Source organism: Mesorhizobium sp. WSM4906 (assembly GCF_029674625.1).
Lineage (GTDB): Bacteria > Pseudomonadota > Alphaproteobacteria > Rhizobiales > Rhizobiaceae > Mesorhizobium.
Genome location: NZ_CP121355.1, coordinates 3,242,620 through 3,357,962 on the forward strand (window position 1 = coordinate 3,242,620; position 115,343 = coordinate 3,357,962).

Annotated in this window: 95 protein-coding genes and 1 pseudogene (2 of these 96 only partly in view); 54 read left to right on the plus strand and 42 right to left on the minus strand. The window is 64.8% G+C overall.

The genetic code is table 11. From position 1 onward, the window contains the following. The 6 genes and pseudogenes from QAZ22_RS15500 to QAZ22_RS15525 form a co-directional block, all read left to right on the plus strand. Positions 1-126: the end of a hypothetical protein gene (locus QAZ22_RS15500; RefSeq protein ID WP_278207653.1), read on the plus strand. The gene continues 189 nt to the left of window position 1, outside the view; 126 of the gene's 315 nt are visible here — the last part of the coding sequence; its start codon lies beyond the left edge, outside the window; it ends in the stop codon at positions 124-126. Between the two features lie 88 nt (positions 127-214). Beyond that, positions 215-658, plus strand: a pseudogene (locus QAZ22_RS15505) (DUF4347 domain-containing protein); the annotation flags it as partial. A gap of 2,289 nt (positions 659-2,947) precedes the next feature. After that, complete coding sequence (locus QAZ22_RS15510; RefSeq protein ID WP_278208019.1) at positions 2,948-3,757, plus strand: hypothetical protein; 810 nt, start codon at positions 2,948-2,950, stop codon at positions 3,755-3,757. Between the two features lie 114 nt (positions 3,758-3,871). Further along, the gene (locus QAZ22_RS15515) at positions 3,872-6,247 is read left to right on the plus strand and encodes a peptidase domain-containing ABC transporter (RefSeq protein WP_278207654.1); all 2,376 of its coding nucleotides are present in this window, start codon (positions 3,872-3,874) and stop codon (positions 6,245-6,247) included. A 12-nt stretch (positions 6,248-6,259) separates the two neighbouring features. Further along, the gene (locus QAZ22_RS15520) at positions 6,260-7,666 is read left to right on the plus strand and encodes an HlyD family type I secretion periplasmic adaptor subunit (RefSeq protein WP_278207655.1); all 1,407 of its coding nucleotides are present in this window, start codon (positions 6,260-6,262) and stop codon (positions 7,664-7,666) included. A gap of 1 nt (position 7,667) precedes the next feature. Next, positions 7,668-9,401, plus strand: a complete 1,734-nt coding sequence (locus tag QAZ22_RS15525; protein ID WP_278207656.1) for an SEL1-like repeat protein — start codon at positions 7,668-7,670, stop codon at positions 9,399-9,401. Between the two features lie 61 nt (positions 9,402-9,462). Here the strand turns inward: QAZ22_RS15525 and QAZ22_RS15530 are convergent, their stop codons facing one another. Next, positions 9,463-10,608, minus strand: a complete 1,146-nt coding sequence (locus QAZ22_RS15530) for an NAD(P)/FAD-dependent oxidoreductase (protein WP_278207658.1) — start codon at positions 10,606-10,608, stop codon at positions 9,463-9,465. Positions 10,609-10,825: 217 nt separating this feature from the next. Between QAZ22_RS15530 and QAZ22_RS15535 the strand changes: the two genes are divergently transcribed. Continuing rightward, entirely contained in the window at positions 10,826-12,202 is a 1,377-nt protein-coding gene (locus QAZ22_RS15535; protein WP_278207660.1) for an aspartate aminotransferase family protein, read from the plus strand. 278 nt (positions 12,203-12,480) lie between these two features. Here the strand turns inward: QAZ22_RS15535 and QAZ22_RS15540 are convergent, their stop codons facing one another. The 8 genes from QAZ22_RS15540 to QAZ22_RS15575 all read right to left on the minus strand — a co-directional run bounded on the left by QAZ22_RS15540 (position 12,481) and on the right by QAZ22_RS15575 (position 22,457). Beyond that, the gene (locus QAZ22_RS15540) at positions 12,481-12,918 is read right to left on the minus strand and encodes a CBS domain-containing protein (protein WP_278207661.1); all 438 of its coding nucleotides are present in this window, start codon (positions 12,916-12,918) and stop codon (positions 12,481-12,483) included. Between the two features lie 257 nt (positions 12,919-13,175). Further along, positions 13,176-15,845 carry a nitrate reductase gene (locus tag QAZ22_RS15545; protein WP_278207662.1) on the minus strand — a complete coding sequence of 890 codons (2,670 nt, stop codon included), beginning with the start codon at positions 15,843-15,845 and terminating at the stop codon, positions 13,176-13,178. Positions 15,846-15,848: 3 nt separating this feature from the next. Beyond that, a complete protein-coding gene (gene nirD, locus QAZ22_RS15550) occupies positions 15,849-16,178 on the minus strand; it encodes a nitrite reductase small subunit NirD (protein ID WP_278207663.1) in 330 nt (109 codons plus the stop codon). A gap of 71 nt (positions 16,179-16,249) precedes the next feature. Further along, positions 16,250-18,700 carry a nitrite reductase large subunit NirB gene (gene nirB / locus QAZ22_RS15555; protein WP_278207664.1) on the minus strand — a complete coding sequence of 817 codons (2,451 nt, stop codon included), beginning with the start codon at positions 18,698-18,700 and terminating at the stop codon, positions 16,250-16,252. A gap of 17 nt (positions 18,701-18,717) precedes the next feature. Continuing rightward, positions 18,718-20,019 (minus strand): nitrate/nitrite transporter, encoded by a 1,302-nt coding sequence (locus QAZ22_RS15560; protein ID WP_278207666.1) that lies wholly within the window; start codon positions 20,017-20,019, stop codon positions 18,718-18,720. Between the two features lie 65 nt (positions 20,020-20,084). Next, positions 20,085-20,264, minus strand: coding sequence for a hypothetical protein (locus QAZ22_RS15565; RefSeq protein WP_278207667.1), 180 nt, complete (start codon positions 20,262-20,264; stop codon positions 20,085-20,087). A gap of 361 nt (positions 20,265-20,625) precedes the next feature. Continuing rightward, positions 20,626-21,858, minus strand: a complete 1,233-nt coding sequence (locus QAZ22_RS15570; RefSeq protein ID WP_278207669.1) for a CmpA/NrtA family ABC transporter substrate-binding protein — start codon at positions 21,856-21,858, stop codon at positions 20,626-20,628. Then, positions 21,855-22,457, minus strand: coding sequence for an ANTAR domain-containing response regulator (locus QAZ22_RS15575; RefSeq protein ID WP_278207671.1), 603 nt, complete (start codon positions 22,455-22,457; stop codon positions 21,855-21,857). The genes QAZ22_RS15570 and QAZ22_RS15575 overlap by 4 nt, the downstream gene beginning before the upstream one ends. Before the next feature lie 266 nt (positions 22,458-22,723). On the opposite strand from QAZ22_RS15575, the gene QAZ22_RS15580 reads away from it, so the two are divergent. The 5 genes from QAZ22_RS15580 (at position 22,724) to QAZ22_RS15600 (ending at position 27,918) form a co-directional block, all read left to right on the plus strand. After that, positions 22,724-23,608: an AraC family transcriptional regulator gene (locus QAZ22_RS15580; RefSeq protein ID WP_278207672.1), complete on the plus strand. Its 885-nt coding sequence runs from the start codon at positions 22,724-22,726 to the stop codon at positions 23,606-23,608. 225 nt (positions 23,609-23,833) lie between these two features. Continuing rightward, the gene (locus QAZ22_RS15585) at positions 23,834-24,901 is read left to right on the plus strand and encodes a sugar ABC transporter substrate-binding protein (protein WP_278072581.1); all 1,068 of its coding nucleotides are present in this window, start codon (positions 23,834-23,836) and stop codon (positions 24,899-24,901) included. Positions 24,902-25,088: 187 nt separating this feature from the next. After that, positions 25,089-25,901: an ATP-binding cassette domain-containing protein gene (locus QAZ22_RS15590; protein ID WP_278207674.1), complete on the plus strand. Its 813-nt coding sequence runs from the start codon at positions 25,089-25,091 to the stop codon at positions 25,899-25,901. Further along, the gene (locus QAZ22_RS15595) at positions 25,898-27,151 is read left to right on the plus strand and encodes a sugar ABC transporter permease (protein ID WP_278207676.1); all 1,254 of its coding nucleotides are present in this window, start codon (positions 25,898-25,900) and stop codon (positions 27,149-27,151) included. The genes QAZ22_RS15590 and QAZ22_RS15595 overlap by 4 nt, the downstream gene beginning before the upstream one ends. Positions 27,152-27,189: 38 nt before the next feature. Further along, entirely contained in the window at positions 27,190-27,918 is a 729-nt protein-coding gene (locus QAZ22_RS15600) for an SDR family oxidoreductase (RefSeq protein ID WP_278207677.1), read from the plus strand. 92 nt (positions 27,919-28,010) lie between these two features. On the opposite strand, the gene QAZ22_RS15605 is transcribed toward QAZ22_RS15600, so the two are convergent. The 3 genes from QAZ22_RS15605 to QAZ22_RS15615 form a co-directional block, all read right to left on the minus strand. Continuing rightward, entirely contained in the window at positions 28,011-29,408 is a 1,398-nt protein-coding gene (locus tag QAZ22_RS15605) for a hypothetical protein (protein WP_278207679.1), read from the minus strand. Beyond that, positions 29,405-32,281, minus strand: a complete 2,877-nt coding sequence (locus tag QAZ22_RS15610) for a peroxidase family protein (RefSeq protein WP_278207680.1) — start codon at positions 32,279-32,281, stop codon at positions 29,405-29,407. Before QAZ22_RS15610 ends, QAZ22_RS15605 begins: the two co-directional genes overlap by 4 nt. 104 nt (positions 32,282-32,385) lie before the next feature. Beyond that, complete coding sequence (locus tag QAZ22_RS15615) at positions 32,386-34,095, minus strand: thiamine pyrophosphate-binding protein (protein ID WP_278207681.1); 1,710 nt, start codon at positions 34,093-34,095, stop codon at positions 32,386-32,388. 84 nt (positions 34,096-34,179) lie between these two features. Here QAZ22_RS15615 and QAZ22_RS15620 point away from each other — a divergent pair, with 84 nt between their 5' ends. The 5 genes from QAZ22_RS15620 (at position 34,180) to otsB (ending at position 40,474) form a co-directional block, all read left to right on the plus strand. Continuing rightward, a complete protein-coding gene (locus QAZ22_RS15620) occupies positions 34,180-34,329 on the plus strand; it encodes a hypothetical protein (RefSeq protein WP_278207682.1) in 150 nt (49 codons plus the stop codon). Between the two features lie 163 nt (positions 34,330-34,492). After that, entirely contained in the window at positions 34,493-35,551 is a 1,059-nt protein-coding gene (locus QAZ22_RS15625; RefSeq protein ID WP_278207683.1) for a glycosyltransferase family 4 protein, read from the plus strand. 43 nt (positions 35,552-35,594) lie between these two features. Next, positions 35,595-37,757 carry an amylo-alpha-1,6-glucosidase gene (locus tag QAZ22_RS15630; RefSeq protein WP_278207684.1) on the plus strand — a complete coding sequence of 721 codons (2,163 nt, stop codon included), beginning with the start codon at positions 35,595-35,597 and terminating at the stop codon, positions 37,755-37,757. Positions 37,758-37,907: 150 nt separating this feature from the next. After that, a complete protein-coding gene (locus tag QAZ22_RS15635) occupies positions 37,908-39,695 on the plus strand; it encodes a trehalose-6-phosphate synthase (protein WP_278207685.1) in 1,788 nt (595 codons plus the stop codon). Continuing rightward, positions 39,692-40,474 carry a trehalose-phosphatase gene (gene otsB, locus QAZ22_RS15640; protein ID WP_278207686.1) on the plus strand — a complete coding sequence of 261 codons (783 nt, stop codon included), beginning with the start codon at positions 39,692-39,694 and terminating at the stop codon, positions 40,472-40,474. Before QAZ22_RS15635 ends, otsB begins: the two co-directional genes overlap by 4 nt. Before the next feature lie 136 nt (positions 40,475-40,610). On the opposite strand, the gene QAZ22_RS15645 is transcribed toward otsB, so the two are convergent. Together QAZ22_RS15645 and QAZ22_RS15650 are read right to left on the minus strand one after the other, a co-directional pair. Continuing rightward, positions 40,611-40,916: a hypothetical protein gene (locus QAZ22_RS15645; RefSeq protein WP_278207687.1), complete on the minus strand. Its 306-nt coding sequence runs from the start codon at positions 40,914-40,916 to the stop codon at positions 40,611-40,613. Positions 40,917-41,135: 219 nt separating this feature from the next. Further along, positions 41,136-42,167, minus strand: a complete 1,032-nt coding sequence (locus tag QAZ22_RS15650) for a hydroxyacid dehydrogenase (RefSeq protein ID WP_278207689.1) — start codon at positions 42,165-42,167, stop codon at positions 41,136-41,138. A gap of 144 nt (positions 42,168-42,311) precedes the next feature. Between QAZ22_RS15650 and QAZ22_RS15655 the strand changes: the two genes are divergently transcribed. From QAZ22_RS15655 to pobA, 11 genes are all read left to right on the plus strand, one after another. Beyond that, a complete protein-coding gene (locus QAZ22_RS15655; protein ID WP_278207690.1) occupies positions 42,312-43,385 on the plus strand; it encodes a LacI family DNA-binding transcriptional regulator in 1,074 nt (357 codons plus the stop codon). A 76-nt stretch (positions 43,386-43,461) separates the two neighbouring features. Next, the gene (locus QAZ22_RS15660) at positions 43,462-44,451 is read left to right on the plus strand and encodes a substrate-binding domain-containing protein (protein WP_278072598.1); all 990 of its coding nucleotides are present in this window, start codon (positions 43,462-43,464) and stop codon (positions 44,449-44,451) included. Positions 44,452-44,567: 116 nt separating this feature from the next. After that, positions 44,568-45,554, plus strand: a complete 987-nt coding sequence (locus tag QAZ22_RS15665) for an ABC transporter permease (RefSeq protein ID WP_278207691.1) — start codon at positions 44,568-44,570, stop codon at positions 45,552-45,554. Beyond that, the gene (locus QAZ22_RS15670; protein WP_278207693.1) at positions 45,551-46,327 is read left to right on the plus strand and encodes an ATP-binding cassette domain-containing protein; all 777 of its coding nucleotides are present in this window, start codon (positions 45,551-45,553) and stop codon (positions 46,325-46,327) included. Before QAZ22_RS15665 ends, QAZ22_RS15670 begins: the two co-directional genes overlap by 4 nt. A gap of 1 nt (position 46,328) precedes the next feature. Beyond that, complete coding sequence (locus QAZ22_RS15675; protein WP_278207694.1) at positions 46,329-47,183, plus strand: sugar phosphate isomerase/epimerase family protein; 855 nt, start codon at positions 46,329-46,331, stop codon at positions 47,181-47,183. Positions 47,184-47,283: 100 nt separating this feature from the next. Then, entirely contained in the window at positions 47,284-48,096 is an 813-nt protein-coding gene (gene pcaD / locus QAZ22_RS15680) for a 3-oxoadipate enol-lactonase (protein ID WP_278207696.1), read from the plus strand. Next, positions 48,089-48,493, plus strand: coding sequence for a 4-carboxymuconolactone decarboxylase (gene pcaC / locus QAZ22_RS15685; protein WP_278207698.1), 405 nt, complete (start codon positions 48,089-48,091; stop codon positions 48,491-48,493). The genes pcaD and pcaC overlap by 8 nt, the downstream gene beginning before the upstream one ends. Further along, complete coding sequence (pcaH, locus tag QAZ22_RS15690; RefSeq protein ID WP_278207699.1) at positions 48,486-49,238, plus strand: protocatechuate 3,4-dioxygenase subunit beta; 753 nt, start codon at positions 48,486-48,488, stop codon at positions 49,236-49,238. The genes pcaC and pcaH overlap by 8 nt, the downstream gene beginning before the upstream one ends. Beyond that, positions 49,238-49,852: a protocatechuate 3,4-dioxygenase subunit alpha gene (pcaG, locus tag QAZ22_RS15695; RefSeq protein ID WP_278207701.1), complete on the plus strand. Its 615-nt coding sequence runs from the start codon at positions 49,238-49,240 to the stop codon at positions 49,850-49,852. The genes pcaH and pcaG overlap by 1 nt, the downstream gene beginning before the upstream one ends. Before the next feature lie 11 nt (positions 49,853-49,863). Continuing rightward, entirely contained in the window at positions 49,864-50,913 is a 1,050-nt protein-coding gene (locus tag QAZ22_RS15700) for a 3-carboxy-cis,cis-muconate cycloisomerase (protein ID WP_278207858.1), read from the plus strand. Next, positions 50,913-52,085: a 4-hydroxybenzoate 3-monooxygenase gene (gene pobA, locus QAZ22_RS15705; protein WP_278207702.1), complete on the plus strand. Its 1,173-nt coding sequence runs from the start codon at positions 50,913-50,915 to the stop codon at positions 52,083-52,085. The genes QAZ22_RS15700 and pobA overlap by 1 nt, the downstream gene beginning before the upstream one ends. A 13-nt stretch (positions 52,086-52,098) precedes the next feature. Here the strand turns inward: pobA and pcaF are convergent, their stop codons facing one another. Genes pcaF through QAZ22_RS15720 form a run of 3 tightly spaced genes read right to left on the minus strand, consistent with a single transcriptional unit; the run spans position 52,099 to position 54,962 of the window. Continuing rightward, the gene (pcaF, locus tag QAZ22_RS15710; protein WP_278207703.1) at positions 52,099-53,304 is read right to left on the minus strand and encodes a 3-oxoadipyl-CoA thiolase; all 1,206 of its coding nucleotides are present in this window, start codon (positions 53,302-53,304) and stop codon (positions 52,099-52,101) included. Beyond that, the gene (locus tag QAZ22_RS15715; protein WP_278207705.1) at positions 53,305-54,108 is read right to left on the minus strand and encodes a CoA-transferase subunit beta; all 804 of its coding nucleotides are present in this window, start codon (positions 54,106-54,108) and stop codon (positions 53,305-53,307) included. Continuing rightward, positions 54,105-54,962 (minus strand): CoA-transferase, encoded by an 858-nt coding sequence (locus QAZ22_RS15720; protein ID WP_278207707.1) that lies wholly within the window; start codon positions 54,960-54,962, stop codon positions 54,105-54,107. Before QAZ22_RS15720 ends, QAZ22_RS15715 begins: the two co-directional genes overlap by 4 nt. 231 nt (positions 54,963-55,193) lie before the next feature. On the opposite strand from QAZ22_RS15720, the gene QAZ22_RS15725 reads away from it, so the two are divergent. The 12 genes from QAZ22_RS15725 (at position 55,194) to QAZ22_RS15780 (ending at position 66,230) form a co-directional block, all read left to right on the plus strand. Continuing rightward, positions 55,194-55,919, plus strand: a complete 726-nt coding sequence (locus QAZ22_RS15725; protein ID WP_278207708.1) for a GntR family transcriptional regulator — start codon at positions 55,194-55,196, stop codon at positions 55,917-55,919. A 2-nt stretch (positions 55,920-55,921) separates the two neighbouring features. Further along, positions 55,922-56,956 (plus strand): ADP-ribosylglycohydrolase family protein, encoded by a 1,035-nt coding sequence (locus QAZ22_RS15730; protein WP_278207709.1) that lies wholly within the window; start codon positions 55,922-55,924, stop codon positions 56,954-56,956. After that, positions 56,953-57,927: a PfkB family carbohydrate kinase gene (locus tag QAZ22_RS15735; protein ID WP_278207710.1), complete on the plus strand. Its 975-nt coding sequence runs from the start codon at positions 56,953-56,955 to the stop codon at positions 57,925-57,927. Before QAZ22_RS15730 ends, QAZ22_RS15735 begins: the two co-directional genes overlap by 4 nt. 39 nt (positions 57,928-57,966) lie before the next feature. Further along, positions 57,967-59,031, plus strand: a complete 1,065-nt coding sequence (locus QAZ22_RS15740; protein ID WP_278207711.1) for an ABC transporter substrate-binding protein — start codon at positions 57,967-57,969, stop codon at positions 59,029-59,031. A 23-nt stretch (positions 59,032-59,054) separates the two neighbouring features. Beyond that, positions 59,055-59,924 carry an ABC transporter permease gene (locus QAZ22_RS15745; protein WP_278207712.1) on the plus strand — a complete coding sequence of 290 codons (870 nt, stop codon included), beginning with the start codon at positions 59,055-59,057 and terminating at the stop codon, positions 59,922-59,924. Next, complete coding sequence (locus tag QAZ22_RS15750) at positions 59,924-60,712, plus strand: ABC transporter permease (RefSeq protein ID WP_278207713.1); 789 nt, start codon at positions 59,924-59,926, stop codon at positions 60,710-60,712. The genes QAZ22_RS15745 and QAZ22_RS15750 overlap by 1 nt, the downstream gene beginning before the upstream one ends. After that, positions 60,713-61,780 (plus strand): ABC transporter ATP-binding protein, encoded by a 1,068-nt coding sequence (locus tag QAZ22_RS15755; RefSeq protein WP_278207714.1) that lies wholly within the window; start codon positions 60,713-60,715, stop codon positions 61,778-61,780. A gap of 97 nt (positions 61,781-61,877) precedes the next feature. Beyond that, on the plus strand, positions 61,878-62,966 hold the full coding sequence (locus tag QAZ22_RS15760; protein ID WP_278207715.1) for a Gfo/Idh/MocA family oxidoreductase: 1,089 nt from the start codon (positions 61,878-61,880) through the stop codon (positions 62,964-62,966). Positions 62,967-63,016: 50 nt separating this feature from the next. Continuing rightward, positions 63,017-63,931 carry a sugar phosphate isomerase/epimerase gene (locus tag QAZ22_RS15765; RefSeq protein ID WP_278207716.1) on the plus strand — a complete coding sequence of 305 codons (915 nt, stop codon included), beginning with the start codon at positions 63,017-63,019 and terminating at the stop codon, positions 63,929-63,931. Positions 63,932-63,952: 21 nt separating this feature from the next. After that, positions 63,953-65,050: a fatty acid desaturase family protein gene (locus QAZ22_RS15770; RefSeq protein ID WP_278207717.1), complete on the plus strand. Its 1,098-nt coding sequence runs from the start codon at positions 63,953-63,955 to the stop codon at positions 65,048-65,050. Positions 65,051-65,078: 28 nt separating this feature from the next. Further along, entirely contained in the window at positions 65,079-65,393 is a 315-nt protein-coding gene (locus QAZ22_RS15775; protein WP_278207718.1) for a MocE family 2Fe-2S type ferredoxin, read from the plus strand. Between the two features lie 33 nt (positions 65,394-65,426). After that, a complete protein-coding gene (locus QAZ22_RS15780) occupies positions 65,427-66,230 on the plus strand; it encodes a 3-methyl-2-oxobutanoate hydroxymethyltransferase (RefSeq protein WP_278207719.1) in 804 nt (267 codons plus the stop codon). A gap of 20 nt (positions 66,231-66,250) precedes the next feature. Here QAZ22_RS15780 and hutH read toward each other — a convergent pair whose 3' ends face one another. Together hutH and QAZ22_RS15790 are read right to left on the minus strand one after the other, a co-directional pair. Beyond that, positions 66,251-67,732: a histidine ammonia-lyase gene (gene hutH, locus QAZ22_RS15785; protein WP_278207720.1), complete on the minus strand. Its 1,482-nt coding sequence runs from the start codon at positions 67,730-67,732 to the stop codon at positions 66,251-66,253. Continuing rightward, positions 67,729-68,730: an ornithine cyclodeaminase family protein gene (locus QAZ22_RS15790; protein WP_278207722.1), complete on the minus strand. Its 1,002-nt coding sequence runs from the start codon at positions 68,728-68,730 to the stop codon at positions 67,729-67,731. Before QAZ22_RS15790 ends, hutH begins: the two co-directional genes overlap by 4 nt. A 239-nt stretch (positions 68,731-68,969) precedes the next feature. Between QAZ22_RS15790 and QAZ22_RS15795 the strand changes: the two genes are divergently transcribed. Continuing rightward, positions 68,970-69,503 (plus strand): GNAT family N-acetyltransferase, encoded by a 534-nt coding sequence (locus tag QAZ22_RS15795; RefSeq protein ID WP_278207723.1) that lies wholly within the window; start codon positions 68,970-68,972, stop codon positions 69,501-69,503. 37 nt (positions 69,504-69,540) lie between these two features. Here the strand turns inward: QAZ22_RS15795 and QAZ22_RS15800 are convergent, their stop codons facing one another. The 11 genes from QAZ22_RS15800 to QAZ22_RS15850 form a co-directional block, all read right to left on the minus strand. Continuing rightward, on the minus strand, positions 69,541-70,428 hold the full coding sequence (locus tag QAZ22_RS15800) for an amidohydrolase (RefSeq protein WP_278207724.1): 888 nt from the start codon (positions 70,426-70,428) through the stop codon (positions 69,541-69,543). Further along, positions 70,428-71,699 (minus strand): VWA domain-containing protein, encoded by a 1,272-nt coding sequence (locus tag QAZ22_RS15805; protein WP_278207726.1) that lies wholly within the window; start codon positions 71,697-71,699, stop codon positions 70,428-70,430. Before QAZ22_RS15805 ends, QAZ22_RS15800 begins: the two co-directional genes overlap by 1 nt. Next, positions 71,696-72,577: a MoxR family ATPase gene (locus QAZ22_RS15810; RefSeq protein ID WP_278207727.1), complete on the minus strand. Its 882-nt coding sequence runs from the start codon at positions 72,575-72,577 to the stop codon at positions 71,696-71,698. The genes QAZ22_RS15805 and QAZ22_RS15810 overlap by 4 nt, the downstream gene beginning before the upstream one ends. Before the next feature lie 7 nt (positions 72,578-72,584). Continuing rightward, positions 72,585-73,589: a molybdopterin cofactor-binding domain-containing protein gene (locus QAZ22_RS15815; protein ID WP_278207728.1), complete on the minus strand. Its 1,005-nt coding sequence runs from the start codon at positions 73,587-73,589 to the stop codon at positions 72,585-72,587. Position 73,590: 1 nt separating this feature from the next. After that, positions 73,591-74,958 (minus strand): xanthine dehydrogenase family protein molybdopterin-binding subunit, encoded by a 1,368-nt coding sequence (locus tag QAZ22_RS15820; protein ID WP_278207729.1) that lies wholly within the window; start codon positions 74,956-74,958, stop codon positions 73,591-73,593. 11 nt (positions 74,959-74,969) lie between these two features. Next, positions 74,970-75,452 carry a (2Fe-2S)-binding protein gene (locus QAZ22_RS15825; RefSeq protein WP_278207730.1) on the minus strand — a complete coding sequence of 161 codons (483 nt, stop codon included), beginning with the start codon at positions 75,450-75,452 and terminating at the stop codon, positions 74,970-74,972. Between the two features lie 108 nt (positions 75,453-75,560). Beyond that, the gene (locus tag QAZ22_RS15830) at positions 75,561-76,355 is read right to left on the minus strand and encodes an FAD binding domain-containing protein (RefSeq protein ID WP_278207731.1); all 795 of its coding nucleotides are present in this window, start codon (positions 76,353-76,355) and stop codon (positions 75,561-75,563) included. A 15-nt stretch (positions 76,356-76,370) separates the two neighbouring features. Further along, entirely contained in the window at positions 76,371-76,814 is a 444-nt protein-coding gene (locus QAZ22_RS15835; RefSeq protein ID WP_278207733.1) for an SRPBCC family protein, read from the minus strand. A gap of 113 nt (positions 76,815-76,927) precedes the next feature. After that, complete coding sequence (locus tag QAZ22_RS15840; protein ID WP_278207734.1) at positions 76,928-77,755, minus strand: AraC family transcriptional regulator; 828 nt, start codon at positions 77,753-77,755, stop codon at positions 76,928-76,930. A gap of 308 nt (positions 77,756-78,063) precedes the next feature. Continuing rightward, positions 78,064-79,062 carry an ABC transporter permease gene (locus QAZ22_RS15845; RefSeq protein ID WP_278207735.1) on the minus strand — a complete coding sequence of 333 codons (999 nt, stop codon included), beginning with the start codon at positions 79,060-79,062 and terminating at the stop codon, positions 78,064-78,066. Positions 79,063-79,122: 60 nt separating this feature from the next. Then, positions 79,123-79,866, minus strand: a complete 744-nt coding sequence (locus QAZ22_RS15850; protein WP_278207736.1) for an ATP-binding cassette domain-containing protein — start codon at positions 79,864-79,866, stop codon at positions 79,123-79,125. Between the two features lie 455 nt (positions 79,867-80,321). Here QAZ22_RS15850 and QAZ22_RS15855 point away from each other — a divergent pair, with 455 nt between their 5' ends. Beyond that, the gene (locus QAZ22_RS15855; protein WP_278207737.1) at positions 80,322-81,311 is read left to right on the plus strand and encodes a sugar-binding protein; all 990 of its coding nucleotides are present in this window, start codon (positions 80,322-80,324) and stop codon (positions 81,309-81,311) included. 168 nt (positions 81,312-81,479) lie between these two features. Beyond that, entirely contained in the window at positions 81,480-82,247 is a 768-nt protein-coding gene (locus QAZ22_RS15860) for a FadR/GntR family transcriptional regulator (RefSeq protein WP_278072643.1), read from the plus strand. A gap of 18 nt (positions 82,248-82,265) precedes the next feature. On the opposite strand, the gene QAZ22_RS15865 is transcribed toward QAZ22_RS15860, so the two are convergent. Continuing rightward, on the minus strand, positions 82,266-83,204 hold the full coding sequence (locus QAZ22_RS15865; RefSeq protein ID WP_278207738.1) for an NAD(P)-dependent oxidoreductase: 939 nt from the start codon (positions 83,202-83,204) through the stop codon (positions 82,266-82,268). A 157-nt stretch (positions 83,205-83,361) separates the two neighbouring features. Between QAZ22_RS15865 and QAZ22_RS15870 the strand changes: the two genes are divergently transcribed. Then, positions 83,362-84,258, plus strand: a complete 897-nt coding sequence (locus QAZ22_RS15870) for an NAD(P)-dependent oxidoreductase (RefSeq protein ID WP_278207739.1) — start codon at positions 83,362-83,364, stop codon at positions 84,256-84,258. A gap of 101 nt (positions 84,259-84,359) precedes the next feature. Then, a complete protein-coding gene (locus tag QAZ22_RS15875; protein WP_278207740.1) occupies positions 84,360-85,136 on the plus strand; it encodes a FadR/GntR family transcriptional regulator in 777 nt (258 codons plus the stop codon). 25 nt (positions 85,137-85,161) lie between these two features. Here the strand turns inward: QAZ22_RS15875 and QAZ22_RS15880 are convergent, their stop codons facing one another. Further along, the gene (locus QAZ22_RS15880) at positions 85,162-85,449 is read right to left on the minus strand and encodes a DUF3175 domain-containing protein (RefSeq protein WP_278072647.1); all 288 of its coding nucleotides are present in this window, start codon (positions 85,447-85,449) and stop codon (positions 85,162-85,164) included. 230 nt (positions 85,450-85,679) lie between these two features. On the opposite strand from QAZ22_RS15880, the gene QAZ22_RS15885 reads away from it, so the two are divergent. The 7 genes from QAZ22_RS15885 (at position 85,680) to QAZ22_RS15915 (ending at position 93,558) form a co-directional block, all read left to right on the plus strand. After that, positions 85,680-86,852, plus strand: a complete 1,173-nt coding sequence (locus tag QAZ22_RS15885; RefSeq protein WP_278207859.1) for an MFS transporter — start codon at positions 85,680-85,682, stop codon at positions 86,850-86,852. Positions 86,853-87,004: 152 nt separating this feature from the next. Then, positions 87,005-88,033 (plus strand): LacI family DNA-binding transcriptional regulator, encoded by a 1,029-nt coding sequence (locus tag QAZ22_RS15890; protein ID WP_278207741.1) that lies wholly within the window; start codon positions 87,005-87,007, stop codon positions 88,031-88,033. 271 nt (positions 88,034-88,304) lie between these two features. After that, positions 88,305-89,429, plus strand: a complete 1,125-nt coding sequence (locus QAZ22_RS15895; RefSeq protein ID WP_278207742.1) for a sugar ABC transporter substrate-binding protein — start codon at positions 88,305-88,307, stop codon at positions 89,427-89,429. 75 nt (positions 89,430-89,504) lie between these two features. Then, positions 89,505-91,049 (plus strand): sugar ABC transporter ATP-binding protein, encoded by a 1,545-nt coding sequence (locus QAZ22_RS15900; RefSeq protein WP_278207743.1) that lies wholly within the window; start codon positions 89,505-89,507, stop codon positions 91,047-91,049. Then, on the plus strand, positions 91,046-92,026 hold the full coding sequence (locus QAZ22_RS15905) for an ABC transporter permease (protein ID WP_278207744.1): 981 nt from the start codon (positions 91,046-91,048) through the stop codon (positions 92,024-92,026). Before QAZ22_RS15900 ends, QAZ22_RS15905 begins: the two co-directional genes overlap by 4 nt. After that, a complete protein-coding gene (locus tag QAZ22_RS15910) occupies positions 92,023-93,009 on the plus strand; it encodes an ABC transporter permease (RefSeq protein ID WP_278207745.1) in 987 nt (328 codons plus the stop codon). The genes QAZ22_RS15905 and QAZ22_RS15910 overlap by 4 nt, the downstream gene beginning before the upstream one ends. A gap of 81 nt (positions 93,010-93,090) precedes the next feature. Next, on the plus strand, positions 93,091-93,558 hold the full coding sequence (locus QAZ22_RS15915; RefSeq protein ID WP_278207860.1) for a gluconokinase: 468 nt from the start codon (positions 93,091-93,093) through the stop codon (positions 93,556-93,558). A 22-nt stretch (positions 93,559-93,580) separates the two neighbouring features. Here QAZ22_RS15915 and QAZ22_RS15920 read toward each other — a convergent pair whose 3' ends face one another. From QAZ22_RS15920 to QAZ22_RS15965, 10 genes are all read right to left on the minus strand, one after another. Continuing rightward, positions 93,581-94,729, minus strand: a complete 1,149-nt coding sequence (locus tag QAZ22_RS15920; protein ID WP_278207747.1) for a hypothetical protein — start codon at positions 94,727-94,729, stop codon at positions 93,581-93,583. 96 nt (positions 94,730-94,825) lie between these two features. Beyond that, positions 94,826-95,275, minus strand: a complete 450-nt coding sequence (locus QAZ22_RS15925) for an Rrf2 family transcriptional regulator (RefSeq protein ID WP_040970141.1) — start codon at positions 95,273-95,275, stop codon at positions 94,826-94,828. Positions 95,276-95,521: 246 nt separating this feature from the next. Then, complete coding sequence (locus tag QAZ22_RS15930) at positions 95,522-96,508, minus strand: sulfate ABC transporter substrate-binding protein (protein ID WP_278207751.1); 987 nt, start codon at positions 96,506-96,508, stop codon at positions 95,522-95,524. A gap of 199 nt (positions 96,509-96,707) precedes the next feature. Then, a complete protein-coding gene (locus tag QAZ22_RS15935; protein WP_278207752.1) occupies positions 96,708-97,748 on the minus strand; it encodes a sulfate/molybdate ABC transporter ATP-binding protein in 1,041 nt (346 codons plus the stop codon). 70 nt (positions 97,749-97,818) lie between these two features. Beyond that, on the minus strand, positions 97,819-98,703 hold the full coding sequence (gene cysW / locus QAZ22_RS15940; protein WP_278207753.1) for a sulfate ABC transporter permease subunit CysW: 885 nt from the start codon (positions 98,701-98,703) through the stop codon (positions 97,819-97,821). Then, entirely contained in the window at positions 98,696-99,547 is an 852-nt protein-coding gene (cysT, locus tag QAZ22_RS15945) for a sulfate ABC transporter permease subunit CysT (protein WP_278072657.1), read from the minus strand. Before cysT ends, cysW begins: the two co-directional genes overlap by 8 nt. A gap of 94 nt (positions 99,548-99,641) precedes the next feature. Next, positions 99,642-100,670, minus strand: a complete 1,029-nt coding sequence (locus tag QAZ22_RS15950) for a sulfate ABC transporter substrate-binding protein (protein ID WP_278201717.1) — start codon at positions 100,668-100,670, stop codon at positions 99,642-99,644. Positions 100,671-100,869: 199 nt separating this feature from the next. Further along, complete coding sequence (locus QAZ22_RS15955) at positions 100,870-101,619, minus strand: M15 family metallopeptidase (RefSeq protein WP_278201718.1); 750 nt, start codon at positions 101,617-101,619, stop codon at positions 100,870-100,872. Between the two features lie 186 nt (positions 101,620-101,805). Then, positions 101,806-103,896, minus strand: a complete 2,091-nt coding sequence (pbpC, locus tag QAZ22_RS15960) for a penicillin-binding protein 1C (protein WP_278201719.1) — start codon at positions 103,894-103,896, stop codon at positions 101,806-101,808. 205 nt (positions 103,897-104,101) lie between these two features. Continuing rightward, positions 104,102-109,582 carry an alpha-2-macroglobulin family protein gene (locus QAZ22_RS15965; protein WP_278201720.1) on the minus strand — a complete coding sequence of 1,827 codons (5,481 nt, stop codon included), beginning with the start codon at positions 109,580-109,582 and terminating at the stop codon, positions 104,102-104,104. Positions 109,583-109,861: 279 nt separating this feature from the next. Here QAZ22_RS15965 and QAZ22_RS15970 point away from each other — a divergent pair, with 279 nt between their 5' ends. Together QAZ22_RS15970 and QAZ22_RS15975 are read left to right on the plus strand one after the other, a co-directional pair. Further along, the gene (locus QAZ22_RS15970; RefSeq protein WP_278201721.1) at positions 109,862-111,790 is read left to right on the plus strand and encodes an autotransporter assembly complex family protein; all 1,929 of its coding nucleotides are present in this window, start codon (positions 109,862-109,864) and stop codon (positions 111,788-111,790) included. A gap of 2 nt (positions 111,791-111,792) precedes the next feature. Further along, on the plus strand, positions 111,793-115,343 hold the 5' portion of the coding sequence (locus QAZ22_RS15975; protein WP_278201722.1) for a translocation/assembly module TamB domain-containing protein. 2,503 nt of this gene lie beyond the right edge of the window; 3,551 of the gene's 6,054 nt are visible here — the first part of the coding sequence; the start codon lies at positions 111,793-111,795; the stop codon falls past the right edge of the window.

Here is a 115,343-nt window from a genome sequence, read left to right on the forward strand (position 1 = left end):
AGCGCCGGTTCATTGGCGATCGGCACGTTTGACGATGGCGGGAACTTCCAGGTTGCCAGCTTCCTGCGGGTAGAGATCCCCACTGTTCAAAGACCCGACGGAGCCGTCGGGGCATCCGGAAGGTGATCCCGTCCGATCCATTGCCTGTCGCTCGCCCGCCAAAACAGCGGGCGGTTTCCCCCTGAATTGAATTTGACGCCAACAGGAGCCAGTCATGGCCCGTGCCTCTGAAATTCTCTTTGTGGATTCTTCAATTTCCGACATCCAGACCGTTCTCGGCAATTTGAGGCCCGAAGTGCGGGCTGTCGCGCTCGATGGCCGCCGACCGGCCGCGCAACAGATCGCCGCCGCCCTCGAAGGACAGGAGGAACTCGACGCCGTCCACATCATGGCGCATGGAGCGCCAGGGCGCGTGAAGCTGGCTGGAGGAGACTGGACGGCCGCCTCATTGAAGGAACAGGCCGATGATTTCGTTGCAATCGGCAGGGCGCTCGCAGTGCATGGCGAGCTTCGGCTGTGGAGCTGCGAAACGGCGTTGGGAAGCGCTGGCGAGATTTTCGTTGCGGCATTGGAAGAGGCGGTAGGCGCGGACGTCCGTGCCTCGACGTCGCTGGTTGGCGCGGCCGCCCTGGGCGGCTCTTGGGAACTGCCGAAATACGCGCCCTCTTCGCCTTTGCCGCCAATCACTTTAGCTGGCGTAGCGAATTACGCGGGGATACTTGACGCAGGTAACCTGACGCTTTCTGGTTTTACGGATTCAGGTAGTAGCAAAAGTATTAATACATACTATCTTATCGATACAAACAATACGCTAACAACGGCCGATGATACTGTCGTTGGTAGCTTTGTTCTTAATTCTTCAGCCAATAGCGTGGCTCCAAATTTTGCAGTAACAATAACAGTCCCGGATATCTCTCATACATATCTTATCTATGATTCAGGATTCCGCCAATACGGTACGCTTACGCCTGTCGCCGACGTCGACCCCGCCACTCCGGGCGACCAACCGGGTTATGATTTCACCACCACGACCATCAATAACGTCGGCGCTCCCGGCAACGATGGCAATCACTTTAATGATGGCCTTTTAACTCTCGCGAGCTCTGGTGCCGTGGGCGCAACAGGCCCGGCGGGTGCTACCGGCGCCACAGGCGCGACCGGGGCCACCGGTGCGACTGGCGCGACAGGCGATACCGGTGCGACTGGCGCGACAGGTGATACGGGTGCGACAGGTGCCACGGGTGATACCGGTGCGACTGGCGACACCGGCGCCACAGGTGCGACCGGCGACACCGGTGCAACAGGCGCGACCGGCGATACTGGCGCCACAGGTGCGACCGGTGCAACGGGCGCCACAGGTGCGACTGGCGATACTGGTGCGACCGGAGCCACGGGTGCAACCGGTGCGACCGGCGATACGGGCGCCACAGGTGCTACGGGTGATACCGGCGCTACAGGTGCGACTGGCGACACCGGCGCCACAGGTGCGACCGGCGACACCGGTGCAACAGGCGCGACCGGCGCCACAGGTGCGACTGGTGACACGGGTGCAACAGGCGCGACCGGCGATACTGGCGCCACAGGTGCGACCGGTGCAACGGGCGCCACAGGTGCGACTGGCGATACTGGTGCGACCGGAGCCACGGGTGCAACCGGAGCGACAGGTGCGACCGGCGCAACCGGAGCGACTGGTGCCACAGGTGCGACCGGCGCGACCGGAGCCACAGGTGCGACCGGTGCAACGGGAGCCACAGGTGCGACTGGCGATACCGGTGCGACCGGAGCCACGGGTGCAACCGGAGCGACAGGTGCGACTGGTGAGACTGGAGCCACGGGTGCCACAGGTGCGACCGGAGCGACTGGTGCCACAGGTGCGACCGGTGAGACCGGAGCCACAGGTGCGACTGGAGCGACCGGCGCGACTGGTGCCACCGGAGCGACTGGTGCCACAGGTGCGACCGGCGAAACCGGAGCCACAGGTGCAACCGGAGCGACCGGCGCGACTGGCGCGACCGGTGAGACCGGAGCGACGGGCGCGACCGGAGCAACTGGTGCCACGGGTGCGACCGGCGAAACCGGAGCCACGGGTGCGACCGGCGCGACTGGAGCTACTGGAGCGACCGGCGCGACTGGTGCCACCGGAGCAACTGGTGCCACAGGTGCAACCGGAGCGACCGGCGCGACTGGCGCGACCGGTGAGACTGGAGCGACGGGCGCGACCGGAGCGACTGGTGCCACGGGTGCGACCGGCGCGACTGGAGCTACTGGAGCGACCGGCGCGACTGGAGCCACAGGTGCAACCGGAGCCACAGGCGCGACTGGAGCTACGGGTGCGACCGGCGAAACCGGAGCCACGGGTGCGACTGGAGCTACTGGCGCGACCGGAGCCACAGGCGCGACTGGAGCCACAGGCGCGACTGGAGCTACTGGTGCCACGGGTGCGACCGGCGAAACCGGAGCCACAGGTGCGACTGGCGCGACTGGTGCCACCGGAGCAACTGGCGCTACGGGTGCTACCGGAGCCACGGGTGCAACCGGAGCAACGGGCGCGACTGGAGCCACTGGCGCGACTGGTGCCACGGGGGCGACCGGCGAAACCGGAGCCACGGGTGCGACCGGCGCGACCGGCGCGACTGGTGCCACCGGAGCAACTGGCGCTACGGGTGCTACCGGAGCCACGGGTGCAACCGGAGCAACGGGCGCGACTGGAGCCACTGGCGCGACTGGTGCCACGGGTGCGACCGGCGAAACCGGAGCCACAGGTGCGACCGGTGCCACAGGCGCAACGGGAGCGACCGGAGCCACAGGTGCAACCGGAGCGACCGGCGCGACTGGTGCCACGGGGGCGACCGGCGAAACCGGCGCCACGGGTGCTACTGGCGCGACCGGCGCGACTGGAGCCACTGGCGCGACCGGAGCCACGGGTGCAACCGGAGCGACTGGAGCCATGGGTGCGACCGGAGCGACTGGAGCGACTGGCGCGACTGGAGCTACTGGAGCGACCGGCGCGACCGGAGCCACGGGTGCAACCGGCGCTACTGGAGCCACCGGCGCTACAGGTGAAACTGGTGCCACAGGTGCGACCGGAGCGACTGGAGCCACGGGTGCAACCGGCGAAACCGGAGCCACGGGTGCAACGGGAGCGACCGGAACTACTGGCGCGACGGGCGCTACCGGAGCCACGGGTGCGACCGGTGAGACCGGAGCCACGGGTGCAACCGGCGCGACTGGTTCCACTGGAGCCACGGGCTCGACCGGTTCGACGGGAGCTACCGGCTCGACCGGAGCCACCGGCCCAACCGGAGCGACCGGCGCAGGCGGCGGAACGGGTGATCGCGAGCATGGCAACAATGGTGGCGGCAATGATCCTGACGGAAGCGACAGCAGCAACCCGGGCAAGGGTCATCCTAATGACGGCACCGACAATGACGGCTCGCCGGGCAATGGCGGCAAGGCCAGCATCACGGCCAACACGCTGGGGCTGACGGACACCAAGAAGTTCCTGCAGTCCGCCGGCAGCGACACCGGTGGCGGCAAGGGCTCGTTCAAGCAGCTCGTCAGCCAGGCTGTCGGTGCGGTGACGACCGATCTCTTGAACGTCCTCAACACGGTCAAGGGCTTCGGCCAGAGCCAGAACAAGCCGTCCGGCGCCACCTCCGACCTGACTTCGGACAAGGGCAAGCAGGGTGCCGGCTATGCCCAGACCGACGACACGCTGAAGAAGGCTCTGAAGGATATTCTCAAGCCGAATGAGTGAGTGTTGGTCGAAAACAGCGCGCGCGGGCCTTGCGGAAACGCAGGGCCCGCGTGCTCGTGATTCCGGCGCGGGCAATGGGCTCGTCCCGCGGTCAATTCCGGACTATGATGAGGCTTGCCAGAAACCCCGGCTGACGCGGCGCGCCGGGAGCATGCCCTCGCTTGTAGGTCGCAGGGGGAGTGCAGGGTGAGCGCATATTTGAGCCCGGTGGCCGAACCGATCCCGACCCGCGCCGACGCGGAAGCGGACGCGGTCGGCAAAGCTGGCAGCGAGAGCGGAGCGGGGCGGTTTCCCGGCGGTCCCGCCGGGTTCGAGCACGTCGCGCCGCGCCTCAAGGCGATGATCCGGGTCGCGCGTTATCACGGTTTCGAACTCGACCCGAACGAATTCAGGGCGGCGAGCGCGGGCAAGTTTGCAAACGCCGCCGACCTTTCCCAATGGGCGCAGAGCGGCGGCATGTGGTCGCGCGCGGTTCGCATCCGCTGGTCACATCTCCTGCGCTTCGAGCAGACTGGGCCCGTCGTCCTTTTGTTCAGCGACGGCGGAGCAGGCCTTCTTACCGGGGCCAGCGCCGAGCGCAATGTCGTTTACCTGAAGAGCGTCGATGCGCCGGACGATGCGGAAGGCGTAGCCATCGACGAACTGCGACTGCTGCAGGTGTGGTCGGGCGAGGCCGTTCTGCTGCGGCCGGCGCGGTCGTACATCGCAGCGGACGCGCCCTTCACGTTCGGCTGGCTGGTCGATCTCGTGCGGCTCGAAAGCCGGCCCTTGCGCGACATCGGCATCGCCTCCTTCACGCTCTCCGTCCTGACCATCCTGCCCCCGCTTATCGTCATGACGGTGGTCAACAAGGTGCTGCAGTTCTCCAGCATCTCGACCCTGGCGTTGCTGAGTGCGATCATAGCCGTCGTCTTCGTCTACGAGACGCTGCTCGGTCACGCGCGGCGACTGATCGTCAACGTCGTCGGCGCGCGGCTGGACACCAAGCTGAACCTGCACGTCTTCAGCCGGCTCCTGCGCCTGCCGCTGGACTATTTCGAGCGTCATCCGGCCGGCGAAACCCTATACCATCTCGCCCAGGTCTATCGCATCCGCGAGTTCCTGACGGGAAAGCTTCTCACCACGTTCCTGGATCTGATCACGCTCGCCGTGCTGATCCCGGTCATTTTCTACATCAACGCCACGCTCGCCTGGATGGTGCTCGCCTGCGCGGTCGTGATCGTCTCGATCATCTTCGCCTTCCTTGTGCCGCTGCGCCGAAGATACCAGCAAGTGGTCGATGCCGAGACCTGGAAATCGGCGGCGCTCGGCGAAACCGTCGTCGGCATCAAGACGGTGAAGGCGCTCGGCCTCGAACCGCAACGCAACGCGCTGTGGGACGAACGGGTGGCGGATGCCGGCAAGGCGCGTCTCGCCTTCGGTCAGCTCGCCAACTGGCCGCAAACCCTCGTCACGCCTATCGAACGCGTCATGGTCCTCGGCACCATGCTGATCGGCGCCTATCTCGCCATGAACGACCGCTCGGGCTACATGGTCGGCAGCCTGTTCGCCTTCATGATGATCGCACAGCGCGTCGCGCAGCCGCTGGTCGGCCTGGCCCGGCTGGTCGAAGATTACGAGGAGGTCGGGGCCGCGATCGGCGAGGCGGCATCGGTCCTCAACCGCCCGTTGGAAAGCAGCTCTCATTCGGCGGGCTTGCGGCCAAAGCTCGTCGGGGAAATCAGCTTCAGCGACCTGACCTTCAGCTATATCGGCACCAAGACGCCGGCGCTCGACCGGGTCAGCTTCGAGATTCCGGCAGGCACGATGTTCGGCATTGTCGGGCGCAGCGGATCCGGAAAGTCGACGATCGCGCGCCTGCTGCAGGGGATCAATCGCGACTACAGCGGCTTCCTCAAGCTTGACGGCGTCGACCTCAAGGAAATCAACCTGCGTCACCTTCGCCAGGGACTGGGCGTGGTGCTCCAGGACAATTTCCTTTTCCGCGGTTCGATCAGGGACAATATCATCGCCGGACGTCCCGGCCTGACGCTTTCCGACGCCATGCGCGCCGCTCAGCTTGCCGGCGCTGCCGAGTTCATCGAACGCATGCCGAACGGTTACGACACCTATATCGAGGAAGGCTCGCCCAACCTGTCGGGCGGCCAGAGGCAGCGGCTGGCGATCGCCCGCGCGCTCATCCACGATCCGACCGTCCTGATCCTGGACGAAGCGACGAGCGCGCTCGACCCCGAGAGCGAGGCGGTGGTCAGCGCCAATCTCATGCGCATCGCCAGCGGGCGCACGGTTATCATCGTTTCACACCGGCTAGCCTCGCTCACCGAATGCGACCACATCCTGGTCATGGACCAGGGCAAGGTGCTCGACGTCGCGCCGCATTCCGTCCTTCTGGAGCGGTGCGCAGTCTACCGCCAGCTTTGGTTCCAGCAGAACCGGCATCTTGATGGCCGACATGGTCGTCTGGCGGCTGTACCGCCTCGTCCCGTCTGAGCTCGGCCGGCCATGAGCAGCACCACCTATTCCACCCTTCCTGTCCGACGGCGTCGGACAGAGGTCAGCGATCCCACCGCGCCCGCGATTCTCGAATTCCAGTGGCCGTCGACGGCGGTCGCCAACGCGCCCATTCCGCGGGTGGCGCGCGGCATCGTCTGGATCATCACGAGCATGGTCGTCGCGTTAATCACACTTGCGGCCCTGATACCGGTCGACCAGGTCGTCACGACGAGGGGCCTGGTGGTCTCGCAGACGCCCAACATCATCGTTCAGCCACTGGAGACGGCGATCGTGCGCTCGATCGAGGTGCGCGAAGGACAGCGTGTGAAGGCCGGGCAGGTGCTCGCCCGTCTCGACGCCACCTTTGCCTCGGCCGACCTCACTGCGTTGGCTACCCAGGTCACGACGCTCGAAGCCGAGGTGGCGCGCTTGAAGGCGGAAGCCGACGGGAAGCCTTTCAACTATGACGGACTGGACCCGAGCTGGACATTGCAGGCATCGATCTTCGATCGCCGCAAGGCTGTCTACGATGCCAAGCTGGAAAGCTTCGACCGTCAGAAAGACGAGCTCAGTTCCGTCATCTCACGCTCGCAGTCCGATGCCGACGGCTACCGGCAGCGGCTGGCAGTGGCGGCGTCGATCGAAAAGATGCGCCAGCAACTCGAAGAGAGACAGGTCGGAAGCCGCCTCAACACGCTTATCGCCGAGGACAATTCGGCGGAAATGTCGCGCTCGCTCAGCAATGCCGAGCAGACGACCGAGGCGGCCAAGCGCCAGCAGGCGGCAGTTGCGGCAGAGCGTGACGGCTACATTCAGAGCTGGCGCGCCGACGTCTCGCAGAGCCTGTCGGAAGCCAATTCGCGGATGTCCGACGCCCGCGAGCTGCTCAACAAGGCGAAGCTTCGCAAGCAACTGGTGGAGCTGAGGAGCGAAGCCGACGCCACCGTCCAGTCGGTGGCCAAGGTCTCCGTCGGCTCGGTCCTGCAGTCCGGCGAGCGATTGATCACGCTGGTTCCGGCGGACGCGGTGCTCGAGATCGAGACGAACATTGTCGGCCGCAGCAGCGGCTTCGTCCATGTCGGCGATCCCGTGGCGATCAAGTTCGATACCTTCCCCTATTCGCAATATGGCCTGGCGCACGGAACGGTCCGCACGGTCAGCCCGGATTCCTTCTCGGCCAGGGAGCAGGCGCGCGACCCGAACAGCTCGCTGGCGATGCTGCCCGCCGATGCCGACTTGTTCTATCGCACGCAGATTTCCATCGACGACGTCGCCCTCCACGGCGTGCCCGCCGACTTCGCGGTAAGTCCCGGCATGCCGGTCACCGCGGACGTGAAGGTAGGTCGCCGCACCGTCCTCAAATATATTCTCGGCGCGATGCTGCCGATCGGTCAGGAAGCGATGCGGGAGCCGTGACATGGCGATCCTGGATCGGCTGACTGGACGCATCCACCCGGCGCTGGCGCTGCGCAGAGCGATGCAGCTTGCCGAAAATGGAAAGCCCGCCGAGGCCTTTCCGCTCATGGCGATCGCCGCACGTGCGGGCATTCCAGAGGCCGAGTACCGTGTCGCCCGTTGCTACCTTGAAGGCCTGGGCGTGCCGCCGAGCCAATCGGAGGGCGCGCGCTGGCTGCGGCGGGCCGCCGACCGTGGAAGCGCCGACGCGCAGGCGCTTTTCGCCGCGCTTTGCGTGGCCGGACTGGCAGGGCACGAAGACGGCGAAGGCGGCGCCAATTCGGAAAGCCTGTTCAAATCGGAATTCTCGCAAGATCCTGATTTCGAGGCAGCGTTGCGGTTCGCCCGAAAAGCGGCGGAGGCCGGCTCCGCAACCGGGCAGGCAATACTCGGCTACATCCTGACCAAAGGCCCGAAGGCCATGCGCGATCTCGATGCCGCGCATGGCTGGTACGAGAAATCCGCGGCTGCCGGCTGTCCGGAGGGATGCCTTGGCCTTGCCCTGTCGCTCGCCCGACGCAGGCAACCGGAGCAGAGGGTCAGGATCGCCGCGGAGCTGCGGCGCGCCGCGGATGCCGGCCTGCCGACGGCGATCTATTTTCTTGCGGTCCTCACCGAGCACGGAATGGGCGTGCCCGTCGACCTGGAGTCGGCTGAGGCACTCTACCGGCTTGCCGCGGAAAAGGGCTTTGCCTCGGCGCAGTTTCGGCTGGGACTCGCTCTGATCGAGGGCAGCCTGTCGCGTCAGGATCCGGTCGCCGGCGAGGCGTGGATGCGCCGCGCGGCACTGGCCGGAAATCTCGACGCGGCTCATCGCCTCGGCGAACACTATGTGAAAGGCCCCCGGCCGGACTATGCCGAAGCCGCGACATGGTATCGGCGGGCCGCGGAGAGTGGCCATCAGCTGGCTGCCCGCGCTTTGGCGTCGCTCTATCTGTCGGGGAATGGTGTTGCCCGGGACGTCGAGGAAGGAACGCGCTGGCTGCGCGCCGCCGCTAATGACGGCAATCGCCAATCGCAAGTCGATCTCGCGAACCTTGTCCTCGAAGGCGCAGGCGAAGCGGACGACGGTATCAACGTCGCAGCGTGGTTTGGGGCGACGGCTTCGTCGGGTGACCTGGTCGCGGCCTTCAATCTCGGGCTCTGTTTCGCCGAGGGGGTAGGAGTGCGCAAGGACCAGGAGCGGGCGGCGCAATGGACGAGGCGCGCGGCCGAAGGCGTGGCCGAGGCGCAGTATATGTATGGGCGCATGCTGCAGGAGGGCCGCGGCGTGACCGCCGACCAGAGCGAGGCTCGTATCTGGTTCGAGCGGGCCGCCAATGCCGGCATGGTGGACGCGCAGGTGGCTCTCGCCGAAATGCTTTACAACGGGCATGGCGGAGAACGCTCGTTTGCATCCTCGGCGCATCTCTTCAAACAGGCTGCCGCTGCGGGCCATGCCGGGGCGATGTTCGCGATCGGGGCGCTCTACGAGACCGGGCAGGGCCTGTCTCTCGATCGCAAGGCGGCGCAGAAATGGTTCGCAGCCGCCGCCGAACGAGGTCATGGACATGCGCAGCTCATGCTAGGCCGCTATCTCTCCAAGGGCATCGCCGGTGAACACGACTTGCCCGCTGCTCGGATCTGGCTCGAACGGGCGGCTGCTCAAGGCGTCGATGAAGCCGCCGAGGAGCTCGCCGATGCCGAGCCAGGTTAGAGGCGACTGATAAATCCGGAAGGGCGCGATCGGTCAGCGCCGGCTTCCGGCGCAATGCGGCTCACGATACGGCGGCGACTTCGGTCAGCTCTCTCGCCGGCACAATGATGCGCGTCACATGCTCGGCGATCGCCAGGCTCGAAGTCAGGCCGGGACTTTCAATGCCGAACAGATTGACCAGCCCCGCAATGCCATGGATCGAGGCATCCTGGATGACGAAGTCGCTGTTGGCTTCACCTGGGCCGGAGAGCTTCGGCCGGATGCCGCTATAGGCCGGCTGCAGGCTGCCGTCGGCCAGTTCCGGCCAGTATTTGCGAATCGCGGCGTAGAAGCGTTCGCCGCGTGCCGGATCGACCCGGTAGTCGAGCACCTCCGTCCATTCGACGTCCGGTCCGAACCTAGCCGTGCCGGCAAGGTCGAACGTCAGATGGACGCCAAGCCCACCAGGCTCGGGCACCGGATAGACGAGGTGCGAGAAGGGCGAGCGGCCGGCCACCGAAAAGTAGTTGCCCTTGGCGTAGCGAAGCGTGGGCAGGAACCGCCGGTCGAATCCTTCGAGCGCGCCGGCCAGCGCGACCGCGCCCAGGCCGGCCGCGTTGACGAGACGCGACGTGGCGATCTCGAAACCGTTGCCGGTCGCCGTGTCGGTCGTCTGGAGCACGATTTGGCCGGGCTCGATACGGCCCGAAACGATGCGTGTATTGAGCGAGAGCATCGCGCCGTTTTCCTCGGCGTCGCCGAGCAGCGTCAGCATCAGGGCGTGGCTGTCGATGATGCCCGTCGAGGGCGAAAGCAGCGCCTTCGTGCAATGCAGCGCCGGCTCCAGCGCTTGCGCCTCGGCGACGGAGAGAAAGCGCAGATCGGCGACGTCGCAAGCGGCCGCACCGGCGCGGATCGTGGCGAGCACGGGCTCCTGCGCTTCGTCGGTCGCGACGATCAGCTTTCCGCAACGCCGGTGCGGGATCGAGCGTTCCATCGCGTAGCGGTAGAGCATGTCGCGCCCGGCAACGCAGAGCCGGCCCTTCAGCGATCCTTGCGGATAGTGGATCCCGGCATGAATGACTTCCGAATTGCGCGAGCTCGTCTCGGTGCCGATGGCATCCGCCGCTTCGAGGATCAGCGTGTCGAGGCCCTGCGCCGCCAGGCCGCGCGCGATCGCAAGGCCGATGACGCCGGCCCCGGCCACTATGCAGTCGACCTGTTCCATGTCGCATCTCTTCGGTTGCGTACGCGTTGCTCCTGCAGGGACTATACCGTCTCCGTCTGCCTTGGAAATCTCATGGCGCTATCGATTGTGACACAGCGGCTCTTGCGGCCGCATCTCGCCATAAGGCATCAAGCTGCGGATGCGAGGCGGATTCCCGGAGTTTCTCGACAGGGGGAGGGGTCCTGTCTTTCGCTTCCGCCTGCCGACAGGAGCCATCATGGACGCCAGACCGAATTCCCCTGAAGCCCGCGACATCCGCTACCACATGCATGCCTACACCAATGCCCGCAAGCATCAGGAGACGGGTCCGCTGGTCATCGAAAAGGGCGACGGCGTCTATGTCGAGGACATCGCCGGCAACCGCTACATCGAGGCGATGGCCGGCCTTTGGAGCGTCGCCGTCGGCTTCTCGGAAAAGCGGCTGGTCGAGGCCGCCACGCGGCAGATGTCGAAGCTGCCCTTCTATCACGACTTCGGCTCGAAGGCGCATTCGCCACTGATCGACCTGGCGGAGAAGCTGGTGCAGATGGCGCCGGTGCCGATGAGCAAGGCCTATTTCACCAATTCCGGTTCCGAGGCCAACGACACGGCGATCAAGATGATCTGGTACCGGTCGAACGCGCTCGGCCAGCCGGCGCGCAAGAAGATCATCAGCCGCAAGCGCGGCTATCACGGCGTCACCATCGCGTCCGCAAGCCTGACCGGGCTGCCGAACAATCATCTTTCCTTCGACCTGCCGATCGCCAATATCCTGCACACGTCGACGCCGCATCATTGGCGCGATGCCGAGCCCGGCGAAAGCGAGGAGCAGTTCTCCAGCCGGCTGGCCGACGATCTCGAGAAACTGATCCTCGCCGAGGGACCGGAAACCATCGCCGCCTTCATCGGCGAGCCGATCATGGGCGCCGGCGGTGTCGTCGTGCCGCCTGCCGGCTATTGGGAAAAGATCCAGACGGTGCTGTCGAAATACGGCATCCTGCTAGTGGCCGACGAGGTGATCTGCGGCTTCGGCCGCACCGGCCAGATGTTCGGCTCGCAGACCTTCGGCATCAAGCCGGACATCATGGTGCTGTCGAAGCAGATCTCGTCTTCCTACCTGCCGATCTCGGCACTGCTGATCAACGATCGTGTGTTCGAGCCGATCGCCGACGAGAGCAACCGCATCGGCACGTTCGGCCACGGCTTCACCGGCGGCGGGCATCCGGTCGCGGCGGCGGTGGCGCTGGAAAATATCAAGTTGATCGAGGAGCGCGATCTCGTCGGCAACGCGCGCAAGGTCGGCGCGCATTTGAAGGCGCGGCTGCGCAAGCTCGTCTCGCATCCGCTGGTGGGAGAAGTGCGCGGCGTAGGCCTGATCGCCGCCGTCGAGCTGGTCGCCGACAAGGCGAGCAAGGCGGCGTGGGGCAAGCCGGCCGCGCTCGGCGCGCTGGTCAACGGCTTCATGCAGCAGAATGGCGTCATCTCGCGCAACATGGGCGACGCCATCGCCTTCTGTCCGCCGCTGATCATCACCGAGGCCCAGGTCGATGCCCTGGTCGACGCGTTCGAGCGATCGCTCGACGAGGCGCTGCCGCAGGTTCACCCGCAGGGCTGAACCAACCCCTCTTACGCAATGCTTCCCGATGGTCGAGATCGCGATCGAAGTCGGCTTCGAGAACGCCTCGCACTTCTCCAAGCCCTTTCGCGAGACGCTCCGCCCGCCGCCCAGCAAGGCGGGCCGGCAAGCCAAAACTGACTTGCCGGCAAGAAAGGTTGTGCAGGCTTGTCGTCCAAGCGCCTAGGCTCGCAGAATCAATCGCCGAGATATTTCACCGACGGTCTTGTCGGGTCAGGAACGGACGTCTTAGCCTCGACGGCGGGCACTTCCACGTGTCAATGCGTAGTTTGCGAGTGCTGACCGCCTGGTTGAGAGATACCTTCCAGCGCCTTTCCCGCATGAGCAGCTTCGTCGTTTCCGGCGAGATCGCCGAGCGAGACAATGCCCACCAGTCGTTTGTCCCTGTCGAGCACGGGAAGGCGCCGTACCTGGATATCGCTCATGTTCTGAAGCACGTCGCTGATTTCCTCGTCCTCGAAGCAATATTTGACATCGGTCGTCATGACATCTCGCACGGGAGAGTCAGGCCCCATTCCCATGGCAACCCCCCGAACGGCGATATCCCGGTCGGTCACCATGCCGACCAGCCGATCGTTGTCGGCAACCGGAATGAGTCCGGCGTCCAGGACGGCCATAGCCTGGGCCACATCACGCAGAGTTGCTTCTGCGGTCGCAATTCGTACGTCCTTGGTCATGCACTCCTGCACTTTCATGGCGGTTCTCCCAGAATTGGTGCGCTTGCTGAAGACTTGGTCAACGCCCAATGAACCTGCGACGTTCCGATAAATTTGGACCCCGGCCATGCGGCCGGTCGAAGCAACCGAGTTGGCGTCAGTACGCTATCGGGGGAACCCGGAGCAGCAAGCGTACCAAGCAGGGCTTAAGCCGGCTTGTCGTGTTTGTCGTCCGGATGCCTGGGCTCGCAGAGCCGTTTCTCGAGGAAGCGGTGATCTGAGCGGCCCCTGCGATTTCACTCGGCCGCCTGAACCTGGCGGGCATCGATGATCGCTCTTATCTCCGAGCGACAGGAACCGCAGTTGGTGCCGGCGCGCAGCGTCGAGCCGATCGCCTCCAGACTGTCGCATCCCGAAGCGACGGCCGCGGCGAGCTGGTTGATACCGACATGGAAGCACGAGCACACGACCCGTCCGATGGCGGGCGTGGGCGCGGGCGAGCGTCCGGACAAAAGCGCATGGCGATCGGCAGGCGATAGCGGCTGGCGGGTGGCCAAGAGCGACACCAGCCAGTCCCGCATCGGCAGTTGGTCGGGAGCGGCGACCAACAGGGCCTCGGCCATGGTGCCACCTTCGTCGATGGCAGCGGCGCGATAGGCGAGCCCTCTGCGATCGGTGTATTCGAGCAGATGATCGTGCCGTTGAACGGCGAGCAGCTTGCGCGCCAGGAGAATGCCTTGGTCCGGCGGCTCGGTTCCGGTCAGCTCGTAGACCCAGCCGCCCTCGACTGCGCGCCGGCTCCAATGGACGAAACCGGTTGGCCTGAGATCCCGCCGCGTGATGAGCACGCCGGCCCAGCCGGTGTTCTCGCGCACGATCCGGACCGGAACATGCTTGAGCTCCGGCTGGCCGGAATGCGGGTCGGTGACGGGCGAGGACAACAGGCCTGCGGCGGCCTTGGCCGCGAAATGACCGCTCCAGTGCATGGGCATGAAGGCCTGGCCGCGACGCTGCGCGTCGGACACGCGCACTTTTGCGCGGACGAAGCCGAAGCGCGTCGAAAGATGCGCGAGGTCGCCGTCCTTCAGATGATGCGCGGCGGCGTCCACCGGGTTGAGGTCGACCGCTGGTTCCGGCGCGTTCGCCATCAGGCGCGGCACGTTGCCGGTGCGCGTCATGGTGTGCCACTGGTCGCGCAGCCGGCCGGTGTTCAGGGCAAGCGGGTAGGCGGCGTCGACCGTGAAAGCCGTCGCCTCTTGCCGCACCGGGACGAAGCGCGCGCGGCCGTCGGGTGTGGCGAAGCGGCCGTCGGCAAATAGTCTTGTCGGCTGCTCGTTCCGGTCCAGCACGGGCCAGTGGCGCGGCGCGAAGGCGGCGTAGTCCGCTTCGCTGAGATCAGCCGCACCGCCGAGGTCGAACAGGCGCTCGCCGTCGTTCTCGAAAGCGGAGAGCGCGGCGTGCTCGCGGAAGATTTCGGCCGGCGTCCGATAGGCAAAAGCATCGCCAAAACCCATGCGGGTGGCGACCTCGCAGATGATGCGCCAGTCGGTTCTTGTCTCGCCGGGCGGCGGCAGGAACGGCCGCTGGCGCGAGAGACGCCGTTCCGAATTGGTGACCGTGCCGTCCTTCTCGCCCCAGGCGGCGGCCGGCAGCAGCACGTCGGCATAGCGCGTGGTGTCGGTGCGGGTCACATCCGAGACGGCGACGAAATCGCATTTGGACAGGGCAGCGCGCACACGCGAAGCGTCCGGCATCGAGACCGCCGGATTGGTGCCCATCACCCACAGCGCCTTGATGCGACCGTCGGCGACCGCCTGAAACATGTCCACGGCCTTCAGGCCGCCGCGCCGCGCAACCTTGGGCGCGTTCCAGAAGCGGGAGACCCGGTCGATGTTGGCCTCATCGGCGAAGTCCATATGCGCGGCGAGCTGGTTGGCCAGGCCTCCCACCTCGCGGCCGCCCATCGCGTTCGGCTGGCCGGTGACCGAGAACGGTCCCGTGCCCGGCTTGCCGATGCGGCCGGCGGCGAGATGGCAGTTGATGACGGCGTTGACCTTGTCGGTTCCATGCGCCGACTGGTTGACGCCCTGGCTGTAGACGGTGACGGTCCGCTCGGTGCCGGCAAAGAGTTCATAGAAAGCCTGGACGTCGGCGACGGCCAGCCCGCAGCCTTTCGCGACGCGCGCGATCGACGGCGCGTCGGCGCCGGCCAAAGCGGCCGTAGCGTCGAAGCCGGAGGTGTTGTCGCGGATGAAATCGACATCGATCCTTCCGGTCTGGACGAGATGCGCGAGCAGCCCATTGAACAGAAGCACGTCCGTGCCAGGATCGAGCGCCAGATGCAGGTCGCACTCGTCGGCCGTGGCGGTGCGCCGAGGATCGATGACGACGATCCTGGTCCCGCGCTCCCTGCGTGCTGCGAGCATGCGCTGGTAGAGCACGGGATGGCACCATGCGGTGTTGGAGCCGGTGAGCACGATGAGATCGGCGCACTCGAAATCCTCATAGACTCCGGGAACGACGTCCTCGCCGAAAGCGCGGCGATGGCCGGCGACGGACGACGCCATGCAGAGCCGCGAATTGGTGTCGATGTTGGCTGAGCCGATGAAACCCTTCATCAGCTTGTTGGCGACGTAATAGTCCTCGGTGAGCAACTGGCCGGAGACGTAGAAGGCGACCGAGTCCGGCCCGTGCTCGGCAATCGCCTGCGAGAATTTCGCGGCAACGAGATCGAGCGCTTCGTCCCAGCCAACCTGCCTGCCACGGATTTCCGGCTGAAGCAGACGGCCTTCGAGGCCGAGCGTCTCGGCAAGGGCCGACCCCTTCGAGCAGAGGCGGCCGAAATTGGCCGGGTGCTCGGGATCGCCGCGGACGGTCGTCTTGCCGTCCGCGGCGATCTCGGCCAGCACGCCGCATCCCACCCCGCAATAGGGGCAGGTGGTCCTCACCTCGCGTGCTTCTTCCATGCCTCAGGCCGCTTTCGAGGCCAGCGCTTCGAGCGCGATGAAGAGCCGTTCGCCCTCGACCCTGACCGGGATCGTTCGGACAGAGCCTTCGTCGGCGCCGAGCGCCTTGCCGGTCTCCAGCGAGATCACCCAGTTGTGCAGCGGACAGGTCACGGACGCTCCGTGGACGATGCCCTGGCTCAGCGGGCCGCCCTTGTGCGGGCAATGGTCGTCCATGGCAAAGACCTGGTCATCCGCGGTGCGGAAAACGGCGATCTTGCCTTGCGGGGTGGCCACGCAGCGCGCGCCGCGGCGAGGGATGTCGGAAAGGGAGCCGATCGATGTCCAGGTCATTGGGCCGCCTTTGCTTGATATGAGTGCGCCAAAGGCGCCCCCCTCTGTCCCGCCGGATGCAAACCTATCCATCATTCCGCCGCCTCCGCGAAGCCGACGGTGGCAAGCGGCCGGAACTCGTGCTTGTCCTTGCCGGAGACGCGCTCGGACCACGGATCGACCTGCGCGAATTTCTGGCTGAAGACGAAGCGCTCGAAATAGGCGCGGCGCTTCTCGGCGTCGTCGAGGATCTGTTTTTTGACCTCGGCGGTGCCGATCCGCTTGGCCCATTTGTAGATGCGCTCCAGATAGCGGGCCTGCTCGCGATACATCTGGACGAGCGCCACGATCACCTCCAGCGCCTCGTCCTCGGTCTTGACCAGGCCGAGCACTTCGGTGCCCTTGATGTCGAGGCCGGCGGCGCCGGCGAAATGGATCTCGTAACCGGAGTCGACGCAGACCACGCTGACATCCTTGCAGGTCGCTTCGGCGCAGTTGCGTGGGCATCCCGACACCGCCATCTTCACCTTGGCCGGTGTCCAGGAGCCCCACATGAACTTTTCGATGCGGATGCCGAGTCCGGTCGAATCCTGCGTGCCGAAACGGCACCAGTCCGAGCCGACGCAGGTTTTCACGGTGCGCAGGCCCTTGGCATAGGCGTGGCCGGAGACGAAACCGGCCTTGCCGAGATCGGCCCACACCGCCGGCAGGTCCTCCTTGCGGATGCCCAGCATGTCGATGCGCTGACCGCCGGTCACCTTCACGGTCGGGATGCGGAACTTGTCGACCACGTCGGCGATGGCGCGCAGTTCGCCGGCGCTGGTGACGCCGCCCCACATGCGCGGCACGACCGAATAGGTGCCGTCCTTCTGGATGTTGGCGTGCACGCGCTCGTTGATGAAGCGCGACTGATAGTCGTCGGCATATTGGTCAGGCCAGTCGCAGACCAGATAGTAGTTGAGCGCCGGCCGGCATTTTGCGCAGCCGCAGGAGCTCTTCCATTCGAGCTCCTGCATGACGGCGGGTATCGTCTTCAGACCCTTCGCCTTGATCAGGCGCCGCACGTCGTCGTGGCCGAGTGACGTGCAGCCGCACATCGGCTGCACCGCCGCCGGATTGTAAGCGTCGCCCAGCGTGAGCTTCAGGAGCTGTTCGACCAGGCCCGTGCACGAGCCGCACGAAGCGGAAGCCTTGGTGTGGGCGCGCACGTCGTCGAGGCCGGTCAGGCCCTTGGCCGTGATCGCGCCGGTGATCTTTCCCTTGCAGACGCCGTTGCAGCCGCAGATTTCCGCATCATCCGCCAGTGCCGCAACGGCCGCCAAAGGGTCCGAGGAAGCGCCTCCCTGCAACGCCTGTCCGAAGATCAGCGTGTCGCGCATCTCCGATATGTCGGTCGCCTTCTTCTTGAGGTCGTTGAACCAGGCGCCGTCGGCCGTCTCGCCGAACAGCACCGTGCCGATGATGCGGTTGTCCTGCAGCACGACGCGCTTGTAGATGCCGGCGGATGCATCGCGCAGGATGATCTCCTCGCGGTCGTCGCCGTCGGCAAAGTCGCCCAGCGAATAAAGGTCGATGCCGGTGACCTTGAGCTTGGTCGGCGTGTCGGAGTGGACGAAGCGCTTGTCCTCGCCATCCGCCAGCCTGGCCGCCGCCACCCGCGCCATCTCGTAGAGAGGCGCGACCAGCCCGTAGACATGGCCGCCGACCTCGGCGCATTCGCCGAGCGCCATGATCGCGGCATCGGACGTCTGCATGCGGTCGTCGACGACGATGCCGCGATTGACTTCCAGCCCTGCGTCCTTGGCCAGGGCGATGCTGGGGCGAATGCCGACCGCCATCACGACCAGCGTTGCCGGGATGATCGTGCCGTCCATGAGCTCGACGCCCTCGACCTTGCCATTGCCGAAGATGGCCTTGGTGTTGGCCTTGGTCATGACCTTGATGCCGCGTGCCTCGACGGCCTTTTGCAGCAGGTAGCCGGCGGCGGGATCGAGCTGGCGCTCCATCAGCGTCGGCATGACGTGCAGTACGGTGACGTCCATGCCGCGTTCCTTCAGCCCGGCAGCGGCTTCGAGCCCGAGCAGGCCGCCGCCGATGACGACCGCCTTGGCGCGCGCCTGCGCGGCAAGCAGCATGGCGTTGACGTCGTCGAGGTCGCGATAGGTGAGCACGCCGGGCAGGTCCTTGCCCGGCACCGGAATGATGAAGGGCACCGAGCCGGTGGCGATGACCAGCCTGTCGTAGCTCTCGGTCACGCCGTGGTCCGAGGTGACGGTCTTCGCGTCCCTGTCGATGGCAACGATCCGGTGGCCCTTGTAGAGGGTGATGCCGTGCTTGATGTACCAGCCGTCGCCGTGGATGACGATTTCCTCGAAATCCTTCTCGCCCGAAAGCACCGGCGACAGCATGATGCGGTCGTAGTTCACGCGCGGCTCGGCGTTGAAGATGGTGACGCTGTGGCGGTCGGGCGCGGCTTCCAGCAGGTGCTCGAGCATCCTGCCGGGCGCCATGCCGTTGCCGATGATGACGAGTTTTTCGCTCATGTCCGGTCTGCTCCGATCTATTCGGCGGCGTAGGAAAGGGGCGCAGGCTTGACGGCGGCCGCGCGCTCCATCCGGCGGATGGTGACGTGCATCCAGACGAGGCACGAGACCACGATGAGGAAGAGCAGCATGAAGCAGCTCGACCAGACGCCGGTGAGGTCGTTCAGCGCGCCGAAGGCGATCGGCAGGACGAAGCCGCCGAGGCCGCCGATCATGCCCACCACGCCGCCGACCGCGCCGACGCTCTGCGGATAGTAGACCGGGATGTGCTTGTAGACGGCGGCCTTGCCGAGGCTCATGAAGAAGCCGAGTACGAAGGCGACGCCGATGAAGGCGAGCGGGCCGATCTCGAAATGGAAGGGGATCGGCCCGCTGATGCCGCGCACGACGTAGTCTGCCGAGGGGAGAGACAGAACGAGGGTCGCCACGGCACAAACGCTGAAGGTCCAGTAGAGCACGGTGCGGGCACCGATGCGGTCGGAAAGCACGCCGCCATAGGCGCGGAAGATGCTTGCGGGGATCGAATAGGCGGCGCCGATCATGCCCGCGGTGGCGATGCCGAAGCCGTAGACGCCGATCAGGTAGCGCGGCAGCCAAAGCGACAGCGCCACGAACGCGCCGAAGGAGAAGAAATAGTAGAAGGCGAAGCGCCAGACCTGCAGGTTCTTCAGCGGAGCGAATTCCTGCCAGAAGCTTCTCGCGGGTGCTGCCTTGCCGGCGCGACGCTCGCGGATGACCGGATCGTCGTCGGTCGTGAGCCAGAACACGGCCGCCATGACGACCAGCGCCGCCGCCCAGATCAGCGCCACCGACTGCCAGCCCCAGGAGAGCAGCACGAACGGCGCCAGGAATTTGGTGACCGCGGCGCCGACATTGCCGACGCCAAAGATGCCGAGAGCCGTTCCCTGCCTGCCGGCGGGGAAGAAGCGCGAGACATAGGCGACGCCGACGGCGAAGGAACCACCTGCAAGCCCAACGCCGAGGGCCGCGATCAGCATCTGCTCATAGGTATGCGCGAAGGCGAGCAGGAAGGTCGCGACCGCCGCAGCGAGCATGGTCATGGTGTAGACCAGACGGCCGCCGTAGCGGTCGGTCCATACGCCGAGCACGATACGCACGAGCGAGCCGGTGAGGATCGGCGTGCCGACGAGCAGGCCGAACTCGGTCTCGTTCAGGCCGAGTTCCTGCTTGATGCGCACGCCGATGATGGAAAAGATCGTCCACACCGCGAAGCAGACGGTGAAGGCGATGGTAGACATGACGAGCGCCTGCCGGGGAGCACTGTCCTGGCTGGGCGGGGCTGGGAGGTTTGCGGTCATGGTCGGCTCCGGTTTGCGGCGTGGGAGGCACCGCGAGTTGTGTTGATGAGGAAGCGCGGCATCGCTCAGCGCGACGAGAGCTGGCGCTGCGCGATCGTTTCGGGGCGCTTGCCGTCGGTCATAGTGCTTGGGGGAAACAGCAGCAGTGCCACGGTGAACAGCACCGCCGTCAGCATGCTGCTGGCGATAAAATCGCGGCGCGTGAAATCCTTGAGCGTTGTCGCAATTCCGATCCGTGTCGTCATAGTCGTCTCCGCCTGGCGCCGCCTGGGATCGGCGCGTCGATTCTCGGGTTCGGGTCCAAAAACAAAAAAGCTGCCGTCCAGGTCTCTCGCGTCCGTACATCTGGGATCGCGTGGTTACCTGAGCGGCAGCTTTGCCTGTGGCGCCCGCCATTGGACGCCGTATTCTATTGCCCACGAGGAGCTCGATTATTTCAAAGCATGAAGCGTGCCAGTTTTGTGTCGATGGGGATTTTCAAGCAAAATCAATTGGAACCTGCCTCCCGTGCCGACCGGGCCAAGCGGCGATACGGTCAAACATTGATCAACGGGACGGGCATGGCGCACAAATATTGTGCAATGCACAAGAATGACGCGCAAAGGATCAGGCGCGCTTCTGGCCGGCAATGTAGGCGTCGATCTTGTCCGGATCGAAGATCTGGCCGTCGAAGAAACCATCGGGGCCAAGGATGAGACTGGCCCCTGCGGAGCCAACCGGCGTCGCAGCCTTCAGCGCGCCCTCGACCTTGGCATTGGCGCCGGGCAGGGCCACGCCAAGCGGCTTCAGCGCCGAGCGGTAAAGGTCGGGCCGATAGCAGTCGCGGGCGATCGCCAGGTTTTGCGGCGTGTGCCGCAATTGTCCCCAGCGTACCATCTGCGTGTAGAACCAGAGCGCGTGGCTTTTCCAAGGGAAGTTCGCCGCCTTGTCGAAGGGCAGGAAGAAATCCTCGACGCGCCGCTCCGCGCCGCCGCCGAGTTGCAAGCGTCCGGTGAGCGCCGGCATCTGGATCGCCTCCGGCTGGCCAAGGAAAGCGGGCCTCGCCATCAGCGCGGCCAACTCGTCGCGGTTTGCAGGATCCTGGCACCAGCGGGCGGAATGATGCAGCGCCCTCAGCAGGGCCGCCAGAGTGTCAGGATTCTCCTCCGCCCACGCCCTGCGGGCGCCGATCACCTTTTCCGGACTGTTGCGCCATAGCAGCGCCTTGACGGTGACGATGCGGCCGGTGCCGGCGGCGACGGCAGCGCTGTTCCAGGGCTCGCCGACGCAATAGCCGTCGATGCGGCCGGCGGCGAGCGCGTCGGCCATGAAGGGCGGCGGCACGATGACGACCTCGATATCGCGGTCAGGATCGACGCCGCAGGCGGCGAGCCAGTAGCGCAGCTCGTAATTGTGCCCGGAATGCGGATGCACGACGGCGAAGCGCAGCGGATCGCGGCCGGCGGCCGCCCGCGCGCGGATCAGCGCGCCGAGCGCCGCCCCGGCACGCGCCGGATCGAGGTCGGGCGCAGCGCCGTTTGCCGCCATGCCTTCCCACGCCGCAGTGGAGACGGTGATGCAGTTGCCGCCGAGCCCCAGCGAGAAGGGCACAATGGTCTCGGAGGCGAGCGGCGTGAGACCGAGGCTGCAGGCGAGCGGCATCGGCCCAAGCATATGGGCGACATCGAAATGGCCGATCGCGATGCGGTCGCGGATGTTGGCCCAGGAGGTCTCGCGATGCAGTTTGAGCTCTATGCCTTCGCGGGCGGCAAAGCCCATCTCGCCGGCCGCGACGAGAACGGCGCTGTCGAAGAGCGGCATGAAGCCGGCGGTGATCTGATGCGCAGCGGTCGTGCTCATTCGCCCTCCAGCGGTCCCAGCAATCCCGCCGCCGTCACCAGGCTCTGGGCGATCTCGGCGATCTTGCGGTTCTGGTTCATGGCGGTCTTGCGCAGAAGCGCGTAGGCCGCCTCCTCGCTCAAGCCGCGCGACTTCATCAGTATGCCCTTGGCGCGATCGACGACCTTGCGGTTCTCGAGCTCGCTGCGCGCTTCCTCCAGTTCGCGCGCCATGCGCGAGAAGGCATTGAAGCGGCTGATCGCCATGTCGAGGATCGGCTTGATGCGCTCCTTCTTCAGCCCGTCGATGACATAGGCCGACACGCCGGCGTCGACCGCCGCTTCGATCGAGGCCCGGTCGGAGCGGTCGACGAACATGGCGATCGGCCGTTTCACCGCGCGCGAAAGCTGGAACATGTTTTCCAGCATGTCGCGGTTAGGGTTCCCGAGATCGATGACGATGACATCCGGCTCCAACTCGGCGATGCGCTTCGCAATGCCGGCCACGTCATGGACCACGGTGACATGCCGATGGCCGGCATCCCGCAGTCCGGCTTCGATGATCGAGGCGCGGATGCGGTTCTCGTCGATAACAAGGATGGTCAACGAACCGGCGGACATGCGCCTATTGTGCAGCCCGGCCGGAATTGTGCAATGCGGTAGCGTGGTCCGAAGCGAACTTTCCCGTCGGCGGCAATCCCAGATATTCGAAGGCTCTAATTTTCGAAGGTGGTTTTTCGCTGGGCCAAAATGGTCAAAAACGTATCAGTCGGCGCGGTGTGGCGAGGTGGCGGCCATCCTTGGCCGCCGCTATCCTGACCCTAGACGAGCCAAACAAACGGCCGCGGTTCGAAGGCTGAAATACCCGACAGCCTCCGGGAGGAAGCATGGGACCCGATCTGGAAGTCATACAGATAAGGCCTGGCGAGTCATTCGCGGTGAAATGGCACGGCTATCCGTACCATACGGTGCGCTGGCATTTTCATCCGGAATACGAGCTGCACCAGATCGTCGCGACCAAGGGCCGCTATTTCGTCGGCGACTTCATCGGCGAATTCGATATCGGCAATCTCGTGCTGGCCGGCCCCAACCTGCCGCACAACTGGATCAGCGAGGTTCCGGAAGGCCAGTCGGTTCCGCTGCGCTGCAGGCTGGTCCAGTTCAGCGAGGAATTCATCGGTGGCGCGATCACGACTTTTCCGGAGCTCGGCGCCGTCTCGCCGCTGCTCGACCTGTCGCGGCGCGGGGTGCTGTTCAGCAAAGCCGTGAGCAGACAGGTCATGCCCCTTCTGGCGGAAATCACGCATGCCTACGGCGTACACCGGATCAGCCTGTTCATGTCGATCATGGAGGCGCTGAGCCGAGAGACCTCGCCGCGCGTGCTCGCCAGCGAGAACTATCTGCCGGACCCGTCGGGATATATGTCGGCCGGCATGAACCAGGCACTTGCCTATATCCGCGAGAACCTGACGCAGCAATTCAACGAAGGCGATCTCGCCGCGATCGCAGGACAGACGCCGAGCGCCTTCTCGCGGTCGTTCCGCAAGCACACTGGCATGTCGCTGCTGCAATACATCAAGCGTCTGCGCATCAACCTCGCCTGCCAGATCCTGATCAGCGACGAGCAGGCGCAGATATCGGACATCTGCTTCGAGGTAGGCTTCAACAATCTGTCGAACTTCAACCGCCAGTTCCTGGCCGAGAAGGGCACGCCGCCTTCGCAGTTCAGACGATTGGTTGCGGACAATTTCGCGGCCGCGCGCGCCGCATAGAAAGGAGTTTGGGAGGAAAAACAAGCCTAAGTAAGAACTAGGACGAAGCGATGGGTCGCGCGAGCGAACCAGCGATGGATGAGTATCGCCTCGTGTCATGCCAGCGGGAGGAAGCCGTTGGGCTGCTGCACGAGTTCGCTAGACTTCCGATCGGGCGGCAAGAGCAGACATCCAAGCCCGATGTCGAGGTCCGTTACATCAAACAATGGGAATGGAGAAGACCTTATGTCCAGATACATATCCAGATTGGCCGCGGCCGCCATGGCCGTCTCGAGCCTCGCCCTCGGCGCGACGTTAGCCAATGCGCAAGATATTGCCGGTTCCACGGTCGCGTTCCTGATGCCCGACCAGGGTTCGACACGCTACGAAGAGCATGATCATCCCGGCTTCGTCGCCGAAATGAAGAAGCTCTGCGACAGCTGCAAGGTGCTCTACCTCAACGCCGACGCCGACGTCACCAAGCAGCAGCAGCAGTTCAATTCGGTCATAACCCAGGGCGCCAAGGTCGTCGTGCTCGACCCGGTCGATTCCGCCGCGGCGGCGTCGCTGGTGCACAACGCGCAGGCACAGGGCGTCAAGGTCATCGCCTATGATCGTCCGATCCCCGACGCCAAGGCCGACTTCTATGTCTCGTTCGACAACAAGGCCATCGGCAAGGCGATTGCCGCCTCGCTGGTGGAGCACCTCAAGGCCAAGGGCGTGTCGAGCGACGGCGATGTCGGCGTGCTGCAGATCAACGGCTCGCCGACCGACGCCGCGGCGGGCCTGATCAAGGACGGTATCCATGAAGGCCTCAAGACCGGCAGCTACAAGACGCTCGCCGAATTCGACACGCCGAACTGGGCGCCGTCGAATGCCCAGCAATGGGCGGCGGGGCAGATCTCGCGCTTCGGCAACAAGATCGTCGGCGTGGTCGCCGCCAATGACGGCACCGGCGGCGGCGCCATCGCCGCATTCAAGGCCGCCGGCGTCGATCCGGTGCCGACGGTGACCGGCAACGATGCCACGATCGCCGCCTTGCAGCTCATCATTGCCGGCGACCAGTACAACACTATTTCCAAGCCGAGCGAGATCGTCGCGGCGGCAGCGGCGAACGTTGCGGTGCAGCTTCTCAAGGGCGAGACGCCGAAAGCCGAGACGACGCTCTACGACACGCCCTCGAAGCTCTTCGTGCCGGCGGTGGTGACGCAGGAGAACCTCAAGGCCGAGATCATCGACAAGAAGATCCAGACCGCAGCCCAGCTCTGCACCGACCGCTACGCCGAAGGCTGCAAGAAGCTCGGCATTGAATAAGGAGCAATGCCGCTTGCGGCATTGTCTCCGGGGCAATGCCGCTTGCGGCATTGTCTCCGAACGCGATGCGGCGCAGCCGCGTCGCTGGCGATATACTCGGCGCGTCGCCAAGGCGACAGCCGGGCGTGTCCGGCCGCTACCTCCTGGCGGCCGGCCATATCGACCGCAAACGGGGAGAAACAGCGCCATGGCAATACCCGACACGCCGTCCACGACAAGCCGCCAGCCGGTGCTCAGCCTGCGCGGCATCTCGAAGAATTTCGGAGCGGTGTCGGCGCTCACCGATGTCGATCTCGATATCAATGCCGGCGAAATCGTCGCGCTGGTCGGCGACAACGGCGCCGGCAAGTCGACGCTGGTGAAGATCCTCGCCGGCGCGCATATGCCGAGTTCGGGTTCGATCACCTTCGATGGCCAGCCGGTGACGCTTGCCAATCCCGCCGCGGCGCTCAAGCTTGGCATCGCGACAGTCTTCCAGGATCTGGCGCTCTGCGAAAACCTCGATGTCGTGGCCAACATCTTCCTTGGCCGCGAGCTCCATCCGCTTCGTCTCGACGAAGTCTCGATGGAGGTGCGCGCCTGGACGCTGCTCAACGAGCTGTCGGCACGCATTCCCAGCGTGCGCGAGCCGGTCGCATCGCTCTCGGGCGGGCAGCGGCAGACGGTCGCGATCGCCCGCTCGCTGCTGATGGAGCCGCGGGTCATTCTCCTCGACGAACCGACCGCCGCGCTGGGCGTCGCGCAGACGGCAGAGGTGCTCAACCTCATCGAGCGCGTGCGGGATCGCGGACTGGGCGTCGTCATGATCAGCCACAACATGGAGGATGTGCGCGCCGTGGCCGACCGCATCGTGGTGCTGAGGCTCGGACGCAACAACGGCATCTTCCTGCCTGGCGCGTCGAACCAGGAACTGGTGACCGCGATAACCGGCGCCGACGACAACGCGGTCTCGCGGCGCGGCAGGCGTGCAGCCGAGAAGGTGCAGGGAGAACAGCCATGACGACGGCTTCCGACCGCAATCCCGGCGCGCTGCTCGATCGCAGCGATGAGCGGCTGAAGGATCGCAGCGGGGCGAAGGGCGCCATCAGAGGCTTTCTCGACCGCGTCCGCTCCGGCGATCTGGGATCGCTGCCGGTGGTCGTCGGACTGGTGCTGATCTGCACCATCTTCCAGACGCTCAATCCGGTCTTCCTGTCGCCGAACAATCTGGTCAACCTTTTGTTCGACTGCTCGACGGTCGGCATCATTTCGCTCGGCATCGTCTGCGTGCTGATGGTCGGCGAGATCGACCTGTCCGTCGGCTCCGTCAGCGGCTTGTCTTCCGCGCTGCTCGGCGTGCTTTGGGTCCAGTGGGGCTGGCCGGTCGCGCTGGCCATCGTCACTGCCATGGCGGTCGGATTCGTAACCGGCTGCGTCTATGCGTTCCTGCTCAACAGGCTCGGCATGCCGAGCTTCGTGTCGACGCTGTCGGGCTTGCTCGCCTTCCTCGGATTGCAGCTCTACATCCTCGGGCCGACCGGCTCGATCAACCTGCCTTACGATTCGCCGCTGGTGAATTTCGGCCAGCTCCTGGTCATGCCGCACTGGGTGTCGTACACGCTGGCGGTGGTGCCCGGCGTGCTCGCCTTGGCTCTCGGCTACCGCAAGGCGCAGCGCCGCCAGGCCGCCGGGCTGTCGTCGCGCTCGTTCGGCGGGCTTCTGCTCCAGGCCGTCGCGATCACGGTTGCGCTCGAGCTGGTGGCTTACTACCTCAACCTGTCGCGCGGCGTGCCCTGGATGTTCGCGCTGTTCGTCGGCCTGGTCGTGGCGATGAACTATGCGCTGAAGCGGACCCAATGGGGCCGCTCGATGACCGCCGTTGGGGGCAACCGCGAAGCGGCGCGCCGCGCCGGCATCAATGTGCGGCTGATCTACACCAGCGCCTTCGCGCTCTGCGCCACGCTGGCGGCTACCGGCGGCCTGCTCTCGGCGGCACGCCTGGCAACCGCCAGCCAGCAGGCCGGCACCGGCGACGTCAACCTCAACGCCATCGCGGCGGCCGTCATCGGCGGCACCAGCCTGTTCGGCGGCCGCGGCAGCGCCTATTCGGCGCTGCTCGGCATCATCGTCATCCAATCCATCGCAAGCGGCTTGACGCTGCTCGATCTGTCATCCTCGCTCCGGTACATGATCACCGGCTGCGTGCTGGCGATCGCGGTCATCGTCGATTCTCTCGCCCGCCGCTCGCGTGTCTCACACGGCCGCGCTTGACAGCTCATCAAGAAGGCGGCTCATCGAAGAGGATCGCAATGTCTGAAAGTCTCTCCGGCAAGGTTGCCGCAATCACCGGCGCTGCCTCCGGCATCGGGCTGGAATGCGCCCGTGCCATGCTCGCCGCCGGCGCCAAGGTCGTCCTGGTCGATCGCGCCGAGGATAAGCTGAAGACGCTCGTCGCCGAGCTCGGCGACAACGCTTCGGCGGTGGTCGCCGACCTGCTCGATCCGGCGAGCGTCGACCGCATGATGCCCGAGATTCTCGAAAAGGCCGGCCGGCTCGATATTTTCCATGCCAATGCCGGCGCCTATGTCGGCGGCGAGGTGGCGGCTGGCGACCCCGACCAGTGGGACCGGATGCTGAACCTCAACATCAACGCCGTGTTCCGCACGGTGCACGCGGTGCTGCCGCACATGATCGAGAAGAAGAGCGGCGACATCATCGTCACCAGTTCCGTCGCCGGCTTCGTTCCCGTGGTCTGGGAGCCGATCTACACGGCGTCGAAATTCGCCGTGCAGGCCTTCGTCCATACGCTCCGCCGCCAGGTGCTGAAACACGGCATCCGCGTCGGCGCCGTCGCGCCCGGTCCGGTGGTGACGGCGCTGCTCAGCGATTGGCCGAAGGCCAAGATGGAAGAGGCGCTGGCGGCCGGCAGCCTGATGGAGCCCAAGGAGGTGGCCGATGCCGTGCTCTTCATGCTGACGCGGCCGCGCAACGTCACCATCCGCGACCTCGTCATCCTGCCGCAGAGCGTGGACATCTGAGACGTCCGACGGCGGCAACTGGATGAGCTGATCGACGTCCTCGACGCTGCCCCCGGAGACCGCCACGAGCGCCACGGCGCATGCCGTCACCATCAGTGCCAGTCGCGCGCGTGGTTGAGATGTACGTCGGTCAGGCCGTTGCGGAAGAAGCGCTGGTAGTAGCCGACATCGACGTGATGCACCTGCAACCATATGCCGGGCACATGAATGGCGTCGCAATGCGCCGGGAAGCGGCCGTGCGTCTCGTAGATGTAGGTGCAGATGTCGCACACGCAGTCGATGACCTCCGGCGTATAGACCGCCGCCTCGCTGAGATAGCGGTGGCCGTAATCGCCCTTGTAGATTTCGGCAAAAAGCTTCTCGTCCGCGTAGAGGCCGCTCTTGCCGAACTTCTCCTCGATCACTTCGGCGACGGCGTCGGCCATCGTGTCGTAGTAGGGCGGCGACATGCCCTTGATCAGGTGCTCGCCCTTGAAGCGCAGGCCGATCGGGTTGCTGCGCAGATTGGAGTATTTCGGCAGTGGTATGTGCCAGCGCAGCAGGTCCATGAGGCACCAGCGCGGCACCGCCACGTCGAAGCCGAGCATGGCGCCGTAAGTCTTTGAGAACTTCGGATCGCCGAGCAGCACCGGCGGGCTGATCGAGCCATGGATCCAGGCGCCGAGCCCCATGGCATCGGCGACGAGGAAGATGTTCTGCAAGAGCAGGTCCGCCTCGATCTGAGTGCGCAGCGAGCCTATCGCGCCGAGCGGGATCTTCAGGTCCTTGTTGAGGAAACCCTTCTTGACCCAGCGCTTGACGCCGGCCGAGCGATAGAAGTTGCGATCGTCGACGATGTGAGGCCGCGCGCCATCGGGCTGGGTGAGCAGGTACATCATGCCGTTGATGTACTGGCGCGAGAGATCGACGACCGGCAGCAGGATGGTGGTGCCCGGCAGGTTGGAGAGGAAGCGGTTGGAATCGAGATAGGCCGGAAAATCGCGCTGGCCTTCGGCGACGTCGAGCCGGCGATCGAGAATCTTCACCTTGGCTTCCCGCGCACGCTCGACCAGTCGCTCCGGCGTGAAGGCGATGTTGCCGTCGGCGGGCGGCGGCATCTTGCGCAGGAAATAGGTGCCTGAGTCGTTGATCAGGAAGAAATGCGTGCCTTGCGCATTGTCGGGGCTGCCCGCGGTGCGGCCGGCCATGGTGAGGTTGGGCTTGGCCATCACCGGCTGCCTCGTCGCCGGATCCTCGAAGGGCCGGTCGGGCATGGTGAGGCCGGTGCAGCCGGTCATGGCGATCAGCACCGCCTCCTCGAGTTCCGACAGCGGCTCGCGCGGCTCTTCGGATTGATAGCTCATGCTGCCGGCGAGCACCGAGCTGCCCTGGCTGACGCGATGAGTACGGCGGCGGAAGATCGCCTCGACCAGCGGCCGCCTCAGCAGTACGTCGAGCCCCGAAGCGATGCCGCCCTTTGCCGTCGGGGCCGGCTTGATCGGCGCCGTCATGGCTTCGCTCCCGCCATGGCCGGGTCGGTGCTTGCGGGCACGATCGGCCGCCAGGGCGCAAACGCGCTCTGCATTCTCGGCAGCACCGAGGCGAGGTCGGGGCAGTGGCGCAGGATCAGGCTGGTCATGCCGTTGTTGGCGATCCAGTCGATGCCGAAAGGCGAGTAGATCTCCGGCCGGTAGTCGACGGTGAGGAAGCGGTCGCTCTGCAGCCGCCGTGACGCCATCAGGATGAAGATGCGGAAGGCGGTGTCGCTGAAGCCGAAGCCCGCCGGCGCCGGCTCGGAGAGCAGGCCGACCACGGTGTCGATCTTGTCGACGTCGCCGTAGATCTGCTTGAGCAGCCGCGCATCCTCGGGGCTCGCGGTGACCTCCTCGAAGCTCCTGATGCGCGGCCGGTGCAGACCGGCACGAAAATCATTGTAGCGCGGCACGCCGCGCCGCCTGGTGCGCACGATGTCGACCACCGAGAGGTCGATGATCTCGTTGTCGCGCTCGAGCTTCAGCAGCGACCTTGGGAAGTTGTGCAAGGCGATCGCGCCGGGATGCGCGACGCCGAAGGAATAGAGCGTGTTGCGCAAGCCGAAGGAGCGCATGATGTCGTCGGCATTGGCGCCCTGTATGTCGAGGAAGCCCTTCTCGGCGATCTTCTCGCCTGACCGGTGGTGGTAGAAGCAATAGTCGTCCGGCAACAGCGGATGCATGCGGTAGACGGTGGTGAAATCCTCGGTCAGCGAATAGGGCGCGGTGTGGTGGTCCGGCATCGTCTTCGGGATACCGGTCGACGCATGCTCGTCGAGCAGCCACAGACCGAATTTGGTCACCCAGTCGTTGGCCGGCGGGCCGTTCCAGTTGCTCGAGAGGCCGACCTCGATCGCCCGCGTGGCGAGGATTGCCGGCGTCCACTCCACCGTATGGATCTTGGCGATGAGCGCCGAGACGATGAGCCGGGCCGTCTGGTAGATGCGCTCGTCGTCCCAGTTCTTGCAGCGCGAGCGCAATTCGTCGCAGAGCAGATTGTGCTCGCGCGCGAACAGCGTGTGCATGGCGCTGAGGCCGAGCCACCAGCTCTCGTTGAAGCCGGTCACCTCGAAGCCTTTGATGTCGACCGGCAGGTGGTTGTCGACCAGCCTGATCTTGGCGCCTTCGCGCAGCATCATCGCCTTGGTGCTGTTCGGACCATAGACCTCCGATCCGTCCCACCAGTGCGAGGCGGCATTGCCGAAATAGATCGGCGGCCAGCCGGGGCCGCGGTCCAGTTGCTGGTTGCCGGCAATGCGCATGACCTCCTCCGGTTTGCCGCCGACGGCGTTCGTCCACTTCATGCCGGGAGGCAGCGGCACGGTAATATCGTTGGTGCCGAGCGGATTGCGGGCATGGTTCACCCAGTCATGCACCTGGAACTGGATCCAGGCGGCGGCAAGGATGTTGAGCGAGCGCGCCGGAATGAACGTCTCGCGATGCAACAGTTTTTCCGCGACGACGACCGGATTCGGCGTGTCGAACAGGTCGGGCGCGTAAGCCGGTTTCAGGTTGCGGCCGAAGGTGGCGCCGACCGCGCCCATCTTCGGCACCGACAGGTCGTTGTAGGTGCCGTCATAGGAGCGCGTCTGCCGCACTTGCTCGGCGATCGGCGGTTGCGGCTCCGGCCGCGCCTCGGGCGGCGCCTCGACCGCTTCCGTGTCGATGAGGTTCTTCTGCCTCAGCACGTAGCGGAAGGCGTCGAGGTTGAGCAGGCTGAGGCGCAACGGCAGCTTGTGCCATTCGACGAAGCGATTGATGGCAACGAAGGACCGGCGCGCAATGGCGCCGAGCACGCGGTTGCGCAGCGGCGCTTCGGTGCGCCAGCGATAGGCGAGCCGATGCGCGGCACTCGCGTCATACACCACCTTGCGCGCCCGGTTGAGATTGCCGAGCGGACGGAACTCGTCGGTCGTGTTCCACGGGTTGAAGGCGAGCTCGTCGATCACCCTCGTGTTGGTGAAGGCCTCGGCGGTGCCGACCGACGGCTGGGTGATGGTAAGCTCCGCCACCTTCACGGGCGGCGAGACGGTTTCGGTCCACTCGACAGCGGTATCCTCGATCGGCGTCGAGCGCTCGTCGATGTAGGGCTGGACACACAGCTCGAAACGGACGTCGCCCGCCGCGAGCCGCGTGGCGAATTCGTTCGACAGATAACTCGCATCCGTTGTGGACGCCTCTGGCGCGGGTGCCGCGCTCGGCACGGGCCGCAGCAGATAGCGCACGGCGAGCGTTTCGCCCCAGCGGATGGCGCCGCGGCTCCAGAAGGTCTCCAGCGCGACGCTGCGCACTTTGCGGTTGCGCCCCTTGGAGACGTTCCTCAGCATGCGGATCACTTCAGCCGGACTGAAGCGGAAGGCGAGGCCGACAAGGCCGATCAGCTTGCCGATCGCGCCGCCCGCGGTCGCCTTGGCGAAGGCGACGAATTGCCGGGCATCGCGAGCATGCGAAACCGGGAAATTGGTGGCCAAAAGGTCGTGCTGCTCCTTGTCCGAAACCTTGACGCGCAGCGCCACGCCGCGCAGGTCGGGCTTGTAGTCGGGCTGGCCCGAGGCGTTCGCGTTGGAGAAGCGCACGATCGCCGGATAGGATTTTCCCGGCTGGGCGAAGCCGGCGCGGAAGTCGGCGGGAAGATCGTCATTGAAGCGCAGCGTCGCGTCGATCGAGGCGAAGATCGGCTTGGCATGGAAAGCGCGCCGGATGCCCGCCGTCTTGGAGCGCCGCCTGGTCTTCAGCTGGACATGCATCATGTCCTGCGCCAGCCGCTCGAACAGCAGGCGCTCATCCTCCGCCGAGCCTTGCGGTATTTCGCGCCAAATCGTCGTTGCTTGCCTGCCTGGTTGCGTCAACAACGCTGCCTCCCTGGCTCGAAGCGGTTCAGCGTTTGTCAGGCTTGCCGAACCGCACCAACTCTTTGTTTTCACGGAAAACCGCTGTGCAGTTTTCCTAGAATTGCCTAATCCGGGCGGATGCGCTCCGCGATCATTTCGGCGACGCCGGCGACCACACCCTCGGGCGAGGCGCTGTAGTGCGGCAGCGCCAGGCGCGTGATGTGGGCGTCGATGATCGCGGGCTTGCCGAGCGCCAGCGCGTCCTCGAGCGCGGCTTCGAATTCTTCCAGAGTCTCGACGCGATAACCCTTCGCGCCGCAGGCCTGGGCGTAGGCGACGTAGTCGGGATTGCCGAAATCGACCAGGCCGTATTCCTGGTAGGATTGCAGCTGGTAGAGCTTGATCAGCTGGAACTCGGCGTTGTTGAAGACGATCCAGATCACCGGGATGTCGTATTGGACGGCGGTGAGCAGCTCGAAGCCCGAGAGCAAATAGCAGCCGTCGCCGCAGCCGACGATCACCGTCCGCTCGGGATGGGCTAGCTTGACGCCTAGCGCGCCGTTGACGTTGCCCGCCATCGGGCCGAAACCGCCGGGCTTGCGGAAATTCTGGCCCGGCGCGATCTGCAGATAGTAGCCGAGCCAGGCGAGGTGCGCGCCGGCATCGGCGAGAACGATGGCATTGTCAGGCAGCCGTTTCGACAGCGACTGCGCCATCTGGCCGGGATGGATCTTGCCGGTGAGATGGAGGATGTGCTCGTCGCTGTAGTCGGTCGCCTCGCGGTCTGCCGGCGGGCTCGGCTCGAGCAAGCCCGACATCTTGTCGAGCAGAGCGCCGACGGCCAGCCTGGCGTCGCCGATGATGGCGCCGTCGGCCTTGTAGACCTTGTCGATCTCGCCGATGTCGATGTTGATGTGGATGAGCTTGCGGCCGGCGAACAGGTCGTCGCGGAAGCCGAAGGTGGCGTGCTGGGCGAAGGAATTGCCGACGGCAAGGACGACATCCGCCTCGAGGAAAGCCTTCCAGGCGGCGCTGTGGCCGCTGTCGCAGAAGACACCGGCGCACAGAGGGTGCCGCTCGGCTATGATGCCCTTGCCGTCCAGCGTGGTCGCGAAGGGGATCTGATAGCGTTCGACGAGTTGCTTCAGCTCGTGGCCGGCGCCGCTCTTCACCGCGCCGAAGCCGATCAGCGCCAGGAGCTTCTTGCCCTTCTCCAGCGCCTCCACCAGCGTTTCGGCCACGTCCTGCACCCGAGCCGGGTCGGGCAGGACAGGCTTCACCCGAAGATCGATCGGACGGAAATTGTCGACCGAAACGCCGTGATCGGTGAGGTCTTCCGGCACATGGATATGGACGGGGCCTGGCCTGCCCTCGAAGGCGATGTTGACGGCTTCTTCCAGCACATCGCAAGTTTTCGAGGCATCGGTGAGCAGGAAGGATTTCTTCGTCGTCGCGGCAAACATCGCCTGCGAGTTCGGCGTGCGGCTCACGCCCGACGTCTCGTTCAGTGCGCCTTTGCCGGTCCATGTGCGCGAGGCGTAACCGGAGATGGCAAGCACAGGGTAGGAATCCGACATCGCGACCGCAAGTCCGGAGAACAGGTTGAAGGCGCCGGGGCCGGCCGTGGCGAAGCAGACGCCGAGGCGGCCCGATAACATGGCATAGCCGCAGGCGATGAAGGATGCAGCCTGCTCATGCCGCGTGATCACCGGCCGGATCGACTTGGAGTGTTTCAGCGCCAGCATCAGCCCGGCGGCATTTTCGCCCGCGCCGCCGAATGCGGCGCCGACGCCGATCCCCTCCAGCCCTTTGACGATCGCCTCGTAGACCCGCATCCGCATCGCCCCCGATTGCGCTTCCGGCCTGCGCGATCGAAGGGGTCCGATGTCGCGCGGTGGAATGGGCAGAAGTATTTACAAATGGAATCAATAGGCCCGGCAATTTATGCTTCTGGCCGCGTGCTGACTGTGAAACAGCTAACATTCATGGAAAATGGAGAAGAAGCTCAAGGCAGAAAAGCCAAGTATTTCCAACGCAAGGGACTGCACGCGCCCGAAAAGATCGGCTAGGCGCCGGCGACCAAAGTGGGGGCCAGCCGTCGGCCGGCCATTCGCCGTATAGCCGCGCTCTCGCGAGCGCCCGGCGCCATATACTCCGCCACATGCGGCCGATTGGGAGGAACGATCTCGCGGCTGACGCATTTTGGTTCCCGTCAACAGTTTGAGGGAATCCATGCGCATTGCCCATGTCGCGCCGCTCTATGAATCCGTCCCCCCGAGATTTTATGGCGGCACGGAGCGCATCGTCTATTATCTCACCGAAGCGCTGGTGGAACTGGGACACGACGTGACGCTGTTCGCGAGCGGCGACAGCGAGACCTCGGCGCGGCTGGTGCCGGGCCGCGACCAGGCGATCCGCCTCGACCCGCGGCCGAAGAAATCGGAAATCGCTGCGCATCTGGCGATGCTTGCCGACGTGCGCGAGCGGGCCGACGAATTCGACGTCATCCATTTCCATCTCAGCCATTTCGCGCATTTTCCGTTCTTCGAGCACATGTCGGGTCGAACGGTGACGACGCCGCATGGCAGGCTCGACTATGTCGACCTGGCGCCGGCCTACAAGCGCTTCCCGCGCTTTCCGATGATCTCCATCTCGCACAGCCAGAAGCGGGGATTGCCCGACGCCAACTGGCTGGCGACGATCCATCACGGGATCCCGGTCGATGCCTATCAGCCCACGTATGACCCGTCACCCGAAGAGCCGTATCTAGCCTTCCTCGGGCGCCTTTCGCGTGACAAACGGCCGGACCGAGCGATCGAGATCGCGCGCCGGTCCGGATTGAGGCTGAAGCTGGCCGCCAAGATCGGCGATGACGACCGCGCCTATTTTCACGACGAGATCGAGGCGCTCATCGACGGCGACCGCGTCGATTATGTCGGCGAGATCGCGGAAGACGAGAAGGCCGGCTTTCTCGGCAACGCCGCGGGCCTTCTGTTCCCCATCGACTGGCCGGAGCCGTTCGGCCTGGCTCCGGTCGAGGCCATGGCTTGCGGCACGCCGGTGATCGCCTGGAACTGCGGCGCCCTGCCGGAGATCATCGACCAGGGCGTGACCGGCTTCGTCGTGGACACCGCCGATGAGGCCGTCGCCGAGATCCCCACCCTTCTCGAACTTGATCGACGGCGGGTGAGGGCGGCCTTCGAAAAGCGGTTTTCAGCCACCAGGATGGCACGCGACTATCTCGCCGCCTATATGCGCCTGATCGGCATCCGGGAGGCGAGAGCCTCCTGATCGGCATTGTCTTCGGGGGCGGGACAAAACGAAGAGGTGACGAATGACGCAACTCGACGAGCGAAAGCTCGATCCCGCGGTGGCCCTTGCCTCACTCGACGAGACGGCACCGCGGGAGCCGCATCGGCTGTTCGCGCTCAAACAGGGCGACTGTTTTGCCGTCACGGACGCCTATGGCGACATCAGGGGCGCCGGCGACGGTTTCTTTCGCGACGATACGCGCGTCCTCTCCGAATTCCGCCTGACGGTCGGCGGCAGACCGATGTCGCTGCTTGGCGCCTCGCTCAGTCAGGACAATGTGCTGTTCACCAGCAACCTGACCAACCTGCCGATCCAGAGCGCCGCCGGCCGCGACATTCCGCAAGGCGCGATTCATATCGAGCGCGTCAGGCTGATCTGGCAGGATCGGCTGTTCGATCGCATCACGCTTTCCAACTACAGCCGCGAGCACTCGACCATTGCCGTCTCGTTGCATTTCGCCGCCGACTTCCGGGACATGTTCGAGGTGCGCGGCTCGACGCGGCCGAAGCGCGGAACGGTCCATGTCGCCAAGACCGACAAGGCGTCGGTGCTGCTCGGCTATGACGGTCTCGACGGGTTGCCGCGCCTGTCGGTGATTTCCTTCTCGCAAGCCCCTGACCGGTTGGGCGACAATCGCGCCGATTTCCTGATCGCGGTCACCAAGCGCAGCAGCAAAGTGCTTTATGTCGAAGTCGGTCCGGAGGTCGCCGACATACCCGGGCGCGACCGCTTCCGCGCCGCCGCGGCCCGCGCCCGATTCGGCATGCGCGCCAAGCGCCGGCACGGCGCCACGGTGCACAGTTCCGGTCGCGTGTTCAACGACTGGGTCGAGCGCGCACGCGCCGATGTCGCGCTGCTCACCACCGAGCTCTCGACCGGGCCTTATCCCTATGCCGGCATCCCGTGGTTCTCGACGGCCTTCGGCCGCGACGGCGTGATCTCGGGACTGCAGATGCTGTGGCTCAATCCCGGTCTCGCGCGCGGCGTGCTGGCGTTTCTGGCCGAGCATCAGGCGACGGAGACGTCGCCCTTCATCGATTCCCAGCCGGGCAAGATCATGCACGAGACCCGTAAGGGTGAGATGGCGGCGCTGCGCGAGCTTCCTTTCGGCCGCTACTATGGCGGCGTCGACACGACCCCGCTCTACATTCATCTCGCCTGCGCCTATGCCGACCGCACCGGCGACATGGCTTTCATCGATACCCTCTGGCCATCGCTCAAGGCGGCCGCCGAATGGACGGAAGAGGCAAGCCGGGCGACAGGTTTCGTCACTTACCAGCGTGGGGCCGAGTCCGGGCTCGCCAACCAGGGCTGGAAGGACAGCATCGACTCCGTCTTCCATGCCGATGGCCGCATGCCTAAAGGACCGATCGCGCTGGTCGAGGTGCAAGGCTATGTCTTTGCCGCTTACCGCGGCCTTGCCGCGCTCGCGCGCCGCCGCGGCGAATTCGCCGATGCCGAGCACTGGGAAAACCTCGCCGAGGAAATGCGGCTGGCCGTCGAGCGCGACTTCTGGATGGACGATCTCAACTTCTACGCCCTTGCCATCGACGGTGAGGGCGAGCCCTGCAAGGTGCGAACGTCGAACGCCGGGCATCTGCTCTATGTCGGGCTGTCGCAGCCGGAGCGAGCCAAGATGGTCGCCGACCAGTTGCTGTCGGCCTCCTTCCATTCCGGTTGGGGAGTGAGGACGCTCGCCGACGACGCGATCTTCTTCAACCCGATGTCCTACCACAACGGCTCGATCTGGCCGCACGACACGGCGCTCTGCGGCGTCGGCCTGGCGCGCTATGGCGAGCGCGAGAGCGTGGTGCGACTGATGAGCGGCACCTTCGAGTCGGCCGTGCATTTCAACATGCGCCTGCCGGAGCTGTTCTGCGGCTTCACCCGAGCGCCGGGCGAGGCGCCGATCGCCTATCCGGTCGCCTGCCTGCCGCAGGCCTGGTCGGCAGGCTCAACCTTCATGTTGATGCAGGCCTGCCTCGGCCTGGAGATCGATGGCTGGGAAGGTGAATTGCACATTACGCGCCCAAGGCTGCCGGCTGGCATCGACACACTCACGCTTCGGCATCTATCGGTTGGCGACAGATCTGTCGACCTCACCTTCCAGCGTGTCGGCGACCGCGTCGTTGCCTTCCTCGCTGATCGGCATGAGGGCCTGGTGCCGCTTATTGTGCGCACGTAAGCGGAATTCTGCAAGTACGCGTCGGATAATCGAAAAATGTCGGAACCGACGACCGGTTTACGCGTTTGCAAATTCGTACCGGTCTACCGCTCCGCAGCCGGCAAGAACGAAAAACAAAATAGCGGACAGCCGGAGGCAACCTGGCATTCAATGATACAATATGGCGTCGACCTTTGGTGGGTCCTTATTCTAGCAAGTCTGACACTTTCCGCTCTGGCGATCTTCATTTCAATATTCCGGCACCGCCGCCGGCATCCGAAGGACGTGAACACGTTCGCCTTGGGTGAGGACGTCGCCTCGGAAACCGCGCGCAAGGTGCTGCGCGAATTCGAGAAGAACGGACAGTCGGTCGATGCCGCCCTCGTCACCTGGTCGCCGGAGACGTTGCGCAAGATCCTCACCGAGGATCTGCCGGACGCACAGGTCATCGTCGTTTCCAATCGCGAGCCCTACATCCACAACGAGGACAAGAATGGCGATGTCGAACTCGTCGTGCCCGCAAGCGGACTGGTTTCGGCACTCGAGCCGATCACCCGCGCCTGCGCGGGCACGTGGATCGCCTATGGCGGCGGCAGCGCCGACCACCTGGTGGTGGACGGGGACGACCGTGTGCAGGTGCCCCCTGGCAGTCCCTCCTACACGCTGCGCCGGGTCTGGCTGACGGACGAGCAATATCAGGGTTACTATCTGGGCTTTGCCAATGAGGGCCTGTGGCCGCTCTGCCATATCGCCTTCACCCGCCCGATCTTTCGCGATTCCGACTGGGAAGCCTACGAAGCCGTCAACCGCAAATTCGCCGATACCGTGGTCGCCGAGGCGCGCAACAACCGGCCGATCGTGCTGGTGCAGGACTATCACTTTGCGCTTTTGCCGCGCATGATCCGCGAGCGGCTGCCAGAGGCGATCGTCATCACCTTCTGGCACATCCCATGGCCGAACTCCGAGGTGTTCAGCATCTGCCCGTGGCGCGAGCGCATCCTCGACGGCCTGCTCGGCAGCTCCATCATAGGCTTCCACACGCAATTCCATGCCAACAACTTCACCGAAAGCGTCGACCGCTTCATGGAGAGCCGGATCGAGCGCGCGGATGCCGCCGTGTCCTATGGCGGCCAGACGACCTTGGTGCATGCCTATCCGATCTCGATCGAATGGCCCGTCGAGTTGTTGAGGGCCCTGCCTTCGGTCGAAGAATCCCGGCAGCACATCCGCGAGCGGTTCGGCATTCCGGCCGATGCCAAGCTCTGCGTCGGCGTCGAGCGGCTCGACTACACCAAGGGCATCCTCGACCGCTTCCACGCGCTGGAGGAGCTGTTCATTCGCCACCCCGAGACGATCGGCCAGGTGGTGTTCCTGCAGATCGCCGCGCCCAGCCGAGGCTCGCTGCCTGCCTACAAGCAGCTGCATGAGGAATGCCAGCGCTTAGCCGAGGAGCTCAACGAGCGCTACGGCAGCGAGAATTACCGTCCTGTGGTCCTGGTGGCCGCGCATCACTCCCAGAAGGACGTCTACGAAATCTACCGGGCGGCCGACATCTGTCTGGTCACCAGCCTGCATGACGGCATGAATCTCGTCGCCAAGGAGTTCGTCGCCGCACGAGACGACGAGCAGGGCGTGCTTCTGCTCAGCACCTTCGCCGGCGCATCGCGCGAGCTGCTGGAGGCGCTGATCGTCAACCCCTACGACGCGGCGATGATGAGCGAGGTCATGCTGCAGGCGCTGACCATGGGGCCGGAGGAGCAGCGTGGGCGCATGCGGCGCATGCGCGAAATCGTCCGCGACAACAATGTCTATCGCTGGGCCGGCAGCATGCTGCTCGACGCGGCGCGGCTGAGGAAGCGCGACGAGCTCGACCGGGTCACCGCATTATCCGACCGGTCGGTGAACGGCGACAATGTCGTCTCCATGTTCGAACGCAAGCAGGCAGTCGGATTCCGATGAATATCCAGACAGATTTGACGCCGCGCCTTTCCGACGGCCGGTGGGCGCTCTTCCTCGACATTGACGGCACCTTGCTGGAGCATGCCGCCCATCCGGACAGCGTGTCGGTCAGCGACGGCCTGCGGCTCCTCCTGGAGACGATCGAACGGCGTCTGGACGGCGCGCTCGCCTTCATCACCGGCCGTTCGATCGCGGCCGTCGACGGACTGTTCGATCCCTTGAAGCTGCGGATCGCCGGCCTCTATGGGCTGGAGCACAGGCTGACGCCGGACGGTCAAATCGAGGCCGCCGACGAGCCGGCGGACATGGCAGCACTTGCCGACGAGATCGAGCTGGAGCTGGCAAGCAAGTCCGTCTATGTCGAGCGCAAGGGCCCGGTGCTCGCCATTCACACAAGGGCGGCCCCGCATCTTCTGGCGCGCGCGACGGAACTGGTCGAGGCGGCACTTGCCCGCCTGCCGGAAGGGTACAGGGTCATCGCGGGTAACGCGGGGGTCGAACTGATGCCGCTCGAAGCCGCCAAAGGCGCCGCGATCCGGCGCTTCATGCAGCTCGATCCGTTCAGCGGCAGACGCCCGGTGTTCCTTGGCGACGACACGTCCGACGAAAACGGCTTTGAGACCGTCAATGCCGCGGGCGGGATCTCGATCCGCGTGAAGCCGCAGGGCGAGACCGCGGCACGTTTCGCCATTGCCGACGTCGCCAGCGCGATCGCCTGGCTTGAAGCCAATTTCGGCGGCGGCGCCGAACAGGCGAGCCGCGGCGATCTCGTTGCCTAAGCGTCTCATCGTTTCACGGAAACGGCGAGCCGCTCTCTTTGTTTTGATGCAATTCCGGACGGACAACCGCTGCACACTTTTCCTGGAAAAACGGCCCCGCGAACGGGGCCGTAGCATATTCGCCTACACTGACTGCCTACTTGCTGCCGCCGTTCTCCTTGACGCTGCTGCAGAACTCCGGATGGGTGTTGGCCGCGTTGGCGTTCTTGGCCTCGTCGGCACATGCGGTCATCATCGCCGTTTGATCCTCCGGCGACAGTGCCTTCCACGCCTTCACGAAGGCGTCCTTGCTGACCATCGTCTTCATGCTGGAGTCGGTATAGAAAGGCTGCATCTTGGCCGGATCGTCGAGCGCCGAAGTACCAGTCTGTCCGGCGGCGAGTGCGGAGCCGGCAACCATCGAAAGCGCCATCGCGCCGAAGCAGATCATCTTGACGTTCATGACATAGACCTCCTGTTTCTCCGGATCGTTCGAGAAACGATCATGTCATCAACGGAAGATTTGGATCAAAGTTCCTCTACTTCATGCAACGCAGAAAAGGTTTTTCTGAGCAAGCTTACAAGCGAGAAACTTCTCATCACCCGCCGTTAAGTTTGGTTGTTCTGCTTCAGGATGCAATCATTAGTGGGAAATTCCGCTGCCTGGCCGACAAGGCGCGGATCAGTTCCTATCGACCGGTTTGGAGCGCATCCGCGAGACGGTCTCGCGCTCGGCGCGCTTGGAGCGCATCGGCGGCAGGCCGCGGTCGACAAGGTCCATGTCCTCCAGCACCATGTCGCCCATGCGCTTGAAGGCGACGTCGAGCGCGCCGGCGCGGTGGGCCGAACGCAGGAAGCCGGGCAGCGCGCGCACCGGATGCTTTTTCGCCAGCGGCTCTTCCGGGAAGACATCGCTGGCGGCAACGATGTGGCCGCTTCGCACGGCCTCCATCAAGGCCGCGAAATCGACGACGCCGGCGCGGCTGAGCAGGATAAAGGCGGCCCCTTTGCGCATTTTCGCGAAAGCGTCGGCGCCGAGAAAACCCTGGTTCTCGCTGGTCACCGACGCGACGACGAAGACGAAGTCGCTTTCCGACAGCACCTTGTCGAGAGAAGAGGGCTCGACGCCATGCTCGACCAGCACGGAAGGCGGCAGCCACGGATCATAGACCCTGGTGCGGGTGCGGAAGCCAGAGAGCAGCCGGTTGAGCGCGCGGCCGAGATCGCCGAAGCCGATGATGCCGACATCGGCACCGGAGAGGAGACGCGCGGTCTGGTTGCCGTCGCCGCCCCAAAGCTCCTTGCCCTGCCGGAAGGCGAGATCGGCATCGACGATGCCGCGCGCTAGGTTGAGCGCCATGGCAAGGCCCAGCTCGGCGACCGGCTCGGCGAAGACCAGTCCGGTGGTGACGACGTGGATGCCGCGGGCAAACAGCGTCTCATAGGGCATGTTGTTGATGAGGTTGGTCTCGACATTGAAGATGCAGCGCAGCGCCTTCAATTTCTCCAGCGTTTCGGGCGCGATCGGCGGCTGGCCGACGATGTAGCGCGCTTGGGCAAGCACATCGGCTGGCAACTTCGCCACGCCTTCGGGCGTTGTCTCGACGATGCGATATTTCCTGCGAAACAGCGCCAGCTGCGGCGGCGTGAAGATCAGATCGAGCGTGCGCGGTTCGGGCGCGCTGATCACCAGCGGCAAGGCTTTGGCGGACATGATTTTTCCTCCCGGCGCGATTGGATCGCGTCAATCACATCTGCGTTTTTTACTCCGGATGAAACGATTTACAACAGCGAAAAATCGATTTATCGGTTATATTAGTCAGAGGACAGGCGATTGCCTGTCCTCAGGAGGAGGCTAATGGCGCAACAGGAAGCCCAGCAGCGGCGCCCGTCGATCCACGACGTGGCAAGCCACGCCGGCGTGTCCGCGGCGACCGTCTCCAAGGTGCTGTCCGGCGTCACCACGGTGAAGCCGGAAAACGCACAGCGCGTCCTCGATGCCGTCGAGCTTCTGGGCTACCGCGTCGATCCGCTCGCTTCCGACATGCGCAGGGCCAAGCGCCGCATCATCGGCGCCATCATGCCGGAGTTCGAAAGCGAGTTCTTCGGCCAGATGGTGAGCGAACTCGAAGGCCTTGCCGAACAGCGCGGCTATACGCTCGTCGCCGCCTCCAGCCGTGAATCGGAACAGCGCGAGAAGGAGATCCTTGCCCGCATGCACGACTGGCGGGTCGCAGGCGTCGTGCTGGCGCCGGTGCGCAACGAGCATGGGCCGGCGGCCGCCTTCATGAAGGCCAACGGCATGACCGGCGTGCTGATCGACCGCGTGCTTGCCGACGATGCCTTCGATACGGTTTCAGCGGACAGCGCGGCGGCAAGTGCCGAAGTGGCGCGCGCGCTTGTCGGCCAGGGCCATCGCCACATCCTCGTCGTCGGCCTCGGCCAGCAGGCGGCGACGGTGCGCGCTCGCCTCGAAGGGTTTCGCAACACCGCACTCGAGCTTGCGCCCGACATTCGTATCGACGTCGTGCTCTGCGAAAGCGACGTCGAACCGCTGCGGACGCTGCTGCGCGACTATTTCAGCAAGCGCGAAGCCGGCGACGACCGGCCGACGGCGGTCTATTCCCTCTTCCTCAAGGGCACGCTGGTAGCGCTGTCGGAATTCCGGCGGCGCGGCTGGCATTGCCCGAACGACATCTCGCTGGTCGGCTTCGACGATGCCGAATGGATGCAGGTGACCTGGCCGGCGATCGCCGCGGTGGTGCAGCCGGTGCGCGAGATCGCCGGCAACGCGATGGAGGTTTTGTTTCGCAGGATCGAAGGCGAGGGGGGGCCGCCAAGGGCGCGGCTCGAACCCTGCAAGGTGTTGATGCGGGAATCCGTTGGCTCGCCAGGCAGCGTCCCGCATTCCGGGGGAGGAGACCGACAATAGCCCCCATTGTCGACAGCGGAAGAAAGGCGCCGGCCCTGGCCGAGGCATCCGGCGCAAACAACAAACGGAGGATGGAATGACATCGCTTTTCCCAAAGATAAATCGATTTACCATTGCCTTGGGCGTGGTTCTTGCCGTTTCGGCTATTGGCGCCGCCAAGGCGGAGGACGGCGAATACGGCGTGTTGATGAAGACCTTGGCCAATCCGTTCTGGGGTGCGATGGCCCAGGGCGTCGCCGACGGCGCCAAGGAAGCCGGCGTGAAATACTTCCAGCAGGCGGCCGAAAGCGACCAGGCGGCCGAGCCGCAGCTCAACCTCTGCAACACGATGCTCGAGCGCAAGCCGGTGGCGATGATCACCGCCGCCATCAACTCGACCAACCTCTTGCCCTGCCTGAAGTCGGCGCAGGACGCCGGCATCAAGATCGTCGACCTCGACAACAACCTCGACCAGGCGGTGCTCGACAAGGAAGGCGTCAAGGTTACCTTCCACATCGGTTCCGACAACGTCGCTGCCGGCGCGCAAGGGGCGGAATATCTCGTCTCCAAGCTCGGCAAGGACGCCAAGGGGCCGGTGCTGGTGATCGAGGGCCTCTCCGGCAACATCACCGGCGAGAAGCGCGCCAAGGGCTTTGCCGACAAGCTGAAGGAACTTGCGCCGGGGCTGCAGATCGTCGCTTCATTGCCGGGCGACTGGGATCGCGGCAAGGCGGCCTCGATCGCCACCGACACGCTGACCGCGCATCCTGATCTCGTCGCCATCTTCTGCGCCAATGACGGCATGGCGCTGGGCGCGGTGGAATCGGTCTATGCGGCCGGCAAGGGCCAGCAGGTGACGATGATCGGCGTCGACGGCAATGTCGATGCTGTGAAGTCGATCAAGGAAGGCCGCCTCAACGCTTCCGTCGCGCAGCTGCCCTATCTGGTCGGCAAGCAGGCGGTAGAGAACGTCAAGAAGGCGCTCGCCGGCGAGAAGGTCGAGGAAAGCATCGCCGTGCCCACCCTGGTGCTGACCAAGGACGTGCTCGACGCCGGCAAGGAGCCGATGCTGCAATATGTGAAGTGAGGAAATAGGCAGTAGGCAGTAGGCGATCCGAGCGGTTCGATCGCTCGGATCGCTTCCATATTTTCACTACTGCCTAAGCCCTACTGCCTAGTGCCCGCTCTTAAAGGTGCAAAGACATGGCTTCTGAACAGCCCGGGTTCTGGGCTCGGGTGCAGCGCGCATCCGTCGAGCGGCTCCATATCAGGCTGGAGTCGCTGCTGGTGCTTGTCTTGCTGAGCGCGGCGATGGCGCTGCTGTCGCCCTTCTTCCTGTCGCTCAGCAATTTCCTCAACATCCTGCTCGCGACCTCGACGATCGGCGTGCTGGCGATCGCAGCCACCTTCGTCATCGGCTCGGGCGGGCTCGACCTTTCGCTCGGCTCGGTCATGGGCCTTGCCGGCGTGGCGGGCGCCTTCGTCGCCGTCAATCTCGGCTGGCCATCGGTGTTCGCGGTGATCGCCTGCATCCTTGCCGGCGCCATCGCCGGCTACATCAACGGACAACTGGTCACCCGCGCCTTCGTGCCGGCCTTCATCGTGACGCTCGGCATGCTGGGTCTCGCGCGCGGGCTGGCGCTCGTCATTTCGCAGGGCAGGGCGATCTACGGCCTGCCGCCAGAAATCGTCTATATCGGGCAAGGGAGGCCCCTCGGCATTCCGATGCCGGTCATCATCTTCGTGCTTACCGCGATCGTGGCGCATGCGGTGCTCGCCTATACGCGCTTCGGCCGCCACACGCTGGCGCTCGGCGACAGCGAGGGTGCCGCCCGCGCCGCCGGCATCCGCGTCGAGCAGCATCGCCGCATCATCTACACGCTCTCCGGCGCGCTCGCCGGTCTTGCCGGTCTGCTCTTCACCGCCCGCGTCAATGCCGGCGATCCGACCGCCGGCATCAACTATGAGCTCACCGCCATCACGGCGGCGATCATCGGCGGCACCAATCTGTTCGGCGGCCGCGCCTCGATCCTCGGCACGATGATCGGCGCGCTGATCATGGGCGTGCTGCAGAACGGGCTGACGCTGCTTGCGGTGCAGTCCTATTACCAGCAGATGGCGATCGGCGCGGTGCTGATCCTCGCGGTCTTCATCGACCAGTACCAGGTGCGGAAAGAGTCGCGCGTATGACCCTGCTTTCGCTCCACAACATCCGCAAGAGCTTCGGCGCGGTCGACGTGCTGCACGGCGTCGACCTGTCGGTCGCTGCCGGCGAGGTGGTCGGGCTGGTCGGCGACAACGGGGCCGGCAAGTCGACGCTGATGAAGACCATAACCGGCATCTACCGCGCCGATACCGGCTCGATCGAATTCGACGGCAAGGACATACTCGCCCTCGACCCCGGCCAGCGCCGCCGGCTCGGCATCGAGATGATCTACCAGGACCTGTCGCTTGCCAAACAACAGGACGTTGCCTCGAACATCTTCCTCGGCCGCGAGCCGACGAAAAGGCTGCTCGGTCTGTTCCCGGGTTTCGTCGACAAGGCTGAGATGGATCGCCAGGCGGCGCGCATGATCGAGCGGCTCGGCGCGCATCTGCCATCGATCAGCCGCTCCGTCGGCTCCTTCTCCGGCGGCCAGCAGCAGACGGTGGCGATCGCGCGGGCGCTCACCTTCAATCCGAAGCTCGTCATCATGGACGAGCCGACGGCGGCGCTCGCCGTGCGCGAGGTGCAGAGCGTGCTCGATCTCATCCGGCGCCTAAAGTCGGAAGGCATTGCCGTCATCCTGATCTCGCACCGGCTGAACGACGTGCTGTCGGTCACCGACCGCATCGTGGTGCTGCGTCACGGAAGAGCGGATGCCGATCTCGTCACCGCCAGGACCAACATGAACGAAGTCGTCAGCCGCATCGTCGGCGGCGGCGATACGGCCGCCGCGGCGGCGCATGAGCAACGAGGCTGACATGAACACATTCGGACTGCACACTTTCGCCATCGCCCCGCTCTGGGACCTCGCCCGCATCGAGCCGCAGATGGACAGGCTGAAGGAGCTCGGCATCGGCCTGATGGAGATCCCGCTGCTCAGACCCGAGGAGATCGACACCAAGCGCACGCGCGGCTTCGCCAACCACTATGGCGTTCAGCTCATCCCGTCGCTTGGCTTGCCGCGTGCGCTCGACGTCGTCGAGCGGCCCGAGGAGGCGCTCGACTTCCTGCAGCCGGCCTTCAAGGCCTGCAACGAGGTGGGTGCCGAGGCGCTCGGCGGCGTCACCTACGGCACGATCGGCAAGACCACGGGCCGCGCGCCGACGCAAAGGGAGATCGACGGCATGTGCCGCTTCCTCGAACGCGCGGCGAAATCCGCCAAGTCGCGCGGCCTGAAGCTCGGCATCGAGCCGTGCAACCGCTACGAGACGCATCTGATCAACCGCGGCATCGACGCGGCGCGCATCATCGAGCGCATCGGCGCCGACAACATCTTCATCCACCTCGACACCTACCACATGCATATCGAGGAAGAGAGCTTTGCCGCGGGCTTCGAGGCGGCGGCGCCCTTCCTCGGCTACGTGCATGTCTCGGAGGCCAATCGCGGCGTGCCGGGGCGCGGCATGCTCAACTGGGCGGCCTGTATGAAGGCGATCGCCGACATCGGCTATCAGGGCGCGATCACGCTCGAAAGCATGAACCATGTCGACGTCGACATCGCCGGCGGGCTGGCCGTGTGGCGCCCAGTGGCGGAAGATCCGCGCGACGTCATCGAGATCGGGCTGCCGTTCCTGCGCGAGGAAGCGAAGAAAGCGGGGCTGACGCTGGGATAGGCAGCAGAGCTCCTATAGGGAGCGGCCAAAGCAATCCTGGACGGTTTCGATTTACCGAACCAAATAGCTGGTGCAATGTGGGCTTCGGAGGATTGAAACCGTGCCATTCGCCAGCATAGGCGGCGTCACGCTGCACCACCGCCATATCGAAGCGACCGGTACTTCGCGTCCGATCATCTTCATCAATTCGCTCGGCACCGACTTCCGGATCTGGGACGACGTCGTCGCGCGTCTTGAAGGCGAAATGCCGATGCTGGTTTACGACAAGCGCGGCCACGGGCTTTCGGACATCGGCAGCGGTGCGCGTTCGATCGGCGACCATGTCGACGATCTGAGCGCGCTTGTCGATCACTTCGGTTTCGAAAAGGTGGTGCTCTGCGGCCTGTCCGTCGGCGGCATGGTCGCGCAGGGGCTTTATGCTCGCCGACCGGAATGCGTCGAGGCGTTGATCTTGAGCGACACGGCGCACAAGATCGGTACCGCCGAGAGCTGGAACAGTCGCATCGCGACGGTCGAGCGCGACGGTATAGAGGCGATTGCCGACGGCGTGCTGAAAGTGTGGTTCACGCCGGATTTCCATGCCAATCGCGCCGCCGAGCTTGCCGGCTGCCGCAACATGCTGACCAGGCAGGCGCTGCCCGGCTACATCGGCACATGCAGGGCGGTGCGCGATGCCGATTTCACCGACAGCGCGCGCCGCATCGCGGTGCCGACGCTTTGCATCGTCGGCGACCAGGACGGCTCGACGCCGCCGGACCTTGTGCGCGCGCTTGCCGAATTGATCCCAGGCGCGCGCTTCGAGGTTATCCGTGGCGCGGCGCATATTCCTTGCATCGAGCGGCCCGACGCGCTCGTCAGTTTGATCCGCGACTTTGTCGCCTCGTTGCCTGAGGGAAAGCACGCCCATGGATAACGACTCCAAGAATGAAAACCGATACCGGACTGGGGTCGAGGTCCGCCGCTCCGTGCTCGGCGATCAGCATGTCGACCGTGCCGAGGCCGCGACGACCGATTTCGATCTGCCGTTCCAGCAGCTGATCACCGAGGCCGCCTGGGGAACGGTGTGGTCGCGCCCCGGCCTGACGAAGCGCGAGCGTTCGATCGTGACGCTGGCGCTGCTTGCGGCGCTCGGCCATGACGACGAGGTGGCCATGCATGTGCGCGCCACCACCAATACGGGCGCCTCGCGCGACGATATCCGCGAAATCTTCCTGCATGTCGCGGTCTATGCCGGCGTGCCGGCGGCCAACCGCGCCTTCAAGATCGCCAAGGAGGTGTTCGCGCAGATGGACGGAGTCCCCCATGCCTGAACCTGGCTCCAACCGGACGCCGGAAACCGGTGCCTTCTACCAGCGCGACCGCCAATGGCACCCGCCGGCATTCACGCCTCCCTACAAGAGCTCGGTGCTGCGCTCGCCGCAGAAGGCGCTGATCGCCTTCGACAACACGCTGTCGGAACTCACCGGCCCGGTGTTCGGCCATACCATGCTCGGCGAGCTCGACAACGACCTGATCCACAATTTCGCCAGGCCCGGCGAGAGCGCCCTCGGCGAGCGCATCATCGTCCATGGACGCGTGCTCGACGAGCGCGGCAAGGGCGTGCCCGGCGTGCTGCTCGAATTCTGGCAGGCCAATGCCGGCGGCCGCTACCGCCACAAGAAGGACGGCTATCTCGCGCCGCTCGATCCGAATTTCGGCGGCTGCGGCCGAGCCATCACCGACGAGGACGGCTTCTATGCCTTTCGCACGGTCAGGCCCGGACCCTATCCATGGCCGAACGGGCCGAACGACTGGCGCCCGGCGCATATCCACTTTTCCGTGTTCGGCCACGGCTTCGCGCAGCGGCTGATCACGCAGATGTATTTCGAAGGCGATCCGCTGATCTGGCGCTGCCCGATTGTCGGCGGCATTTCCAACAAGGCTGCCGTCGAAGCGCTGATCGCCGCGCTGGACATGCAGTCGACAATCCCGATGGATGCGCTCGCCTACAAGTTCGACATCGTGCTGCGCGGGCGCCGCTCGACGCTGTTCGAGAACAGGCCGGAGGGCAATTGATGGCACAATCGCTCGACCGGCTGAAGGAGAGCCCTTCGCAGACCGCCGGACCCTATGTGCATATCGGGCTGACGCCGAATTTCTGCGGCATCGGCGGCGTCTATCCGGGCGACCTCGGCTCGACGATGGTCAACGACCAGACCAAGGGCGAGCGCATCGAGCTGCGCATCCGCGTGCACGACGGCACCGGCACGCCACTCAAGGATGCGCTGATCGAGATCTGGCAGGCGGACGCCAACGGGCTCTACAATTCGCCGGCCGAATTGCGTGGCGCGGCCGATCCTAATTTCCCTGGATGGGGACGGCAGCCGACAGACATGGAAACCGGGACCTGCCTGTTCCAGACGATCAAGCCTGGCCGGGTGCCGTTCCGCGACGGGCGGCTTATGGCGCCGCACATCACGCTGTGGATCGTGGCGCGCGGCATCAATATCGGCCTCAACACGCGGCTTTATTTCTCGGACGAGGAAAAGGCCAATGCCGAGGACCCGATCCTGGGGCGCATCGAGCACCGCGTGCGTGTGCCGACGCTGATCGCCGAGCGCCGGGGCGACACCTACGTCTTCGATGTCCATCTGCAGGGCGAAAAGGAGACGGTCTTCTTCGACAGCTGACCGTGGCCGACATGACCGTTTCGCCCTTCGACCATCCGCTGCTTTCCGGCCTGCTCGGCGACGAGGAGGCCACGCGGCATTTTTCCGTCGAAGCCGACATCGCCGCGATGCTTACCTTCGAGCGGGCGCTGGCCGAGGCGGAAGCCGAATGCGGCGTTATCCCGCATGATACCGAGGCGATCGTCAAAGCGCTGGCCTCCTTCCGGCCGGACACGGCGAAGCTGCGCGCCGGTGTGGCCAGGGATGGCGTCGTGGTGCCGGAATTGGTGCGTCAGATCAGGGCGGCGGTCGGCGATCCGCACGGCGAGTTCGTTCATTTAGGCGCGACCAGCCAGGATGTCGTCGACACCTCGCTTGTGCTGCGCCTCGGCCGGGCGATCGATCATATCGGCCTGCTGCTCGGCGAAAACATCGTGCGGCTCACCGGGCTCGCAGAGGAGTTCGGGGGCAGGGCGCTGATGGGGATGACGCGCATGCAGCCGGCAATTCCGATCACAGCAGCGGACCGGATCGCTTCGTGGCGAGCGCCTCTCGAGCGCCACCAGCAGCGCCTGAAGGAACAGTCCGGCCGGCTGCTTGTTGTGCAGTTCGGCGGTGCGGCCGGCACGCTCGACAAGCTCGGCGACAAAGCGCCGGCCGTGCGCGGGGCGCTCGCCGCCAGGCTCGGCCTTGGCGACGCGCCGCAATGGCATGGCCAGCGCGACGCGCTCGCCGAGTTCGCCGGCTGGCTGTCGCTCGTCACCGGCAGCCTCGGCAAGTTCGGTCAGGACGTCGCGCTGATGGCGCAAGCCGGAACCGACATCAGGCTTTCCGGCGGCGGTGGCTCGTCGGCGATGCCGCACAAGCAGAATCCGGTGAAGGCGGAAACGTTGGTCGCGCTAGCCCGCTTCAACGCTACGCAGCTTGCAGGTATGCACCAGGCGCTGGTGCATGAGCAGGAGCGCTCGGGCGCCGCCTGGACGCTGGAATGGCTGATCCTGCCGCAAATGGTGGTGGCGACGGCAGCGGCGCTCAAGCTTGCCGCCGAGCTTGTCGGGCAGATCGAGAGCCTTGGCCGCTGATGCGCACGCAGGTGGCCATCATCGGCTCAGGACCGTCCGGCCTGCTGCTCGGCCAATTGCTCGCCACCATCGGCATCGAGACGGTCATCGTCGAGCGGTCGACCCGCGAGCATGTGCTTGGCCGGGTGCGGGCCGGCGTGCTGGAGCAGGGCACGGTCGATCTGCTCGGCGAAGCGGGCGCTGCGGGGAGGCTCCATGCCGAGGGCCTGCCGCATTCCGGCATCTCGCTCGCCTTCGACGGGCGCCTGCATCGCATCGACCTCACGGGCTTGACCGGCGGCAAGCATGTCACCGTCTACGGCCAAACCGAGGTGACGCATGATCTGATGGACAAACGCGAGGCGGCTGGGCTCGTCACCGTCTACGAGGCGGCGAATGTCGCGCTGCATGATTTCGACAGCGCATCTCCCTTCGTCACCTACGACAAGGACGGCGTCACGCATCGTATCGACTGCGATTTCATCGCCGGCTGCGACGGCTATCACGGCGTCAGCCGCCGTACGGTGCCGGAAGGCGCGCTGAAGACCTTCGAGCGGCAATATCCGTTCGGCTGGCTGGGCGTATTGGCCGAGGTGCCGCCAGCCGATCATGAGTTGATCTACGCCAATCACGAGCGGGGCTTTGCACTCTGCTCGATGCGCTCGCCGCGCCGCAGCCGCTACTATGTGCAGGTCCCCGCCGATGAGCATGTCGAGGCCTGGTCTGACGACCGCTTCTGGGAGGAGTTGCGCCGGCGCCTGCCGCCGCAAACCGCGGCTGCCGTCACTATCGGGCCGTCCTTCGAGAAGTCGATCGCGCCGCTGCGCTCCTTCGTCGCCGAGCCGATGCGCTTCGGAAAATTGTTCCTGGTCGGCGACGCCGCCCATATCGTGCCGCCGACCGGCGCCAAGGGTCTCAACCTCGCTGCCAGCGACGTGCGCTATCTCTTTGCCGGGCTTCGCGAATTCTATGGCGACAAATCCGAAGCCATGCTCGATGCCTATTCAGCCAAGGCGCTGGCCCGAGTCTGGAAAGCCGTGCGCTTTTCCTGGTGGATGACGACGATCCTGCACCGTTTTCCGGAAACCGGCGAATTCGGCCAGCGCATCCAGGAAGCCGAGCTCGAATATCTGGTGCATTCCAAAGCGGCGTCCGCTGCGCTCGCCGAAAACTACGTCGGCTTGCCTTACTGATCGGCGGACGCGGTCACACCCGTTCCAGCGCTATCGCGATCCCCTGGCCAACGCCGATGCACATGGTGGCCAAAGCAAGCTTGCCGCCGCGCTCGCGAAGCTCCAGCGCTGCCGTGCCGGTGATGCGCGCGCCGGACATGCCGAGCGGATGGCCAAGCGCGATCGCCCCGCCATTTGGATTGATGTGCGCGGCGTCCTCGGCGATGCCGAGCTCACGCAGCACGGCGACGCCTTGCGAGGCGAAGGCTTCGTTCAATTCGACGACGTCGAATTGCTCGGGCCTCAGGCCGAGGCGGGCGCAGAGTTTCTTCGTGGCAGGCGCCGGACCGATGCCCATGATGCGCGGCGCGACGCCTGCGACTGCGCCGCCGAGGATGCGGGCGATCGGCGTCAGGCCATGTTTCTTCGCTGCCGCTTCCGAAGCCACGATGAGGGCGGCCGCGCCGTCATTGACGCCGGAGGCGTTGCCCGCCGTCACCGTCCCGCCTTGGCGAAACGGCGTCGGCAATTTGGCCAGCGCCTCGATGGTCGTGCCGGCGCGGGGATGCTCGTCCTTCGCCACGACGACAGGGTCACCTTTCTTCTGCGGGATGGTCACCGGCGTGATCTCCCTAGACAGCCGGCCGTTGGCTTGCGCGGCGACGGCCTTGTGCTGGCTGCGCACGGCAAAGGCGTCCTGGTCGGCGCGTGAAATCGAAAAATCCTCGGCGACGTTCTCGCCGGTCTCCGGCATGGAATCGACGCCGTACTGCTTCTTCATCAGCGGGTTGACGAAGCGCCAGCCGATAGTGGTGTCGTAGATCTCCGCATTACGCGAGAAGGCGCTGTCGGCCTTCGGCATGACGAAAGGCGCGCGGCTCATCGATTCGACGCCGCCGGCGACCATCAACTCGGCTTCGCCGGCCCTGATGGCGCGCGCAGCGATGGTGACGGCATCCATGCCCGAGCCGCACAGACGATTGACCGTCGAGCCAGGGATGTCCTGGGGGAGGCCGGCAAGCAGCAGCGCCATGCGGGCGACGTTGCGGTTGTCCTCGCCGGCCTGGTTGGCGCAGCCATAGACAACGTCATCGACGGCCGCCCAGTCGACGCCCGGGTTGCGCTCGACCAAGGCTTTCAGCGGTACGGCAGCGAGATCGTCCGCACGCACCGAGGACAGCGCGCCGCCGAAGCGGCCGATCGGCGTGCGGATGTAATCGCAGATGAAGGCATCAGTCATTTATGCGGCTTTCCCTTTGGCGGTCCCTTGATGCGCCGCCTTGGTGCGGGCCTGCAGGTCGCGCAATGTCTTCAGCTCGAGTTCCGCCGGCGCCGGCGTCTCGTCAAGGGCCTCCGCGAACTTGACCGTCCAGCCACAGGTCGCCTGCACCTCTTCGCGCGTGACGCCGGGATGCAGCGACACGACGGTGAATTCCTTGGTCACCGGGTCAGGCTTCCAGATGGCGAGATCGGTGATCAAAAGCGTCGGGCCGGCGGTGTCGATGCCGAGGCGCTTGCGATGGTCGCCGCCCTCGCCATGGCCGAAGGAGGTGAAGAAGTCGATCTTCTCGACCATGCCGCGCTTCGACTGCGCCATGGTGATGTAGACCTCTCTCGACGAGGTGGCGATCTCCGGCGCGCCGCCGCCGCCGGGAAGACGGGTCTTCGGGTGCGCATAATCGCCGATGACGGTGGTGTTGATGTTGCCGAACTTGTCGAGCTGGGCGGCGCCGAGAAAGCCGATCGAGATGCGGCCGCCCTGCAGCCAGTAGCGGAACATCTCCGGCACCGCGACGGTGGTGACGGCCGTGTCGCACAATTCGCCGTCGCCGATCGACAGCGGCAGCACGTCGGGCGCCGTGCCGATGGTGCCGCTCTCATAGATCAGCGTGATGTCGGGCGCATGCGTCAGCCGCGCGACGTTGCAGGCGGCCGACGGCGCGCCGATGCCGACGAAGCAGACATCGTCGTTCTTCAGTGCGCGGCTGGCGGCGATCGTCATCATCTCGTTAGGGGTGAAGCCCAGGTTTGGCGTGTCGTTCATGCGGCTTTCCTCAGATGCTCGACGCGGCCGGCAAAATCTTCCGCCGTGCTTTCCAGGACGTTCTTCCGCATCCATGCCTGAAAGCGGTCGCGGTCGGCGGCGATCTCATCCCATTCGAGATAGGCGGCGTTGTCGCGTTCGTAATAGCCATGCGCATAGGAGGGATGCGAGCCGCCGGGCACGACCGCGATCGCCGCGATCGTCCATCCCGGCAGCACGGTGAGGTTGGGGTGGAGATCGTCGAAATCGTCGACCACTTCCTCGACCGTCACGACCGCGCGCTTTGCCGCTAGCACCGCCTCCTTCTGGATGCCGATGATGCCTTCGACCAGCACGTTTCCTTTCCGGTCCGCCTTCTGCGCATGGACGAAGGTGACATCGGGCCGGATTGCCGGCACGGCGGCAAGCACCTCGCCGGTAAAGGGGCAGGTGACGGACCTGATGTTTGGATTGACCGCAGGCAGGCCTGCGCCGCGATAGCCGCGAAACACCGCGCAGGGGAGGCCGGCCGCGCCCGCCTCATAGGCGTTGGCCATGCCTGCATGGCTGTGCTCTTCAACCTCGATCGCGCGCGGAAAACCGTTCTCGATGGCGTCGCGAACGCGCCTGAGCAGGCCAACACCCGGATTGCCGAGATAGGAGAAGACGATCTTCCTTGCCATGCCCATGCCGATCATCTGGTCGTAGATCAGGTCGGGCGTCATGCGGATCAGTGTCAGATCGCGAAAACCCTGGCGGATCGCCTCATGCGCGGCGGCGGTCGGGATCAGATGGGTGAAGCCCTCGAAGGCGACAGCGTCGCCATCATGCAGGTTCTCCGCGACGGCCTCTTTCAGCGGCAGGAACTTGACCATCTCCAGGCTCCGGGGATTCAGTTTGCATTGCGAACACAAGTTTTCCATGGGCAATGCGGCGCGTCGAGAAATTCTTCTTCGTTTGATTTGGCGAGTTCCCGCCCCTTCTGTGACGCCGGATACCAACAGGCAAGTGAGGGAGAGCGGCGACGGTCGTAACAACGACGTTGACTCCCCGGCTCATATCCAATACTGAACAGGATTATACAGGTTCATTGAACAGGTATCGATATGGCCCGTCGCGCGATGCAGCTCACCCCCGGCACGGGCAAGCCCGAGCAGATCGCGACGGTGCTGGAGCGCGAGATCCGCTCCGGCGTGCTCGGCTTCGGCGATCGCCTGCAGAGCGAGAACGAGCTTGTTCAGCGCTTCTCCGTCAGCCGCAACACGGTTCGCAAAGGATTGGAGGAACTATCCAATCGCGGGCTGATCACCACCAAGGTCGGTATCGGCTCCTTCGTCACTTTCGACGGCATGCCGGTCGATGACGCGATCGGCTGGTCGCGCGCTTTGGCCAATGCCGGCGCCAATGCCGAGACCCGGACGTTGCGGCTCGAGGTCATCGAGGACGCCGAACTCGCGGCGAGACTCGGTGTCGAAAACCCGTCATTCATCGCCGTCGACCGCGTGCGAACCAATGCGGACGACGGACATGCCATCTCGATCGAACGCAGTCGTCTGCCTTTATCGCCGGAGCTTGAAGACGTGCCGCTGCGCGGCCTGCGCGAAGGCTCGCTCCACCAGACTTTGCGCGGGGCAGGGCTCGTTCCAGACCATGGCGAGGAGTGGGTCGACATCGAGATGCTGAGCGCCGCGGACGCCGCCATCCTCGACTGCGCGCCGGGCACGCCTTTCCTCAGGACGCGGCGGCTGACACGCGCCGCAGACGGGCGCGCCATCGAATTCGTCACCAGCCTGCTCAACCCGGCGCATTTCGCGCTGCATCTGGAATTTTGAGCATGGGCACGGCCGATATGACCGACCGGGCAATGGGCGCGCTCATCGGCGGCGCGCTGGGCGATGCGCTGGGCATGCCGACGCAGCTTCTGTCGCCCGCCCGTATCGCCGAGCTCTACGGCCACGTCGAAGATTTCGTCGCGCCCGCCGCCGACCATCCAGTGTCCAAGGGGCTGCCGGAAGGCGCCATCACCGACGACACCGAGCAGGCGCTGCTGCTCGGCCGCATCCTGGTCAGTTCCGGCGAGCGCTTCGACCACGGGCGCTGGGTCAACGCGCTGCTCGACTGGGAGCGGGACGTCAAGGCGCGCGGCAGCTACGACCTGCTTGGCCCATCGACCAAGCGCGCCATCGACGCGATCAATGAGGGCGTGCCGGCGGAAGAGGCGGGACGCGGCGGCGACACCAATGGCGCAGCCATGCGCATCGCGCCTGTCGGCATCATGATGCTACCGGAGCCGCTCGACGTGCTGGTCGCCAAGGTCGCCGAAACCTGCCGGGCCACGCATAACACCTCGATCGCCATTGCCTCCGCGGCCGCCGTCGCTGCCGCGGTCAGTCTCGGCGTTTCGGGCGGCGACTGGCGCGCCGCGTCCGGCCATGCGGTCGCAGCGGCGAGACTCGGCGCCGCGCTCGGCCATTGGGCGACCGGCGGCGATATCGCTGCGCGCATCCTGTGGGCGCAGGAGCTGGTTCGCGGCAAAACCGAGAACGACGCAATCAGGCTGATCGTCGACCTGGTCGGCACCGGCGTCGCCAGCCAGGAATCGGTGCCGGCAGCATTCGCGGTGCTGGAGGTGGCGCAAGGCGATGCGTGGCAGGCAGCCGTCATTGCCGCCAATCTCGGTGGTGACACCGACACGATCGGCGCTGTCGCCGCCGGCATGGCGGGCGCGTGCTCGGGCTTGTCGGAGTTGCCGCAGCATCGCATCGCAAGGCTCACGGGCATCGACCTCGCGGAAGTCCGCACGCTGGCCAGCGATCTCGTCGCGGCGCGGACGGCAAAGGCTGGCTCGGGCAAGGAGGCTGCAGCATGAGTGGACGGCTCGTCCATGTCGGCAGCGCGGTAGTGGATTATGTCTACCGCATCGATGCCTTGCCTGCGCCCGGCGCGGAAAGGACCGCGTCGAGCTACGCGCGGGTTGCCGGCGGCGGCTTCAACATGATGGTGGCGGCGAGCCGCACTGGCATGAAAGTGGTGTTCGGCGGGCGGCTCGGCACCGGACCCGACGGCGATTTGCTGCGGTCGGCATTTGCCGCCGAAGGCATCGAGACGCTGACGCCGCCGTCACCACTGATGGACAGCGGCAATTGCGTCGCCATGATCAGCAGCGACGCAGAGCGCACCTTCGTCTCATGGCCGGGCGCCGAAAGCGTGCTCACGCCAGACATGATGATGCCTGTCCAAATCATCCCGGGCGATTGGATTTTCACCTCCGGCTACACGCTGAGCTATCCCGGCAGCCGCGATGCGCTCGCTGACTGGATCGAGGCGCTGCCGGCGGACAGTCCATTGGTCTTCGACCCGACGCCGGTGATCGCGGAGATTCCGCGGCCGATCCTGGACAGGGTGTTGGCGTGCACCACCTGGCTGAGCTGCAACGCGGACGAGGCCGCCGAAATCGCCGGCGCGGGCGACGCGCAAACCGTCGCCATCCGCTTGCTCGCGCAGCATTGCCCCAAGGCTCAAGGCGTGGTCATCCGCGCCGGCGCGCGCGGCTGCCTGGTGCGGCTGGCGGAAGGCGGCACGCGTGCGATCCCCGGCTTCGCGGTCAACGCCATCGACACCAATGGTGCCGGCGACACGCATATCGGAGCCTTCATCAGCGCATTGTCGCGCAGCCTGTCGGCTTACGAAGCGGCCGGCTACGCGAACGCCGCCGCGGCCCTTTCCGTCACGCGTCATGGCGGCTCGTCAGCGCCGACGGACACACAAATCCGGGAATTCCTCGCCCTTCACGATCGCCCGGTGACCGTGCGTGGCGAGGAGCAAGAGGCCACACCTTAACAAGCCCGCAAAGCGGGCAAACAATGAGAGGAAAACAACATGCGCATGCCCAGACTGACTGCTTTTCTGACGGCGGCCGCCGTCTTGGTTTCCGCATTCACGCTGGCCGCTCAGGCCGCCGAAGAAGTGCATGTGTTGAACTGGAAAGGCTACGGCGCCGACGAGCCGTGGGCGGTCGCCAATTTCGAGAAGGCAACCGGCTTCAAGGTGGTCAACGACTTCTTCAACTCCGAGCAGGAGATGCTGACGAAGCTGAGGACCAATCCAGGGCTCTACGACGTCGTCATGATCAACGCTGCCTTCAACGATCAGGCGATGGCCGGCAAGCTGATCCAGCCGATCGACACATCGAAGCTCTCCAACTATGCCGACATCGCCAAGGACAAGGCCGGCTCGCCGATGCTGAACCACGACGGCAAGGTCTATGGTGTGCCGTGGGTCTGGGGCCTGACCGCGCTCGCGATCAACGAAAAATCCTTCGACAAGCCGCCGACGAGCATCACCGAAATGTGGGATCCGGCGCATAAGGGCCGCGTCGTCATCCGCGACGACGCGGTCGAGGCGGTGCAGTTCGGCGCCATTGCATCGGGACAGAACATCAACGACATCAAGGACATGGAGGCAGTCAAGGCGAAGCTCACCTCGCTGATGCCGCAGATCAAGACCTTCTGGAGCTCGGAGAACGACTGGAACCAGATGGTCGCCTCCAACCAGATCGACATCGGCACCTATTGGAGCGGCTCGGCCGACCGCGCCAAGACACATTTCAAGCTGCCGGTCTCGCTGGTCATTCCGCAGGAAGGCGCCGTCGCCTGGCTCGATGCCTTCTCAATTCCCGCCGGCTCGAAGAACGCCGCCGGCGCCGAAGCCTTCATCAACTACATGATCGACCCGAAATTCTATGTCGAATGGGTTACCAAGGTCGGCGCGCCGGTCTCGGCCAACACCAAGGCGGTCGAGGCTCTCCCTGAGGACGCCTTCAACCGCAAGGTCATGGGCAGCCCCGAGGTCGCCAAGCGCATCCAGTTCCAGGCGCCGGTCACCGATGAGCAGCGCGAGAAATACCTGGCGCTCTGGCAGGAGCTGAAGGTCAACGTGAAATAGTTGGCTCGGGGAGGAGAGGCATCATGGCCGAGCAGCTCGCGACCGGTCCGCGCCGCGGACTGAAGCCCGCCCTGCCGCTTCTCCTTCCCGCCTATCTGTGGCTGACGGTGGCGATCTTCCTGCCGCTGTCAGCCATGGTCTTCTTCTCCTTCATGACCGACCTGCCGCTGGCAGGGAAGGATTGGGCCTTCACGCTCGGCAACTATGCCGCCTTCTTCTCGCAAAGCCTCTACTCGACACTGCTGTTCGCCTCCTTGCGGCTCGGGCTCGAGGTCACGCTGTGGTGCATCGTCATCGGCTATCCGGCGGCCTATGTGCTGGCGAAGGTGCTGAAAGGGCGCAGCCGCGAGGCGATCTTCCTGCTCGTCATCCTGCCTTTCTGGTCGAACGGGCTGGTGCGCATCTTCTCCTGGGCGATGGTGCTGCGCGAGGGCGGCATCCTCGATACGGCGCTCAACGCCGTGCTGCCGTTCAAGATCAACATCGACCTGATGTACTCCTATCCGGCCGTCATCATCGGCCTCGTGCACTCCTACGTGCCCTACATGGTGCTGACCTGTTATCTCACGCTGCAGGCGATCGACGACTCGCTGATCGAGGCCGGGCGCTCGCTCGGCGCCTCGCGGCTGCAGGTGCTCAAGCGGGTGATCATCCCGCTGTCGATGCCCGGCCTTATCGCCGGCGCGGCACTGATCTTCGTGCCGGTCGTCGGCTCCTTCATGGAGCCGCGCATCCTCGGCGGCCGCACCGGCACTTTCTACGGCACCGTCATAGAGGATCAGTTTGTCGCCGTCTTCAACTGGCCGCTGGGGGCGGCGCTTTCCTTCATTCTGCTCGCCGTGGTGCTGATCATTCTGGCGCTCGCGGCGCCGGTGTTGCGGAGGGCCGGCTGATGGCGACGACGCGCATCCTCGAATGGCTCGGCCGCTTCTATATCGTCCTGCTGCTCGCCTTCCTCTATCTGCCGATCATTATCATGGCGCTGATGTCGTTCAACGTCTCGCCCTTCTACCAATTGCCGTTCGAGTGGACGACGGACTGGTATCAATCGCTCTGGCAGAACGACCAGCTGATCGCGGCGACCTGGAACAGCATCGAGATCGCTGTCATCACGACGGTCATCTCAACGGTGCTGGGCTCGATGGCGTCGCTGGCGCTTTACCGCTATGAATTCCGCGGCAAGAAGCTGCTGCAGGCGCTGCTCTTCCCGCCGATCGCCATTCCGTGGCTGATCACCGGCACGGCGATGCTGATCTTCTTTTTCGGCATCGGCATCGGCCGCGGTCTGGTCGCCATCCTGCTCGGGCATGTCGCGCTGGCGCTGCCTTACGTGATCGTCGTTGTGTCCGCCCGGCTGCAGACCTTCGCGCCGGAGCTGGAGGAGGCGGCTCGCTCGCTCGGCGCCAACCAGTGGCAGGTCACCAACCGCGTGACGCTGCCCTGGATCATGCCCGGCGTGATCGCCGGCGGGCTGTTCGCCTTTGCCGTCTCCTTCGACCAGTTCGTCGTTTCGTACTTCCTGTCGACGCCCGGCCAGACGACGCTGCCGGTCGAAATCTACGCCGCGATCCGCAAGGGATTCACGCCCGAGATCAACGCGGTGTCGACGATCATCATCGTGGTGTCGATGGCGCTGATGCTGCTCACGGCGCGCTTCTTCAAATTCGGCGGAGAGAAATAGATGGCAGGCGTCCAGGTCGCGAACGTCTCCCGCAGCTTTGGCGCGCACAAGGCGCTGGACGACGTCTCGATCGACTTTCCCGATGGCGGCTTCTATGCGCTGCTTGGGCCTTCGGGCAGCGGCAAGACCACGCTGCTGCGCCAGATCGCTGGCTTCGACTTTCCCGACACGGGCCGTATCGCCATCGGCGGTGAAAGCGTGGAGCGCGTGCCGGTCGAGAAGCGGCGCATCGGTATGGTGTTCCAGAACTACGCGCTGTTTCCGAACATGAGCGTCGCCGACAATGTCGCCTTCGGGCTTTCGGTGCGCGGCGAGCCGAAAGCGACGATCGCCACGGAAGTGCAGCGCGCGCTCGATCTCGTGCAACTCGGCAAGCTTGGCGGGCGCCGACCGCACCAGCTTTCCGGCGGCCAGCGCCAGCGCGTAGCGCTGGCGCGCGCCATCGTCACCAAGCCGCGCGTGCTTCTGCTCGACGAGCCGCTCGGCGCGCTCGACAAGGCGCTGCGCGTCGACATGCAGATCGAGCTGAAGCGCATCCAGCGCGAGATCGGCATCACCACCATCTTCGTCACGCACGATCAGGAGGAGGCGCTGACGATGAGCGACCGCATCGGCATATTGCGCGACGGCAGGCTGGTGCAGGAAGGGCCGCCGGAGGAGATCTACGACAGACCGCAAAGCGAGTTCGCCGCGACCTTTCTCGGCGACGCCAACATCTTTCGCGGTGATGCGACCGGCAACGGCATCCGGCTGCCGGATGGCACGATGATCGTCGCCGCCTCCGGGCCATCGCTGGCGGCCGGCGCCAAGGCGAGCTGCGCCGTGCGGCCGGAACGCATCCAAATTTCGACCGGTACGACGAGGCCTGACAAAGGCGACGCCAACACGCTCAAGGGGCAAGTCTCGAAACGCATCTTCGCCGGCAACAACAGCACCTATTTCGTCGAGCGTGATGGGCAGACGCTGAAAGTGATCGTCCAGAACACCGGCGCCGAGCGGCTGGCCGAAGGACAGCCGGTGGTGCTCAGCTGGTCGCCGGAAAGCACGGTGCTGATCGCGGCAAGCTGACGGTTGCCGCTGCCGATCCCTGATGGGAAATGATGGTGTGGGCCTTGGCTGATGTGCAGGCCATGGCGTTATATCCAGTCCTCGACGGGAGGAATGGATGGCGAGCACGGGTTTCGAACCGGATGTGAAGGTTCGCACCAGAGAATACCGGATCGGCTGCATTGGGGCCGGCATGATCATGGCGGAATGCCATCTTGCCGCTTACCATGAGGCTGGCTTTCCGGTGGTCGCACTTGCTTCGCGCACGCGGGCGAATGCCGAAAAGGTCGCCGCTCGCTGGGGCATCGACACCGTTCACGATACGCCGGAACAGCTCATCGAGGACAGCCACGTCGAGATCGTCGACCTTGCCTTCCCGCCCGATCAGCAGCCCGCGCTGATCCGCCATGCCCTGCGACAGCCTCACGTCAGGGCGATCCTGGCGCAGAAGCCGCTGGCGCTGTCGGTGGAGGAGGCGGTCAAGCTGCGCGACGAGGCGGCGGCCTCCGACAAGATACTCTCGGTCAACCAGAACATGCGCTACGACCAGTCGATGCGCGTCCTGAAGCAGATCATCGACAGCGGGGCGCTGGGCGAGATCGTCTTTGCCGAGATCGACATGCACGCGATCCCGCATTGGCAAACCTTCCTTGCCGATTACGATCGGCTGACGCTCGCCAATATGAGCGTGCACCATCTCGACGTGCTGCGCTTTCTATTCGGCGATCCCGATGAGATCACCACACAGGCGCGCAAGGATCCGCGCACTCGGTTTGAGCATGTCGACGGCATCACCGTTTCCACGCTCAGATTTCCCTCCGGCGTACTCGCCGTGTCGCTGGAGGACGTCTGGTCAGGCCCGCGTGAGCAAGGTTATCAGGACGACCAGCACATCAACTGGCGCGTCGATGGCGCCAAGGGTGTTGCCAAGGGCACCATCGGCTGGCCAAAGGGCGTCGCATCGACGCTGACTTACGCCTCGACCGAGACGACCGGTGGAAAATGGGTCAGCCCAAGCTGGGAGACGATGTGGTTCCCGCATGCATTCATCGGCGTCATGGAGCAATTGCAATACGCTCTGAAGACCGGCACGCCGCCGGCGCTGTCCGTTGCCGACAATGTCAAGACCATGGCGCTGGTCGAGGCCGGCTACCGCTCGATGGCGGAGGGCCGTACCATCAAGCTCTCCGAAGTCCGCGTCGACTGAGAAAGCCAAAGGCACGACGGCGGAATCGCTTACCCGGAGGAGTTCACCTCATGATGCAGGCAGGTATCTTCACAGGCTATTTTCCCTACGAGGTCGAGGAAGTCGCCAGGCGAATCCGCGCGCTGGGTTTCAATACCGTGCAGCTCGACCTGCATTTCAAGGATATCGATCTCTCGGCCGGGCAGATCACCAGGAACAAGGCAAGGACGGTGCGCGACACGTTCCGCGACTACAATCTGCCGGTCTGCTGCGTGTCCGGCTACACCAACATCATTCATCCGGACAAAGCCGAGCGTGAGAAGCGGCTTGCCTATCTGAAGGAGATCATCCGCAATGCACGTGAATTCGGCAGCCCTTACGTGATCTCCGAGACCGGCACCTACAACACCGAGTCCGACTGGGTGCATCACCCGAAGAACAAGACCGAGGAAGGCTTCGAGGAATGCCGAAAGGTGATCTCGGATCTTGCGCAGACGGCTTACGACCACGGCGCGGTGTTCCTGCTCGAGACCTATGTCAACAACGTCGTCGGTTCGGTCGAGGAGACGGTCAGGATGTTCGCGCAGGTGGATCACCCAGGATTAGGCTTGTTGATGGATCCGACCAATTATTTCGAGGCGCACAATATCGACCGCATGGATCAGGTGCTGAACCAGGTCTTCGACACGCTGACCGACAAGATCAAAATCGCGCATGCCAAGGACGTGAAGCGCTCGGGCAGCGACAAGACGGAAAAGCATGCCGATATCGGCGACGCGGATGCGCATGAAGGGCTGACCTTCCGGGGCGTCGGCGAGATCGAATTGCCGGCGCCGGGGCTCGGCGCGCTCAACTACGACCTCTATCTCACGCGGCTCAGCGAGAAGCACCCGAATATTCCGGTGATCATCGAGCATCTGACGGAAGACGACGTGCCGCGCGCCAAGACATTTCTGGACGGGAAATTCCGCGCCAACGGTCTTTGAGAGCCGGCGGGGGAAGCGACGATGACGACGGCCGCCGGGACGAAGCGCGACTACAGCCTTGTCGGCGAAAGCACCCGGCTTGCGATCGAGACCGGGCTCGCATCGGCCGAGTGGTACCACACCGACGTGCCGCGCAAGACTATGAAGGAGCTGATGCAGCGCTCCGACGGGCCGGCGATCCGCGACACCGTCATCTGGATTGCAGCGATCCTGGGCTCGGCCGCCGGCATCGTCTGGTTCTGGGGCACGTGGTGGGTGGTGCCGTTCCTGTTCGTCTACGGCGTGCTCTATGGCTCTTCGAGCGACTCGCGCTGGCACGAATGCGGCCACGGCACCGCGTTCCGCACGCGCTGGATGAACGACGTCGTCTACCAGATCGCCTCGTTCATGCTGATGCGCAATCCGGTGCAGTGGCGCTGGAGCCATGCCCGCCACCACACCGACACCATCATTGTCGGCCGCGACGCCGAGATCGCCGTGATGCGACCGCCGGACCTCTTGAAGGCGGCGCTTGCCTTCACCGGCGTCCTCGACTTCCGCTATTCGCTGCCGACACTGGTGCGCCAGGCCCTCGGCAAGCTGTCGGATGACGAGACGAGCTACATCCCGGAGATGGAGCGGCACAAGGCGGTGGTCGCGGCGCGCTGGCACATGGTCGTGTATGCCGCGACGATCTTTGTCGCGATCGCGCTTGGATCATGGATACCGATGGTGCTGATCGGCCTGCCGCGCCTCTACGGCACTTGGCACATGGTGCTGACCGGCCTGCTGCAGCATATCGGCCTTGCCGACAATGTCATCGACCACCGGCTCAACTCGCGCACCGTCTATATGAACCCGCTCAGCCGGTTCATCTACTGGAACATGAACTACCATGTGGAGCATCACATGTTCCCGATGGTGCCCTACCACGCGCTGCCGAAGCTGCACGAGCTGATCAAGCACGATTTGCCGGTGCCGAACCCGTCGATGTGGCACGCCTATCGCGAGGTGTGGCCGGTGCTGCTCAGACAGCTGAAATACGAGGACTACTACCTCAAGCGCGAGCTGCCGCCGACGGCCAAGCCCTATCGTGGCGAATTTCACGAGCTCGATATGACGGCAGCGGCTGCCGAATAGGCGTCGCGCAGCAATCCGGAGAAAGACGATGGCGGAGTGGGTCGAAGCATGCGCGGTGGGCGACGTGGACGAGGAGGACGTGATCCGCTTCGACCACGGCGGCCGCACCTTCGCGATCTACCGCTCGCCCGACGACGAGTTCTTCGCCACCGACGGCTTTTGCACGCATGAAAAAGCGCATCTGGCCGATGGGCTGGTGATGGACGACATCATCGAATGCCCCAAGCACAATGGACGCTTCAACTACAAGACCGGTCAGGCCAAGGGCGCGCCGGTATGCGTCAACCTCAAGATCTATCCGGTCAAAGTCGAGGCCGGCAAGGTGATGATCGAGATCGGCTGAGAGCCGTTAGCCAAGTAAAACAGGAATATACCGATGAGCCGAAAGAGACCGACCGTCGCCGACCTGCGCGCCATGAAGGGCAAGCGGCAGCTGACCATGCTGCGCGTGCTGACGCTGGACGAAGCGGAGGCCGCCGAACGGGCCGGCATCGACATCGTCTCGGTACCGCCGGAGCTGGTGCTCAATCCGCAATATCGCGATGCCGCACCCAGCCTTTTCACCATGCCGGGCGAAAATTTCTTCGAGATCGGCACGGCGGACGATTTCCTGCGCTGGTCGTTCCGGCTCTACAAGGCCGGCGCGGATGCCGTCTATTGCAGCGCCGGCTACGCCACGATCAAGCGCATGGCCGACGATGCGATTCCCGTCATCGGCCATGTCGGGCTCATTCCTTCCCGCGCGACCTGGACCGGCGGCTTCAAGGCGGTCGGCAAGACCGCCGATACGGCCATGCAAGTGTTCGAGGCGGTGAAGCAGCTGGAGGCGGCCGGCGCGATCGGGGCCGAGATCGAGGTGGTGCCGGTCGAGGTGGCGAAGGCGATCTCCGAGCGCACCTCGCTGATCATGCTGTCGATGGGCGCGGGAACCGGCTGCGATGCCCAATACCTGTTTGCGGAAGACATTCTCGGCACCAATCGCGGCCACATGCCGCGCCACTCGAAGGTCTATCGCAACTTCGCCGCCGAGTACGACCGGCTGCAGGCCGAGCGCATCGCGGCGTTTTCCGAATACGTCGCCGACGTCAACAGCGGCGCCTATCCGGAAGACAGGCACATCGTGCATATGGATCCGGACGAACTCACCCTCTTCATGAAGAGGATAGACGGAAAGCTCTGAAAGAACAGCTTAATCCAGCATTAGGCCCGCCAGGTCCCGTCGGCGAGCGCGGCGTGGAGCGTGTCGGCATTGGGGCCGAGCGGCCGGTCTTCCTTGAGGGTCGGCACATGGGCGCGTACAGCCGCATGGATAACGCCGGTAGCGGGCGCCAGCGTGAGGCCTTCGCGCAGGTCGACCGCCTGCGCCGCCGCCATCAGCTCGAAGGCGATCAGGCGCCGCCACAGCACGATCATCTCGGCGCATTTGGCGACGGCAAGCGGCGTCTGCGTGGCGTGGTCTTCGACGCCCTCGGACACGGGCAGGAAGTCGAGCATCACCGGATTGGCCTTGTGGCGGATGCCAGCCAGTATCGCCGTTACCGTCTTCTGCAGCGGCACGAAGCCGGCAGAGGCGCCGCCTACCGGCGACAGATATTTCGGCAGACCGTGGCGGGTTGCGCCGGTGAGCTGGATGAAGCGGGCGGCGGACGCTGCGGCGCATTGGGCGATCGCCAGCCCCAGCGTCTCGAAGGCCAGCGCCAGCGATGCGGTGTGGAAATTGCCGGTCGACAGCACGAGCGAGTCTTCGACCAGCACCAGCGGGTTGTCGGCGGCGGCGTTGAGCTCGATTTCGACCGCGAGCCTGGCGTGATCGATCGCCTGGATCAGCGCGCCGTGGATCGAGGGCATGCAGCGGATCGACAGCGGATCCTGGATGGTCGTCGGCGCCGGCGCCTCATCGCGCGCCAGCAGATCGCGCAACGCCTTCGCCGCAACCTGCTGGCAGGCAGCAGGCCGCGCCAAGTGCAGGCGGGGATCGAGGATGGTGCGGTTGGCGCCCAGCGCCTCCATGGTGAGCGCACCGGCCTGTTGTTGCTGTTCCAACGCCGAGAGCGCATCGGTGAGCGCCAGCGCGCCGGCGCCGGTGGAGACGGCGGAAGCGTTGATCAGCGACAGGCCGTCCTTGGGTGCCAGGCTGACTGGGGCAAGGCGTGCCATCATCAGCGCCTTTGCCGAAGGCATGCGCCTGCTCTGATAGTCGGCATCGCCTTCGCCGATCAGCGTGTGGGCGATCGCCGTCATCAGCACCAGGTCGCCGGCGCCGATGGAGCCGAGCGAAGGCATCACCGGATGGACGCCGGCGTTGAGCACATCGACGAGCGCGGTGAAGACATGCGGCGAGAGACCGGAGCCGCCCGCCGAAAGCATGGCGATGCGGGCGAACATCGCCGCGCGTACGAGCTGGGTCGGCAATGCGTTTCCCACCGCGGCACCGCGTCCGTCGAGAAGCTGGCGCTGGAACGCGCCGGCATCGCCTTCGACCGTCGTGCCGAGATTGGCGCCTAAGCCGGTGTTCAGCCCGTAGATCTGCTGACCGCCGGCGGCGGCCTCGTCGAGCACCTTGCGCGCCTTGCCCAGCCGTTCGATGACGGCGGGCGTGACCTCGACCTTTCCTGCATTGCGCGCGACGGCGGCAACGTCCTCTATGCTGACCCCGGCGCCGGTGAGAACGAGGGGGGTCATGCGAAGCGCAGCCTCTGGCCGATGCCCTTGTCCGCGGCCTTGGCCAGCATCGCCTTGCCGAGCGCGATGTCGGATAGCGACAGGCCGCGGTGCCAAAACAGGATCGTCTCGCCGTCGCTTTGGCGTCCGGCTTTGAGGCCAGCGGCGATCTGGCCGAGCTCGGCATGCAGCGTCGCCTCGCTCAGCCGCCCCGTCTCGACATGGGCGCGCAGCGAGCCGAACTTGCCGCCTTTGCACTGACCCCAGTCGTCGACGACGATCTTTTGCATGATCTCGGTGAGCGACAGCTCGACCGCGCTCATCGTGCCGTAGGGCACGACCAGCGCGCCCCGCTTGACCCATTCGGTCTTGAGCAATGGTTGCGGCTCCGGCAGCCGCGAGGCCTCTACGACGATGTCCGCGCCTTCGACGCAGCTCTTCCAGTCGGCCACGGCCATGACCGGCTTGCCGAGGTCGGCGGCAAGCTTGGCGGCGAAAGCGTCGCGGCTTTCCGGCCGGCGCGAATGGACGCGGATCTCGTCGAAATCGAAGAGGTGATCCAGCAGGCGCACATTCCAGTAGGCGGTGCCGCGCGCGCCGATATGGCCGAGCACCTTGGATGACTTCTTCGCCAGATGCTTGGCGCCGATGGCGGTGACCGCGCCGGTGCGCACGTCGGTGATGACGGTGGCGTCGAGGATGGCGCGCGGCGTGCCGGTGCGCGGGTCGAAGAGGTTGAGGATGCCGAATTCGGACGGCAGACCGTGCAGGTAGTTGTCGACATAGTCGCCGACGACCTTCACGCCGGCCGCATCGAGCGGCGCCACGTAGCCGCGCAGCACGTTGAAATGGCCGTGGAAGGACGGGTCGGGCTCGAGATGGACGCGCGGCTCGATCACCGTCTGGCCCTTGCCTTGCGCGACCAGCCCGGCTTCGACGGCGCCGATGATCTCGGCGTCGCTCATCGCCAGCGCTTCGATATCGAGAGCGTTGAGGTAGTCGATATAGATGGGCTTCATGCATTCCCCTCGGCCGGCCCGCGCTCATCCATAACAGGCGGAGGGCCGGCAAGGAAGTTTGTTGGATAAGTTCTGGACTGAACCGGATTAATGCTGTTCAACCAGCGCGTCATGACAAGCATTCCCGACAACGAGGCCGTGTCCCGGCCCGTGCCGATGGCGACGCGCCAGGCACGGCGCCGAGGTCTCGGGGCATTTGATGGCGAAATGACGTCCATGCGGGTGGAGGTCAGACTTCCGTGGATAAAACGACAAAATTCCCAATCTCGCTTTCCGGATACGAAATCGAAGGCCTGATTGGAACTGACGCTCCACGGCTGGCGCCGCTGTATCAGGCTTGCTCGGACTATATCGAGCTGGAACGCGGCCAACCCCCCGATCCCGCCAGCGCGAGCGAGGAATTCGAGAACTTTCCACCGAGCCGGACGGAAGCCGACAAGTTCGTGTTCGGGCTAAGAGCAGCCGACGACGGCCAACTTGTCGGCTTGCTAGCCTGTGACCGCGACTATCCGAGCGTGGGGTGCTGGTGGATCGCTTTGCTCATGATCGACAAAGCCCTTCGCGGAAGAGGCCTGGCGCGAGCGCTTTGCGACGGGTTGTTCACCTGGTTGAAGTCTCAGCATGTCCAACGAGTAGAGCTCGGCGTGATCACGGAAAACGTGCAAGCTCTTGGCTTTTGGCAGGCGCGTGGCTTCGAGCCAATACGGATGGCGGGACCGGTCAGCATCGGTGCCAAACAGCACATGGTTCAAGCCTTCGGCCGCTCATTGTGAGCGGCCACGCGCTTCCAAGGTGGCAGCAGGCATTACGCTACACCGGCCGATAGACCTTCTCCGCCGTGTTCCAGAAAATATCCGCCTCGGCCTTGGGCCCGTGCCTGGCCACCGCGGCGCGGTGCGCCTTGATCAGCTCGGCGTGGCTGGTCCAAAGCTTCTCGATCGGGAAGTTCGAGCCGAACATCAGGCGGTCGCTGCCGAGGATTTCGATCGCGTTGTCGACGATGTAGGCGATGAGGTCCGGATCGTTGCGATGCACGAAGGTGCCGAGGCCCGATAGCTTGGCGTAGAAATTCGGAGCAGCAGAAAGCGTGCGCAGGCCGGTCTTCCAAGCTTCAGTCGTTTCAGGCTCCATGCCGGTCAGCATGCCGGCATGGGTGAGGATGAAATTGGTCTGCGGGTTTTCGCCGACCAGCGTCAGTCCGTCCTTCATTTGTGCTGGAAAGAGCTGCAGGTCGAACGATAAGCCGTAGTCCTTCAGCCGCGCCACATTGGCACGAACCTTGGGATCGACCACCTGGTCGGCCGAGGCGGCGAAGCGGAAGGCAGGCGTCTCGTGCCAGTGGAGCTGCATGCGCAGGCCGCGCAGCAACGGATATTTCATCAATCGGTCGATCTGCGGGCGGACATCGTCGACCGTCATGTCGGCATAGCCGACGACGGCATGCGGCCAGCCGGTTTCCTCCGCCGTCTTCTGCAGGAAGGCTACTTCCTTCTCGAAATCCTCCTTGGCCCAGTTGGTCTGGACATAGACGGCCTTCTCGACGCTGGAACCTTCCTGGTCGTCGAGGAATTCGCCGATCGGATAGTCGCGACGGATCGGCTCGTAAGGGCCGAAGATGCGCGGCACCATCGGCCCAACCAGCCAGGGCTGGTCCTTCTGGCGCCAGATGTGGAAATGCGCGTCGATCGCTTTCTGCATCACGATACCCTTTTCCAGATGGTTTCGGCCGCCCGAGCGGGGCGGGCGAGCGACAGGATGAAGTCGGTCAGGCTTCTGACCGAAGAGCCGTCGACCAGGTCGTCGAGCAGCGGCAGGATGGCGCGAAGTGCTGCCGTCGCCGGGCGGAAACGCGGGTCGCCGGCAAGCGGCGTCGCCAGCGACAGCCGGAAGGCGCGGGCACTAAGCCGCCGTATCGCGGTTTCGAGGTCGGCATGGTCGCCGCGCTCCAGCGCGTCCGAAAGGATCACCACCGCCGCGCCGCGCGCGAAGGCTGAAAAGCGCGGCACCGACAGGAAGGTGAGCAAGGTCGGTCCCATGCGGGTGCCGCCGTCCCAGTCGTCGACGAGCGCTGCTGCGCGGGCCAGCGCTTGATCGCGGCCACGGATGCGCAGCGCCGAGGTGATGCGGGTGAGCCGGGTGCCGAAGGTGAAGACTTCGGCGCGGTCAGCGCCTTGCACCGCCGCATGCGCAAGCTTGAGGTAGTCGGCGGTGTGCAGCTTCATCGAGCCGGAGACATCGATGAGCAGGAGCAGTTTTCGCGGTACGGCCTGCCGGCGGCGCAGCAGCGGCGAGGGGATGTCGCCGTCGGCGCTGACGATTTCGCTGAGCGAGCGCCTGAGATCGAGCGTGCCGCGCGAGCGGGTGCGCATGGTGCGGAAGGAACGACGCGCGGGCAGGGCGGAAGCGAGCTTGCGGCGAAACTGGCCGAGTCCATCGGCGTCGCGCTGGAAATCGCGGCTGCTCAACTGTTCGAGTGCCGAGGACAGCTCGCCGCCTTTCTCCTGGCGAACGGTCAGGCTTTCCTGCTGACGTGTGCCGCGATCGTCCTTGATGCGCGTTTCATCGTCCTCTTCGCCTTCGATCGAAGGCTTGGCGTCGCCATAGAAATAGCTGCGGAAATGCGCTTCGAATTCGCCGCGGCGATCGGGCGAGGGGGCAAGCGTCGCAAGCGCTGCCTCGCGGATGTCGTTCATCGAGCGCGGGCTGAGCAGGGTGATCGCTTGCATGAAGCTGGTGACCTGTTCGGGCGCAATGGCGAAGGCGTGGCGGCGCAGCAGCCGGGCGAAACCGAGGAAGGGTGCGGCGGCGCGAGGCAAGCTCTCCTCTCCCCGTTTACGGGGAGAGGATGCCGGCAGGCAGGTGAGGGGCGGCGCTGAGTTCTGCTTGGCATGGCGCTGCCCCTCATCCGCCCCTTCGGGGCACCTTCTCCCCGTAAACGGGGAGAAGGGATTGTCGAGGTCGCGGCTCACGCCAGCGCCTCCTCGACGATTTGGTTCAGCTCGGGCGCGATTGCAGCCATATCCTCCTCGTCCTTGATCAGCACGCCGATGGCGCGGCGGAAGGCTTGCGGCCAGGGGCTGCCGCCTTTTTCCAGGATGGTCGCGGCATTCGCCCATTCGACGGCCTCCGCGATGCCCGGCGGCTTGGCCAGCGGGCGCGCGCGGATCTGCTGCACGGCCCTCGCCACGGCGCGCGCGGCCGCCTCGGCGACATCGCCGGCGCGCAGCATGATGATCTCCGCCTCGCGCTGGGCGTCGGGATAGCCGATCCAGTGATAGACGCAGCGCCGGCGCAGTGCCTCGGCAAGTTCCCGGGTTCGGTTCGAAGTCAGGATGACGATGGGCTGGGTCGCGGCGCGGATGGTGCCGCGCTCGGGAATGCTGATCTGGAAATCGGAGAGGAACTCCAGGAGCAACGCCTCGAATTCATGGTCCGAGCGGTCGATCTCGTCGACCAGGAGCACGCGCTGGTCCGGCGCGCGCAAGACTTGCAGCAACGGCCGCGCGATCAGGAAACGATCGTCATAGATGTCGATCTCGTGCTCGCCGGCATGGCGGATGGCGAGCAGCTGGCGCTGGTAGTTCCATTCGTAGAGCGCGTGCGCGGCGTCGATGCCTTCGTAGCATTGCAGCCGCACAAGCTCGCGGCCGAGCAGTTCGGCGATCGCCTTCGCCGCCTCGGTCTTGCCGACGCCCGGCGCGCCTTCGAGCAACAGCGGCTTGCCCAAGCGGATCGCCAGGAAGATCGCGGTGGCAAGGCTGTCATCCGCCAGATAGCGCGAAGCGGCAAGGCGCGCGGCGACCGCCTCCGGGGAAGCCGCGACATCTACTGCGTTGACGCGGGTCATCTTGCGGTCAGCCCGCGGCCTGCGCCTTCAACGCCCGCAGGATGCGTTCGGGCGTGATCGGCAAAGTGTCGATGCGAACGCCGACCGCGTCGAAGACGGCATTGGCAACCGCCGGGATCTGCGGGTTGGCGCACATCTCGCCCGGACCCTTGGCGCCGAACGGGCCGTCGGCGGAAGGACGCTCCAGCACGATGATCTCGGTTTCGGCGAGATCGCCGGGGCCAGGCATCAGATACTGGTTGAAGTCGGTGCCGCCATGGTCGCGGTTTGGATAATAGGGCTCGGTCGTCTCGTAGAGCGCGTGGCTGATGCCCATCCAGGAGCCGCCGACCAACTGCTGCTCGACCATCTTCGGGTTGAGGGCGCGGCCGATCTCGAAGACGTTCTTCACGTTAAGCACCGTCACCTCGCCGGTCTCGTCGTCGACCTCGACCTCGGCCACCGTGCAGGCATGGGCGTAGCAGGTGGAGGGCTTCATCGCGCCGGTTTCCTTCTCCGGATAGGAGCGCGGGATCAAGAACATGCCGCGGCCGGAGATCGAGCGGCCACGCTTGAAATGCGCCGACAAGGCGACGTCGAAGATCGAGATCGATCTTTGCGGGGCACCCTTGACCAAAATGTTGCCCTGGCCGTCGGTCTCGAGGTCCGAGGCATTCACCTCCAGCTCTTCCGCCGCCACTTCCAGCATCACCTGGCGGGCTTCCTTGGCCGCCTGGATGACGGCGTTGCCGGCGCGGTGCGTGCCGCGCGAAGCGAAGGTGCCCATGCAATGCGGGCCGGTGTCGGTGTCGGCGGTGTCGATGACGACGCGGTCGGTCGGCACGCCGATCGTCTCGGCGCAGATCTGCGCCATGATCTGCTTCATGCCCTGGCCGAGATCGACGCTGGAAAGCGTGACCATGAAATTGCCGGTCGGCGTCGAATGGACCAGCGCCTGGGTCGGGTCGCCGCCGAGATTCATGCCGGTCGGATAGTTGATCGCGGCGACGCCGCGTCCACGCCGGATCGCCATCTCACGCTCCCTTCCTGTAGGAGGACATCGCCATGTATTTTTCCGCCACCGGCCAGTTGGCGGCGCGCGAGGTTTCCTGCATGCATTCGATCAGCGCCGCGCCTTCGGTCGGCTGGCGATGCGCCTTCATGTCGCCGTCGCGATAGGCGTTGATGAAGCGGAACTCGAACGGATCCATGCCGATCAGCCGCGCCAGCTTATCCATCTGCACCTCCAGCGCGAAGTCGCCGATGGTGACGCCGAAGCCGCGCATGGCGGACGAAGGCGTGCGGTTGGTGTAGACGCAGTAGGTGTCGATCCAGACGTTGGGGATCGTGTAGGGCCCGGGATAGTGCGCGGCGCCCTTCTGCGCCCCGTAGGGCGAATGGCGCGAATAGGCGCCGGCATCGGTGTAGCCGATCACCTTGCGCGCGACGATGCGGCCGTCCTTCATCACGCCGTCCTTGATGACGACTTTTTCAGCCGCACGCGGCGAGGAGATCTGCATCTCCTCCTCGCGGCTGTAGATGAAGGAGACCGGCCGTCCGGTGAGCTTGGCGGCGAGGATGGCGATCGGCTCGACGATGACGTCGACCTTGCCGCCGAAGCCGCCGCCGACCGTGCCGCCGACGAAATGCAGCTTCGAGCCCGGCATCTGCAGGATGATCGAGGCATTGTCGAGGGTGAAGAACATCGCCTGGGTGTTGGTGTAGCAGGTGAAGCGGTCGTTGCCCTCGGGCGCCACCACGCAGCCGGTGGTCTCGGTCGGGGCGTGCTCGATCGGCGAGGACTGGTAGGTCTGCTCGAGAATGTGGTCGGCCTGGGCAAAGCCTGCCTCGACATCGCCGAAGCGCACCTTGCGGCACTCGCCGCTGTCATAGAGGTAGTAGTTCTGGCCGTGATATTCGTTGACGACCGGCGCGCCGGGCTTCAGCGCCTCCTCCATGTCGAACACGGCCGGCAGAACCTCGTAGTCGACCCTGACCTTGGCGGCGGCTTCCAGCGCCGCCCGTTCGGTCTCGGCCAGCACCGCCACCACGGCCTCGCCCTTCCAGCGCACCTTGCCGTCGGCAAGCACGGTCTCGTCCTCCGGGCCGATCTGGATCAGGATCAGGATGGTGTAAACATTGTGCGGCACGTCCCTGGCGGTCAGCACCCTCACCACGCCCGGATGCTTTTCCGCTTCCGATGTGTCGATCGAGCGGATGCGGGCATGGTGGTGCGGGCTGCGCACCATTTTCAGATGCAGCATGCCGGGGAAGTTGCGGTCGGCGAAATAGGCGGTCTTGCCGGTGACATGTCCTGGCGAGTCGAGGCGCGGCCGCGGCTGGCCGATCTCGTTGAGGCCGTCCTTGCGGACATCGGCAAAGTAGTCCTTGCGCAGTTCCATGATAGTGATCCTCAGGCGGCGTTCTGCGAGTTGGCGCGCGTGGCGGCCAGCACCGCCTGGATGATCGGCTCGTAGCCGGTGCAGCGGCAGATGTTGCCGGAGAGTGCCTCGACCACGTCCTCACGGCTGGGGTTGGGTGTATGGTCGAGCAGCACCTTGGCGGCAATGATCATGCCCGGCGTGCAGAAGCCGCATTGCGTGGCGAAGGCGTCGAGGAAAGCGCGCTGCAGCGGATGCAGGACGCCGCCTTCGGCAAGGCCGGCGGCGGTTTCGATCTCGGCGCCGTTGCAGGTTTCCGCCAGCGTCAGGCAGGAAAGCCTCAATTCGCCGTCGATGATCACGGAGCAGGCGCCGCAGGTGCCTTGGTGGCAGCCGCCTTTCGGCGAGGTATCGCCGATCTTGTTGCGCAGCGCATGGAGCAGCGTCGTGCCGCTCTCGATGAATTCGGCCTTTTCGGAGCCGTTGAGCGTGAACTGAACCGGGACCTTCGCCATTTTTCCTCCTTGCGCGCCTGCCCGGATAACCGGACAGACGCGCGTCCCCCACGGACTTATTTTGGTGCTTGTCGCCCAAAACCGCTGCGCACTTTTGGGCGACAAGCGTTAGCTCAGCAACAGTCGCCCGAGATGGACCGGCAGAACCTCGGCGCGATACCAGGCGCTGGCGATCGGGTCGGTGATCGGTGTGATGCCTTCGCCCGCGGCAGCAAGCGCCGGCGCGATCTCTTCGGACGTGAGCTTGCAACCGAGCAGCGCATTCTCAGCCGCCTTGGCGCGCATCGGCCGGTCCGCCATGCAGCCCAGCGCGATGCTTGCCGAGGCCACGGTGCCGTCGGCGGAGCGCTGCAGGAGCGCGGCAATGCTCAGCACCGAGATGCCCTTCGGCTTGACCCGCGACACTTTCAGGAAGCGGAAGCTCTCCGTCTTGGGCAAGGAAAACTCGACGGCGGCGACGATGGCGCGGCTGCGATCGCGGCCCGCCAGGAAGGTCTCGATCGGCATTTCGCCGTTCGCAGTGACAACCGCGGCGTCCAGCGCCAGCAGCGCTACGGCGAAATCGCCGTAGGGAGCGGGGGCAAACAGATTGCCGCCGACGGTCGCCATGTTGCGGATCGCCGGCCCGCCGACGGCGCGCGCGGCCGGCGCGAGCGCGGCAAGTTCCGGGTGGCGGGCGATCGCCGCCATGGTGACGGAGGCGCCGAGCTTTACCTTGCCGCCGGAAACGGCGATCCGCGCAAGATCGGGGTCGGCGACGCGCACAAGGTCGGAGACGGAAACGTCGCCCTCATTGGCGGCGCGAACCACCAGCGTGCCGCCGCCGAGATAGCGGGTGCCGGACGCCTGCAGGGCCGCATTGGCGTCTTTCACCGTCGGAAAAGTCTGCAACGCAAGCGACATGTCGCGCTCCCCGATTTAGCTGTTGCCGGCGAAATGGGCCTTCAGGGCATTGAAGCCGCCCTGGAAGACATTGGCGCCCATGCCTTCGGCCAGCTTGTCGGCTTCTTCCGGAGCAGCGTCGAAGCTCGCGGTCCATTCGGCATAGGTGCGGTTGCCATCGGTCACGCGCCGCAATTGCAGCGTTGCCTGGTGATTGGTGAGCGGCTGCGGCGTTTCGAGGATCGAGTAGCTGACCAGGAAATTCTCGTCGGAGAAGTCGAGCAGCTTCTCGCGCAGCCGCGCGCCGCTGACCAATTGGAAGTTGCGCACGCAGCCGATCGTCGTGGGGTCCTTGCCGTCCTCGATATGGCTTTCCACCATGCGCGGGTGCCAGCTCGGCAGGCCGTTGAAGTCGCGGATGCGTGCCCAGACCTGTTCGACCGGCGCGTCGATGACGCTGGAAATGGTGACTTTCGCCATATGCTCGCTCCCTTGCCAAGATGGGAAGAAGACTAGGGCGGCCGGCCGGATGCGCTTATCAACGCGTCTTGCGCGCCTATCAATCAGTCTGAAAAATGGCGCGCTTCAGCGGCTCAGGACATCGCCCGGGCCGCTTCGCGATAAAGCGTCGGCGGCACGCCGACATGGTCGCGGAAGAAGCGTGAGAAATTGCCCTGCGTGGTGAAGCCGAGATTGCAGGCGACCGAGATCAGCGGTTCCTGCGACCACTGCAGCTGGCGCACGGCTTCCTCCATTCGCAGCGTGTTCCAGTAGACGTTCGGCGTCAAATTGGTCTGTTCCTTGAACAGCGCGAAGAAATGCGGTCTCGACAGGCCGACGCTGCGCGCCACGTCATCGAAGGAGATGCGCTCGCAGACATTGGCCTTCATCAGCTGGATCGCCTTGCGGACGCGGAAATCGAGCATCGTGTTGACGCGAGCCCGCGCTGCCTGGGGCGCCGAAGCATCGGCCGCATCGAGCACGCTGTCGATGAAGCGCTCGATCTCGTAGTTGGCGACATCGTCGATGCTTTCATTGTCGCTCAGATGATCGAGCAGGTTTGCCGCCGCCTGATGCAGCCACGGCTCCAGCGTGATTGCCGCCTGCGCGAACAGCGGCGCCGACGAGGGCAGATCACGGCGCCGGCGAGCCCAGTCGGGATCGATGTAGAAGGCGAGGAACAGGCCGGGCCTGCCGTCATGAGAAAGGGCATGGCTGTGGGGCTGAAACGAGTTGATGCCGGCGGCGGTGGTCGGTCCGAGCCGCACCGTCTCGCGGCCGATCGTCATTTCGCCGGCGGTGCCTTCCAGCCAGATGATGAGATGCGCCTCGCCATGGGCATGGGTGACGAAGTCGTTGGCGACATTCAGGACAGAGACATGTCCGAACCGGCCCCAATAGAGCCTGATCGCGTCCGTCATGGGTATACTTCCTCCCGCAGGCGACTGGCCTCCCTTCGCCTGCTGGGGGATTTTGCGGCCGGGGTGCGGCCACGTCAAGGCAGGCGGAATGCCATGGAAACTGTGCTTCCGATGCCGAAAATGGATTTTCAGACTGAGCGATATGGGGCGGCCCTTCTCCCCTTGTGGGAGAAGGTGTCGCCGAAGGCGACGGATGAGGGGTGCTCCAGGGAAAGCCAGCGTCTCACTCCGCTGGAACACCCCTCATCCGTCTCGGCGCTGCGCGCCGATCCACCTTCTCCCACAAGGGGAGAAGGGAAAGTTGCGCCTTAGTCGCTGCGCCGGAAGTTGCGGATGCGGTCGAACAGCACGGCCAGGATGATCGCGCCGCCGATGAAGGTGCCTTGCCAGAAAGCGTTGATGCCGAGCAGGCCTAGGCTGTTGCGGATTACTTCGATCAGCGCGGCGCCGACGACGGCACCCAGAGCCGTCCCGACGCCGCCGGCGAGATTGGCGCCGCCGATGACGGTGGCGGCGATCACCTGGAGCTCCATGCCGGTGCCGATATTGGTGGTGACGGCGCCGAGCCAGCCGGTCTGGATGATGCCGGCGAGACCGGCGGAAAGCGCCGAGATCATATAGACCGCGACCTTGATCTGGCGCACCGGAACGCCGGTCAGCGTCGCCGCGTGCTCATTGCCGCCGATGGCGAAGATATGCCGGCCGAACTTGGTCCAGCGCAGGGTGAAGCCCGTAAGCAGCGCCAGAAGGATCATATAGAGCACCGGGTTGGCGATGCCGAACACCCATGCGCCGCCGCCCAGAGCGAGCAGCTTGTCGTGATCCGGTCCAAACTGGAAAACGACGGTGTTGTTGGAGGCGACCATGGCGAGGCTGCGGGCGACCGAGAGCATGCCGAGCGTCACCACGAAAGGCGGAAAGTCGAGATAGGCGATAAGGACGCCGTTGAAGGCACCGATAATGAGTGCGGTGGCAATCGAGACGCCAATGCCGGTGACGATGCCGTAACCGGCATGCATCGTGACGGCAAGCACCATCGAGCACAGGCACAGCACCGAGCCGACCGACAGGTCGATGCCACCGGTGATGATGACGAAGGTCATGCCGAGCGCGATGATTGCAACGAAGGTGACGTTGCGGGTGATGTTGAAGATGTTCTTCGACGTGGCGAAGGAATCCGTGGCAAGGGACAGGAAGAGGCAGGCAAGGATGACCGCGATCACCACCCAGAAGGTCTGGCTGGACAGCATGCGCGACAGGAAGGTGTGCTGCTTCTGCGCGATCGTCTGGTCAAGTGTGACTGCCATTATCGACCTTTCCTGCCAAAGGTGAAGCGCGCCAGCGGCGCGAGTTCCGGATCAGTGCTGTCATGCCACCTGTTCGATGGCCCCGGTGATCAGCCCCGTGACTTCCTCGGGCGAGCTCGAGGCGATTTTCTTGTCGGCGACCTTGCGGCCGCGACGCATGACGATGACGCGGTCGGCGACGTCGAAGACGTCGGGCATGCGGTGGCTGATCAGCACGACGGCGATGCCCTGATCGCGCAAATGGCGGATCAGGTTCAGCACTTCGGCGACCTGCCGTACCGAGATCGCCGCGGTCGGCTCGTCCATCAGCACGATCTTGGCCTGCGACAGCATGGTGCGGGCGATCGCCACCGCCTGGCGCTGACCGCCCGACATCTGCTTGACGAGGTCTCGCGGCCGCGTCTCGGATTTCAGTTCGGCGAAGAGCTGGCCGGCGCGCCTGTACATCGCGGCATAGTCGAGAATGCGGAACGGGCCGATGCCGCGGCGGAGTTCCCGCCCGAGATAGACATTGGCGGCGGCCGTCAGATTGTTGCAGAGCGCCAGGTCCTGGTGGACGATCTCTATGCCGTGCTGGCGGGCCTCGGCCGGCTTGTGTAGGATCAACTCCTTGTCGTCCATGCGCATCGTGCCATGGCTCGGGCGGAAGTTGCCGGCGATCATCTTGACCAGCGTCGACTTGCCGGCGCCGTTGTCGCCCATCAGGCCGACGACCTCGCCGGCCTGCAGCGTGAACGAGACGTCGTTCACCGCCTGGATGGCGCCGAAATGCTTCGAGATGTTGGCGAGTTCGAGAACCGACACCAGCCTTAAGCCTCCCCGTTTCCGTTCCACGAGCGCCGTCATCGATGCCGGCGCCGCATGGGCCTCGCACGTCCAACTCCTCCCGAGCGGGTGCGATCGGTGCATTTAGGCGAAAGCCTGCATGGGCGTCAATCAACTGTCGGACGATTAATTTCGGATCTCGTCGAAAAATCGGTTTTGTAGGACAAATAGGAATTGACGTTAGCTGCGAGCCGTTATTAGCTAGCGTTGGAGGAAGGGCTTGTCCTCGCAAGACCGCCGCCCGATGGAGGCGGCTGGCGGGGTTTGGTCAGGATCCGGCAAGGCCAGCGTTCATCGAGCTGGAACGGATCGGCAAATGCTTATCGGACCGGTTTAAGACACGAGCATTCAAGGTGATTGCCGTGTTCCTTGCATCCGGGCCGATCGGTGTGGCGGACACGTCGTGTCCGTCTGTTTTCAAGGGAGGAGATGATATGAGGAAATCACTTTTGCTCGCCGCCGTCGCCGCCATGGCGTTGGGCGCCGGGCCGGCTTTGGCCAAGAAACAACTCGTCATTGTCGTGAAGGGTCTCGACAACCCGTTCTTCGAAGCCATCCACCAGGGCTGCGAGAAATGGAACAAGGAAAACGCCAGTTCCGAATATGAATGCTTCTACACCGGTCCGGCATCGACCTCGGACGAGGCCGGCGAAGCCCAGATCGTGCAGGACATGCTGAGCAAGCCGGATACGGCGGCGATGGCGATCTCGCCGTCCAATGCGCCGCTGATCGCGCAGACGATCAAGAGCGCCAATCCGTCGATCCCGATCATGACGGTCGACGCGGACCTGACCAAGGAAGATGCGGCGCTGCGCAAGACCTATCTCGGCACCGACAACTATCTGATGGGCAAGCGCATCGGCGAATACATCAAGAAGGCCAAGCCGAATGGCGGCACGATCTGCACCATCGAAGGCAATGCCGCGGCCGACAACATCCTGCGCCGCGCGCAGGGCATGCGCGATGCGCTGTCGGGCAAGGAAGGCCTGTCGGAGTTGAAGGGCGAGGGCGGCTGGACCGAAGTGGCCGGCTGCCCGGTGTTCACCAATGACGACGGCGCCAAGGGCGTTCAGGCGATGACCGACATCCTCGCCGCAAATCCGAAGCTCGACGCTTTCGGCATCATGGGCGGCTGGCCGCTGTTCGGCGCTCCGCAGCCCTATCGCGACCTGTTCAAGCCGATGGCCGAGAAGATCGCCAAGAACGAGTTCGCCATCGGCGCCGCCGATACCATCGGCGACGAAGTGGCGATCGCCAAGGACGGGCTGGTGACCGCGCTGGTCGGCCAGCGGCCGTTCGAAATGGGCTACAAGGCGCCTTCGGTGATGCTCGACCTCATCGGCGGCAAGAAGGTCGACGATCCGGTCTTCACCGGCCTCGACGAATGCACCAAGGATACGGTCGACACCTGCATCCAGAAGTAAGCTTCGATAGCTGGGGCGCCCCTCGTGGGCGCCCCTTCACCCTTTTCCGCTTGGACCATGAACGCGGCCTTTGCCTCCGGTAACAGGCGAGGGCCTTCGTGCGCCCGAAATTTCTTGGCGGATGATTGCGGGCGGCCTCTGCCCGCGACGGGAGGCACCGGAACGCGGATGCCACGAGAAAAGTCAGGGAAGCGCCTGGCCGAACCGGTCCAGCCGGCTACGATCCGCAGGCCCGAGGCGACGCGGATCGCCGGCCTCAGCGTGCATGCCTCGCTGGCGGGCGAGATCGGCCTCAGGATCGTGCGCGGCGACTACCCTCCCGGCACCATCCTGCCCAACGAAGCCAAATGGTCGGAAACCTTCAACGTCAGCCGCTCGGCAGTGCGCGAAGCGATCAAGATGCTGATGGCCAAGAGCCTGCTCTCCTCGCGGCCGAAGATCGGCAGCTGGGTCGAGCCAAGGGAGCGGTGGAACCTGCTCGACCGCGACGTGCTCGCCTGGTACGCGACGTCGCCCGATCGCGAAGTGTTCCTGAGGACGGTGCAGGAGTTCCGCCACATCATCGAACCGGAGGCGGCAGCCTTCGCGGCGACGCGGCGCTCCGACGAGCAGATGATCGAGATCAGCCAGGCCTGCCGCGAGATGGGGGAGGCGATGCATTTCCAGGAGCGCACGCGCGCCGATACGCGGTTCCATATCGCCATCCTGCGCGCCTCGGGCAACGAGCTTTTGGTGCCGCTCGGCGTGCTGATCGAGTCGGCGCTCGACCATCTCTTCGTCTTCGTCACGCGCGAACACAGCGACCAGCGGCGGGCCCAGTCCCTGCACGAGGCGATCGAGCGGAACATCCGCCTGCAGCGCCCCGCCGCCGCGAGAAGCGCGGTGCACAAGCTGCTCGCCAACACCGACGAGGTGATCGGGCGGTCGCGGCGGTGAGGACTCGCCCGGCGGGCGTCAGATCTTCTGCTTCACGCCGTCCTTCGACGGCATCAGGTCGACGCCGTTGAGCTTGCCGACATGGGTCGCCAGCATCGGCACATACTGGTCGGCCGGTCCGGCGGCGAAGGCGGTCGCGAACGAGTTCTTGGTGGCGTTGCCCAGCGGGTTGGCAATGCCGGCAGCGCCCGCCATCGATTCCAGATAGGTCAGATCCTTGAAGGCATTGGCGATGGAGAATTTGTGCGCGTCGCGATCGCCCTCCAGCGTCCAGCGCATGAAGGTCTGATAGAAACCGCAGTCCATGCGGCCGTTGCGGATGACGCTGTCGAAGCGCGGCGGCGAGATGCCGACCTTCTGCGCCAAGGCAAGCGCCTCCGAATAGATCGCCGCGTAGCCCAGCGAGATGAAATTGTTGAGCAACTTCATGCGATGGCCGTCGCCGGTGTCGCCGATATGGACGATGCGGCCGGCCCAGGTCTCGATCACCGGCTTCAGCCTGGCGAACACCGCGTCGGGCGCGCCGACCATGGCATCGAGCGTGCCTTCCCAGGCCTCCTTCGGCGTGCGGCTGAGCGGCGCGTCGACATAGTCGACGTCGAGCGCCTCGAGCTCGGCGGCGAGCGCCATGGTGGAGACCGGGTCGGATGTCGAGCAATCGACGACCACCGAGCCTTCCTTCAAGCCTTCCTTCAGCCCGCCGGGGCCACGTATGATCGCCTCCACCTCGCGCGAGCCGGTGACGCAGATGAAGACGATATCGGACGCCGCCGCCACCTCGCGAGAAGTCGATGCTTCTTTGGCGCCGCGGCCGATCAGGTCTTCCGCCGGCTTGCGGTTCTTGCGGCCAAGGAAGGTCAGCGGATAGCCCTTGTCGACGATGTTCTTGGCGATGCCGTGCCCCATCAGGCCGAGGCCGATGAAACCGATGTTTTCGCGGGCAGCGGTGGTGGTCATGTCGTTTCGTCCCTGTTTTTCCTGATGGTCGGCGCCGGCGCGACCGGCCGGCGAGCGATTGCTGGAGAAGGTTTTCGCGGATCGCGGTTGGCAGGCGATTGCGGAATACCATATTGTCTGACAATACACATAATTCTCGTGCAATGTGGAGAGCAAAATGACGAAGCGGATCATGTTCACCGGCGGCAGCGGCAAGGCCGGCCGCCATGTGGTCCAGTACCTGGTCGAGCATGGCTGCCAGGTGCTCAACATCGACGCCAAGCCGCTCGACAACCCGAAGGTGCGCACGCTGATCACCGATATCACCGACAGCGGTCAGGTGTTCAATGCGCTGTCGAGCTATGCGGGGTTGCACGAGTTCGATCCGTCGCTGCGGGCGCAGCCGGTCGATGCCGTGGTGCATTTCGCCGCCATACCGCGCATCATGATCACACCCGACAACGAGGTGTTCCGCATCAACGCGATGGGCACCTACAACGTCATCGAGGCGGCTGTGAAGCTCGGCATCCGCAAGGTGATCATCGCTTCCAGCGAGACGACCTACGGCCTGGTCTTCGCCAACGAACCGCGCAACCCGACGCATTTCCCGCTCGATGAGGACTACGACGTCGATCCGATGGACAGCTACGCGCTGTCGAAGATCGTCAACGAGAAGACGGCGCGCGCCTTCGCGCTGCGCAGCGGTTTCGACATCTATGCGCTGCGCATCGGCAACGTCATCGAGCCGCATGAATATGCGCTGTTCCCAAAATGGTTCGCCGATCCGGGTTTCCGCAAGCGTATCGCCTGGAGCTATATCGATGCCCGCGATCTTGGCCAGATCACCTTGCGCGCCATCGAGAAGGACGGATTGGGCTATCAGGTGTTCAACGCCGCCAACGACGACACCTCGTCCGACCTGCCGACGGCGGAGCTGCTGAAGCGTTTCTATCCGGGCGTGCCGGTGAAAGCCGAGCTCGGTGAATTCGAGACGCTGCTGTCGAACCGCAAAGCTCGGGAGGTGCTCGGTTTCCGCCCCGAACACAGCTGGCGCAAATACGTCAAGACTGCGTGAAGGGAGCCAAGCCCCGGCTGAGCTGTGCACATCCCGGCATCTTGCGGCAAAGCTAGCCTTGGCGTGCTTGACAGCTTCTGAAAACCGGACTTTCTGGATATATGCGGGACGCAAAGCCGAACAACGAAAAAAGGGCGACGAGAGTGGCATCCGCCGATCGTATGGCGGGTGTTCGCCGGCCGGATGCGCCGCGCATCCCGGGCGCCAGCGTGCATACGTCGCTGGCCAGCGAAATCGGCCTTCGGATCGTGCGCGGCGACTATCCGCCTGGCACCATCCTGCCCAACGAAGCGAAATGGTCGGAGACCTTCGACGTCAGCCGTTCCGCGGTGCGCGAGGCGATCAAGATGCTGATGGCCAAGAGCCTTCTGGCGTCGCGGCCAAAGATCGGCAGTTGGGTGGAGCCGAAGGAGCGCTGGAACCTGCTCGACCGCGACGTTCTCGCCTGGTACGCGACCTCGCCGGATCGCGAGGTCTTCCTGAAGACGGTGCAGGAATTCCGCCATATCATCGAGCCGGAGGCGGCCGCTTTCGCGGCGATGCGGCGCACCGACGAGCAGATGGCCGAGATCAGCCAAACGTGCCGCGAGATGGGCGACGCGACCAGCCTGCAGGAGCGCACACGCGCCGACACGCGCTTCCACCTCGCCATTCTGCGGGCCTCGGGCAACGATCTCCTGGTGCCGCTCGGCGTCCTGATCGAATCCGCCTTCGACCATCTCTTCGCCTATACGACGCGCGAGCTGGACGACCTGCAGCACGCCCAGAAACTGCACGAAGCGATCGAGAGGAACATCCGGCTGCAGCGACCGGATGCGGCGCGCAACGCCGTGCGCAAGCTGCTTGCCAATACCGACGACGTCATCCGTTCGCGCTGAGGCCCGCCGGAATACAGGTCAGGCCTCAATCCTGCTTTTCGCGCCCGAAGGCGACGCGTAACTCGTCCTTGGCCTTTTCCAGCACCCGCTTACGCTCCTCCGGCAGATTCCTGCCGGCACGGTTGATGTAGAAATTCAGCATCGACATCGCGGAGCGGAACGGCTCCGCCTTGCGGCGGTGGCTGTGCTCGGCCGAGCGCTTCAACGAAGCGGCGATCTTCCTGGCATCGTCGGATTCGAAGACATGCTCCTCGAGATCCAGCGCATCGCTGTGTTTGGTCACTTCGGCCGACCATTTCTTCCTGGCGGTCATGGTGAAGCTCCTTCCTGGGGCACAACTCCCCTTCAGGCACAACTCGGGGCAGCATGGCCGGTTCCAAGTTTCTGGAGCCACGGATTTGCCGGTCGTGGCGCTGCTCGATGCGGGAAATGGGCAGATAGTGGTGCCGGACCGCCGACGCGGGAACAGCAATAGGAAGTGCCTTGACGACAATCTCCGGAAGCGCGGCAAACAGCCCCGGCATCGACAGCGGCTATGCATGGATGCGGCTTGCCGTTTCGGTGCTGCTGGCGACGATAGGCGGCGCCGGCATGTGGGCGGTGGTCGTCGTCCTGCCCGCCGTCCAAGCCGAGTTCGGCGTCGATCGCGCGGCAGCCTCGATGCCTTACACCGCGACGATGATCGGCTTTGCCGCCGGCAATGCGCTGGTCGGACGCGCCATCGACCGCATGGGCTACTGGATACCGGCGCTTGCCTCCGCGCTGGCGCTCAGCGCGGGCTTTGTTCTTGCCTCGCTCACAACATCGATCCTGGTATTCACCCTCGTCCAGGGGCTTTTGATCGGCGTCGGCACGTCGGCGATCTTCGGGCCGCTGATCGCCGACGTCTCGCACTGGTTCAATCGCCGCCGTGGCGTCGCGGTGACCGCGGCCGCCTCCGGCAGCTACCTTGCCGGCGCCGTCTGGCCAACCGTCATGCCCTATGTGATGCAAAGCGGTGGCTGGCGGTTCACCTATGCAACGATCGGGGTGATCTGCCTTGTGACCATGGTGCCGCTGGTGCTGATGCTGCGGCGCCGCGCGCCGCGCGAGGTGGCTCAAGGCTCGCCGGGCAGCCGGCCGGTTCACCCGATCTCGCTGTCGCCGGCCGCGCTGCAAATGCTTCTGGTCGTCGCCGGATTCGGCTGCTGCATGGCGATGGCTATGCCGCAGGTGCATATCGTCGCCTATTGCATGGATCTCGGCTACGGCGTCGCGCGCGGCGCCGACATGCTGTCGATCATGCTGGCGGCGGGTGTCGTAAGTCGCATCGGCTCAGGCTTCCTCGCCGACCGCATCGGCGCGGTGAAGACGCTGCTCATCGGCTCGGCGCTGCAGTGCCTGTCGCTGCTCTTCTACATTCCCTTCGACGGGCTCGCCTCGCTCTATGTGGTCTCGCTGGTGTTCGGCCTGTCGCAAGGCGGCATCGTTCCCTGCTATGCGATCATCGTGCGCGACTACATGCCGGCAAAGGAAGCCGGCCAGCGCGTCGGCATCGTCATGATGGCAACGATCTTCGGCATGGCGGTCGGCGGCTGGATGTCGGGCTGGATCTACGATCTCACCGGCTCCTACGCCGCGGCGTTCCTCAACGGCATCACTTGGAACCTGGTGAATCTCGCAGCGGTCCTGCTCCTCATGTGGAAGGCGAGGCGGAGCGCCGAAGCGCTGGCTTGATGTCCGTCAGGTGGCTGGGACAGGCTGACCATCGCTTGACAACGGCCATCGCCTGCGCGACCCAGATCGGATGGGACGGGCTGCGGGATATTGGCTAGGATGTTGACGGTCGGCCCGCTGCCGCGCTGCTTACGCGCAGAAAGGGCAGGGCTGTGACAAAGCCCCGCTCACGCCGCGGCGGCGGTCGCCCGACCATCGCCGACGTGGCGCGCAAGGCGGGTGTGGGCGCCATTACCGTGTCGCGCGCCCTGCGCGAGCCTGGGCGGGTTTCGGAAGATCTGCGCCGGCAGATACAGGCCGCCGTCGACGAGCTCGGCTATGTTCCGGATCCCAACGCGCGGGCCTTGGCCTCGGCGCGCGCGGAAGTCTTCGGCGTGCTGGTGCCGTCACTCACCAACAACGTCTTTGCCGAAGTGGTGCGCGGCATCTATGACAGCCTCTCCGATGGCCCGTTCCGCATTCAGCTCGGCAACACGCACTATTCGGGTCTGGAGGAAGAGCGGCTGCTGCAGGTGTTTGCCCTGCAGCGCCCGGCGGCACTGATCGTTGCCGGCATCGACCAGACGCCCCAGTCGCGAAAACTGCTGGAGACGGCCGGCTGCCCGGTGGTGCAAGTCATGGAAACCGGACCGGATCCGATCGATATGCTCGTCGGCTTCTCGCATTTCGACGGCGGCCGGGCGGCCACCGAGCATCTGATCGAAGCGGGCTACAGGCGGATCGGCTTCATCGGCGCGCGCATGGATCCGCGCTCGCAGCGGCGCCTTGCCGGCTATCGCGCGGCGATGGAAGCGGGCGGCCTGTTCGACCCCCGTCTGGTCACCACCACGCCGCTACTGTCCAGCGTGACGCTCGGGCGCGAGCTTCTGCGCGATGCATTGGCCAAGATGCCGGCGCTCGATGGCGTCTTCTGCAACAATGACGATATTGCGCTCGGCGTTCTGTTCGAATGCCGCCGAGCTGCGATCGCGGTGCCGAAGACGATCGGCATCGTCGGCTTCAACGATCTCGACATGATGCAGGCAGCCTTTCCGTCGGTCACCAGCGTTCGCACGCATCGCTATGAAATCGGCCGCCAGGCGGTGGCGATGGCGCTTGCCGCGATCGCCGGCCAAAGACCGCAGCAGCGGGTCGTCGACCTCGGTTTCGAGCTTATACGCCGCGAGAGCACCACTCGCTGAAACACGCAGAGGCGACTGTGCAAATGCCGGTTTACAGGCTTTAATGGTAGCGCTACCATTTTTGCGTGAAGTCTGTTTATTATACATAAGCAACAGCTCATGCTTGTTTATTATGTATAATATGATAGTTTCATAAGCCGCCTGGAGAGGGGATGGGAGGGGGAAAAGAGGGACGGCGCAAGCCACCTCGCAAGCGTATCGGATTGGCAGGAGGGTGCCGGCCGACCGCCAACACATTCAACAAGCAGAACTGCAACTGGGAGGAATACCGATGATCAAGTCACTTGTTGGCGGCGTCATTGCCGCCACTGCATTCGTCATGCTGAGTTCTTCGGCGATCGCCGATCCGGAGATCGTGAAAGGGCCGTCCGCCGAGCCCGACTGCTTCGCGCCGTGGGCGGCCGACACGCAGTTCTTCAAATATCCGAAGAAGGATGGGCCGTACCGTATCGCGCTCGCCAACGGCTACATCGCCAACACCTGGCGCATCCAGATGATCCAGACGGCCAAGGCCTATGCCGCGCAGCCGGACGTTGCCAAGAAGCTGAAGGAATTCAAGGTGGTATCGACCGGCGAGGATGTGCCGGCGCAGATCTCGGCGATCAACAACTTCATCGACTCCGGCTTCGACGCGATCGTCGTCAACGCCCAGAACCCGACGGCGTTCGGGCCGGTCATCAAGCGCGCCAAGGAAGCCGGCGTCATTCTCGTCGCTTTCGACAACATCCTCGACACCAAGGACGCCATCAACGTCAATGTCGACCAGAAGGGCCTCGGCGAGTTGTGGGGCAAGTGGCTGGTCGCGCATGTGCCGAATGGCGGCAAGGTGCTCGAGGTGCGCGGCGTCGCTGGTACCTCCGTCGACACCGACCGGCACAACGGCATCCACGAGGTGCTCGACGGCTCAGGCAAGAAGTGGGATGTCACCGAGGTCGTGGGCAAATGGGACGACGGCGTGGCGCAGAAGGCCACCGCCGACGCCATCGCCACCAGCGGACCGTTCGACGGCATCACGGGACAGGGCGGCGACACCGGCATCGTGCAGGCGATGATCGACGCCAAGCATCCGTTCGTGCCGTTCGGCGGCGAAACGGAAAACGGCTTCCGCAAATTCTGCGCCGCGCATGCGGGAGATGGGTTGAAATGTTCGTCGGCCGGCACCGGCCCTGCCCAGGTCGCGGTCGCCATCAAGACGGCGATTGCCGCTCTCGAAGGCAATGTTGTGCCGCAGTCGGTCAAGCTGCCGCTGGCTATCGTCGAGGACCCGAACTTCAAGGCGGGACAGGATTTCTTCCCGGACCAGTCCGACAATTTCTTCGTCGGCAATTCCTTCCCGACCTGCGGCATCAATTTCACCGCCCAGGAAATCATGGGTCAGACCAAGGAAAACAAGTAGCTTGACCATCCGGCGCCGCGGCCTTCGCGGCGCCGGCCGCTTGATGCCAATCGCGAACTGGCCTGGGGAGGGCTGATGGACGGCGCGGCTCCGCTCTTCCGCATGGAAGGCATATCCAAGCGCTATGGCGGCGTGCGGGCCTTGGAGAAGGCCGACCTCACGGTGACGGCCGGCAGCATCCACGCCATTCTCGGTGAAAACGGCGCCGGCAAGTCGACGCTCATCAAGATCATGGCGGGCGTCGTCGCGCCCGACGAGGGTCGCATGACGCTCGACGGCCGCGAGGTGAGCTTCGCGTCGCCGGCCGCCGCAAACCAGGCCGGCATCGCCTGCATCTTCCAGGAGCTGTCGCTCATTCCGGAACTCAGCGTCGCCGACAACATCGTCATTTCCGATCCCCCGAAACGCTTCGGCATGATCGACCGCAAGGCGCAGCGGCGCATGGCGGAGGAGGCCCTTGCCCGCGCAGGCGCTTCCGACATCCATCCGTTGGCATTGGTCAAGGACCTGCCGCTGTCGCGTCGGCAGATGGTCGAGATCGCCAAGGCGCTGGCTAGGAAGCCGCGCATCCTGATCCTCGATGAGGCGACCTCCGCGCTGACGGCCACGGACGTCGCCAAGGTCTTCGACGTGCTGAAGCGGCTGCGCGAGGAAGGGCTGGCGCTGCTTTATATCTCCCACCGCATGAACGAGATCGCCGAACTGGCCGACCAGTGCACCGTGTTCCGCAACGGTCGCAATGTCGCCAGCTATCAAGCTGGATCGAAGAGCGACAACGAAGTCGTCGAGCTGATGATCGGCCGGGAATACAGCCACATCTTCCCGCCAAAGCCCACCATACCGGCTGCCACGACGCCCGTGCTCGAGGCGCGCAACCTCACCTGGGCCGACCGTCTGGACAACGTTTCTCTGAGCGTCAGGGCAGGAGAAGTGGTAGGGCTCGGCGGTCTCGACGGCCAGGGCCAGCGCGAGCTGCTGCTTGCGTTCTTCGGCGTGTTGCGGGGTCTTTCCGGGCGGATCCTGGTCGACGGCAAGCCGGTCTCGATTGCCAGTCCCTCGGCCGCGAGCGACGCCCGCATCGGCATGGCGCTGATCCCCGAAGACCGCAAGACGGAAGGGCTGATGCTGCCGATGACGGTGCGCGAGAACCTGTCCTTCGCAGCACTTGGCAGGCTGTCGAAAATGGGCGTGATCGACCGCGCGACGGAACAGCGGCTGATCGACGACATGGTCGGGCTGCTGGCCATCAAAACGGCGGGCCTCGACATTCCGGTCGGCGCGCTTTCCGGCGGCAACCAGCAGAAGGTGGTGATCGCGAAATGGCTGATGCGGCAGCCGCGCATCATCCTGCTCAACGATCCGACGCGCGGCATCGATGTCGGCACCAAGCAGGAGCTCTACCAGCTGATGCGCAAGCTGGCCGACGCTGGCGCGGCGATCCTGTTCTATTCGACCGATTATGACGAACTGATCGGCTGCTGCGACCGTGTGCTGGTGCTCTATGACGGCGCGGTCAAGCGGGAACTGGTCGGCGCCGAGATCACCGAGCGTGCGCTGATTGCCAGCGCACTGAACATCCACGGTGACAGCAATGGGCCAAGGCAGGGAGAGGGCGCGTGAAGGATTGGCGCTACTGGCTGGCAGAGCAGCGCGGGACGCTGCTTGCCTTCGGCATCTTCATCGTCATGTTCGCAATCTACAGCGCCAACCATCCGGCCGGCTTCACCGCCAATGTCGTGCAGACGGCGGCGAACAAGGGCGTCTTGCTTGCCTTTGTCGCCATGGCGCAGACGCTCGTCGTGATCACCGCGGGCATCGACCTGTCGGTCGGCATGATCTTTACGCTGACCAACTGCATGGCTTCCTGGCTGGTGATCGGCACCGGGCTCGAAACGGCGTTCGGGGTGGTGGCCGTGCTCGGCACCGGGCTCATCTGCGGGGCGATCAACGGCGCCATCGTGATCTATGGACGCCTGCAGCCGATCGTGGCGACGATCGCCACGGGCGCCGTCTATTTCGGGCTGGCGCTGCTTTTGCGACCGGTTCCCGGCGGATCGGTCGATGAGGGTCTCGCCGACTTCCTGACCGGGCGCTTCTTCGGCGTGGTGCCGGCCAGCCTGGTGGCGCTGTTTGTCGTCGTGCTGGTCGTGTGGGTGCCGTTCAGCCGCTCCGAACTCGGCCGCGCGGCTTACGCTGCCGGCTCGTCCGAGACGGCGGCCTATATGTCGGGCGTACCGATCCGCAGGGGCAAGTTCCTTGCTTATACGCTGGCCGGCCTGCTTGCCGCGATCGGCGGGCTGTTCCTCACCTTCTTCACCTATACGGGCGAAGCCGCCTATGCCAGCGGCAATGCCTATACGCTGTTCTCCATCGCGGCCGTCGTGCTCGGTGGCGTTTCTTTGTTTGGCGGCAAAGGCAGCGCCGTCGGCGCGATTTTCGGCGCGCTCGCCTTCCGCACCATCGGCGACCTCCTGTTCGTCTTCGATTTCGATCCGCTCTGGCAGCCGCTGTTCCAGGGCATTATCCTGTTGATCGCGGTCAGCCTCGGCGCCTTCGCGCTGTTCAGGGTGCGCAACCGGCTGGAGTGGTTCCTGTGAGCGAAACGACGCTTGGCGGCATCGCCAGCCGCATGCCGAAATTCATCCGCCGCGCCGATCCGGCGGTGGCGACCGCCTTTGCATGCATCGTGATCCTGCTTCTGGTGGGCAGCCTCTATTCGCGCAGTTTTCTCTCGCCGGAATATCTCCTGCAGCAGCTGAAGGTGGCCTCGTTCCTCGGCGTGATCGCCACTGGCATGATGCTGGTCATCCTGCTCGGTCAGATCGACCTGTCGGTGCCGTGGTCCGTGGCGACCGGCGCCATGATGGCCTGCGCGGCCGCTGCCTATGGTCAGTTCGGCGTCGCGCTCGCCATCCCGTTCGGCATCCTGTGCGGGGTGGCGATCGGCATCGTCAACGGCATTGGCGTCGCCTACCTGCGCATTCCCTCGATGATCATCACCTTGGCCACCAATGCCGTCGCGCAAGGGCTGATGGTGGTCTATACGGGCGGGTTCTCGCCGCAGGATTCGGCGACGGCGGCGATGCGCTACCTCGCGACCGGTTTCACCATTCCGGGAGTGCCGAATGCCGTGATCATCTGGGCGCTGATAGGAGCTGCAATGGTATTCGTGCTGACACGCACTAGTTTCGGCCGCGCCGTCTACGGCATCGGCAATCGCGAGCGCGCCGCCTATCTTTCCGGCATCGACACGCGCCGTGTGGTGATGGTCGCCTTTGCCGTGTCCGGCGGGCTCTCGGCCTTCGGCGGCGTGCTTCTGGCGGGCTATGCCTCGAAGGCCGCGCAGTCGATGGGCGATGCCTATCTACTGCCGTCGATCGCCGCGGTGGTACTGGGCGGCACCTCGATCCTCGGCGGACGCGGCTCCTATCTCGGAACCGTCGCCGGCGTGATCCTGATCACGCTGCTGCAGTCGATCCTGTCGGTCATGCAGATGCCGGAGGCGGGGCGGCAGATCATCTACGGCGTCGTGATCGTCGCCATGCTTCTGCTCTATGGCCGTGCTCCGGCAAGTCGCTGATCGCGGATGAAGGATCGGCAAAGGTCACAAGCGTCGGAGGCTCCTTTGAACGACATCCGGTCAGCGCCGGCCATCGTCGCGATGGGGGTTGCCGGCTGCGGCAAGACGGTGGTCGGCGAAGCGCTGGCCGAAGCGTTGGGCGCCGTCTTCATCGAGGGCGACCGGTTGCATCCGCCGGAGAACGTGGCGCGCATGGCGCGCGGCGAGCCGCTGACGGACGCGTTGCGCGAGGGCTGGCTCGACGCCATCGGCGAGCGCATCGCGGCTTCCGTCGCCGACGGACGGAAAGCCGTGGCTGCCTGCTCGGCATTGAAGCGCAGCTATCGCGACAGGCTGCGCGGTTTTTGCCCGGGCATCGTCTTCCTCTATCTCAAAATCGATCGCGAGACGGCCTGGAGCCGGGTCGCGAACCGCAAGGGTCACTTCATGCCGGCAAGCCTGGTCGACAGCCAGTTCTCGACGCTGGAAGAGCCAGGCCCGGATGAGTTCGCCGTGACGGTGGATGCGACGCGGACCGTGGCCGCGATCGTGAAGGAAGTCCTTGGCTAGAACGTCGGCAATCCAGTTTGCTTCAAGCGGCGTCGCCGCCGATCGCGGGTTGGTCCTGCCGCCCAGTGAGCCGATCGGCGCTGGACCAGGCCATCATCTGATCGGGGTATAATTTGACCGCTTCCAGCAGACGGTCGCGCTTGAGAAGGATATAGCCCGCCTGCAGGACGAGGTTCTTTGCCGTCACGTCCCTTGCCGGCAAGGAGGCTGGCTGGATAGCGTGTGGCTTCAGCTCGGGGCTGACGATCGCGCGGTACTCGCGAAAGGGTACGGTCTCCAAGGTCGACATGGCAAACAGCGCTGCACCGGCGCGCGCCGCGAAATTCGCCGGCGCCGAGGCGAGGTGAGTCCAGCCATGCTCGCCCATGGCAAGCTCCGTGAAGGTGGAGCCCGCGTAGATGGTGTTGGTCATCAGCACGACGCCGTTTTCCTTGAGCGCCTTCTGGATGCGCGCCGTGACCTGGTAGGCGTCGGCGCGCTCGAAGACGATGCGGCTTTTCAGGAAGCGGTTCTCGACCTCGACCAGCGGCCTGTTGATCACATGCAGACCGAATTTGCTTTCCGAAAAGCCGTGGAAAGTGACGCTCACCTGGTGCGCTTCGATTCCGGCCTCGAAGAGGGCGCGCTTGCCGATGATGGTCTGGGCGATGAACTGATCGCACCAGACGATGGCGCCGCGGCCGCGCTGCAAGGCCAAGCGCAAGCCGTCGAGCCCTTCCAGCCGGATAGAGGGCGACCAGCGGCGAGGAACGAGATGAGCGGCAAGCATCAGGCGGCGGCGATGCGCGGCGGCGAGATGGCCCCTGAAAAGGCTTTGCGTGTCGACGCCATCGCCAAGCACCGCTTTGATCGCGACATCATAGCGTGCGAATTCCTTGCGAAAATGGCGCTTGCGCCGAAGCGTCGAAACCCAATCGCAGATCGGCGCCCACCAGGCGACGGGCAGCAGCGCCGCCACGCCGAGATAGAACAGGGACAGCAGGCTTTCGCACAGATCCCTGTTGGAGAAGCGGCGCAATTTGCCGGGGCGAACGAGCTTGCGGCTGAAGAAGCGGACGGTTTCGTCGCGCTCCGGCACCAGCACGTCGGCGATGATCTCGGTATGATAGACGTTTGGACATGAAGGTTGCCGGCTGGCCCCGCGGCAATTGCCTAGCCAAGGCAGCCTCATGCGTCAGGTACCCCCAAACCTTGTTCCATCCGTCAGCCGCTTTACTGCGTCTGTCGCGGAGAGACAACCAAACGGTATGGCGCCGCGGCTGAGCGGTCAGATCTGCGAAGTGAGTTCGGCCGGGAAATCGTCGTTGTCGGCGTCGCGCATGGCGGCGAGGCTGCGATTGTCGAGCACCTCGGCGATCGCTTGGCGCACTTCCAGCATCATGTGGCGGACCTGGCACGTCGCCTCGTCGCAATCCTCGCAGCGCTGGTATTGCGTGCGGCTGGCACAGGGGATCGGCGCCAGCGGCCCGTCCAGCACGCGCACGACGTGGCCGATCTTGATCTCGGAAGCTGGCCTGGCGAGGCGATAGCCGCCTTCCTTGCCCTTGCGGCTTTGCACGAAACCGGCATTGCGCAATTCGCCGAGGATCGCATCCAGGAATTTCTTCGGGATGTTGTTGGCGACCGCTATGTCATTGACGAATGCAAGCTGGCCAGCCGGCAGGCTGGCAAGATGCACGAGGGCCTTGAGGCCGTATTTGCCTTTTTTGGTCAGCATGCCCGATTCAATTCATCAAACCCCAGTCGCCCTGCATCTGGCGGTTGTTTGTGTGCAAATCATGACAGTTCGGCTGTGCAGCGCATTTTGGCACAACAATTCGCCCGCACAGGTTTAGGCACAAACGCGTTGATTCTTTGTAACGTTTTCACACCGGTTGTGGGATTTCCCCGACAAAAACGATGCCAGCGCCAGATATAAAGAAAGCCGGCAAAAGCCGGCTTTCCTGCTTCCTATGATTGTGGATCAGCGGCTGCCGTAGGCCTGGTCGAGCAAGCCGCCGGCCGCGAAATGCTCTTTCTGTACCTTGTCCCATCCGCCGAAGACCTCGTCCACCGTCAACAGGCGGACGTCGGGAAATTCGGCCTTGTATTTCGCCGCGACCGCGGCGTCGCGAGCCCGCAGGCCGTTGCGGGCGGCGATGTCCTGGCCCTCGGGCGAATAGAGGAAATCGAGATAGGTCTTGGCGAGATCGCGGCTGCCGTGCTCGTCGGCGACCTTGTCGACGATCGCCACCGGAAATTCGGCCAACAGGCTGACCGAAGGCGTGACCTGTTCGAACTTGTCGTCGCCATATTCCTTGCGGATGCCACGCGTCTCCGACTCGAAGGTGATCAGCACGTCGCCGATCTCGCGCTGCACGAAAGTGGTGGTGGCGGCGCGGCCGCCGGTGTCGAAGATCGGCACGTTGTTGAACAGCTTGGTGATGAACTCCTTCACTTTGGCGTCGTCGCCCTTGAAGGCTTCCTTGGCGTAGGCGGTGGCGGCCAGATAAGTGTAGCGCGCATTGCCGGATGTCTTCGGGTTGGGGAAGATCACCTGCACATCGTCGCGCACCAGATCGTTCCAGTCCTTGATGTGCTTGGGATTGCCGGCACGGACCAGGAACGACGGCAGGGAATAGAAGGGCGAGGCGTTGTCCGGGAAATCTTTCTGCCAATCGGCGGAGACGAGGCCCTTCTTGACCAGAAAATCGACATCGGTGACTTGGTTGAAGGTGACGACATCGGCCGCCAAGCCTTCGGCAATGGCGCGCGCCTGAGCCGAGGTTCCGGCATGCGACTGATCGACGGTCACGCCGGAATGCTTGGCGACGAAGGCCTTGTTGACGTCCGCGAACAATTCGCGGCCGACGTCATAGGATGCATTCAGCAGCTTGTCGGCCGGCCAGGCCTGGGAGGATGCGAGGGCGAGGCCGGCAATAGCGGCGATGCCCAGCAATAAACGCTTCATGGAAATCTCCTTTGGAATGATCGGAACTATGGTGCGACGATAAAAAGGAAAGCCGGGTCCGACGAGGCACGCACTCCGGGAGCCGTGCGGGCAGCCGGAAAATATCGCGCCCGAATAGCGGTTTGGTAGGATTTTCTTCCAACCCGATTCAGGCGGCGCCACCGCCGCGCGCAGTGGGAAATGGCAAGCGCAAGATACGTCAGGAAGCTGGGAAAAGCTTCCAGCGCCGCGGCCTGAAGGCCACCCGGCTCTTCTGTGCCGCGGGATGGTCGACCGGCAGCTCGATCTCGACGCGTTGGCGTTCGCCGCCGACCTCGAGCTCGACCCGCCTGGTGCCGGCGACGCGCCGGCTGGCGGCGACCGTGCCGGCGATGCAGCCGCTGCAGCCGTCGAGCAGTTCGACATCGTGCGGGCGAAAGTAGAGCAGAGCCTCGCCGGACGGCGCGTGCGGCGCCTGCAGGCCGATCGGCCGGTCGGCGATCCAGACCTCGCCATTGTCGACCTTGACCGGCAGCGAACTCGACTCGCCGATGAAGCTGTAGACGAAAGGCGAGTTCGGCGTGTCGTAAATCTCGTCGGCCGAGCCGACCTGCTCGATGCGGCCCTGGCTCATCACCACGACACGGTCGGCGAGCTCGAGCGCCTCCTCCTGATCGTGGGTGACGAAGACGGTGGTATGGCCGGTACGGTCGTGGATTTCGCGCAGCCAGCGGCGCAACTCGCGACGCACCTGCGCGTCGAGCGCGCCGAACGGCTCGTCGAGCAAAAGCACCTTGGGCTCGATCGCCATGGCGCGGGCCAAAGCGACGCGTTGGCGCTGGCCGCCGGACAGCTGTGCCGGATAGCGCTTTTCCAGCCCCGACAGTTGGACGAGGTCGAGGAGTTCCGAAGCGCGTCGGCGGATCTCCTGCGCCGAGGGACGCGCGGCGCCGTGACGGACCTTCAGGCCGAAGCCGATATTGTCGGCAACCGTCATGTGGCGGAACAGTGCGTAATGCTGGAAGACGAAGCCGACATTGCGCTCCTGGATCGACTTCTGAGAGGCGTCTTCGTCGCCGAAGAAGATGGCGCCCTTGGTCGGCCGCTCCAGGCCGGCGATCAGGCGGAGCAGCGTCGTCTTGCCGGAACCGGATGGCCCAAGCAGCGCGATGAGCTCGCCCGACCTGATGTCGAGCGACACGTCGTGGAGCGCCGGAAACCGCTCGAACTCCTTGCGCACGTTGACAACGCGAACTTCCATACAAATCCCTCAGTCAGTTGATGCATGTCGTTGCCCCAAAACCGCTACACACCTTTGGGCGACATGCACCTTAGTGTCCGCGTGTCGCGGCGATCTCGGCGCCGTAACGCATCTCGAGAAGCGTTTTCAAGACCAGCGTCACCAGTGCCAGGCCGGCAAGCAGCGAAGCGACCGCAAAGGCACCGACGGCGTTGTACTCATTGTAGAGGATTTCCACATGCAGCGGCATGGTGTTGGTGAGGCCGCGTATGTGGCCCGACACCACCGATACCGCGCCGAACTCGCCCATGGCGCGGGCGTTGCAGAGAAGCACGCCGTAGAGCAGCCCCCATTTGACGTTCGGCAGCGTCACATACCAGAAGGTCTGCCAGCCATTGGCGCCGAGCGAAAGGGCGGCCTCCTCGTCGCCATTGCCTTGTTCCTGCATCAGCGGGATCAGTTCGCGGGCGACGAAGGGGAAGGTGACGAACACGGTGGCCAGAACGATACCCGGCACGGCGAACAGGATGACGATACCGTGCGCCTTCAGCCAGGCGCCGAGCAGGCCTTGCGCGCCGAAGAGGAGCACGTAGACCAGGCCGGAAATCACCGGCGACACCGAGAAGGGCAGGTCGATAAGCGTGGTCAGGAACGCCTTGCCCTTGAACTCGAACTTGGCGATCGCCCAGGCGGCCGAGATGCCGAAAATGACGTTGAGCGGCACCGAGATCGCCGCCACGAGCAGGGTCAGGCGGATCGCCGACCGCGTGTCGGGGCTGGCAAGCGCCTCCGTGTAGGCACCAATGCCCTTGGCGAGCGCCTCGTGGAAGACGATGATCAGCGGCAGAAGCAGGAAGACGGCGAGGAAGGCGAAGGCAATTGCCATCAGCACGGCTTTCACAGGCCGGCTTTCGGTCACCGCCGCCGACTGGCTTTCGTGCAGCGGCTCGTAGGATTTGATCTCGGGATCAGCCATAGCGCTTACGGCTCCATGTCTGCACGAGATTGACGACCAGAAGCATCACGAAGGACAGCGCCAGCATGATCGCCGCGATCGCGGTCGCCGCCTCGTAATTGTATTCCTCGAGCCTGATCACGATCAGAAGCGGCGCGATTTCGGACTTGAAGGGCAGATTGCCGGCAATGAAGATCACGGAGCCGTATTCGCCGACGCCGCGGGCGAAAGCGAGCGAGAAGCCGGTGATGATGGCCGGCGCCAGACCCGGGAAGAGCACGCGGGTGATGATCTGGAAGCGGTTGGCGCCAAGCGTGGCGGCGGCTTCCTCGACCTCCTTGTCGAGCTCCTCCATGATCGGCTGTACCGTGCGCACGACGAATGGCAGGCCGATGAACACCAGCGCGATGACGATGCCGAGCGGCGTGTAGGCGACCTTGATGCCGAGCGGCATCAGAAGCTGGCCGATCCAGCCATTCGGCGCATAGAGCGTGGTAAGCGCGATGCCGGCGACCGCGGTGGGCAGGGCGAAGGGCAGATCGACCATCGCATCGGCGATGCGGCGGCCCGGGAAACGGTAGCGGACCAGCACCCAGGCGACGACCGTGCCGAACACGACATTGACCACGGCGGCAATGAAGGCGGTGCCGAAGCTGATCCTCAGCGCGTTGAGGGTGCGCCGGTCGACGGCGATCGCCCAGAAATCGGTCCAGCCGAGCGCGGCCGAACGCCAGACCAGACCCGAAAGAGGGATGAGGATGATGAGCGTGAGGTAGGCAAGCGAGAAGCCGAGCGTCAATCCGAAGCCCGGAATGACGCTCGGCTGTCTGAACCGCCACCCCGCCTTAGCGGGTGCTGTGGTCATGCTGTTCTGGATCTTCCCTTCTATTCAAACCAGAATGGCTGTTCGCAGTCATGTTCGGAAAGCGTGCCAGATCAGGCCCGCCGGCCGTCTGGCCTTACTGGGCCGGCTTGTAGATCTGGTCGAATATACCACCGTCGCCAAAATGGTAAGGCTGCGCTTTCTTCCAGCCGCCGAATTGCGGGTCGTCGATGGTGACAAGCTTGATTGCCGGCAGCTTGGCAAGGTCCTCGGCCGGCACCAGGTCGGGCTTGGCCGGACGATAGTGGTTCTTGGCGATCAAGGTCTGGCCTTCCTTGGAGTAGAGCCAGCCGAGGTAAGCTTCGGCGACCTTGCGCGTGCCCTTGGCGTCGACATTGGCATCGACCACGGCGACAGGCGGCTCGGCCAGGATCGAGGTCGGCGGATAGACGATGTCGAAATTGTCGGCGCCGAATTCGTCGAGCGCGAGATAGGCTTCGTTCTCCCAAGCGATCAGCACATCGCCCAGCCCCTTCTGTGCGAAGGTCACCGTCGAGCCACGGGCGCCGGTGTCGAGCACCGGGACGTTCGCATAGAGCTTGCCGACGAATTCCTTGGTCTTGGCTTCGTCGTTGCCGTCATTGGCGTTGGCATAGGCCCAGGCGGCAAGATAGTTCCAGCGCGCACCGCCGGAAGTCTTCGGGTTGGGCGTGATCACCTGGACGCCGTCCTTCACCAGATCGTTCCAGTCGTGGATGCCCTTGGGATTGCCCTTGCGCACCAGGAAGATGATGGTCGAAGTGTAGGGCGCGGAATTATTCTCGAATTTTTTGCGCCAGTCCGGATTGATCTTCTTCGTCTTGGAGACGATGGCGTTAATGTCGCCTTCGAGCGCCAGCGTCACGACATCGGCGTCGAGGCCGTCGATCACGGCGCGGGCCTGCGCGCCCGATCCGCCATGCGATTGCTGGATGGTGACGGTTTCGCCGGTTTCCGCCTTCCAGTGCGCGGCGAAGGCCTCGTCATAGGCCTTGTAGAGTTCACGTGTCGGATCGTAGGACACGTTGAGAATAGTCGTATCGGCAAACGCGAAACCGAGCGTGCCGAACTGGACAGATGTGGCGACCAGCGCGCCGAGCAGTTTCCTGAAATGAGGGTTGGTCATTTCCGCCTCCGTTGAACTGCTGCGAACTCTAGCGAGTTTATAGAAATTAGATGCATTGAATGTTGCCTTTTTCGCCGCCTTGCAGAAATTTCTCGCCGAGCGGCGGCCAATCGAGGAAATAACTTCCTCTATTGGCGGGCGTGGTTCATCGTCAGCGGGCCTAATTAGAAGCGCTGGCGTCTACGACAAGTCCCGCGGCCTAGTTGGCGGTCACCGGAAAATCGAAGCGGCGTTTTGGAAATGGTTCGCCGACAAGCGTGAAATGCCACCATTCGCGCGCATAGTTGCGGAAGCCGGCGGCGCGCATGGCTTCAAGAAGCATCTTGCGGTTGGCCGCCGCCTCGGCGGCGAGAGGACGGTGGGCCGTCTCGCTCGCCGGATCGAAACAGTCGAACCCGGTGCCGAAGTCGAGCGTGCCGATATCGGCTGCGCCGCAAGCGGGGTGAATGGTGCTTTTCTTGTCCATAGCGGCGATGGCGAGGTCGACGGTCGAGCCGCGCGAATGGCTGGAGAACTCGCCGACATAACCCTTGGCGATGAGATCGCCACGCTCGACCGTCGGATACCATTGCGGGTCAGGCGGGCCGCCCTGTTTTGTCCATTCGCGCAGGTCGGCGACGGCGCGCGCCGGGCGGTAGCAGTCGAAGACGACCAGCGTCAGGCCTGTTTCGGTCATGGCTTTCTGCACGCTGGACAGCGCCTTCGCCGCCTGCGCGGTCAGGATGCAGACCGGGGCATCGTAGCCGTCGGCCTTGCGGTGCAGGAAGTTTTCCAGGCCGGCATAGCGGATGTCCTGGCGGATGCTCGGATCGACATCGGCGAGCCTGACGAAGCCCGCGGGCAGAGGAGCGGTGTGGGCTGGGGCGGTGACGGTCAGGATAACCAGCGTTGCGAGAAATGGTCCCAATAAACGCCGGCGCGAGGCACCCCCCTCTGCCCTGCCGGGCATCTCCCCCGCAAGGGGGGAGATTGGCAACTTCGGCGCTGCACCCCTCTTTCCAACGTTGAGAGTTGGCGAAAAGCGCGAAGCGAATAATCTCCCCCTTGCGGGGGAGATGGCCGGCAGGCCAGAGGGGGGTGCCTCGCGCCCAACAGAAGACGGATAAGCGCAATCCCCTGAATCGCTTGCCGCGTTCTACTCAACGAAAACCTTCACGCTGGCCGCGCGGCCGGCGGCGTCGATCACCGTCAGCGTCGAGTAGCCGGTACCGTCGGGCTGCCAGGTCGCGGTGCGGCGGCGATCTATGCCGGCAAGCGGCTTGCCGTTGGCAAGCCAGCGGAACGGCGCTCGGCCGCCCTGCAGCTTCAGCACCAGCGGCGTGGCGTCTGCCGAGTTGGTGCCGAGATCGACGCGGGCGCCGTCCGGTGGGAAGATGATGGTGGGTGCCGGCTCGGTCGGCGTTGTCTGCACCAGCCCGTCCGACCCGGCGCCGAAGCGGGCGAGCGTCACCGGCAATTCCTCGCGCTTGGGATTGAAGACGCCCGGCGGCCTGCCTGGCAGCGGCACGCCGGCGAGACCGGAGCGGACGAAGCCCTCGAACAGGATCGGCGCCGCCGAGACGTAGCCCGACAGGCCAGGGATCGGGCTGGCGTCGGCGCGGCCGACCCACACACCCAGCACGTAGCGGCCGTCGAAGCCGACCGACCAGGCATCGCGATAGCCGTAGGAGGTGCCGGTCTTGTAGGCGATGCCGCGCTGCATGGCGCCTTCGGGCGGCTTCACACCGGACAGGATGTCGTCGATCTGCCAGGCGGCCTGGTCGTCGAGGATGGTGGCGGTGGTGCGCTCGGCATCGGCCGGTTCGGTGCCGTCATGCAGCGTGTGCATCTTGCCGCCATTGGCGAGGCCCGTATAGAGCTGCACCAGGTCGCGTAGTGTCACGCCGGCGCCGCCGAGCCCGATCGCCAAGCCCGGCGCCTCGTTGGGCGGCAGGACCAGGTTGACGCCAGCCTGGCGGAAACGCGCGGTCAGCCTTGCCGGGCCGACCGCATCGAGCACCCGGATCGCCGGCACGTTGAGCGAAAGCTGCAGCGCCTGGCGGATCGAGACATCGCCCTGGTAGCCCATGTCGAAATTCTTCGGCCGATAGCCACCGAAATCGGCCGGGCTGTCCTCGATGATAGTCTCCTGCGCCACAAGGCCTTGCTCGAAGGCGAGCCCGTAGATGAAGGGCTTCAGTGTCGAACCGGGTGAACGCACCACCTTGGTCATGTCGATCCAGCCGGAACGGCTGGCGTCGAAGAAATCGGCGGAGCCGACCTCGCCCAGAATGTCGCCGGTGCGGGCATCGGCCATCACCATCGCGATGGAAAGCTTGGGCCCGAGCTTTCTGGCGGCCTCCCTTGCCACCTGCTCAAGCCCTTGCTGGACGCTTCTGCGGATGGTGAGCTGCAGCGGCTTGCCGGGTTCCGCCTTGGGCAGCATGGCGTAGGAAGCATGCGCGGCCAGCGCCGGCAGTTTTCGGCGCAGGCCGGACACGTCATCGAGCGCCGCACGCGCGGCCTCTCTTTCGTTGAGCAGGCCGGCGGAAACCATGCGGGTCAGCACACGGTCGCGTGCTGCATGGGCGATGTCGAGGTTGCGGTCGGGCCGGCGTTTTTCGGGCAGTTGCGGCAGTGCGACGAGGAGGGCGGATTCCGAAACGGTCAGCCGCTTCGGCTCCTTGCCGAAATAGGCGAGCGAGGCGGCGCGCACGCCTTCGAGATTGCCGCCATAGGGCGCCAGCGTCAGATAGCGTTCGAGGATCTCCTGCTTGGAAAGCCTCTGCTCGATCTGGATGGCGCGCAGGATCTGCTTGAGCTTGGAGCCGAGGCTGCGGCTGTCGCGCGGCTCGATCAGACGGGCAAGCTGCATCGACAGGGTCGAGCCGCCCGAGACGATACGGCCGCTGGTGACGAACTGGCCGGCGGCGCGGCAGAGCGCCAGAACGTCGACGCCACGGTGATCCCAGAAGCGCTTGTCCTCATAGGCGACCAGCATGTCGACCAACTTTCGGTCGACCTGGTCGAGCCTAGTTTCGAGCCGCCAGTAGCCGTCCGGCGTGGCAAAGGCGCGCAAGAGCTGGCCGTCGCGGTCCTGCACCTCGGTCGAGACCCTCAAGGTCGCCGGCAGCGGCGGCGGAAAGGCGCGGTCGAGCTCGCAGAGGGCGGCTGCGGCGATTGCTGCAAACCCAGCGAGTGAAGCTGCGGCGATGCCTGCTCGACGGAGAAATTTCTTGGAGAGCATGGCGCTGCCCCTCAACCGCCTGCCGGCACCTTCTCCCCGTATAGTGACGGGGAGAAGGGGGCTATCCGCGACGTCGGCTTCGGTCCTGCGACTTTGGCGATTGGCGAAAACCTCGACGCAAGCCCCTTTCTCCCCGTCACTATACGGGGAGAAATGTCCGGCAGGACAATGAGGGGCAGCGCCATCGCTATGTCTATCAAGGCGCTTACTCCGCCTTGACCTCCATCATGCCGGAGGCAGTGCGGGCCGAGTATTGCGGTCGGTACATGTCCTCCACCGTCGCCGCCGGATGAGCGTAGGTGCCTGGCGTCACGGCGCGCACGACATAGGCCAGCGTGATGTTGCGGTCGCCGTCGCCTTCGTTGGGGTTGAAGGCGGCAACGAAACGGTCGTCGCGGAACTCGAGATGTGCGGCGTCGGTCTGCGCCAGCCAGGAGAAGTTCGACAATTGCGCGCTGGAAACCAGGCTCGGGTTGTCGATCTCGAAGCCGGCCGGCAACAGGTCGGTCACCAGAACGCGCGAGGGCCAGTTGTTCTGCTCATAGACCTTGAGCACGACCACATAGCGCTCGTTCTGCTTGGCTTCGGTGACGTTGGCCTCGGTGCCGTCGAGCTTGTAGTAGGTGCGATCGACGGTGAAGCCGTCGCCGCCGGCCGGCAGCGGTTCCACCGGTGCCGCCACCGCGGTTACCACCGCCTGTAGCGGCGTCGCGCCGGTGTTGGCGATGGTGAGCGGGCTGCCCTCCAGATCGCTGCCGGAGATACGGTCGGAATAGCCGCCGGAATGCGGCGTGCCGTTGATGGAAAGCGTGATGGAATCATTGCCTTCCTTCAGCGCTCGGGCGGCAAGCAGCATCCAGGCCTCGTCCTGCGTGCTCGTCCAGCGGGCATCGGCGCGTTCCCTGGCGGCCAGCCTGATCAGCTGCGGCACGATGCTCGGCACGGGCTTCGATTCCGCCGCCAGCGCCAGCATCGCCGCGCCATCGCGGAGCGGCGAGCCGTAGTCGGAACGATAATAGTCGTACTCGGTACTGGCCTGCGCCAGCCGCAGCGCCGTCTGGAACGTCGCCTCCGAACGCTGCGTGTCGCCGTAGAGTGCGAGGCTGGCCGCGAGCTGGGCGACGGCCATCGGGCTGGAGAAGGCTTCGAGCTGCGTGTCGGCATAATAGCGCAGGTCGCCGATCGAGGCCTTCTTGTTGCGGGCGAGCACATAGAGCGCATAGGCGATCTCGCTGCCGCGATCCTGGACGTCCTGGTCGTAGCCGAGCGAGTTCTGCAGGTTGTTCAACGCCTGGTTCATCGCCTGGGCCGGCACGTCGTATTTCTGCTCGCGCGCCCGGGTCAGGAATTCACTGACATAGGCGTCGAGCCAGAGATCGCCGGAGCCCGGACCCCAGAGGCCGAAGCTGCCGCTCGACGCCTGATAGCTCAGCACCTTGTAGACGGCGTCCTGGATGCGGCCGTGCAGTTCGGGATCGCTCTCCATGCCGATGCTTTTAGCCATGTCGTTGACATAGAGCAGCGGCATCGCGCGGCTGGTGGTCTGCTCGGCGCAGCCATAAGGATAGTGGTCGAGGCTCATCAACAGCGAGGGCACGTCGAAGGCGGCGGCTTGCGAAACGCCGATGCTGACCGAGGCGCCGTCGAGCACGCTTGCGGCCAGCAGCTCCTTGTCGATGCGCAGCGAACCGCCTTTGGGCTTCAGGTCTGCCACCATGCGATTGGTGACCGGGAGCTGGGCCGGACGCACCGGCAGGTAGAGCGTCTGCTCGACCTCGGCGCCGCTGTCATGCGCGAGCTTGACGGTGATCGAGGCGTCACCCGCCGTCCGCGCGATCAGCGGGATTGAGAGCGACTGCCGCTTGCCTTGGGCGAGCGTGAGCTTCTCGGGCAAGGGCTTGTCGCCGGTCGAGAGATCGCCGGTCGTGGTGACTGAGAGCTTGTAGTCGCCGACGGGGCCGTCGGTGTCGGCGATGTCGAGGCGCATGGTCGCGGCATCGCCGGGTGCGAGGAAGCGCGGCAGGCCGGCGGTGATCACCACCGGATCGCGCACGATGACGTCGGTCTGGGCATGGCCGACGGCTTCCTTGGTCCAGGCGACCGCCATGACCCGCACGGTGCCGTTGAACTGCGGGATGTCGAAGTCGACCCGTGCCTTGCCGTTGGCGTCGAGTTGCACGGGGCCGGAAAAGAAAGCGACCAGCTTCTCGGTCGGCGGGCTGCCTTGCGACTGCATGTTGGCGCCGTCGCCGCCGGTCCGCAATTTGCCGGTGGTGCCGAGCGAGCCGTCGATAAGACGGCCATAGAGGTCGCGGATCTCGAGACCCAGCATGCGCTGGCCGAAGAACCAGTCTTCCGGATCGGGCGCCTTGTAGTTGGTCAGGTTGAGGATGCCGACATCGACGGCCGCGACCATCACATAGGCGTTGCTGCCGGGTTGCGCGCCATTGACGGCGACCGGGATGGATAGCTGCTGGCGCGGCGCGGTCTTTTCAGGCGGCGTCAGGGTGACGGCAAGCTTCTTCGAACCGGGATCGACGGTCAGCCACTTGACGCCGATGGCGCGCGCCGGCATGCGCGATTGCTCGGCATCGCCGGGCCGGAACAAAGTCGCCGTGACATAGGCGCCGGCGCCCCAGTCGTCGCCGACCGGGATGTCGACGGTGCTGCCGCCGGCCGGCACCGATGCGGTGACGGTCTTCAAGAGCTTCTCGGCGCCGATGGTGACGAGCAGTTCGCCGGCAAAATGTGGCGAAACCTTCAGCTCGGCGACCTCGCCGGCGGCATAAGTATCCTTGTCGAGGGCGATCTCCAGGCCGTCCGGAGTCTCGGTGGTGGTGGAGGCGACGTACCAGCCGGCGTCGAACTCGTAGCTGGTCGCCGGACCGTTCGGGTCGGCGGTTCCCACTTCCAGCCGGTAGCGCCCCCAATCGACGGGCAGCGACACGGTCGCCTCGCCGTCGGCTTTCAGGTCGATCTGGCCGTTGGCGACGGCCTTGGTAAGGTTGACCGCTTCATAATTCCAGGAATTGTTGGAGCGATACCATTGGTAATTGCGCTCGACCTTGACCAGCGACCACTGGGCGCCCTTCAGCTCCTCGCGCTTGCCGTTCGGATCGACCGCGATGATGTTGAACTTCGCGGTTCCGCCTTGCGGCACCTCATCGCCTTCGAAGTCCGGACGGATACCGATCATCTCCTTTTCCGGATGAACGGCGATGTCGAGCGAGCGCTCGACGGCACGGCCGCCGGCTTCGCGCATGCGCACGGTCACCTTGGCGTTGATCAGCTTGGTGGTCGAGGGCAACTGGTCGATCGAGACCGGGAAGGTCGCCTTGCCGTCGTCGCCGACGACGGGAAGATTGGCGAGCGGCGTCACCGTGGGTTCGGCCGACTGCTCGTCGGCGAGACCGAAGGTGAAGTCCTCGAACCGCTCCCAGCTGTCGGTGGTCGACAGGGTCATCTCGCCTTCGAGCGCGAGGCCGGCTGCCGGCGCGCCGTAGAGGAAACGGCCGTCGACGCTGACATTGGCCGTCTCGCCCTGAGCGATCTCCTTCTTGTCGGCGGTCAGGTCGAACTCGATGCGATCCGGCACGAAGTCCTCGACCAGGAACATCTGGCTCGCCACGGGCGACTGCTTGGGATCGGTGTAGATCGATACCGTCCAGGTGCCGCGCATGGCGTTCGGCTCTAGCGGCAGGTCGACGGCATGGCCGCCGGCGGAGACGCCGTCGCTGACGATGCGGCGGTTCTCGACGCCGTCGGGACGGGTGAAGATGAAGGTGAGCGGCAGGTTCTCGACCGCCTTGGCGGCACCGTCGCGGGCGAGCGCCGCGACATGGACGTCCTCGCCGGCACGGTAGATGCCGCGCTCGGTCCAGGCATAGACGTCGAGCGCGCCGGGCGCGGCACGTCCGGCAACGCCGCGATCCGACAGATCGAAGCCGGCGCGGCCCATGTCGAGGAAGACGAAGTCGTTGTCGCCCTGCTTGGCCATCAGCACGGCCGGCACCATGCCGCCTTCGCCGCGGGTGAGGCCCGGGTTGAACACGGCGTGGCCTTCGGCGTCGGAAGTCGCGGTGCCGAGAATCTCGTTGTTCTTGGCCAGCAGCGTCAGTTCGGCGCCGGCGATCGGCTTGGCGGAGCCGAGCGAGCGGGCAAAGACATTGAGGCCGTCCTGGCCGGTATAGGTGGACAGACCGATGTCAGAAACGACGAACCACTGGGTGGCGCGCGACCCATACTCGTCGCTCTTGTCGTCGACCGGCTGGGCTGTCAGCACATAGACGCCGGGTTTACGCTGCGGGATCGCCTCGTCGACCGGGAAGGAGGTGGTGACCTCCTTGTTGAGGTCGTTGGCGATATCGAGCGTGCCTTCCCAGACGGGCTCGCCCATCTGGTCGGAAATGGTGGAAATGTCATAACCGTCGAGCTGATGCAGGAACTGATAGCCGGACAGTAGCTGCGCCAGCGACCGGTCGCCGATGCGATAGAGCTTCATCTTGGCGGCGTTCATGTTGACGGTGACGACCGGGATGCCGCGGCGGGCGCCGGCCGGCAGCACGAAGCTGTCGCCGGTGAAGCGGGCAGACGGGGCGCGGTCCTGGACATAGATCGACAGCACGACCGGGGCGGCGATCGTCTCGCCGATCGCGGCCGGCAGGCCAGCGCGGAAGGTCACGTCATAATGCTGGCCGTGTTCCAGCCCTTCGACACAGATCTGCTTGTCCTTGGCCTCGACGGCTTTGGGAGCGGCGTTATCGACGGTGATGAACTGCGAATAGTCGGCGCCGGTCTTGACCAGTTCCTCGGAGAACTGCGCGCAGATGCGTGGTGAAGAGGAATCGGCGTCGACGGAATGGTCGATGACGCGGAAACCCTTGCGCGCCTTGAGATCGGCATAGTCGGCCTGGACGGCTGGCGAGTTCACCAGCGCGAGGCTCGCCTCATAGGCCTGGATCGCCGGCCGGAAGAGGTCGCGCTTGTCGAGGCCGGCGGCCAGCAGCGCCAAGGCCTCGGCTCGGGTCTTTGCCGTGCGCACCAGCTTATAGGCGTTGAAGGCGGCCGAGGTGATGTTTGCCGGCAAGGTCGAGGGTTCGGAGGTGTTGGCAGCCGGCTGCACGCCGAGCGTCTCGCGCGCCAGCGACAGCCAGAGCGCGCCGTCGTCCGGCAGGACGGAAAGGGCCGCCTGGTATTTCTGCATGGCCAGACGATGGTCGCCGGTCAGCGCCGCCTGCTCGGCCGCGGCCTGGAGCGCCGCCAAGCCCTCGGTCGGCTTGTCATAGGCCGGGTCGGTCAGCTTGTTGCGGAACTGCTGCGCCTGGTCGGCCATCCAGCTGGGAAAGAAGGCGAGCGCCGGCGGGGCGCCGATATCGGGATCGCCGTCGACATTGGCAATCTTGCCGGCGACGGCGCCGCTGAACGGTTTGAGCTGGTTATAGTCGGATTTGAGAAAGCACCATTTGGCCTTGGTGTTGTAGGTGAAGGCGCGGCAGGCAGGGTCGCCGAGGCATGTGGTCTTGCATTGATCGAGGCTGACATTCTGGTCGGACCTGAGGTCGAAACCGAAATAGTCGGAATTGTCGGTCGTCACGATTCGCCTGGCTTCGGCCGCAAGTGCTGCACCATTCAAGGCGAAAAAGAGAAGGAGAAGGATAGAGAGACCACGAGCCGCGCGCATTGCCACATCACCCTCCAGACATTGCCAGCGTCCGGGCATGATCAAGCATCAAACGGGCTTGTCAACGCCGGAACGCGGCAGGTTTTTTCCACCTGCCAACGGTTTCCATGCCGGCCAAAGGCCGGTATTTCGACAGAACCTCTATGAGAAGGATCACACTTTCTTGCGAAGATGCAAAAGGTGTGAATTCCAAGCCCGGTCTATTTAAGACAATTGGATTATGGCCCCTTTACGAGCGTTTCAGAACTTCATTCCAATTTTAGATTTGTCGACTAGGTTGTCTTAATGCGGGCGCATGAAACGCAGATGTCAGGAGGGATCGCGCCAGGGCGCGGGCTTCCGCGCGTCCTGCTTTCGGCGCTTGTCTGCTCGGCCATCCTCGCCGGTGAAGCACGGACGGCGGCCGCTTTCGAGATTTTCGGCATCAAGCTCTGGGGTTCGTCCAAGGACGAGGATGCCGATATCGTCGATCCTTTGCGCTATTCGGTGACGATCGATGCACCGGATGCCGACAAGGACCTGGCCGAGAGGCTGGAGAATGCCTCGGCGCTCAAAAGCGACGAGGAGCATCCGGTATCAGGGTCGCTCGGCCTGATGGCCAAGGCGCGCAGCGACCGGGAACAGCTCGTTGCCGCCCTTTACGCCGACGCCCGCTACGAAGGCGTGGTCACAATCACCATCCAGGGCAAGTCGATAGACGAACTGCCGCCGGATGCCGAGTTCAAGGGACCGCAGCCCATTCCGGTGGTCGTCAGCGTTGCGGCCGGTCCTAAATTCACGCTGGGCGACATCAGGCTGAAAGGCGACGCGGCGGGCCTGGCGAGCGCCGATTTCGGCCTGATCGCAGGCGGCGATGCAGGATCGGGCGCAGTGCTCAAGGCTGAAGCGGCGATCGTACGCGCCTTGAAGGAAGAGGGCAGGCCGCTCGCCAAGGTGACGGATCGCGAGATCGTCGCCGATCACGCCACCTCGACGCTCGACGTCACGCTGACGGTGGCGGCCGGCCCAGTTGCCGGCTATGGCGACACGACGGTCGAGGGCACGGAGAAGGTCGATCGCGACTTCACCGAATACATGACCGGGCTGAAGCGGGGTCAGCAATATTCGCCGCAAGAGATTGACGATGCCCGCGATCGCCTGCTCGGGCTCGAGGTCTTCAACAGCGTGACCATCAAGGAAGGCGACAGCCTCGACGCCCAAGGCAATATTCCGATGGACGTCCAGGTCAGCGAGCGCAAGCCGCGCTTTTTCGGCATCGGCGGCACGTTTTCGAATACGGAAGGGCTGGGATTGGAAGGCTATTGGGGCCACCGCAACCTGTTCGGCCAGGCAGAGAAGCTGCGTATCGACGGCTCCATCAGCGGCATTGGCAGCAACAGCCTTTCCGCGCTTAACTACAATGCCGGCATCATGTTCGAGAAGCCGGGCGTGCTCGGGCCGACATCGAAGTTCTTCACCGGCATCAAGACGGTATTCGAGCACCCCGACGCCTACGACCATTTCTCGGTCAAGGGCAATATCGGTGTCTCCTACGATCTCGACAAAAGGCAGCGGGTCTCCGCCGAATTCGCCCTCGATTATTCGCGGATCACCGACGCCTTCGGCAAGCACACCTACCTGATCGCCAGCGTTCCGCTGCAATACGTTTATGACAGCCGCGACAACAAGCTCAACCCGACCAGGGGTTTTCGGGCGCTCGCCTATGCCGAGCCGAGCTACGATATCCTGAACGGTGCGACCTTCCTCAAGCTGAAGGGCGAAGGCTCCGCCTACCAGTCGCTCGACACGGCAAGCAGATTCGTGCTCGCCGAACGCGCCGCCATCGGTTCGATCGTCGGCACAGGCCTCCAGAACGTGCCCGCCGACCGGCGCTTCTATTCCGGCGGCGGCGGTTCGGTGCGCGGCTATGCCTATCAGGGCATCGGCCCGAAGGACATCGAAGGCCAGCCGATCGGCGGCCTGTCTCTCTTCGAAACCTCGGTCGAGATGCGCATAGCGATCACCGACACGATCGGCATCGTGCCCTTCGTCGATGCCGGCACGGTGTCAACGAAATCCTTCCCCGATTTCGCGGACGTCAAGGTCGGCGCCGGCGTCGGCCTGCGCTATCTCACGCCGTTCGGGCCGCTGCGCGTCGATGCGGCCGTGCCGCTCAACCGCGATCCGAGCGATCCGCATTTCGGCATTTATGCCGGCATCGGCCAGGCGTTCTGACGATGAAGACATTCTGGCGCATCCTTCGCATCTGCCTTTACGCGCTGCTCCTGCTGCTGGTGGTGGCGATCGGCGCGCTCGTCGTTCTGACCGGGACCGAAGGCGGCCGGCAAAATCTCGCCGGCATGATTTCGAAAATGGCCTCGACCGAGGACCGCAAGGTTACTGTCAGCGGCATCGAAGGCATATGGTCCGGTGCGTTGCGGGTCGATCACGTCGTGCTGGAGGATCGCGTCGGACCCTGGCTGGTGGCGCGCACGGTGGCGCTCGACTGGTCGCCGACGGCGCTCTTGTCACGCAATTTCAACGCCGATCGGATCGCCGCCGAGCGCATCGAGCTGGCGCGGCTGCCGCAAGCCAGCCAGCAGCCTTCGCAGGGCGGTTCGAGCAGCCTGCCGGTTTCGGTCGATGTCAAGCAGATCGACTTGCCGGAGATCGCGCTCGGGCAGCAGCTTGCCGGCAGCGGCATTGCCGAACTTGCCGCCAAGGGTTCGCTGAAAGCCGACCCATCGCCGTTGGCGATCGAGACGGTGCTCAACGTCGCCCGCCACGACGGTAAGCAAGGCAATGTCGACGCCAAGGTCCATTTCGCGCCGGCCGACAACAAGCTCGACCTCGATCTCAAGGCGTCGGAGCCGGCGGGCGGGATCATCGCCAACCTGCTCAAGCTGCCCGATGCGCCACCCGTCGACATCGTCGTTTCCGGTACCGGGCCGCTCGCCAATTGGAGCGGCATCGGCACCTTCGTCGTCGACCGCCAGATCATCACCCAGCTCACCGGGCGCCATCAGCTCAGCGACAAGGGCCACTATATCGAAGCCAAGGGCGACGGCGAATTCGAGCGCTTCCTGCCGGATAAGTTCAAGTCGCTGTTCGCAGGCAAGACGAGCTTCGACATCGCCGGCACGGCGACCACGGCCGGTGGGGTCGATATCGAGCGCGCCACTATAGAGAGCGACACCGTGCATGGCACGGCGACCGGCAATGTCGACCCGAAAGGCACCAGCGACCTTGCCGTCGAGCTTTCAGCCAAGGGCAAGCCAGTCACCATCGATGTCGGCAACAGCGCCGTGCCGATCCTGATCGCGGTCCAGAAGGCGACCGCACGTGCCTTTGGCGACGGCAAGACTCCGATGGTCGATATCGGCACCGCGCTGGCCTCGATCGCTGTCGGCGGCACGCAGCTCAACAATGTGACGGGAGAGATCCATTCCGATGGCTTCGATGTCGAGACCCTTGGCGGTCCGGTCAGCGTCAAGCTCGCCGCCGCCGGCCTGAAAACCGACGTTGCGACGCTGGCGCCGCTGGTGACGGGCAAGCTCGCCGCCGATCTTTCAGGCACGGTCAGCCGCGATAACGTGACCGTCGACAAGGGCACGTTGCGCAGCGATGCGCTCAATGCGGCGCTGACGGCCGGTGTCTCGCTCGCCGATCTGTCGATGACGCTGAAGATGAACGCCGACGCCGTATCGACGGCGCTGCCGCCACAAATCAGCTCGCTGCTTGGCGAGCGGGTGAAATTCTCGGCCACCGCGACCCGCGATCCGCAAGGCGCGTTCGCGGCCAATTCGCTGGAGATTACCTCCGGCTCGCTCAGCGCCAGCGGCACCGGCAGCATGCAAGGCTCGGACATTCAGGCCAACGTCAAGGGCGCGCTGGGCGACGTCTCGCCGCTATCGTCGCTTGCCGGCACGCCGCTCGCCGGCGGGATCAATTTCGCGCTGACCGCGAGCGGGCCGCGATGGGCGCCGGACTTTTCGATTTCAGCCGACAGCGCCAGCCTGACGGCGGCTGGCCGGACGGTGAAGGACATCAAGCTCTCCACGAAGGGCAAGGCCGATATCGCCAACCCTTCGGCCGATGTTTCACTGACGGGCAGCGTGGAGGAGCAGCCGCTCGACATCAGCGCCTCGCTGGTGACCGCCGACGGCAAGCGCTCGATCAGGGGGCTCAGCCTGGCGCTCGGCGACAACAAGGTTTCGGGCGATCTCGCGCTCGGCGATCAGTATCTGCCGCTCGGCACGCTGACGCTTGCGGTTCCCGACATCGGGCCGCTGGCGGCTCTCGGCGGGCAATCGGCGACCGGCGATATCAACGGCACGATCGCCTTCGCCAAGGATGACGGGGCTCCGACCGTCACGATCAACGCGGCAAGCACCTCGATCGCGCGCGGCGACCTGGCGGCAAAGACCATCACCGTCAACGCGCTGATCGCCAACTATCTCAAGGGACCGGCGATCGCGGGCACGATCAAGGCCGACAGCGTGACTTCCGGAAGCACGGTGATCAGCGGCATCGGCATCGATCTGAAGCGCGACGGCGATTGGACCAACTTTGCCGGCGGCGCGACGGCGTCGGGCATTCCGGCCACCGCCACCGGCCGCGTGAAGATCGCAGGCGGCAAGACCAGCGTCGAGATCGCGTCCGGCGAAGCGACCGTGCGCGGCATCAAGGCGACGATCGCCGAGCCGTCGAGCCTTTCGATCGCCAACGGCGTCACCACCGTCGAGAAGCTCGCGCTCAATCTCGGCGGCGGCACGGCGACCGTTTCAGGCAGTGCTGGCCAGATCTTCGACCTGACCGCCAATTTGGCCAATCTGCCGGCGGCGCTCGCCAATGATTTCGTGCCTGGTCTCGATGCGGCCGGAACGCTGGAGGGCACGGCGCATGTCGCGGGTCCGTCGGCCAACCCCGATGTCCGGTTCAATGCCAAGCTCGCCGGCGCGGAGACCGCCCAGACCCGACAGATCGGGCTTGGGCCGCTCGATCTCGACGCCGCCGGCAGCGTCTCGACGTCGGGCGGCCTCGTCGTCGACCAAGCGACGCTTTCCGGCGACAAGATCTCGGGCAGGGCCGCCGGCACCATCAATCCGAACGGCGCCAGCGATTTCTCGCTCGACCTCAACTCGAACGGCCCGAGCCTGCCGCTCAAATTCGGCACCGCCGCAAGCCCCGTCGACCTGGAATTGCAGACCGTTTCGGTGAAAGCCGCGGGGCAAGGCGCGACGCCGCGCCTCGATATCTCGGCCACACTGCCCTCCGCTACGGCCAACCACATCAAGGTGGAGGGCTTGGCGCTGGCGCTGCATTCCGACGGGTTCGACGTCAAGAGCCGGACGGGCCCCGCCTCCGGTATGATCGCGGCCGACAAGATCGATCTCGACAATCCGACGGTTGCGCCGCTGGTTGCCGGCAAGGTCACGGCGAAAGTCGCCGGCAGCCTTGCTCCCGACGCGATCACCATCAATAGCGGCTCGGCGACCAGCGGCGCGGTCGACGGCGCCTTCAATGGCAGAGTGTCGTTTGCCGACGGCTCCGTCGACTTCACCGTCAAGGCGGACGTGCTCTCAGCCGCCTTGCCGGCGGCGGTGCGCGGTGTTCTCGCCGAGCGCACGCAACTCAGCGCCACAACGCAACGCGACGCCAAGGGCAATGTCAGCGTCGGCCCGGTCAAAGTAGCTTCCGGCGCGTTCACCGCCGACGGGCAGGCGAGCATCGCCGACAACACGCTGAGCGCCGCCATCAAGGGCGCGCTGGCGGATATTTCGCTGCT

What these genes read in the sequence shown, in the direction of transcription:
- QAZ22_RS15745 (WP_278207712.1), top strand. Translation starts at nt 59,055, where the DNA reads ATGGCCGAGCAGCTCGCGACCGGTCCGCGCCGCGGACTGAAGCCCGCC.
- QAZ22_RS15875 (WP_278207740.1), top strand. Translation starts at nt 84,360, where the DNA reads ATGCGGGACGCAAAGCCGAACAACGAAAAAAGGGCGACGAGAGTGGCA.
- QAZ22_RS15655 (WP_278207690.1), top strand. Translation starts at nt 42,312, where the DNA reads ATGGCGCAACAGGAAGCCCAGCAGCGGCGCCCGTCGATCCACGACGTG.
- QAZ22_RS15755 (WP_278207714.1), top strand. Translation starts at nt 60,713, where the DNA reads ATGGCAGGCGTCCAGGTCGCGAACGTCTCCCGCAGCTTTGGCGCGCAC.
- hutH (WP_278207720.1), bottom strand. Translation starts at nt 67,732, where the DNA reads ATGACCCCCCTCGTTCTCACCGGCGCCGGGGTCAGCATAGAGGACGTT.
- pbpC (WP_278201719.1), bottom strand. Translation starts at nt 103,896, where the DNA reads ATGCTCTCCAAGAAATTTCTCCGTCGAGCAGGCATCGCCGCAGCTTCA.
- nirD (WP_278207663.1), bottom strand. Translation starts at nt 16,178, where the DNA reads ATGACCTGGACATCGATCGGCTCCCTTTCCGACATCCCTCGCCGCGGC.
- QAZ22_RS15585 (WP_278072581.1), top strand. Translation starts at nt 23,834, where the DNA reads ATGTCCAGATACATATCCAGATTGGCCGCGGCCGCCATGGCCGTCTCG.
- QAZ22_RS15775 (WP_278207718.1), top strand. Translation starts at nt 65,079, where the DNA reads ATGGCGGAGTGGGTCGAAGCATGCGCGGTGGGCGACGTGGACGAGGAG.
- QAZ22_RS15660 (WP_278072598.1), top strand. Translation starts at nt 43,462, where the DNA reads ATGACATCGCTTTTCCCAAAGATAAATCGATTTACCATTGCCTTGGGC.
- QAZ22_RS15895 (WP_278207742.1), top strand. Translation starts at nt 88,305, where the DNA reads ATGATCAAGTCACTTGTTGGCGGCGTCATTGCCGCCACTGCATTCGTC.
- QAZ22_RS15840 (WP_278207734.1), bottom strand. Translation starts at nt 77,755, where the DNA reads ATGACGGACGCGATCAGGCTCTATTGGGGCCGGTTCGGACATGTCTCT.
- cysT (WP_278072657.1), bottom strand. Translation starts at nt 99,547, where the DNA reads ATGACCACAGCACCCGCTAAGGCGGGGTGGCGGTTCAGACAGCCGAGC.
- QAZ22_RS15855 (WP_278207737.1), top strand. Translation starts at nt 80,322, where the DNA reads ATGAGGAAATCACTTTTGCTCGCCGCCGTCGCCGCCATGGCGTTGGGC.
- QAZ22_RS15955 (WP_278201718.1), bottom strand. Translation starts at nt 101,619, where the DNA reads ATGCCCGGCAGGGCAGAGGGGGGTGCCTCGCGCCGGCGTTTATTGGGA.
- QAZ22_RS15545 (WP_278207662.1), bottom strand. Translation starts at nt 15,845, where the DNA reads ATGGAAGAAGCACGCGAGGTGAGGACCACCTGCCCCTATTGCGGGGTG.
- QAZ22_RS15845 (WP_278207735.1), bottom strand. Translation starts at nt 79,062, where the DNA reads ATGGCAGTCACACTTGACCAGACGATCGCGCAGAAGCAGCACACCTTC.
- QAZ22_RS15595 (WP_278207676.1), top strand. Translation starts at nt 25,898, where the DNA reads ATGACGACGGCTTCCGACCGCAATCCCGGCGCGCTGCTCGATCGCAGC.
- QAZ22_RS15800 (WP_278207724.1), bottom strand. Translation starts at nt 70,428, where the DNA reads ATGCAGAAAGCGATCGACGCGCATTTCCACATCTGGCGCCAGAAGGAC.
- pcaF (WP_278207703.1), bottom strand. Translation starts at nt 53,304, where the DNA reads ATGACTGATGCCTTCATCTGCGATTACATCCGCACGCCGATCGGCCGC.
- QAZ22_RS15970 (WP_278201721.1), top strand. Translation starts at nt 109,862, where the DNA reads ATGCGGGCGCATGAAACGCAGATGTCAGGAGGGATCGCGCCAGGGCGC.
- QAZ22_RS15830 (WP_278207731.1), bottom strand. Translation starts at nt 76,355, where the DNA reads ATGTCGCTTGCGTTGCAGACTTTTCCGACGGTGAAAGACGCCAATGCG.
- QAZ22_RS15540 (WP_278207661.1), bottom strand. Translation starts at nt 12,918, where the DNA reads ATGAAAGTGCAGGAGTGCATGACCAAGGACGTACGAATTGCGACCGCA.
- QAZ22_RS15590 (WP_278207674.1), top strand. Translation starts at nt 25,089, where the DNA reads ATGGCAATACCCGACACGCCGTCCACGACAAGCCGCCAGCCGGTGCTC.
- QAZ22_RS15715 (WP_278207705.1), bottom strand. Translation starts at nt 54,108, where the DNA reads ATGAACGACACGCCAAACCTGGGCTTCACCCCTAACGAGATGATGACG.
- QAZ22_RS15600 (WP_278207677.1), top strand. Translation starts at nt 27,190, where the DNA reads ATGTCTGAAAGTCTCTCCGGCAAGGTTGCCGCAATCACCGGCGCTGCC.
- QAZ22_RS15750 (WP_278207713.1), top strand. Translation starts at nt 59,924, where the DNA reads ATGGCGACGACGCGCATCCTCGAATGGCTCGGCCGCTTCTATATCGTC.
- QAZ22_RS15915 (WP_278207860.1), top strand. Translation starts at nt 93,091, where the DNA reads ATGGGGGTTGCCGGCTGCGGCAAGACGGTGGTCGGCGAAGCGCTGGCC.
- QAZ22_RS15810 (WP_278207727.1), bottom strand. Translation starts at nt 72,577, where the DNA reads ATGACCCGCGTCAACGCAGTAGATGTCGCGGCTTCCCCGGAGGCGGTC.
- QAZ22_RS15740 (WP_278207711.1), top strand. Translation starts at nt 57,967, where the DNA reads ATGCGCATGCCCAGACTGACTGCTTTTCTGACGGCGGCCGCCGTCTTG.
- QAZ22_RS15575 (WP_278207671.1), bottom strand. Translation starts at nt 22,457, where the DNA reads ATGTCCGCCGGTTCGTTGACCATCCTTGTTATCGACGAGAACCGCATC.
- nirB (WP_278207664.1), bottom strand. Translation starts at nt 18,700, where the DNA reads ATGAGCGAAAAACTCGTCATCATCGGCAACGGCATGGCGCCCGGCAGG.
- QAZ22_RS15605 (WP_278207679.1), bottom strand. Translation starts at nt 29,408, where the DNA reads ATGACGGCGCCGATCAAGCCGGCCCCGACGGCAAAGGGCGGCATCGCT.
- QAZ22_RS15700 (WP_278207858.1), top strand. Translation starts at nt 49,864, where the DNA reads ATGACCGTTTCGCCCTTCGACCATCCGCTGCTTTCCGGCCTGCTCGGC.
- QAZ22_RS15635 (WP_278207685.1), top strand. Translation starts at nt 37,908, where the DNA reads ATGATACAATATGGCGTCGACCTTTGGTGGGTCCTTATTCTAGCAAGT.
- QAZ22_RS15520 (WP_278207655.1), top strand. Translation starts at nt 6,260, where the DNA reads ATGAGCAGCACCACCTATTCCACCCTTCCTGTCCGACGGCGTCGGACA.
- QAZ22_RS15665 (WP_278207691.1), top strand. Translation starts at nt 44,568, where the DNA reads ATGGCTTCTGAACAGCCCGGGTTCTGGGCTCGGGTGCAGCGCGCATCC.
- QAZ22_RS15765 (WP_278207716.1), top strand. Translation starts at nt 63,017, where the DNA reads ATGATGCAGGCAGGTATCTTCACAGGCTATTTTCCCTACGAGGTCGAG.
- pobA (WP_278207702.1), top strand. Translation starts at nt 50,913, where the DNA reads ATGCGCACGCAGGTGGCCATCATCGGCTCAGGACCGTCCGGCCTGCTG.
- QAZ22_RS15620 (WP_278207682.1), top strand. Translation starts at nt 34,180, where the DNA reads ATGGAATCAATAGGCCCGGCAATTTATGCTTCTGGCCGCGTGCTGACT.
- QAZ22_RS15760 (WP_278207715.1), top strand. Translation starts at nt 61,878, where the DNA reads ATGGCGAGCACGGGTTTCGAACCGGATGTGAAGGTTCGCACCAGAGAA.
- QAZ22_RS15900 (WP_278207743.1), top strand. Translation starts at nt 89,505, where the DNA reads ATGGACGGCGCGGCTCCGCTCTTCCGCATGGAAGGCATATCCAAGCGC.
- QAZ22_RS15885 (WP_278207859.1), top strand. Translation starts at nt 85,680, where the DNA reads ATGCGGCTTGCCGTTTCGGTGCTGCTGGCGACGATAGGCGGCGCCGGC.
- QAZ22_RS15670 (WP_278207693.1), top strand. Translation starts at nt 45,551, where the DNA reads ATGACCCTGCTTTCGCTCCACAACATCCGCAAGAGCTTCGGCGCGGTC.
- QAZ22_RS15950 (WP_278201717.1), bottom strand. Translation starts at nt 100,670, where the DNA reads ATGACCAACCCTCATTTCAGGAAACTGCTCGGCGCGCTGGTCGCCACA.
- QAZ22_RS15725 (WP_278207708.1), top strand. Translation starts at nt 55,194, where the DNA reads ATGGCCCGTCGCGCGATGCAGCTCACCCCCGGCACGGGCAAGCCCGAG.
- QAZ22_RS15865 (WP_278207738.1), bottom strand. Translation starts at nt 83,204, where the DNA reads ATGACCACCACCGCTGCCCGCGAAAACATCGGTTTCATCGGCCTCGGC.
- QAZ22_RS15835 (WP_278207733.1), bottom strand. Translation starts at nt 76,814, where the DNA reads ATGGCGAAAGTCACCATTTCCAGCGTCATCGACGCGCCGGTCGAACAG.
- QAZ22_RS15935 (WP_278207752.1), bottom strand. Translation starts at nt 97,748, where the DNA reads ATGGAAGTTCGCGTTGTCAACGTGCGCAAGGAGTTCGAGCGGTTTCCG.
- QAZ22_RS15530 (WP_278207658.1), bottom strand. Translation starts at nt 10,608, where the DNA reads ATGGAACAGGTCGACTGCATAGTGGCCGGGGCCGGCGTCATCGGCCTT.
- cysW (WP_278207753.1), bottom strand. Translation starts at nt 98,703, where the DNA reads ATGGCTGATCCCGAGATCAAATCCTACGAGCCGCTGCACGAAAGCCAG.
- QAZ22_RS15780 (WP_278207719.1), top strand. Translation starts at nt 65,427, where the DNA reads ATGAGCCGAAAGAGACCGACCGTCGCCGACCTGCGCGCCATGAAGGGC.
- QAZ22_RS15650 (WP_278207689.1), bottom strand. Translation starts at nt 42,167, where the DNA reads ATGTCCGCCAAAGCCTTGCCGCTGGTGATCAGCGCGCCCGAACCGCGC.
- QAZ22_RS15730 (WP_278207709.1), top strand. Translation starts at nt 55,922, where the DNA reads ATGGGCACGGCCGATATGACCGACCGGGCAATGGGCGCGCTCATCGGC.
- QAZ22_RS15580 (WP_278207672.1), top strand. Translation starts at nt 22,724, where the DNA reads ATGGGACCCGATCTGGAAGTCATACAGATAAGGCCTGGCGAGTCATTC.
- QAZ22_RS15570 (WP_278207669.1), bottom strand. Translation starts at nt 21,858, where the DNA reads ATGAGCACGACCGCTGCGCATCAGATCACCGCCGGCTTCATGCCGCTC.
- QAZ22_RS15560 (WP_278207666.1), bottom strand. Translation starts at nt 20,019, where the DNA reads ATGACCGCAAACCTCCCAGCCCCGCCCAGCCAGGACAGTGCTCCCCGG.
- pcaC (WP_278207698.1), top strand. Translation starts at nt 48,089, where the DNA reads ATGGATAACGACTCCAAGAATGAAAACCGATACCGGACTGGGGTCGAG.
- QAZ22_RS15770 (WP_278207717.1), top strand. Translation starts at nt 63,953, where the DNA reads ATGACGACGGCCGCCGGGACGAAGCGCGACTACAGCCTTGTCGGCGAA.
- QAZ22_RS15615 (WP_278207681.1), bottom strand. Translation starts at nt 34,095, where the DNA reads ATGCGGGTCTACGAGGCGATCGTCAAAGGGCTGGAGGGGATCGGCGTC.
- QAZ22_RS15525 (WP_278207656.1), top strand. Translation starts at nt 7,668, where the DNA reads ATGGCGATCCTGGATCGGCTGACTGGACGCATCCACCCGGCGCTGGCG.
- QAZ22_RS15675 (WP_278207694.1), top strand. Translation starts at nt 46,329, where the DNA reads ATGAACACATTCGGACTGCACACTTTCGCCATCGCCCCGCTCTGGGAC.
- QAZ22_RS15630 (WP_278207684.1), top strand. Translation starts at nt 35,595, where the DNA reads ATGACGCAACTCGACGAGCGAAAGCTCGATCCCGCGGTGGCCCTTGCC.
- QAZ22_RS15870 (WP_278207739.1), top strand. Translation starts at nt 83,362, where the DNA reads ATGACGAAGCGGATCATGTTCACCGGCGGCAGCGGCAAGGCCGGCCGC.
- QAZ22_RS15565 (WP_278207667.1), bottom strand. Translation starts at nt 20,264, where the DNA reads ATGACGACACGGATCGGAATTGCGACAACGCTCAAGGATTTCACGCGC.
- QAZ22_RS15535 (WP_278207660.1), top strand. Translation starts at nt 10,826, where the DNA reads ATGGACGCCAGACCGAATTCCCCTGAAGCCCGCGACATCCGCTACCAC.
- QAZ22_RS15790 (WP_278207722.1), bottom strand. Translation starts at nt 68,730, where the DNA reads ATGAAGCCCATCTATATCGACTACCTCAACGCTCTCGATATCGAAGCG.
- QAZ22_RS15735 (WP_278207710.1), top strand. Translation starts at nt 56,953, where the DNA reads ATGAGTGGACGGCTCGTCCATGTCGGCAGCGCGGTAGTGGATTATGTC.
- QAZ22_RS15925 (WP_040970141.1), bottom strand. Translation starts at nt 95,275, where the DNA reads ATGCTGACCAAAAAAGGCAAATACGGCCTCAAGGCCCTCGTGCATCTT.
- QAZ22_RS15625 (WP_278207683.1), top strand. Translation starts at nt 34,493, where the DNA reads ATGCGCATTGCCCATGTCGCGCCGCTCTATGAATCCGTCCCCCCGAGA.
- QAZ22_RS15510 (WP_278208019.1), top strand. Translation starts at nt 2,948, where the DNA reads ATGGGTGCGACCGGAGCGACTGGAGCGACTGGCGCGACTGGAGCTACT.
- QAZ22_RS15860 (WP_278072643.1), top strand. Translation starts at nt 81,480, where the DNA reads ATGCCACGAGAAAAGTCAGGGAAGCGCCTGGCCGAACCGGTCCAGCCG.
- QAZ22_RS15720 (WP_278207707.1), bottom strand. Translation starts at nt 54,962, where the DNA reads ATGGTCAAGTTCCTGCCGCTGAAAGAGGCCGTCGCGGAGAACCTGCAT.
- pcaH (WP_278207699.1), top strand. Translation starts at nt 48,486, where the DNA reads ATGCCTGAACCTGGCTCCAACCGGACGCCGGAAACCGGTGCCTTCTAC.
- QAZ22_RS15825 (WP_278207730.1), bottom strand. Translation starts at nt 75,452, where the DNA reads ATGGCGAAGGTCCCGGTTCAGTTCACGCTCAACGGCTCCGAAAAGGCC.
- QAZ22_RS15820 (WP_278207729.1), bottom strand. Translation starts at nt 74,958, where the DNA reads ATGGAACTGCGCAAGGACTACTTTGCCGATGTCCGCAAGGACGGCCTC.
- QAZ22_RS15645 (WP_278207687.1), bottom strand. Translation starts at nt 40,916, where the DNA reads ATGAACGTCAAGATGATCTGCTTCGGCGCGATGGCGCTTTCGATGGTT.
- pcaG (WP_278207701.1), top strand. Translation starts at nt 49,238, where the DNA reads ATGGCACAATCGCTCGACCGGCTGAAGGAGAGCCCTTCGCAGACCGCC.
- QAZ22_RS15815 (WP_278207728.1), bottom strand. Translation starts at nt 73,589, where the DNA reads ATGGCGATCCGGCGTGGACGCGGCGTCGCCGCGATCAACTATCCGACC.
- QAZ22_RS15930 (WP_278207751.1), bottom strand. Translation starts at nt 96,508, where the DNA reads ATGAAGCGTTTATTGCTGGGCATCGCCGCTATTGCCGGCCTCGCCCTC.
- QAZ22_RS15880 (WP_278072647.1), bottom strand. Translation starts at nt 85,449, where the DNA reads ATGACCGCCAGGAAGAAATGGTCGGCCGAAGTGACCAAACACAGCGAT.
- otsB (WP_278207686.1), top strand. Translation starts at nt 39,692, where the DNA reads ATGAATATCCAGACAGATTTGACGCCGCGCCTTTCCGACGGCCGGTGG.
- QAZ22_RS15920 (WP_278207747.1), bottom strand. Translation starts at nt 94,729, where the DNA reads ATGAGGCTGCCTTGGCTAGGCAATTGCCGCGGGGCCAGCCGGCAACCT.